This is a genomic window from Rhodococcus sp. OK302, assembly GCF_002245895.1.
Lineage (GTDB): Bacteria > Actinomycetota > Actinomycetes > Mycobacteriales > Mycobacteriaceae > Rhodococcus_F.
In genome coordinates this window covers 506,592-619,813 of sequence record NZ_NPJZ01000002.1, presented here as the reverse complement: position 1 = coordinate 619,813, position 113,222 = coordinate 506,592, and the positions used below count along the sequence as shown (strand labels likewise).

Annotated in this window: 120 protein-coding genes, 5 pseudogenes and 2 other annotated features (2 of these 127 cut by a window edge); of the genes and pseudogenes, 70 read left to right on the top strand and 55 right to left on the bottom strand. The window is 61.6% G+C overall.

What is annotated here, in order from left to right; genetic code table 11:
* Together BDB13_RS30855 and BDB13_RS30850 are read right to left on the bottom strand one after the other, a co-directional pair.
* Nucleotides 1-181, bottom strand: the 5' portion of a protein-coding gene (locus BDB13_RS30855) for a hypothetical protein (protein WP_094275769.1). 50 nt of this gene lie to the left of the window's left edge; only the first 181 of its 231 coding nucleotides appear in the window; its start codon is at nt 179-181; the stop codon falls past the left edge of the window.
* The gene (locus tag BDB13_RS30850) at nt 178-489 is read right to left on the bottom strand and encodes a DUF7463 family protein (protein WP_094275768.1); all 312 of its coding nucleotides are present in this window, start codon (nt 487-489) and stop codon (nt 178-180) included. Before BDB13_RS30850 ends, BDB13_RS30855 begins: the two co-directional genes overlap by 4 nt.
* A gap of 198 nt (nt 490-687) precedes the next feature.
* On the opposite strand from BDB13_RS30850, the gene BDB13_RS30845 reads away from it, so the two are divergent.
* Complete coding sequence (locus tag BDB13_RS30845) at nt 688-987, top strand: hypothetical protein (protein WP_094275767.1); 300 nt, start codon at nt 688-690, stop codon at nt 985-987.
* Nucleotides 988-1,455: 468 nt separating this feature from the next.
* On the opposite strand, the gene BDB13_RS30840 is transcribed toward BDB13_RS30845, so the two are convergent.
* Entirely contained in the window at nt 1,456-1,917 is a 462-nt protein-coding gene (locus tag BDB13_RS30840) for a hypothetical protein (protein ID WP_254923146.1), read from the bottom strand.
* Nucleotides 1,918-2,069: 152 nt separating this feature from the next.
* Nucleotides 2,070-2,810: a MerR family DNA-binding transcriptional regulator gene (locus BDB13_RS30835; RefSeq protein ID WP_094275766.1), complete on the bottom strand. Its 741-nt coding sequence runs from the start codon at nt 2,808-2,810 to the stop codon at nt 2,070-2,072.
* A gap of 54 nt (nt 2,811-2,864) precedes the next feature.
* Between BDB13_RS30835 and BDB13_RS30830 the strand changes: the two genes are divergently transcribed.
* Nucleotides 2,865-3,305, top strand: a complete 441-nt coding sequence (locus BDB13_RS30830) for a putative immunity protein (RefSeq protein WP_094275765.1) — start codon at nt 2,865-2,867, stop codon at nt 3,303-3,305.
* Between the two features lie 553 nt (nt 3,306-3,858).
* Here the strand turns inward: BDB13_RS30830 and BDB13_RS30825 are convergent.
* Nucleotides 3,859-4,890, bottom strand: coding sequence for a DUF3560 domain-containing protein (locus tag BDB13_RS30825; protein WP_254923145.1), 1,032 nt, complete (start codon nt 4,888-4,890; stop codon nt 3,859-3,861).
* A gap of 255 nt (nt 4,891-5,145) precedes the next feature.
* Here BDB13_RS30825 and BDB13_RS30820 point away from each other — a divergent pair, with 255 nt between their 5' ends.
* Together BDB13_RS30820 and BDB13_RS30815 are read left to right on the top strand one after the other, a co-directional pair.
* Nucleotides 5,146-5,382, top strand: a complete 237-nt coding sequence (locus BDB13_RS30820) for a helix-turn-helix transcriptional regulator (RefSeq protein WP_094275764.1) — start codon at nt 5,146-5,148, stop codon at nt 5,380-5,382.
* A 233-nt stretch (nt 5,383-5,615) separates the two neighbouring features.
* Nucleotides 5,616-5,885 (top strand): ribosomal protein L7/L12, encoded by a 270-nt coding sequence (locus BDB13_RS30815; protein WP_141210783.1) that lies wholly within the window; start codon nt 5,616-5,618, stop codon nt 5,883-5,885.
* Nucleotides 5,886-6,127: 242 nt separating this feature from the next.
* On the opposite strand, the gene BDB13_RS30810 is transcribed toward BDB13_RS30815, so the two are convergent.
* The 6 genes from BDB13_RS30810 to BDB13_RS30785 all read right to left on the bottom strand — a co-directional run bounded on the left by BDB13_RS30810 (nt 6,128) and on the right by BDB13_RS30785 (nt 12,861).
* Nucleotides 6,128-6,655 (bottom strand): hypothetical protein, encoded by a 528-nt coding sequence (locus BDB13_RS30810; RefSeq protein WP_094275762.1) that lies wholly within the window; start codon nt 6,653-6,655, stop codon nt 6,128-6,130.
* 41 nt (nt 6,656-6,696) lie between these two features.
* Nucleotides 6,697-7,422: a hypothetical protein gene (locus BDB13_RS30805; RefSeq protein ID WP_094275761.1), complete on the bottom strand. Its 726-nt coding sequence runs from the start codon at nt 7,420-7,422 to the stop codon at nt 6,697-6,699.
* A 102-nt stretch (nt 7,423-7,524) separates the two neighbouring features.
* Nucleotides 7,525-8,748 carry an insoluble domain protein gene (locus tag BDB13_RS30800; RefSeq protein WP_094275760.1) on the bottom strand — a complete coding sequence of 408 codons (1,224 nt, stop codon included), beginning with the start codon at nt 8,746-8,748 and terminating at the stop codon, nt 7,525-7,527.
* A gap of 77 nt (nt 8,749-8,825) precedes the next feature.
* A complete protein-coding gene (locus BDB13_RS30795; RefSeq protein WP_094275759.1) occupies nt 8,826-10,337 on the bottom strand; it encodes a chromosome partitioning protein ParA in 1,512 nt (503 codons plus the stop codon).
* The gene (locus BDB13_RS30790; RefSeq protein ID WP_094275758.1) at nt 10,337-10,693 is read right to left on the bottom strand and encodes a hypothetical protein; all 357 of its coding nucleotides are present in this window, start codon (nt 10,691-10,693) and stop codon (nt 10,337-10,339) included. The genes BDB13_RS30795 and BDB13_RS30790 overlap by 1 nt, the downstream gene beginning before the upstream one ends.
* A gap of 56 nt (nt 10,694-10,749) precedes the next feature.
* Nucleotides 10,750-12,861, bottom strand: a complete 2,112-nt coding sequence (locus BDB13_RS30785) for an FtsK/SpoIIIE domain-containing protein (protein ID WP_094275757.1) — start codon at nt 12,859-12,861, stop codon at nt 10,750-10,752.
* A 1,241-nt stretch (nt 12,862-14,102) separates the two neighbouring features.
* Here BDB13_RS30785 and BDB13_RS30780 point away from each other — a divergent pair.
* The 8 genes from BDB13_RS30780 to BDB13_RS30745 all read left to right on the top strand — a co-directional run bounded on the left by BDB13_RS30780 (nt 14,103) and on the right by BDB13_RS30745 (nt 23,808).
* Nucleotides 14,103-14,429: a hypothetical protein gene (locus BDB13_RS30780; RefSeq protein WP_094275948.1), complete on the top strand. Its 327-nt coding sequence runs from the start codon at nt 14,103-14,105 to the stop codon at nt 14,427-14,429.
* A gap of 42 nt (nt 14,430-14,471) precedes the next feature.
* On the top strand, nt 14,472-14,873 hold the full coding sequence (locus BDB13_RS30775) for a hypothetical protein (protein WP_094275756.1): 402 nt from the start codon (nt 14,472-14,474) through the stop codon (nt 14,871-14,873).
* Nucleotides 14,870-17,920, top strand: a complete 3,051-nt coding sequence (locus tag BDB13_RS30770) for an ATP-binding protein (protein WP_094275755.1) — start codon at nt 14,870-14,872, stop codon at nt 17,918-17,920. Before BDB13_RS30775 ends, BDB13_RS30770 begins: the two co-directional genes overlap by 4 nt.
* Complete coding sequence (locus BDB13_RS30765) at nt 17,917-20,016, top strand: hypothetical protein (protein WP_254923144.1); 2,100 nt, start codon at nt 17,917-17,919, stop codon at nt 20,014-20,016. Before BDB13_RS30770 ends, BDB13_RS30765 begins: the two co-directional genes overlap by 4 nt.
* A gap of 3 nt (nt 20,017-20,019) precedes the next feature.
* The gene (locus BDB13_RS30760; RefSeq protein ID WP_094275754.1) at nt 20,020-20,832 is read left to right on the top strand and encodes a hypothetical protein; all 813 of its coding nucleotides are present in this window, start codon (nt 20,020-20,022) and stop codon (nt 20,830-20,832) included.
* An 11-nt stretch (nt 20,833-20,843) separates the two neighbouring features.
* Entirely contained in the window at nt 20,844-22,421 is a 1,578-nt protein-coding gene (locus BDB13_RS30755; protein WP_254923143.1) for a peptidoglycan DD-metalloendopeptidase family protein, read from the top strand.
* Nucleotides 22,418-23,020: a hypothetical protein gene (locus BDB13_RS30750; protein ID WP_254923142.1), complete on the top strand. Its 603-nt coding sequence runs from the start codon at nt 22,418-22,420 to the stop codon at nt 23,018-23,020. The genes BDB13_RS30755 and BDB13_RS30750 overlap by 4 nt, the downstream gene beginning before the upstream one ends.
* Nucleotides 23,021-23,178: 158 nt before the next feature.
* A complete protein-coding gene (locus BDB13_RS30745; RefSeq protein WP_094275752.1) occupies nt 23,179-23,808 on the top strand; it encodes a hypothetical protein in 630 nt (209 codons plus the stop codon).
* A gap of 220 nt (nt 23,809-24,028) precedes the next feature.
* Here BDB13_RS30745 and fabG read toward each other — a convergent pair whose 3' ends face one another.
* From fabG to BDB13_RS30730, 3 genes are all read right to left on the bottom strand, one after another.
* Nucleotides 24,029-24,727, bottom strand: a complete 699-nt coding sequence (gene fabG / locus BDB13_RS30740; RefSeq protein WP_094275751.1) for a 3-oxoacyl-ACP reductase FabG — start codon at nt 24,725-24,727, stop codon at nt 24,029-24,031.
* A 58-nt stretch (nt 24,728-24,785) separates the two neighbouring features.
* Nucleotides 24,786-25,739, bottom strand: coding sequence for a hypothetical protein (locus BDB13_RS30735; protein WP_094275750.1), 954 nt, complete (start codon nt 25,737-25,739; stop codon nt 24,786-24,788).
* A gap of 360 nt (nt 25,740-26,099) precedes the next feature.
* Nucleotides 26,100-26,531, bottom strand: a complete 432-nt coding sequence (locus tag BDB13_RS30730) for a helix-turn-helix transcriptional regulator (protein ID WP_094275749.1) — start codon at nt 26,529-26,531, stop codon at nt 26,100-26,102.
* Between the two features lie 555 nt (nt 26,532-27,086).
* Here BDB13_RS30730 and BDB13_RS30725 point away from each other — a divergent pair.
* From BDB13_RS30725 to BDB13_RS30715, 4 genes are all read left to right on the top strand, one after another.
* Complete coding sequence (locus BDB13_RS30725; RefSeq protein ID WP_254923141.1) at nt 27,087-27,542, top strand: hypothetical protein; 456 nt, start codon at nt 27,087-27,089, stop codon at nt 27,540-27,542.
* Nucleotides 27,539-27,988: a hypothetical protein gene (locus tag BDB13_RS30720; RefSeq protein WP_094275748.1), complete on the top strand. Its 450-nt coding sequence runs from the start codon at nt 27,539-27,541 to the stop codon at nt 27,986-27,988. The genes BDB13_RS30725 and BDB13_RS30720 overlap by 4 nt, the downstream gene beginning before the upstream one ends.
* Nucleotides 27,989-28,086: 98 nt before the next feature.
* Nucleotides 28,087-28,239 carry a hypothetical protein gene (locus BDB13_RS32535; RefSeq protein WP_176459821.1) on the top strand — a complete coding sequence of 51 codons (153 nt, stop codon included), beginning with the start codon at nt 28,087-28,089 and terminating at the stop codon, nt 28,237-28,239.
* A gap of 409 nt (nt 28,240-28,648) precedes the next feature.
* A complete protein-coding gene (locus BDB13_RS30715) occupies nt 28,649-29,992 on the top strand; it encodes a hypothetical protein (protein ID WP_094275747.1) in 1,344 nt (447 codons plus the stop codon).
* A 517-nt stretch (nt 29,993-30,509) separates the two neighbouring features.
* Here the strand turns inward: BDB13_RS30715 and BDB13_RS30705 are convergent.
* Nucleotides 30,510-31,574 (bottom strand): PDDEXK nuclease domain-containing protein, encoded by a 1,065-nt coding sequence (locus tag BDB13_RS30705; protein ID WP_094275944.1) that lies wholly within the window; start codon nt 31,572-31,574, stop codon nt 30,510-30,512.
* 155 nt (nt 31,575-31,729) lie between these two features.
* Nucleotides 31,730-31,867: a hypothetical protein gene (locus BDB13_RS32530; RefSeq protein ID WP_176459820.1), complete on the bottom strand. Its 138-nt coding sequence runs from the start codon at nt 31,865-31,867 to the stop codon at nt 31,730-31,732.
* On the opposite strand from BDB13_RS32530, the gene BDB13_RS30700 reads away from it, so the two are divergent.
* Together BDB13_RS30700 and BDB13_RS30695 are read left to right on the top strand one after the other, a co-directional pair.
* The gene (locus tag BDB13_RS30700; protein ID WP_094275745.1) at nt 31,866-33,857 is read left to right on the top strand and encodes a cutinase family protein; all 1,992 of its coding nucleotides are present in this window, start codon (nt 31,866-31,868) and stop codon (nt 33,855-33,857) included. The two genes, BDB13_RS32530 and BDB13_RS30700, sit on opposite strands and share 2 nt — an antisense overlap.
* On the top strand, nt 33,854-34,186 hold the full coding sequence (locus BDB13_RS30695) for a hypothetical protein (RefSeq protein ID WP_176459819.1): 333 nt from the start codon (nt 33,854-33,856) through the stop codon (nt 34,184-34,186). The genes BDB13_RS30700 and BDB13_RS30695 overlap by 4 nt, the downstream gene beginning before the upstream one ends.
* A gap of 388 nt (nt 34,187-34,574) precedes the next feature.
* Here BDB13_RS30695 and BDB13_RS30685 read toward each other — a convergent pair whose 3' ends face one another.
* On the bottom strand, nt 34,575-34,799 hold the full coding sequence (locus BDB13_RS30685) for a hypothetical protein (protein ID WP_441347255.1): 225 nt from the start codon (nt 34,797-34,799) through the stop codon (nt 34,575-34,577).
* Nucleotides 34,800-34,846: 47 nt separating this feature from the next.
* On the opposite strand from BDB13_RS30685, the gene BDB13_RS30680 reads away from it, so the two are divergent.
* Nucleotides 34,847-35,209, top strand: a complete 363-nt coding sequence (locus BDB13_RS30680; RefSeq protein WP_094275743.1) for an ASCH domain-containing protein — start codon at nt 34,847-34,849, stop codon at nt 35,207-35,209.
* Between the two features lie 235 nt (nt 35,210-35,444).
* Here the strand turns inward: BDB13_RS30680 and BDB13_RS30670 are convergent, their stop codons facing one another.
* A complete protein-coding gene (locus BDB13_RS30670; protein ID WP_094275741.1) occupies nt 35,445-35,984 on the bottom strand; it encodes a LiaF domain-containing protein in 540 nt (179 codons plus the stop codon).
* Between the two features lie 153 nt (nt 35,985-36,137).
* Nucleotides 36,138-36,680: a putative immunity protein gene (locus BDB13_RS30665; RefSeq protein ID WP_094275740.1), complete on the bottom strand. Its 543-nt coding sequence runs from the start codon at nt 36,678-36,680 to the stop codon at nt 36,138-36,140.
* Nucleotides 36,681-36,808: 128 nt separating this feature from the next.
* Here BDB13_RS30665 and BDB13_RS30660 point away from each other — a divergent pair, with 128 nt between their 5' ends.
* A complete protein-coding gene (locus BDB13_RS30660) occupies nt 36,809-37,669 on the top strand; it encodes an IS5 family transposase (protein WP_254923140.1) in 861 nt (286 codons plus the stop codon).
* 24 nt (nt 37,670-37,693) lie between these two features.
* Here BDB13_RS30660 and BDB13_RS33510 read toward each other — a convergent pair whose 3' ends face one another.
* Nucleotides 37,694-37,906 (bottom strand): hypothetical protein, encoded by a 213-nt coding sequence (locus BDB13_RS33510; RefSeq protein WP_303396292.1) that lies wholly within the window; start codon nt 37,904-37,906, stop codon nt 37,694-37,696.
* Nucleotides 37,907-38,228: 322 nt separating this feature from the next.
* On the opposite strand from BDB13_RS33510, the gene BDB13_RS30650 reads away from it, so the two are divergent.
* Nucleotides 38,229-39,185, top strand: a complete 957-nt coding sequence (locus BDB13_RS30650) for an esterase/lipase family protein (RefSeq protein ID WP_094275738.1) — start codon at nt 38,229-38,231, stop codon at nt 39,183-39,185.
* A 157-nt stretch (nt 39,186-39,342) separates the two neighbouring features.
* Here BDB13_RS30650 and BDB13_RS33420 read toward each other — a convergent pair whose 3' ends face one another.
* The 4 genes from BDB13_RS33420 to BDB13_RS33415 form a co-directional block, all read right to left on the bottom strand.
* Nucleotides 39,343-39,462 (bottom strand): helix-turn-helix domain-containing protein, encoded by a 120-nt coding sequence (locus BDB13_RS33420; RefSeq protein WP_254923139.1) that lies wholly within the window; start codon nt 39,460-39,462, stop codon nt 39,343-39,345.
* A gap of 512 nt (nt 39,463-39,974) precedes the next feature.
* On the bottom strand, nt 39,975-40,367 hold the full coding sequence (locus BDB13_RS30640; protein ID WP_369597485.1) for a recombinase family protein: 393 nt from the start codon (nt 40,365-40,367) through the stop codon (nt 39,975-39,977).
* Nucleotides 40,364-41,158 (bottom strand): hypothetical protein, encoded by a 795-nt coding sequence (locus BDB13_RS30635; protein WP_094275736.1) that lies wholly within the window; start codon nt 41,156-41,158, stop codon nt 40,364-40,366. The genes BDB13_RS30640 and BDB13_RS30635 overlap by 4 nt, the downstream gene beginning before the upstream one ends.
* An 89-nt stretch (nt 41,159-41,247) precedes the next feature.
* Nucleotides 41,248-41,379: a hypothetical protein gene (locus tag BDB13_RS33415; RefSeq protein WP_254923138.1), complete on the bottom strand. Its 132-nt coding sequence runs from the start codon at nt 41,377-41,379 to the stop codon at nt 41,248-41,250.
* Nucleotides 41,380-41,741: 362 nt separating this feature from the next.
* On the opposite strand from BDB13_RS33415, the gene BDB13_RS30630 reads away from it, so the two are divergent.
* Nucleotides 41,742-42,743, top strand: coding sequence for a hypothetical protein (locus tag BDB13_RS30630; protein ID WP_141210782.1), 1,002 nt, complete (start codon nt 41,742-41,744; stop codon nt 42,741-42,743).
* Nucleotides 42,744-42,857: 114 nt separating this feature from the next.
* Here BDB13_RS30630 and BDB13_RS30625 read toward each other — a convergent pair whose 3' ends face one another.
* Nucleotides 42,858-43,412: a class I SAM-dependent methyltransferase gene (locus BDB13_RS30625; RefSeq protein WP_369597492.1), complete on the bottom strand. Its 555-nt coding sequence runs from the start codon at nt 43,410-43,412 to the stop codon at nt 42,858-42,860.
* A gap of 1,026 nt (nt 43,413-44,438) precedes the next feature.
* Nucleotides 44,439-44,951 carry a peptide-methionine (S)-S-oxide reductase MsrA gene (gene msrA / locus BDB13_RS30615; RefSeq protein WP_094275732.1) on the bottom strand — a complete coding sequence of 171 codons (513 nt, stop codon included), beginning with the start codon at nt 44,949-44,951 and terminating at the stop codon, nt 44,439-44,441.
* 545 nt (nt 44,952-45,496) lie between these two features.
* Between msrA and BDB13_RS30605 the strand changes: the two genes are divergently transcribed.
* Both BDB13_RS30605 and BDB13_RS30595 read left to right on the top strand, forming a co-directional pair.
* Nucleotides 45,497-46,048, top strand: a complete 552-nt coding sequence (locus BDB13_RS30605) for a TetR-like C-terminal domain-containing protein (protein WP_094275730.1) — start codon at nt 45,497-45,499, stop codon at nt 46,046-46,048.
* Nucleotides 46,049-46,593: 545 nt separating this feature from the next.
* Entirely contained in the window at nt 46,594-46,881 is a 288-nt protein-coding gene (locus BDB13_RS30595; RefSeq protein WP_176459818.1) for a hypothetical protein, read from the top strand.
* On the opposite strand, the gene BDB13_RS30590 is transcribed toward BDB13_RS30595, so the two are convergent.
* Nucleotides 46,850-48,102 (bottom strand): IS3 family transposase gene (locus BDB13_RS30590; protein ID WP_094275319.1). Its coding sequence is split into 2 segments (ribosomal slippage): nt 46,850-47,814 and nt 47,814-48,102, totalling 1,254 coding nucleotides; the frame shifts between segments, so codons are not numbered across the junction. The genes BDB13_RS30595 and BDB13_RS30590 overlap by 32 nt on opposite strands.
* Nucleotides 47,687-47,815, bottom strand: a sequence feature (AL1L pseudoknot). (Overlaps the previous gene by 129 nt.)
* Before the next feature lie 244 nt (nt 48,103-48,346).
* Here BDB13_RS30590 and BDB13_RS30585 point away from each other — a divergent pair.
* From BDB13_RS30585 to BDB13_RS30540, 11 genes and pseudogenes are all read left to right on the top strand, one after another.
* Nucleotides 48,347-48,844 (top strand): recombinase family protein, encoded by a 498-nt coding sequence (locus tag BDB13_RS30585; protein ID WP_254923137.1) that lies wholly within the window; start codon nt 48,347-48,349, stop codon nt 48,842-48,844.
* 288 nt (nt 48,845-49,132) lie between these two features.
* Entirely contained in the window at nt 49,133-49,288 is a 156-nt protein-coding gene (locus BDB13_RS32525) for a hypothetical protein (RefSeq protein ID WP_176459817.1), read from the top strand.
* A gap of 68 nt (nt 49,289-49,356) precedes the next feature.
* On the top strand, nt 49,357-49,995 hold the full coding sequence (locus BDB13_RS30580) for an MspA family porin (protein WP_094275727.1): 639 nt from the start codon (nt 49,357-49,359) through the stop codon (nt 49,993-49,995).
* A gap of 43 nt (nt 49,996-50,038) precedes the next feature.
* Nucleotides 50,039-50,374 carry a hypothetical protein gene (locus tag BDB13_RS30575; protein ID WP_094275726.1) on the top strand — a complete coding sequence of 112 codons (336 nt, stop codon included), beginning with the start codon at nt 50,039-50,041 and terminating at the stop codon, nt 50,372-50,374.
* Nucleotides 50,371-51,063 (top strand): hypothetical protein, encoded by a 693-nt coding sequence (locus BDB13_RS30570; RefSeq protein WP_094275725.1) that lies wholly within the window; start codon nt 50,371-50,373, stop codon nt 51,061-51,063. Before BDB13_RS30575 ends, BDB13_RS30570 begins: the two co-directional genes overlap by 4 nt.
* Before the next feature lie 196 nt (nt 51,064-51,259).
* On the top strand, nt 51,260-51,592 hold the full coding sequence (locus BDB13_RS30565) for a hypothetical protein (RefSeq protein ID WP_094275724.1): 333 nt from the start codon (nt 51,260-51,262) through the stop codon (nt 51,590-51,592).
* Nucleotides 51,589-54,525, top strand: a complete 2,937-nt coding sequence (locus tag BDB13_RS30560) for a hypothetical protein (RefSeq protein WP_094275723.1) — start codon at nt 51,589-51,591, stop codon at nt 54,523-54,525. The genes BDB13_RS30565 and BDB13_RS30560 overlap by 4 nt, the downstream gene beginning before the upstream one ends.
* A 22-nt stretch (nt 54,526-54,547) precedes the next feature.
* Nucleotides 54,548-55,324, top strand: a complete 777-nt coding sequence (locus BDB13_RS30555) for a hypothetical protein (RefSeq protein ID WP_141210781.1) — start codon at nt 54,548-54,550, stop codon at nt 55,322-55,324.
* 95 nt (nt 55,325-55,419) lie between these two features.
* Nucleotides 55,420-55,839, top strand: coding sequence for a hypothetical protein (locus tag BDB13_RS30550; RefSeq protein WP_094275721.1), 420 nt, complete (start codon nt 55,420-55,422; stop codon nt 55,837-55,839).
* A gap of 184 nt (nt 55,840-56,023) precedes the next feature.
* Nucleotides 56,024-56,354 (top strand): annotated as a pseudogene (locus BDB13_RS30545) (recombinase family protein); the annotation flags it as partial.
* 295 nt (nt 56,355-56,649) lie between these two features.
* The gene (locus BDB13_RS30540) at nt 56,650-57,270 is read left to right on the top strand and encodes a TetR/AcrR family transcriptional regulator (RefSeq protein WP_094275720.1); all 621 of its coding nucleotides are present in this window, start codon (nt 56,650-56,652) and stop codon (nt 57,268-57,270) included.
* A gap of 74 nt (nt 57,271-57,344) precedes the next feature.
* Here the strand turns inward: BDB13_RS30540 and BDB13_RS30535 are convergent, their stop codons facing one another.
* Nucleotides 57,345-57,797 carry an HIT family protein gene (locus BDB13_RS30535; RefSeq protein ID WP_094275719.1) on the bottom strand — a complete coding sequence of 151 codons (453 nt, stop codon included), beginning with the start codon at nt 57,795-57,797 and terminating at the stop codon, nt 57,345-57,347.
* A 371-nt stretch (nt 57,798-58,168) separates the two neighbouring features.
* Here BDB13_RS30535 and BDB13_RS30530 point away from each other — a divergent pair, with 371 nt between their 5' ends.
* Nucleotides 58,169-59,230 carry an IS110 family transposase gene (locus BDB13_RS30530; RefSeq protein WP_094275718.1) on the top strand — a complete coding sequence of 354 codons (1,062 nt, stop codon included), beginning with the start codon at nt 58,169-58,171 and terminating at the stop codon, nt 59,228-59,230.
* Nucleotides 59,231-59,525: 295 nt separating this feature from the next.
* On the opposite strand, the gene BDB13_RS30525 is transcribed toward BDB13_RS30530, so the two are convergent.
* Nucleotides 59,526-60,647, bottom strand: a complete 1,122-nt coding sequence (locus BDB13_RS30525; RefSeq protein WP_094275717.1) for an NAD(P)/FAD-dependent oxidoreductase — start codon at nt 60,645-60,647, stop codon at nt 59,526-59,528.
* 654 nt (nt 60,648-61,301) lie between these two features.
* On the opposite strand from BDB13_RS30525, the gene BDB13_RS30520 reads away from it, so the two are divergent.
* Both BDB13_RS30520 and BDB13_RS33410 read left to right on the top strand, forming a co-directional pair.
* Complete coding sequence (locus BDB13_RS30520; RefSeq protein ID WP_254923136.1) at nt 61,302-62,309, top strand: glycosyltransferase; 1,008 nt, start codon at nt 61,302-61,304, stop codon at nt 62,307-62,309.
* A gap of 202 nt (nt 62,310-62,511) precedes the next feature.
* Nucleotides 62,512-62,643 carry a hypothetical protein gene (locus BDB13_RS33410; protein ID WP_254923135.1) on the top strand — a complete coding sequence of 44 codons (132 nt, stop codon included), beginning with the start codon at nt 62,512-62,514 and terminating at the stop codon, nt 62,641-62,643.
* On the opposite strand, the gene BDB13_RS30515 is transcribed toward BDB13_RS33410, so the two are convergent.
* A protein-coding gene (locus BDB13_RS30515; RefSeq protein WP_094275319.1) for an IS3 family transposase occupies nt 62,632-63,884 on the bottom strand; the annotation gives its coding sequence in 2 pieces (ribosomal slippage) (nt 62,632-63,596 and nt 63,596-63,884; 1,254 coding nt in all). The genes BDB13_RS33410 and BDB13_RS30515 overlap by 12 nt on opposite strands.
* Nucleotides 63,469-63,597 (bottom strand) — a sequence feature (AL1L pseudoknot). It overlaps the preceding gene by 129 nt.
* Before the next feature lie 511 nt (nt 63,885-64,395).
* Between BDB13_RS30515 and BDB13_RS30510 the strand changes: the two genes are divergently transcribed.
* On the top strand, nt 64,396-64,992 hold the full coding sequence (locus BDB13_RS30510; RefSeq protein WP_094275715.1) for a recombinase family protein: 597 nt from the start codon (nt 64,396-64,398) through the stop codon (nt 64,990-64,992).
* Nucleotides 64,993-65,392: 400 nt separating this feature from the next.
* Here the strand turns inward: BDB13_RS30510 and BDB13_RS30505 are convergent, their stop codons facing one another.
* Nucleotides 65,393-66,400, bottom strand: coding sequence for a VOC family protein (locus BDB13_RS30505; protein ID WP_254923134.1), 1,008 nt, complete (start codon nt 66,398-66,400; stop codon nt 65,393-65,395).
* Between the two features lie 220 nt (nt 66,401-66,620).
* On the opposite strand from BDB13_RS30505, the gene BDB13_RS30500 reads away from it, so the two are divergent.
* From BDB13_RS30500 to BDB13_RS33405, 4 genes are all read left to right on the top strand, one after another.
* On the top strand, nt 66,621-67,886 hold the full coding sequence (locus BDB13_RS30500) for a styrene monooxygenase/indole monooxygenase family protein (RefSeq protein ID WP_254923133.1): 1,266 nt from the start codon (nt 66,621-66,623) through the stop codon (nt 67,884-67,886).
* Between the two features lie 56 nt (nt 67,887-67,942).
* Nucleotides 67,943-69,130 carry an acyl-CoA dehydrogenase family protein gene (locus tag BDB13_RS30495; RefSeq protein WP_176459815.1) on the top strand — a complete coding sequence of 396 codons (1,188 nt, stop codon included), beginning with the start codon at nt 67,943-67,945 and terminating at the stop codon, nt 69,128-69,130.
* A gap of 40 nt (nt 69,131-69,170) precedes the next feature.
* Nucleotides 69,171-69,977, top strand: coding sequence for a thioesterase family protein (locus tag BDB13_RS30490; protein ID WP_094275713.1), 807 nt, complete (start codon nt 69,171-69,173; stop codon nt 69,975-69,977).
* 112 nt (nt 69,978-70,089) lie between these two features.
* Complete coding sequence (locus tag BDB13_RS33405; protein WP_094275712.1) at nt 70,090-70,542, top strand: MarR family winged helix-turn-helix transcriptional regulator; 453 nt, start codon at nt 70,090-70,092, stop codon at nt 70,540-70,542.
* 18 nt (nt 70,543-70,560) lie between these two features.
* Here BDB13_RS33405 and BDB13_RS33400 read toward each other — a convergent pair.
* Nucleotides 70,561-70,764 (bottom strand): annotated as a pseudogene (locus tag BDB13_RS33400) (recombinase family protein); the annotation flags it as partial.
* 268 nt (nt 70,765-71,032) lie between these two features.
* A complete protein-coding gene (locus BDB13_RS30475) occupies nt 71,033-72,469 on the bottom strand; it encodes a pentapeptide repeat-containing protein (protein ID WP_094275710.1) in 1,437 nt (478 codons plus the stop codon).
* A gap of 278 nt (nt 72,470-72,747) precedes the next feature.
* Between BDB13_RS30475 and BDB13_RS30470 the strand changes: the two genes are divergently transcribed.
* Nucleotides 72,748-73,107 carry a PadR family transcriptional regulator gene (locus BDB13_RS30470; protein ID WP_094275709.1) on the top strand — a complete coding sequence of 120 codons (360 nt, stop codon included), beginning with the start codon at nt 72,748-72,750 and terminating at the stop codon, nt 73,105-73,107.
* 83 nt (nt 73,108-73,190) lie between these two features.
* Entirely contained in the window at nt 73,191-73,766 is a 576-nt protein-coding gene (locus BDB13_RS30465) for a hypothetical protein (protein WP_141210780.1), read from the top strand.
* A gap of 54 nt (nt 73,767-73,820) precedes the next feature.
* Here the strand turns inward: BDB13_RS30465 and BDB13_RS30460 are convergent, their stop codons facing one another.
* Nucleotides 73,821-74,243, bottom strand: coding sequence for a hypothetical protein (locus BDB13_RS30460; protein WP_094275707.1), 423 nt, complete (start codon nt 74,241-74,243; stop codon nt 73,821-73,823).
* A 303-nt stretch (nt 74,244-74,546) separates the two neighbouring features.
* On the bottom strand, nt 74,547-75,143 hold the full coding sequence (locus tag BDB13_RS30455; RefSeq protein ID WP_094275706.1) for a TetR/AcrR family transcriptional regulator: 597 nt from the start codon (nt 75,141-75,143) through the stop codon (nt 74,547-74,549).
* 51 nt (nt 75,144-75,194) lie between these two features.
* Between BDB13_RS30455 and BDB13_RS30450 the strand changes: the two genes are divergently transcribed.
* From BDB13_RS30450 to BDB13_RS30425, 6 genes are all read left to right on the top strand, one after another.
* Nucleotides 75,195-76,118 carry an alpha/beta hydrolase gene (locus BDB13_RS30450; RefSeq protein WP_094275705.1) on the top strand — a complete coding sequence of 308 codons (924 nt, stop codon included), beginning with the start codon at nt 75,195-75,197 and terminating at the stop codon, nt 76,116-76,118.
* A 284-nt stretch (nt 76,119-76,402) separates the two neighbouring features.
* The gene (locus BDB13_RS30445; protein ID WP_094275940.1) at nt 76,403-77,566 is read left to right on the top strand and encodes an IS30 family transposase; all 1,164 of its coding nucleotides are present in this window, start codon (nt 76,403-76,405) and stop codon (nt 77,564-77,566) included.
* Between the two features lie 38 nt (nt 77,567-77,604).
* Nucleotides 77,605-77,952: a DUF3024 domain-containing protein gene (locus BDB13_RS30440; RefSeq protein ID WP_094275704.1), complete on the top strand. Its 348-nt coding sequence runs from the start codon at nt 77,605-77,607 to the stop codon at nt 77,950-77,952.
* 579 nt (nt 77,953-78,531) lie between these two features.
* Nucleotides 78,532-79,803 carry a pentapeptide repeat-containing protein gene (locus BDB13_RS30435; RefSeq protein ID WP_141210779.1) on the top strand — a complete coding sequence of 424 codons (1,272 nt, stop codon included), beginning with the start codon at nt 78,532-78,534 and terminating at the stop codon, nt 79,801-79,803.
* Between the two features lie 205 nt (nt 79,804-80,008).
* Complete coding sequence (locus BDB13_RS30430; RefSeq protein ID WP_141210778.1) at nt 80,009-80,548, top strand: hypothetical protein; 540 nt, start codon at nt 80,009-80,011, stop codon at nt 80,546-80,548.
* Between the two features lie 686 nt (nt 80,549-81,234).
* Nucleotides 81,235-81,609, top strand: coding sequence for a hypothetical protein (locus BDB13_RS30425; protein ID WP_141210777.1), 375 nt, complete (start codon nt 81,235-81,237; stop codon nt 81,607-81,609).
* Between the two features lie 78 nt (nt 81,610-81,687).
* On the opposite strand, the gene BDB13_RS33395 is transcribed toward BDB13_RS30425, so the two are convergent.
* Nucleotides 81,688-81,828 carry a hypothetical protein gene (locus BDB13_RS33395; RefSeq protein WP_254923132.1) on the bottom strand — a complete coding sequence of 47 codons (141 nt, stop codon included), beginning with the start codon at nt 81,826-81,828 and terminating at the stop codon, nt 81,688-81,690.
* Nucleotides 81,829-81,865: 37 nt separating this feature from the next.
* Nucleotides 81,866-82,315 carry a hypothetical protein gene (locus BDB13_RS30415; RefSeq protein ID WP_254923131.1) on the bottom strand — a complete coding sequence of 150 codons (450 nt, stop codon included), beginning with the start codon at nt 82,313-82,315 and terminating at the stop codon, nt 81,866-81,868.
* Between the two features lie 168 nt (nt 82,316-82,483).
* On the opposite strand from BDB13_RS30415, the pseudogene BDB13_RS30410 reads away from it, so the two are divergent.
* The 3 genes and pseudogenes from BDB13_RS30410 to BDB13_RS30400 form a co-directional block, all read left to right on the top strand.
* Nucleotides 82,484-82,681, top strand: a pseudogene (locus BDB13_RS30410) (hypothetical protein); the annotation flags it as partial.
* A gap of 120 nt (nt 82,682-82,801) precedes the next feature.
* Nucleotides 82,802-83,233, top strand: coding sequence for a hypothetical protein (locus BDB13_RS30405; RefSeq protein WP_254923130.1), 432 nt, complete (start codon nt 82,802-82,804; stop codon nt 83,231-83,233).
* Nucleotides 83,234-83,600: 367 nt separating this feature from the next.
* Nucleotides 83,601-84,254, top strand: coding sequence for a hypothetical protein (locus BDB13_RS30400; protein WP_094275699.1), 654 nt, complete (start codon nt 83,601-83,603; stop codon nt 84,252-84,254).
* Nucleotides 84,255-84,668: 414 nt separating this feature from the next.
* On the opposite strand, the gene BDB13_RS30390 is transcribed toward BDB13_RS30400, so the two are convergent.
* The 8 genes and pseudogenes from BDB13_RS30390 to BDB13_RS30355 form a co-directional block, all read right to left on the bottom strand.
* The gene (locus tag BDB13_RS30390) at nt 84,669-85,199 is read right to left on the bottom strand and encodes a DUF1269 domain-containing protein (protein WP_094275698.1); all 531 of its coding nucleotides are present in this window, start codon (nt 85,197-85,199) and stop codon (nt 84,669-84,671) included.
* An 831-nt stretch (nt 85,200-86,030) separates the two neighbouring features.
* Nucleotides 86,031-86,273 (bottom strand): ParB/Srx family N-terminal domain-containing protein, encoded by a 243-nt coding sequence (locus tag BDB13_RS30375; RefSeq protein WP_141210776.1) that lies wholly within the window; start codon nt 86,271-86,273, stop codon nt 86,031-86,033.
* Between the two features lie 84 nt (nt 86,274-86,357).
* A complete protein-coding gene (locus BDB13_RS30370; RefSeq protein WP_094275696.1) occupies nt 86,358-86,606 on the bottom strand; it encodes a hypothetical protein in 249 nt (82 codons plus the stop codon).
* 33 nt (nt 86,607-86,639) lie between these two features.
* The gene (locus BDB13_RS30365) at nt 86,640-86,954 is read right to left on the bottom strand and encodes a hypothetical protein (RefSeq protein WP_094275695.1); all 315 of its coding nucleotides are present in this window, start codon (nt 86,952-86,954) and stop codon (nt 86,640-86,642) included.
* Between the two features lie 46 nt (nt 86,955-87,000).
* A complete protein-coding gene (locus BDB13_RS32520; RefSeq protein WP_176459814.1) occupies nt 87,001-87,144 on the bottom strand; it encodes a hypothetical protein in 144 nt (47 codons plus the stop codon).
* Nucleotides 87,145-87,675: 531 nt separating this feature from the next.
* Nucleotides 87,676-89,262 (bottom strand): murein biosynthesis integral membrane protein MurJ, encoded by a 1,587-nt coding sequence (murJ, locus tag BDB13_RS30360; RefSeq protein WP_094275694.1) that lies wholly within the window; start codon nt 89,260-89,262, stop codon nt 87,676-87,678.
* A gap of 68 nt (nt 89,263-89,330) precedes the next feature.
* Nucleotides 89,331-89,483, bottom strand: a pseudogene (locus BDB13_RS31965) (IS110 family transposase); the annotation flags it as partial.
* Complete coding sequence (locus tag BDB13_RS30355; RefSeq protein WP_369597484.1) at nt 89,461-89,601, bottom strand: TetR family transcriptional regulator; 141 nt, start codon at nt 89,599-89,601, stop codon at nt 89,461-89,463. The pseudogene BDB13_RS31965 and the gene BDB13_RS30355, both read right to left, overlap by 23 nt.
* 243 nt (nt 89,602-89,844) lie before the next feature.
* Between BDB13_RS30355 and BDB13_RS31960 the strand changes: the two genes are divergently transcribed.
* On the top strand, nt 89,845-90,177 hold the full coding sequence (locus BDB13_RS31960) for a hypothetical protein (RefSeq protein WP_141210775.1): 333 nt from the start codon (nt 89,845-89,847) through the stop codon (nt 90,175-90,177).
* 254 nt (nt 90,178-90,431) lie between these two features.
* Here the strand turns inward: BDB13_RS31960 and BDB13_RS30345 are convergent, their stop codons facing one another.
* The gene (locus BDB13_RS30345; RefSeq protein ID WP_094275937.1) at nt 90,432-90,767 is read right to left on the bottom strand and encodes a hypothetical protein; all 336 of its coding nucleotides are present in this window, start codon (nt 90,765-90,767) and stop codon (nt 90,432-90,434) included.
* Between the two features lie 529 nt (nt 90,768-91,296).
* On the opposite strand from BDB13_RS30345, the gene BDB13_RS30340 reads away from it, so the two are divergent.
* From BDB13_RS30340 to BDB13_RS30320, 5 genes and pseudogenes are all read left to right on the top strand, one after another.
* Nucleotides 91,297-91,977 carry an SMI1/KNR4 family protein gene (locus BDB13_RS30340; RefSeq protein WP_141210774.1) on the top strand — a complete coding sequence of 227 codons (681 nt, stop codon included), beginning with the start codon at nt 91,297-91,299 and terminating at the stop codon, nt 91,975-91,977.
* A gap of 120 nt (nt 91,978-92,097) precedes the next feature.
* Nucleotides 92,098-92,385, top strand: a pseudogene (locus BDB13_RS30335) (transposase); the annotation flags it as partial.
* A gap of 83 nt (nt 92,386-92,468) precedes the next feature.
* Entirely contained in the window at nt 92,469-92,702 is a 234-nt protein-coding gene (locus BDB13_RS30330; RefSeq protein WP_094275690.1) for a hypothetical protein, read from the top strand.
* Between the two features lie 28 nt (nt 92,703-92,730).
* The gene (locus BDB13_RS30325; protein WP_094275689.1) at nt 92,731-93,876 is read left to right on the top strand and encodes an SPFH domain-containing protein; all 1,146 of its coding nucleotides are present in this window, start codon (nt 92,731-92,733) and stop codon (nt 93,874-93,876) included.
* A gap of 811 nt (nt 93,877-94,687) precedes the next feature.
* The gene (locus BDB13_RS30320; RefSeq protein ID WP_094275688.1) at nt 94,688-95,158 is read left to right on the top strand and encodes a DUF3995 domain-containing protein; all 471 of its coding nucleotides are present in this window, start codon (nt 94,688-94,690) and stop codon (nt 95,156-95,158) included.
* Nucleotides 95,159-95,931: 773 nt separating this feature from the next.
* Here BDB13_RS30320 and BDB13_RS32515 read toward each other — a convergent pair.
* Entirely contained in the window at nt 95,932-96,177 is a 246-nt protein-coding gene (locus BDB13_RS32515; protein ID WP_094275687.1) for a hypothetical protein, read from the bottom strand.
* 1,242 nt (nt 96,178-97,419) lie between these two features.
* Between BDB13_RS32515 and BDB13_RS30305 the strand changes: the two genes are divergently transcribed.
* From BDB13_RS30305 to BDB13_RS30290, 4 genes are all read left to right on the top strand, one after another.
* Nucleotides 97,420-97,737: a nucleotidyltransferase family protein gene (locus tag BDB13_RS30305; protein WP_094275686.1), complete on the top strand. Its 318-nt coding sequence runs from the start codon at nt 97,420-97,422 to the stop codon at nt 97,735-97,737.
* Complete coding sequence (locus tag BDB13_RS30300; protein WP_094275685.1) at nt 97,734-98,066, top strand: HepT-like ribonuclease domain-containing protein; 333 nt, start codon at nt 97,734-97,736, stop codon at nt 98,064-98,066. Before BDB13_RS30305 ends, BDB13_RS30300 begins: the two co-directional genes overlap by 4 nt.
* A gap of 1,882 nt (nt 98,067-99,948) precedes the next feature.
* The gene (locus tag BDB13_RS30295) at nt 99,949-101,229 is read left to right on the top strand and encodes an IS256 family transposase (RefSeq protein WP_094275653.1); all 1,281 of its coding nucleotides are present in this window, start codon (nt 99,949-99,951) and stop codon (nt 101,227-101,229) included.
* A gap of 220 nt (nt 101,230-101,449) precedes the next feature.
* Nucleotides 101,450-102,493: an IS110 family transposase gene (locus tag BDB13_RS30290; protein WP_094275652.1), complete on the top strand. Its 1,044-nt coding sequence runs from the start codon at nt 101,450-101,452 to the stop codon at nt 102,491-102,493.
* A gap of 8 nt (nt 102,494-102,501) precedes the next feature.
* On the opposite strand, the gene BDB13_RS30285 is transcribed toward BDB13_RS30290, so the two are convergent.
* Nucleotides 102,502-103,353: a barstar family protein gene (locus BDB13_RS30285; protein WP_254923129.1), complete on the bottom strand. Its 852-nt coding sequence runs from the start codon at nt 103,351-103,353 to the stop codon at nt 102,502-102,504.
* Between the two features lie 342 nt (nt 103,354-103,695).
* Between BDB13_RS30285 and BDB13_RS30280 the strand changes: the two genes are divergently transcribed.
* On the top strand, nt 103,696-103,992 hold the full coding sequence (locus BDB13_RS30280; RefSeq protein WP_441347258.1) for a recombinase family protein: 297 nt from the start codon (nt 103,696-103,698) through the stop codon (nt 103,990-103,992).
* On the top strand, nt 103,989-104,105 hold the full coding sequence (locus BDB13_RS33885; RefSeq protein ID WP_441347254.1) for a hypothetical protein: 117 nt from the start codon (nt 103,989-103,991) through the stop codon (nt 104,103-104,105). Before BDB13_RS30280 ends, BDB13_RS33885 begins: the two co-directional genes overlap by 4 nt.
* A 259-nt stretch (nt 104,106-104,364) precedes the next feature.
* Here BDB13_RS33885 and BDB13_RS30275 read toward each other — a convergent pair whose 3' ends face one another.
* From BDB13_RS30275 to BDB13_RS30260, 4 genes are all read right to left on the bottom strand, one after another.
* Nucleotides 104,365-105,309 carry a YncE family protein gene (locus BDB13_RS30275; protein ID WP_094275684.1) on the bottom strand — a complete coding sequence of 315 codons (945 nt, stop codon included), beginning with the start codon at nt 105,307-105,309 and terminating at the stop codon, nt 104,365-104,367.
* A gap of 82 nt (nt 105,310-105,391) precedes the next feature.
* Entirely contained in the window at nt 105,392-106,036 is a 645-nt protein-coding gene (locus tag BDB13_RS30270; RefSeq protein ID WP_094275683.1) for a TetR/AcrR family transcriptional regulator, read from the bottom strand.
* A 160-nt stretch (nt 106,037-106,196) separates the two neighbouring features.
* The gene (locus BDB13_RS30265) at nt 106,197-106,400 is read right to left on the bottom strand and encodes a cold-shock protein (RefSeq protein ID WP_094275682.1); all 204 of its coding nucleotides are present in this window, start codon (nt 106,398-106,400) and stop codon (nt 106,197-106,199) included.
* Between the two features lie 131 nt (nt 106,401-106,531).
* Nucleotides 106,532-106,909, bottom strand: a complete 378-nt coding sequence (locus BDB13_RS30260) for a MerR family transcriptional regulator (RefSeq protein ID WP_441347253.1) — start codon at nt 106,907-106,909, stop codon at nt 106,532-106,534.
* A gap of 1,491 nt (nt 106,910-108,400) precedes the next feature.
* On the opposite strand from BDB13_RS30260, the gene BDB13_RS30255 reads away from it, so the two are divergent.
* Together BDB13_RS30255 and BDB13_RS30250 are read left to right on the top strand one after the other, a co-directional pair.
* Nucleotides 108,401-109,543: an alkane 1-monooxygenase gene (locus BDB13_RS30255; RefSeq protein WP_094275680.1), complete on the top strand. Its 1,143-nt coding sequence runs from the start codon at nt 108,401-108,403 to the stop codon at nt 109,541-109,543.
* Between the two features lie 95 nt (nt 109,544-109,638).
* On the top strand, nt 109,639-109,809 hold the full coding sequence (locus BDB13_RS30250; RefSeq protein ID WP_254923128.1) for a hypothetical protein: 171 nt from the start codon (nt 109,639-109,641) through the stop codon (nt 109,807-109,809).
* Nucleotides 109,810-109,955: 146 nt separating this feature from the next.
* On the opposite strand, the gene BDB13_RS30245 is transcribed toward BDB13_RS30250, so the two are convergent.
* The 3 genes from BDB13_RS30245 to BDB13_RS33385 are packed head-to-tail and all read right to left on the bottom strand — an operon-like array spanning nt 109,956 to nt 111,854.
* Complete coding sequence (locus tag BDB13_RS30245) at nt 109,956-110,864, bottom strand: IclR family transcriptional regulator (protein WP_094275679.1); 909 nt, start codon at nt 110,862-110,864, stop codon at nt 109,956-109,958.
* A gap of 52 nt (nt 110,865-110,916) precedes the next feature.
* The gene (locus BDB13_RS33720; protein WP_369597483.1) at nt 110,917-111,489 is read right to left on the bottom strand and encodes a hypothetical protein; all 573 of its coding nucleotides are present in this window, start codon (nt 111,487-111,489) and stop codon (nt 110,917-110,919) included.
* Nucleotides 111,486-111,854, bottom strand: coding sequence for a DUF2637 domain-containing protein (locus BDB13_RS33385; protein WP_369597482.1), 369 nt, complete (start codon nt 111,852-111,854; stop codon nt 111,486-111,488). The genes BDB13_RS33720 and BDB13_RS33385 overlap by 4 nt, the downstream gene beginning before the upstream one ends.
* 37 nt (nt 111,855-111,891) lie before the next feature.
* On the opposite strand from BDB13_RS33385, the gene BDB13_RS30235 reads away from it, so the two are divergent.
* Together BDB13_RS30235 and BDB13_RS30225 are read left to right on the top strand one after the other, a co-directional pair.
* The gene (locus BDB13_RS30235) at nt 111,892-112,557 is read left to right on the top strand and encodes an Rv1157c family protein (RefSeq protein WP_094275678.1); all 666 of its coding nucleotides are present in this window, start codon (nt 111,892-111,894) and stop codon (nt 112,555-112,557) included.
* A 592-nt stretch (nt 112,558-113,149) separates the two neighbouring features.
* On the top strand, nt 113,150-113,222 hold the 5' end (the start) of the coding sequence (locus tag BDB13_RS30225; RefSeq protein ID WP_094275676.1) for a TerD family protein. The gene runs 560 nt beyond the window's last position; the window shows 73 of its 633 coding nt (coding positions 1-73); the start codon lies at nt 113,150-113,152; its stop codon lies off the right edge, out of view.

The following is a 113,222-nucleotide window of genomic DNA, read 5'->3' as shown; positions in this document are numbered from 1 at the left end:
CCCAGGTGACCGAGACCAACGCGAACAGCGGCAGATCCGACTCCGGTGCAGCGGATCCGAATGCGGCGATCTGGACACCTCTGGCGGGGTGGTGGGGGAAGGCATCGACGTATCCGGCGACGAGGACGGGCTCGCCGTCGATGGTGGCGACGTGGCCGGTGACGGTGTCGGATGCAGTCATCGGGTTGCTTCTTTCAGTAGGTCGTCGATGCGGATGGTTTTGCGGCCTTGTCCGCGGGCTCGGTTGAGCGCGACGTAGATCTGTGCGCCGACTCGGACGTCGCGCAGGAGTCTGAACCGTTGCCAGTCCGCGAGATGCGTTTCGTCTCGAATGTCTTGCTGCGCTTTGGTCAGCTGGTGTTCCAAGGGCGCAAGGATCTTGATGACATCGTTGTCGAGTACCAGGTGGGCATCACCATTGGTGTTGCCGAGATTGTATGCGGCTTCGACGATCTCGGCGGTGATCGGGTTGTTGGCTGTGCGGGTCATGTCGAAGCCTCTCGGTTGGTGTTGAAAACAACCTTACAACGTCGAGTTGTAATGTGCAAGAGGCGTTGCGGCACGCACAAAAAAGTCGACCCACCACATCGAATATGCAGTGGGTCGACTGAGTTCAGGAACAGGCAACCACGGCCATGGGACGTGCCATCGCCGCAGCTCAGACTAGGTGGAGCACAGTCCGATCAGGTGCCAGATGGCACGCGCCGCCTGGCGGCGATCAGCGAGATCAACCGGCCATTCCCCCATCAGGGTTTCCTCTCTCCGGGCGCGGTCGGGCCATCGAAACGCGAGATAGTCGCCGTCACGACCCCGGTAGGCAAGGATCCGAACCTGGCAGACCAGATCCCATACGAGGGTTCCATCCTCGAGCGAGAGGGATTCGGTTTGCGCAACGACCGTGCCGGCATCGTCGGAAAAATGCTCGTTGCCACGTCGGGAACAGCGAAGAGCATGTCGTCGCCGAGTTCCACCGGGGTCGAACAGTGACTGGGGCCGATGGGCTGAAGCGTGACGGAACCGTAGAGGATTTTCGGTGATGACATGCGAACTCTCTTCTCTGACTACGCCTTTGAGTAACGAGCACAACTTGCCAAAGTTTACAACGTGACGTTGTAATGTTGCAAGGTGGGGCTTTGCCTCCAGTACCGGAGGCCGATTCGCGCGTCGCTAGAGCCTTAGCTGCCTTCCCTGCTAGCCCGGCTTATCTGCCGGATTGGTTAGTACACAATCCCTTTCAGTTCGGCTTCCAGGGGTGAAGCGCACGACGGGCTCATGATCGGACGCCAACACGGACCCTTCGATGCGGTGGAATCAGAGACTGGCTTCTCGCACGCTCATCGGCCGGCGTCATCGCAAGCGATGCAGCGCGGACGACCGAAGGGCCCCGCAGCCTGATCACTCCATGGAACAGGTCGCGGCTCTCACGCCGGCTTCCGCCTGAGTGGGTCTCGACCATCAACCGGTCGCGAGACGTTCCGCTAGCCGGTCGAGGCCCGCTTTGATCATCCGGCCGTAGCCATCGTCGGTCAGCGCTCTTACGGCGGCTTGCCCGCGCCCCAGGTGCTCGCGGGCACGGTCGAGATCACCGAGCTTTCGGTAGCACTCGCCGAGGTTGAGGTGCAGCGACGGATAGAACCCCGCCACGGGACTGGCCATCCCCACCTGCGCGACTCGCTCGTCGGTGATCAGGCCCGCCGCCTCAAACGCACGCAGGTCCCAGGCCAGTTCCTCATGCACGTCGTCTTGTACGTCAGCCATCGAGTGTGCCAGTCCGCAGCGATGAAAGGGATCCCCGTGCTCTCCGCCGATCTGATCCCAAACCTCAGCGAAGAGGCTGCGGGCGGCCTCGCGTTCGCCACGCTGGCTCAGCTCGATCCCGTAGCCGATTTGGATCATCGTTGCGTCGGGCTCAGTCACAGTTCCTCCTTCGTGGCGATCTTGCTCGACCGTAGCAGTGACCGCCGACAAGACGACCACGCTCAGCACCATCGCTGGCCGGACGATCTAGTTATCGGGGTCGACGAGAGTGTCTAGCTGTACTGACCGGAAACGTTGATCGAGCACTTGGCTCACAGCCGACGCTCGGCCGCCGACTCAGCGTCGCGCCCGCCAAGGTACTGGGCGAGGGCGTTGCTGGCAGCGAGGAGTGCGCCGCCGCGCCTCGACAAGTGAGTCTTCCAATCGGCGATGGTCTCCATCAGCTCGATGGTGCCTCCGTTGTCTCGGACAGCCCCGATGACGGATGCGATCTCTGTCAGTCCTTGGCCACCACGGCGAAGCAGGTGGGCGAGTTCTGCATCGCGAACATCCTGTGGTCCATAAATGCGATGGCGCGTGCCCGACACGCGGGCAGGGGTAAGGATGCCAGCTGCTTCCCAGTCGCGCAGCGTCGTGGTGGTCAGCCCGAGCCGACGTGCCAGCTCGACTGGCGCAAGCGACGCGCGCTGAGGAGGGCTCACCTCCGCGACGGCCTCGATCGATGTGTTGAGGGTGCGGACGGTGAGCCGATCCGCGAGGAGTTGGGCATGGACATGGTCGAGCTCTTCAAGCGCTACGTCGAGATCATTGGCGTTACAGGCACGCAGAATCCGCACAGCAGAGGGGCGTCCAGTCGCTGCTACCAGAGCCACAAAGGCATCCAGCGCTAGGCGATGCACCAGCGTGAAGCGACGATGCCCAGTCGGCGTGCGCGCGGCCGCGGGCAGGATTCCTTCAGCCTCGTAGTTCCGGATCGCTTGCGTGGACAGTCCGTGCGCGCGGGCAAGGTTGGCCGGCCGAGACCATGCTTTGAGGTTTTTCCGACTACTCACACACTCAAGAGTGCCAAATCCTCAAACGAACCTTCAGCGGTATGTTTCGAAGACATGCAGACAATCGCGCAGTCTCAACCTGACCCCAACGATCTGACATTGTCCGAAGAAGACCGACGGGAGCTGATCGGCTGGGCCGCCGGCTGCATCTACCGGCTCCTCCCGATCTTCACCCGCCACCGCCCCACTGACGACCGCCTGGAGATCGCCCTGAACTCGACCAGCCAGTTCCGTGCAGGAACGCTGTCCATCGGACCGATGCGCAAACAGGCCTTCGCATGCCACGCTGCCGCCCGAGAGTGTGATGATCCCGCCGCTGAAGCTGTGGCTCGCGCCTGTGGCCAAGCAGTCGCCATTGCCCACATGGGTGGGCACGCACGCAACGTCGAACGGTACACGCGCAAGGCGCTTTCCGGACCTGCCCTCACCGAGGAACTCGCGTGGCAACGCGCCCACGTTACCGCCCGCATGCGCGAATACATCTTCACCGCCTGACACAAGTACTTGCGCCAGGCACGACCTGACTACCAGACCAGACCGATCGCACGCCAGCCACCGCCGGGCCCCTCCTGGACCCCAGAAACTCGGGAACATCTGTGACTCACGCGAACGCCACCCTCACCCCACGCCACCGCCTCAAAGTTGCTCGCCGCGTCGTCGACGACGGATGGCCTTCCCCGCGCCGAACGCGCCGTTGATCCATACGAGCATGGCGCCGAGCGTAGCGGCGACTCGGCCGGGCGATTGTCTGCCAAGACTAGATCCGGCCGCAGAAACGTGGCTCCCATCGCCTGTGTGAGCGAAAGAAGAGGTCGCACATCGGAGGGATGTGCGGCCTCTTCTCGTTCACGTCATCTCAGATCACCCAGAACTCGATCAGCGCCCAGGCGATCCGTAGGAGTTCGATCAGATCGACGATCATCACGCCCTCCCGATGCCGGTGAGCACTACCCCGAGCCCGCAGACCAGTAACACGAAGGCTGCGAGTTCGGCGACGTACGCGAGCGATGCAATCGAGGAAGGCGGTTCCTTTGACGTGCTGCGCTTTTCAGGCATTCTCGGGCACCGCCACCTGGCGTGCGCCGTCGACAATGGCGACCGGTTGCGCCTTGTCGTCGCGCAGAGCGCGGATGTTGATGTAAAGCACCTTGTCGGTCCAGCTGCCGCCGACGATGGACGGGATGCTCACGCTTTTGGTGTTGACGCGGACGACCTGGTGCCAGCTTCTGCCGTCGTAGGTGATGTGGTCACCCTTGGTGATGACCTCGCGACTGTAGGCGACGGCAGCACCGTCGTCGACGAGCTGGTCGTAGACGCCGGACCAGAATTCGATCTGATCGAGCAGGTGGCCGCTTTCGCGTTCGAGGTTCTCGCGATAGGTGCCGGTGGCGGCGTCATGGGCTTCGACGTGCTTGACGCCGTCATGCACGAAGAGCGTGCGCGTGTGGCCGTCGATCGAGCGCTGAGTGCGGCGCTGGTCAGCCTTGAGCTTCTCGATGCGGCGTGCGACGACGTTCGGGTTGTAGCGGTATTCGGTGGTCTTCGCTGCGGCGTCGGCGCGCCCTGCCGCGCGCTGCGTCGCCCGGTACGCGTCGATCGCATCCCGAGATGCCATGTGCACCTTCTCGTAATGCTTGCGCATTGCCGGGGCGCTGTAGTGATCGACCAGAATCGGCTGCCCGAAGGGGACGCGATCCGCCAATTCGTGGGCGCGCTGATCAGCGGCGTCTTCGCGTACGGCGAGGGTGTGAGCCTTGTCGGTCAGTGCGCCGACGCGGTCTTCCTGGCGGGCGATCTTGTCGGCTTCGACCTCGGCGGTGGTCCGGTACGTGTCGTCGACGTCAACGTCGACGGTGAAGCCGGCGGCGCGCAGGGCTTCTGCAGTCGAGTTGATGATGTGCCACTTCGGGGCGGTATCTCGGGAACGCTGGATGTACCAGCTGCCCAAGTTGCGAGACCAGCGCCAGCCGTTCAGCTTGAGTATCGGAATGCTGTTGTCCCCCTTGCTCGTTCCTTCGATAAGGGTTCCTTCGGCGGCTGCGTGACTGATGACCAATGCCATGAGTGATTCTCCGTTCACGAGAAGATGAGAGTGAGCAGCAATCGGGAAGGCCGCGGTGGATGCACTTCGGCTGTGCCGGCTTGGCCGGATCGCGTTCCCTTGCTCGGGTTGGCTACCTCCAAACTATACAACGTGACGTTGCAAGGTTGCAAGCGCCGACGTGCTCGTTGGAAATTTCCCCGAATACAACTCCACGTTGTAAGGTCTTGGTAGTGGGAACCCACTACACCGACACTCCGATACCCTCGGACCCGACATCACCGGAGATCTGACATGACTACCCGCGACGACCTTCTCACCACGCAGGAGTGCATAGAACTGATCAAAGCGGAGACCGGGGTCGAATACAGTAACGCCACCTTCCGCGCCTACGTTCATCGCGGCCAAGCCCCGGCTCCAGTCGACAAGTTCGGACGGACCCCGGTCTACGACCGCGAAGAAATCCTCGAATGGATCCGCAACCGGCCTGGCCAAGGCTCACGCAGCGACATCAAACGACCACAGGACTAACCACAACGCTCATTCCCTACTTCTCTGCACCACGCCGCGATTTCGTGAATGGATATCGGTATCAGTGTTGTGCGGTTCGGATGTCGTGCAATCATCGGTTGATGTCCGCAAGATGGTACGAGAGCGAACGCCTTGAGCGGTGGTCCTACACGGTAGGAGCGATTCTGCTGATCCTGCTCGGCCCGGGGAACATCAGTGACGTCACGTCGGCATCCCGGTCGGGGAGGGATTGGGTGGACCTGGGGATCTGGGCCATCGCTACTGTTGGATTTGTTGTGTTTGCGGTGCGGCACTGGAGGAATCGGAACAAACCGGTGCGCAGCAGTCTTGTCGGCTGGATCGATCCGGCTGATGTACCAGTGGGGGATGTACAGGCAGCGATTGCGGTGACCTCAAACCGGATTGCCGCGATCAAATCGCTTCGTGAGCAGCACAGTGGGCTGGGACTCAACGATGCTGCGGACATGGTCGATACGGAGCTAGGGCGTTCTAGGAATGAGTGATGCGACGGGTAATTGTCGATCCCTGAGACTTGGTTCACGCTTCACGGCTCCCGTTTTAGTGCAGTTAACAGGACCGACCGTGAACACACTGCGTGGCGGCGCTTTTCGGTGCGCGCAGCAGTCGAGTCCGGACACGCCGATGCCCCGGCGACATCATTCGGGCCGGGGCATCGGTGAAGCAGTTTGAGTGACGGAAATTCTTATTGCAACCTGCGTCAAGGCGGCAGACGAGACGTCACCTGTCAGTTGCAGTCGACGTGCAGCGACAGGTAAACGCGACCCATTCCGTAGGGCGAGTTCCAGTCGGCCGGCGCGTCGGCGGTAGCCGCGATGTCGACCTGACCTGGCTGCGACCAGTCGACCGAGTGCAGGGCTTCGAGAAACTGGTTGGCGGTATCAATGTCACCCGACAGGTCCTGCTCGGCGTTCTCGACGGAAAGCACTTGAGAAGGGTTGGATGCCTTGATCTTCCAGCCGTTCGGTGACGAGATGTTCACGACGAGGTTCTCACCTGTTCCGGTGCACCGAGCGGTGACGTCCTCGGGTTTCGGGGTCGTGATCTCGGTGTCGGAGTGCTTTTCACCCCAGCCGATGATGATGCTGCCGAGATCGTCGGTGGAGTCGGTGACGACCGTGCCACTGGTGGACGCGGACACACCGGCAGCTGCGCGACTGTCATCGCTCCCACATGCGGTCAACACGGCAAGGACCCCGACGGCGGCGACCGCGACAGTTACGGCGCGGCGGGTTCGGTTGGCAGAGTGATTCATTGGGTTCGTCTCTCTTAAAAGAATGTCGTCGCGGTCGTGGGTCAGCTGATGCTGTCGACGAACCAGCGGCCGTCGATGTCCTTGGTGGTGATCGTCTGCGAGAACTGACCTGGCTCTTGGCCGGGGCGCATTTCGGCGATCACGACGGAGTAGACGCGGTCGGTGATCGTCGTGATCCGCACACAATGGGTGGTTCCTGCTGGGACGGAATCGATTCCGCCTTTGATCTTGTCCGCGAGCGGCAGAGGCGAATCGGGGGTGGCCAGTGCACGAACGGCGTCTCCGGAGCGGGTGACGTAGTAGGCGTGCTCGAAGGCTGCGATGACGCCGGCGCCGCTTTTCTGATCGCCTTGGTCGGTTCGGCATGCACTGGGGTCGGCGGCCGGTTCGGTGGTGGTGGCCGGCGGGGTGACGGCCAGGGCCGGCATCGAGGTGGGAGCTGCCCCGTCGTCGGCGGCGAGTGTCGGCGCGGGGGTGTCGGATCCGGAGAACACGCGCACCAGGAACCAGCCGAGCAGAGCTGTGACCAGCAGTAGCGCTGCTGCGTATTGCAGTCGGTAGGACCGTCGGGGCGGCTCATCCTTCGGCGGGCGTGGCGCTTTCGGGGCCTTTGGTGCCTTCGGCGCTGTAGTGGCCTTCGGGGCCTTGAATGTCTTGGGTGAGTTGGCTGTGGTTCGGGCGGCGTGCGGTGCCCCGGTGGGTGCGCCGCCGAGTGTGTCGATCACTGCCGGATGCCTCGTCGTCTTCGTGCTCAGAATTGGCTTCATGTCTGCGCACCCACCTTTCGTCGTTGTCATTGCCGTTGGCCGATCAGGGCGGGCAGCGAGTGTGTCGCCCGCCCTGATCGAGCTGTCCGACTTTTGCGGGGCTTATGCGTGTGCGCCCGCACCGATTGCCTGGCTGATCAGCGTCGATGCCAGACCCGGCGACGCGTTGTTCAGGTAGTCGGTCAGGGCGGCATCGACCTGCTCGATGACCGCCTGACCACCGGGCTGCACGGCAACGAAGCCGCGGACCTGCGCATCGATCGCGGGTGCGGCGGCGACGGTGTCGCGAACGGTAGTGGCTACGACCTGTCCGATGGGGCCGGAGTTCTCCCACTCGGTGAGGACGTTCTGCGTCTGTGTCGTCACTGCGGTCTGGTCGACGTCGGGGACCTCGACGTCGACGGGCACCCCGAGTTCGCCTGCGCCGTATGCGGTTGCAGCTGCAACGCCTGCGATGCCGCCGCCGACTGCGCCGATCGCCGCTGCGGGAACTCCCAGAACCGCTGCACCGATACCTGCTCCGGTGGCCGTACCCACTACCCCTGCGGGCACAGCTCCGATCGGCGTCAGCATGGGGCTGAACAATCCGAGGGCGGACGTTCCGCCGATCGTTCCTCCGATCAACCCGCCTACCGTTGCTGCGGGCACGCCCAGCGCTGTGGCACCGGCCAACGCTCCACCGGCTCCACCGGCCAACTGCGCGGCGGCGATCCGGCTCGCACGATCGACCGGGATACCGATCGAGGCGTAGAAGGTCGACACCTGACTCTCGATGACCGCGCTGGTGCCGTTGGTGCGGGCGAGATCCTGATCGGATACCCAGTTCGGCTGATCGAAGACCCAGTCACCGACGCGACCCTTTTCCTTCGGCGCGATGATCGGTGCGACGATCTCGACCTGGCCGGGAAGGTGGATCTGGCCGTAGTCGATCGGGGCGACGCTGTAGTCGGACGGTGCCTGGTAGGTGTTGGTGTTGTAGTTGTAGTTCGGCAGTGGCTGGTACGTGATGTTCTGGTACTGCGCGGGCGGTTCGACCCAGTAGGTCGGCGCGGGCTGCGCAGGAGCGACAGGAGCCGGCGCGGGAGCTTCGGCGGTGACACCGGACTGGCCGCCGCCCTGTGAGATGCCGGCCTGTCCACCTCCGTCGGTGATGCCGGCCTGCCCTGGTGCGGCCATCGCCGACGGTGCGAGGGCGACGCCGGCCGCGACCGCTGCGCAAGCGACGACAGCGACAGCGCCCTGACGTGCGACGCTGCGGCGACGGTGCCGGCCGCTCTGCTGTGCGCGGCGAGCTGCTCGGTTACCCGCGGTGATGTCGATACTCATGGTGGTGCCTTTCGATGAGGAAACTGCTGGTGGAAGCCGATACGCAGGTCGAACGGGCGGTGCCCGGCGACAGTGAGTCAGAGCGCGGCGTGTGCGATCAGGTCGATAACTGCCCCGGCAACGACGGTCAGGGATTGCGCCGTGGTCGAGCGGAGCTGGGAGGTCGCGATCCGCTCACCCGAAGCGAACAACGGCTCGAACGGCATGCGAAGAACTTTGTGTACGCCGAGTTCGAGAAAGGCGTCGACGGCCTCGGTTTCGACCATCGGCGCATCTCCCGGTCCGTCGGTAATGACGACGATCGTGCGGGCGAGAACGTCCGAACGACTGGTGGCCGCGAGGTCGAGCAACATGCGATGTGCGGCAGCGGCAGCATCGCGGCGCAACGGCACCGGAACGACGAGGACATGTGCGTTCGAGGTCGCCCACTGCCAGCTGCCGGCGAGCCGGTTGTTGCCGGTGTCGGCGATGAGGACCTCGCGGTGCTGGGACAAGACGGTAGCCAACGATTCGACGTCGTCGTATCCCAGACCGGCCCCGCCTGCGCCGTCGAAGGTGCCTGCCACGATGTCTTCGCCGCCGGGCTGACGAGCCAGATACCGCGACAACTCCGAAGGGCGAATACTCCCCGGTTGCACTGACTCGGCTGCAACCAATGCGAGCACATCCTGACCCTCGCGCGGCGGGACGGAGACGCGGTCGGCGAGGCTGCCCCCGACCTCGGCGACCTCGGCACAGACGGAGCTTCCGGCTCCCCGATGCTGGGCGATGACAGCGTTCAATCCGACTGCGATCGGGGTCTTGCCGACTCCCCCTTTCGGGTTTGCCACCGTCACGATCGAGAACCCCGGAATCGGACCGGCGATCGCGGAGACTGCGCCGCGTTGACGCATTTCGGCGGACTCGGGTTTCGGTGCCAGTCCCAGGTTCAGGACGGCGTTGAGTCGGCCCCGAATGCCCGTACGAGCGGGTTCACTCGAACCGGGCGTGATCTCTGGAGCTGCGAGCACCGACGTCGCGGAGCGGGTCGGCATCGACTGCGTACGTGGTCGGGTGGCAGGGTTCGCTGGGCGCTCATTTTGGGGACGGGATTTGACCACGGGTCGTGCTTGGTTGTCGCCGCGCACCGGTCGTTCACTGGAAACCGGCAGGTGGCCGATGGGGGCCACCGACATCGTGACCGGTTCCTCAGCGACCTCGACCGGAGCTACCCCCGGCTCGTCGTCTGGTTCTTCGGCCACTTCAGACTGCTGTGGCTGCGAGGTCTTGTCCACGGACATCGTGACCGGTTCCGGAGCTGCCTCGACCGGAACTGCTTGCAACTCGTCGGTCACTGCGGAGATCGGCCCAGTGGGAAGCGACTTTGTGACATTCCCGTCAGGCTCGACGGTGAGGTATTTCGTGTGACCTGCTTCGTTCACTACAACCTCGACCGGCGCACCCGACTCGGCCGAATGCTTGCGGCTGTACTGAGCGATCACAACGTGGATCGACTGCCCCTTGTCGGCGGTCAGTTCCACCTCTTCGGCCCCTGCCCCGCGCGCGACGGCGGTCCGCTCGCCGGTGATCTCGATGGCAAGGGCGGACATCAGGCGCTAGTCCCGCTGAACGCAGCGACAGCGGACAATTCGTTGTCCATTTCCGAGACGATCGTGTCGGCTTTGTCGAGCGCTGCCAGAGCGTCGTCGCGTGCCTTCCCGTCGGGCAGAACCTCGATGATCTGGCGTCGGGTGGCGACGGCGCTCTTGATCTCGTCGAGGCGCGGCTGGGTCAGTTCCTGCTCTTCGCTGAGCTTTGCTAGCCATGCAGGTACGGCGTCCTTGAGGACCTTGCGTAGTTCGGTGATGACCGGATCCCCACCTCCCTTGGTCGGCGCGAAGGGACCACGAAGCAACGTGATGTCCTGGGCGGTGGGGGTGATCGACTGGGAGATACGACGGCTCATGGTGATGGACCTTTCGTGGGGTGTTAGGAGGGTTTCGGGGGTAGATCGTCTGGAGGTCACACGGTCTCGAGGACCTTGTCCGGTTCGGGCAGGAACACCACTTCGTGCGGCCCGTAGGTGATGTGGTTTTTCACCCGTCCGGTGCCGTTGAACGTGATCGTGGTTTCGGTGACGTCGCCGGTGTCTTTGGCGCGGATGACGGTCACGGCGAAGACGGTTGCCTCGTGTTCATTTCCGTGGCCGTCGTCGATCAGCACGGTCATTCCTTCGGTCACTGCGTGGGCCGGGATCGCGTCGAAGTCGTCGTCCGGGGCGGCAGCGGGAGCAGCGGAATCGGTGAGGTACTCGCCGAGCTGCGTCGGCTCCGGGGCGTAGCCGCGCTCACGAGCAGCGGTGGCCATCGAACGCTCGGATTCGACGAACTGGCGCAACTCTTTCGAGTAGAACGCGATCTGCGGTTCCACCTCGGGGCGGAGCCCGTTGATGATCGCCTTCTCGGAGTTCGAGAGCTGGTTCCACTTGTTCGGATGCGGGTCCACGTTCGGGGTCCACCACATCTGCGCATCCACCGGGCTGCCGTCGTTGCCCAACGCCACGCCTCGACCGGGAACGGACGTGTCGATTTCGCGGCCGACCTGCGAGTCTCCCCACAGCATCATCGCGCCGTCCTGAGAGAGGTTGCCGAGCGAAATACGTGTGCCGAAGTTGTCTCGCGCGTTACCCGATGCACCGCCGAACAGGGAGGCGTCGGGACGCTGCACACCGAGCAGCAAGCGGATGCCGGCCGATCGTGCGAGCACCGCGAGATCGGCCCACGCTCCGAGCGGATCGAGTTCCTTGAGCGTCTCGCGGGTTTCGTCGTCGCCGGTCTTCGCAAGGCGCTGCCACTTACCCGAGAGGATGAAGAATTCGTCGAGCACGGTGATCAGGAGCGGTAGCTCCGAAGGCTCGATCTTCTTCACGTGCACGTAGTGATTGCGGGCCATCATCTCGCAGTGCAGCGCGCGCACGAGCATCGCGGAGCGAACCGCGTCGTAGACGATCGCGGCGCAGCCGGGATACCCCTCGAGTCCGTCGAGTTCGATCATTTTCGGATCGACGCCCAGGAACGGAATTCCGCGGCGTGCAGCTTCGGTGAGCAGGGTTCGGATGACCGACGTCTTACCGCCGCCGGTCGGCCCGACGATCAGGCAGTGCGGCTTGTTCGACTTCGTGGAAATGTCCCAGAACATGGTCAGATCCGATGCCGCTGTCGCATACGGCAAGTGACGCAGATTCTCGTCGACAAGTTCGAGTGGATGATCGACACGCGTGGGTAGCGGTGCGCGCAAACTCATCACAAGGTAACCCTCGGACGGGGACCAGTCCGTCGCCCAGGTACGACCCGATTCGTGGTCGCCGGCCAGGGCTGCGAGCGCCTCCTCGACCTTCTTCTGAAAACCGTGCGCGCCACTGTTGAGCGAGGGAGTGAAGGTGATCTTGAAACCGATCTCGACACCGGCCTCGTCGTAGCAGTCCACGGCGACGACGGGGTCCTTGAGCGGTCCGTCTTTGAGTGCCTGTTCGAGGGCCTTGTGCCGTGGCGATCGGGTGTCGGGTTCGGTTTCCTTGCGGGTGATGACGATCTGATCGCGGTGAGCTTCGTGAGTGATCGTGTGGGTCCATTTCGTTGTTCGGCGGCTCGCGGAACCACGTATGGCGCTGGTCAATTCGTCCATCTCTTTGGGACGGATGATCGCACCGCGAGGCAGCTTGATCTTGGCGTTGCGCAACGCCGTGATGCCGGGCGGAAATCCCACGACGATCTTGACCGGAAGATGACTGGTGGCCTGGCGAACCTGAGCATCGAGTCCGGCGCGGTGACGGTGCGAGATGAACCGCACGACGTCGAGTGCGATCCATACGACGGCGGCGAGGAGCAGTAGCCAGCGGTACCCGTGAATCGAAGCTGCGACTGTAGCGACCTGACTCTCGGGTGCCTGCCCCGTCAACTCGACCAGTCGGGGCGCATAGAACACGAAAGCCGTTGCGATGACAGCGAAGGGCGCGGTTGGGTTGTACTTGCCAACCGCAGCCTCCTTGGCTTTACCGCTCCGCCCTTTCGGATCGTCCGAGCGCAGCAGGTCGACGAGAAAGTCTTTGAGGGGGTCATGCTGACTTCTGCTCACCGGCCGCTCCTTTCGCTCGAATCACCCCGGCGATATTGTTCGCCGGGCGTGTTGTGGGAGCACTGTCGCAGAGTTGGCAGAAGAACCTCAACGTGACCTGTGGATAACTTTTTCGAAGAATTTTTCGACGGCTCAGAACCCGCGTCGGAACAGTCCATTCCTTGCCTTCGGGCGAGGTGCGCCGCGGCCTTCGACCGGGTCCGATTGCGGCACTGCAGAACACATCGATCGGGGTGTAGCGACAACCCCAGACGCCGGTGCGACGGACCTTCCTCACGACCCTTCCCGGAGATACGACGAGGCATCAGAACAGAGTCGAAATGAGGTGCTCCGGGGTCCCTCCACGAACCCTATTGCGAGTACTCGACAACTCTGCTTCTTCACCCCCCGACAACACCTGGTCCGACCACGTCACGAGTGGTTGCGAACCCCTATCGAAACTCTGGTAACTATGCGCCCCAACAGTTCTCAAAGACGCCTAACCGACAGCTTCTACAGGACCCTGACCAGCAGTTCCCGAAAAGAGTTGGCGCGGCGCAATTTTCATGAGTACACTGCCGTTTTCAGGCCCTCCGGGCCTGAAAACGGCAGTGACCCCCAGAGGGGGGACGGTGAATCCACCCGTTTCCCACACCATTTCGCAACACTTCAAACCTACCCCGTTTCACACCTGCCCTCAGTCGTGTCGGGACAACCTCGTACATGCTTGTGTGCGCGACTGCTTGCATGCGCACCCGCAAAGCTGCGCGCACACCTGCGCACCGACACCTCGTGGGGGCTGACCATAGCTGTAGATCCCACGGTCGAAATCACCACTAGCTCAGGCGTCTTCCCGATGCGCTGGCGCGTACCTCCGACGCGGATGATTTCTCCACCCTGATTGCAACCTGTCACGGAATGCTGTCGGACATATACGAAAGTCAGTGTCCGAACTCCTCGACTGACAGTCTTCGCCCCACGCCACCTGACACCGTGTTGCGGCACTGATACGGATCCGACTCTGCACCGGCCCCGCGAGCCCCTGCATCAGACACTCCACGACTGTCAAAAGTTCTTCGTATTGAACGTGGCATCAGCGGGATTGCTCGCCGCGTTTTCGGACTGTTTCTCCGATTCGCTGTCAATTCGTCGTAATCAGGAGAGTTATCCACAGGTCACGTTGAAATCTATGTCCCAAGTCTTCTATGTTCCCGCGCAACCACATTCGTGGGTTCTGGTTTTCAACCTGTTGGAGAGTGCTCATGTTTTCTATCGCTTCCACCGTGATCGACGTGTCGATCGCGACGACGCACCCACCTGCTGCCACCGATGTCGTCACCCTCGCGCAGTCGACGGACGTCAACACCGGTGGCCTGCGCGCGTGGATCAAGGACAACGTCGTCTTCACGATCCTGATCGCACTCGCGTGTGTGGTGCTGGTCGGTGGTCTCAAAGGCAATCTCTCGCGGGTCTTCACGGTCGGCGGGTTGGGTCTCTTCGGGCTCGCGTACCTCGGGATTGCGACGTCGGAATCTGCTGCGACCGGGATCGGCAATTGGCTCCTCAGTCTCTTCGGTATCAGCACCTAGACCGTTGATGCGAACCCTGAGACCACGTGAACGGAGTAATCGGTGATCGATAACGACGACCTGATGTACCGCGTGGACCGGCACTACCTCGGCCCCACCGGCTATCCCCTGCCTGTCCGGATCCGCTACACCGCCGGCATCGTCGGGGCTTCCGCGTTCGTCGTGGTGTTCGTGATCGCTCGGGGGATTTTGCACGTTCCGCTCGGATTCAAAACTCTGATGGTGATGGCGCTGGTGACGGTCTGGCTGACGACCCGCATCGCGAAGTTCGTCACTCCTGACCGGCCGCTGCGCTCGGTGTTCAAAGCTGCTCTCAACGACCTCGTCGCGCCGCGACCACCGAAGGTCGGCAAAACCCTGTTCGTGTCACTTCCGACACGGCTGACCAAGAGCGCACCCACTTCCGATGACTCTGCCCATTTCGACGGTGAGGATCACCGATGACCGTTCACGACAACGACATTGCCGCACTGTTCGATCCGAAGATCGAGGATCCGGTTCCGGTCATCCTTCCGGGCTCGCTCCCTCCCTCGTGGGCTGCTGCGCAGTCCAATGCTCGCCGTCCGGCGCGTGCGTGGTCCGAAGCGGACACGCCCGTACCGGAGTACGACGACTACGAAGAAGACGTCTACGAAGACGACACCGAAACGACTCCGTCCACGGATCCCGATCAGGTTGCAGAAAAGGTCCTGCGGGCCCGTGGTCGCCGCGGCCGGACCACGAAGAAGGCACGCAAGTCCGCAACCACTCGCGAGAAGGACGCGGCGAAGAAGCGTGTAGACCGCGAACGCAAAGCCATCTGCCTGAAACTGACCGGCACCTCCGCCAACATCACCCGCACCGCCACGACCCCGACGGCGTGGTTCTGGCAGCAGCAAGGTCCGTGGAATTTCCGCACCACCGGCAAGCAACGCCGCTATATCCAGGACGAAGCGATGATCTTGACGAACCTGCAGAAGGCCGGTGTGCGCAAGCTGCATCGCCGACTGGTGCGTACTCCGTTTCCGGTGACGCAGTGGGCGATCGATCACAATGCTTGGGCCTCACCGATTCCTGATGTGCCCGGCGCGTTGTCGTGGGCCGATTACCTACGTGGTCAGCAGCACGCGATGCTGTGGTCGAACGCGACGCTCAAGGGCCGTTACTGGGGTATCGAACTCCCCTCACGTTCTGGTCTCGGGCAGTCTTTGGACTGGACCGCGCGGATGCTCATGCACGTAGCGCGCTGGCCACTGTTGGGCCGGGTCTCCTCCCTGGCGACCCGCTGGGCCGACGACGCATTCGATCGCGAGCAGAAAGCACTCGCCGATCACCTCGCTTCGTTGGAGCGGATCATGTCAGGCCAAGGCGCGAAAGCTGTTCCCGCGTCCCCGACCGCGATTGACTACCTGCTGCGCCGCTCGGCAACGATCGGATTACCCCTCGCAGCCGGTGGAGCCATTTCCGGCGGCGGCGACTGGGAGGAAACCGACGTCGCTGCCCTCGAAGACCTCACCGACCTGTCCCTGACCCCCGGTGACGGCTACACGACCGTCTCCGGTGTCGTCGACGGCCGCAAATACACCGGCACGGTGATCGTGCTGACCGTCGGCCGCATGGCACCACTGCCGATCCCCGAACGGATGCTCCCCTGGCAGATCATCGGCGACCCGTCCGGCGAGCCGCTGGAATGGTCGGATCGAATCGAACTGCACGACAAGGCATCGACCATCCGCAAGATGCGCTCCCTGACCGGAAAGATCGAGAGCCAGTTCGACCACTACACCGTCGAGCACGATCAGGTGCCACCGAAAGAGTTGGCGGAGCAGCACGCTCGCGCGCAGAACGTGATCTCCGATGTCGAGGAAGACCACTCGGGACTCTCGACGCGCACGACTGGCTGGTACCGCGTCGCGGTCGTGGGCACAAGTCCGGACGATGTTCGGCAGAAGGTCGCAGATCTGCAGGAGATGTACTCCCCGCACATCGCGCTCGAACATGAGCACGGCCAGTACCAGTTGCTTCGTGAGTTCATTCCCGGCGAGCCGCAGGCGAACATCGCCCACGCTCGCCGCATGGACGTCGAGGCGGTCGCTGCCGGTATGGCCACGGTCAGTGACCGCATCGGTGACCGGCGCGGTGTCGTCCTCGGCGAGACCTCGTCGATCTCGCCGCGACCGGTGATCTGGGATCTGTTCGCAGCCCACGAATCGAAGCACAAGTCGGGGTTGACTCCGATCGTTGCGGTCCCCGGATCGGGTAAGACGTTCCTCGCCGGCATGATCGTTTATCAGGCGGTGCGCGCCGGTGCGTACGGTGTCGTTCTCGACCCGTCCGGGCCGCTGTCAAAGCTGGCGGACCTCCCCGAATTCCGCGATGTCGCCCGTGTCTACGCACTGACCGGCCGCGATTCCCGTGCGGGAGCGTTGAACCCGTACCGGGTGATCACCGATCCCCGTCGCGAGGCTCCCGAATACGACGCCGCCAACATCGAGTTCGCGCGCGACGCCGATCGGTATGCGGCGGCGCAGTCGAAGTTCGACGCCGACCTGCGCGCCGCCGAAGCCGAACGTGTCGAGGTCGCCGTCTCGGTTCTCAAGATGATGCTCACCGAGCGCCATCTGCACCTCGAGCACACCGAACCGGTACTTCATCTGGCCGCGAACATGGTGGGCGGGGACAGCAACCACAACCTCCGCGAGGTGCTGGCCGCAATCGAGACCATCAGTGAGAACAACCCGGATCAGGCGGTCAAGACCTGCGCGAGTGGTCTCTACCAGCAGCTCGAATTGATGTCCCACCTCACCGAAGCCCGCGTGCTGTTCCCCGAGACAGGCACGATCGGCAGCGGCGCCGATGCCTTCGACGCCGACATCCGGCTCACCATCCTGACGATGCCGGGCCTGCAGTTGCCGCCCGAGGGAACACCGTCCTCGCAGTGGACTCCGCAGCAGCGCATGACCGCACCGCTCATGCACATGGCCGCGTGGCTGGCGAACAGGCTCGTCTACGAAAAGCCGCGTCACGTCCGCAAGGTGCTCTTCCTCGACGAGAACAAGTACCTCGAATCCACCGGCGCTGGCCGAACCCTGAACCTGCGCATCGCGCGCGACTCTCGCAAGTTCAAGGTCCGCGCTCTGGTGTGCTCGCAGCTCCCGGACGACTTTCTCGGTCTGGACGGAAGCGACGACAAGACCGCGCTGACCTACGAAGTGTTCGTCGGAGATGTCGGCGGCGATCCGCATGCGATCGAAGGCGCCCTCAAACTCCTCAAACTCCCCGTGGGGCAGGGGTTCGAGCAGTTCCTCGCCGAATTGGGCAGCGGCGGTGAGGACACTCTCGACGAGGACACCAATACCTCGTATCAGGATCAGGCTCGCCGTTGGATGATCCGGATGGCCGACGACGTCGAGTTGGTGCGGTCGAGCTGGATTCACTACGTGCACCTGGCGCACGTCTTCGAGGCGTTGAACTCCTCCTCGTCGAAGAACGCACTCGGTGGGCCAGCATGATCACCCCCGAACGCCGCCCCACGCCCGGAACTGCGATCGTGGAGGCTCGCACCAGCCAGGAACGCGGAAACGGGCTGGCTGTGCATCTCGGGCGCATTCTGGCTGTTCTGGCATTGGTACTGCTGCCACTGATCGGCGGCGGCGGGATCGCATCGGCCGGCGGGTTCGACTGCAAGGACGTCCCCTCGCCCGAGTACCCGAACTCGGTGATGGCCTCGGAGTTCGATTCCTCGAGCAAGGACCGTGCACCGAAGGACAACGCCACCGGCTACGAAACGTACGGCTGGGCTGGCTTGTCCTGGTCCACTTACGATCTCGGATGCGGCAACGACCTGGTCAACGCACCGCGCGCCGTCGCCGACACGACCACGGGCAACCTCTTCCTCGGAATCGGCAAAGGATTCGCCGCCGCTGCATTCTGGCTCGACGACCAGACCAAGACCGGACAAGCAGCCGAAGATGCCGGCATCGCCCCGGCGATGGCGACGTTCGACCAGATCGTCTCCTCCATCTCGAGCGGCATGTTCGGTGTCTACGGAATGTGGCTGGGCATCGCATTGACAGCAGTCGCGGCGATGATCCTGTGGCACGCACTCAAATCCAACGCCGCCGCCGTGACCCGCACCGTCGCCATCGCCGGAGCAGCATTGGGCATCGGAGCGCTGTTCGTCGGCGCACCGCAGGAGGCGATTCAGATCGCCGACGACACCTTCGGCTCGATCATCACCGACGCCCAAGGGCAGATGCTCTCCGTGTCCGGCAGCGACACCGATCCGCGCAACGTGCTCATCGACCAGATCTTCCTCGACGATTGGCGTAAGGGTTGGTTCGGCGCGAACTTCAACGACGAGGAACTCAAGCTCGGTCCGCAACTTCGCGGCGCGTTGGCGTTTTCGTATGCGGAGCAGCGAGAGATCGTCGATGACAACGAGGCAGCAAGCGCGCTGGCCGACAAGAAGGCGAAGGCTTTCGAAGACGACATCATCAAGAAGCTCGAAGGGTTGAACCTCTCGTACAACCAATTCCAGGGAAAAGATTCCGGACGTACCGGGATCGGTTTCATGGCGATGATCAAACTGATGATGCCGTCCGTTCTGTGGATCGGCGCCTCGATCCTCAAACTCACTGCCCTACTAGCGATTCGGCTGGCTATCCTGTTCGCGCCGATCTGGGTTCCGCTTGCTGCAATACACGGCGGAACTCTCTCTCGGGTGTGTCGCGCGATCGCGACGGCATACATGTGGGGCGTGGCGGGCGCGGTGATCATCGCCCTGTATCTGATGGCGCTGGTCAAGCTCTACGACACCGACAACGGGATCGTCGACGGAACGTGGCGGTTGTGGTTCATGATCATCTTGACCGCGGTGTGCTGGATGATCATGAAACCGTTCAAGCGGATGTCGCAGACCTTCACTCAGAACCAGGCCAGTCCGCTCCAGCGTAAGGCTCGCGGCGTCCAGTCGATGGCGAAAAAAGCCTTCCTCAGTGCAGCAACGGGCGGTGCGGGAACAGCCGCAGTCGTGGGTGGCGCCGCGGCCGACCGAGTCTCACCGAAGACAAAAGACCGCTACAGCACCAACATTCAAGATGGCGGGGTACTGGCACGTCCGGAGGGCCGCGAGCTCAACCAGCGCCGTCGCCAGGAGGTCGATCAGTCCCGCGTCGAGGCGCGCAAGACGATGGATCGTCAACAGCGACTGTCGGATTCACGCAAAGAATCGGATCACGACTTCACCAAGCGTGATCTCCAGACGAGCACGGATGCCGATACCGGCAAGGAAACCGCGCCGATGATGCCTCGGATCCAGGCGCCGGCGGCCAACAGGGGCGGCGTGGTCGCTCGCCAGCTCGTAGGCTCCGACAGCGACTCGGCGCGCAGCTCCTCATCGGTGAGCGAGACCTGGGACGGCGGTCCGCGCTCGAACATCGCGCCGACCAAGGTGTTCACTCCGTCCTCGGCGGATTCCTCCACCGAGAATTCGACACCGGGGCGACGCGCAGCCCAATTCAGCTCCTCGACGCCACCACGGTCGACGGAAAACCTGTGGACGCCGTCGTTGACCTCGGCGGGCTCTTCCAATCACGGCCAGGGGTAACGGATGTCCACCAACACAGCAAATCCCGTACTCGCGCCGATCCGGCGATGGGTGCTCTACTCACGCACCAACCTGACGATCACGATTGTCTCCGCGTTCACCGTCTTGTTCGTCGCCGGATCACTGTTCGGCCAGTCCCCCACCGCGACAAATACCGCGTCCGCATCGAACATCACGACGACAGCGGCTCCCGCGGTCGCCGGGGATCTCACCCACGAGTTGACCGAGGTCACCGAATCCACGATCGCCGGGAAGTCAGTCGCTGCCGTCTCCGAGAGCGCCCCGGCAACGGCGATGGCATACGCGCACATCTACATCGACCGGTCGCTCTCGAACAGTGAATGGAAGACCAAGCTCGGCAAGCACACCGCTGAGGCTCCCGGCGTGACGGTCGTCAGCGCTCGCCCGCTGGTAGCCGTGGCGATCACCGGACCCACCCGCAGTGAAACTGTGGCCGGCACCGGCGGTGAAAGTGCGGTGCAGGTGATCGTGCCGACGCAGGCCGGTAACCTGCGCATCACTCTCAAAGCGACTGTGTACGAAAAGGTTTCGGCGTGGCAGGTGCAGTCGCCGTTGCCGACGCTCGACAGAAGTGAGGTCGACAAGCTCGGCGTTCCGCCACTGACCAGCGCACCGACGTCCGAGGCTCGGACGACCACCACGACACCGAAATCGACCACCAGCTCGGCTACCACCACGCAGGCACCGTCAACGTCAACGACTGCCCCGTCCACAAGCCGTGAGCCCGCACCGGTACCGGTGCCCGGACCTATCCCGATCCCCGACCTCGACACCCCGTTGCCGGGGACATTGTGAGGCGCCGCGCGGTGGCGCTGATCCTCATCTCCGGCACCGCTGCCGTCCTGGGGTTGTCCGGATGCGCGTTCGACCCGGTCATCCCCAAGAACCGCTGCGGCAGCACCTCATCGAGCGAGAGCGACAAGGGCGGCAGCGGCAAGGGCGAATCCCCGAGTGGCAACACCGATTTGAAGGCATCGGGACCGATCACCCAACCCACCAAGGAAGGAACCACGACTCAAACCTCACCGTTCGGTCCTCGTGGGGGATCCCAGCACAAGGGCATCGACTTCGCCGGACCCGTCGGCACCCCGATCTACGCCGCCCTCGACGGCGTCGCGGTCAAGGCCGGATCTTCCGGCGAAGGTCCCGGCGTCGGCTTCGAGAACTGGATCGTTCTCGACTCCCTGGTCGACGACAAGCCCGTGAGCACGGTCTACGGGCACATGTTCACCGACGGAATCCTGATCACACCCGGCCAGCAGGTCAAGGCCGGCGACCATATCGCCAACATCGGCAATGCCGGCGGATCCACCGGCCCTCACCTGCATTTCGAGTACTGGGAAGGTGGCCGGTTGCAGGGTGGATTCGCGGTCGATCCGCTGACCAAGCTCGGCGGCGCACCCGCACCTGCTGGTGAGGTCGACGTCAACAGTCCGAACATCCAGCTGGCCGCATCGTCGTCCTCGATCGACTGCGCGGGGTTCGGTGTCGCCGGCGGCGGCGATCTCAAACCGGGAAGTGTGCCAGCGGAATTCGAGCCGTGGTTCCGCAAAGCAGGGTCACTGTGCCCGCAGATCAGCCCGGCACTTCTCGCCGCGGACACCAAAGCCGAAGCCGGATTCCAGGCCCTCGTCAGCCCCAAAGGTGCGAAGGGCTACACCCAGTTCATGGATCCGACCTGGGCGGTCTATGGGAAAGATGACGACGGCAACGGCACCGCATCCCAGGGAGACGTCGGTGACGCGGTCATGGCGCAAGGGCGATACTTCTGCGAAATCGCCAGACAGGTCGACAGGTGGATCGCCGACGGATCCGTCAAAGGCGATCCGCTCTCGCTCTACATCGCTAGCTACAACGCCGGCGAATACGCAATCAAGGACGCCGGAGGTATGCCCTCCGGCGGCGACTACACCAGCGAAACCCAGCCCTACGTGCAGAAAGTGCTCTCTTTCATCCCCGAGTTCGAGCAACCCGGCGGACGAGGAGAATTCGTCCCCTCCCCCGACTCCGCATCCGGATCCCAAGCCGTCGAAGCCTCCCGCAAGTACCTCGGCACCCCGTACGTGTGGGGCGGCGGCGGAACCGGCGGGCCGACCGGTGGAGGTTTCGACTGCTCAGGACTGACCAGCTACGCCATCTACGCAGGTAGCGGAAACAAGATCACCATGCCGCGCACGTCGGAGCAGCAGTGGGCAGTCGGCGTCGAGATCCCGATCGATCAAGCACAACCCGGCGATCTAGTGTTCGGCGGATGGCAATCCACGGGCCCTGGTCACGTCGGAGTCGCTATCGGCGGCGGTCAGATGATCCACGCACCCACCACCGGGGATGTCGTCAAGCAGTCACCGTTTCAGAGCGATATGAAAGCCAGGAGAGTCATGTGAGTAACGTACGCAAGCTCGTTCTGCTCGCGCTCGCGGTCGCGGTCGCGGTCGGGGCCGGGGTAGTGCTCTACTTTTCCGACTTCGGCAACGATGGCGCCGGCACCGCGACACCCGTCCAAGCAACGGCGATGCCGGCCGCAACGACGACCTCGCCGACATCGCCGACATCGTCGACAGCTGTTGACGTCCCGTCGAACCCCGATAGCGATGCAGCGGAAAACACTGTGCGTCAGGCACTCTCCATCGCGTTCACCTGGTATCCGGCTACCGATCGCAGCCCCACCGATGCCTATGCACGCGCACGGAACTGGTTCAGCGAGCCACTTGCCGCATCGCTCCTCGTCGACGTCCACACCGAGCGTGGTCCCGGCGCGCAATGGGGGCAATGGGCGTCGGACAACGCGAAAGTCGTTGCCGACGTGAGCGTCGGATGCTCAGGCTGCCCAACCGACACAGACACACTCATTCACCGCGTGGCCAGCATTCACCAAACGGCAATCGCCGGCGACGAGACCACAGGGGTCACACCGGATACCACCGTGTGGGTCACGCTCACCAAAGGCGGCGGCCAGTGGCTCGTCGACAGCATCCGGTACTGATCGACACACCCGCGACCAGCGCACCAAGAGCGAGTTCCCGTCGATCGACTAAGTTCATATCCACGAAGACCGCAGCGCCGAACATCGCACAGGCGCAAACGGTTTCAGAACTACCGGATGCACAGATACCGGCAGTTCACCATCGGAGGGGAATACAGATGAAGCGCACCGCAAGGGCTACCGCAGGCGCCCGCATGATCGGCATCGTCGTCGCGTCGGCCGCGCTCGTAGCCGGCTTGACCGCGTGTGGAGCCGACAATGCGGGTGGCGATGCCAGTCCGCGGCCTGAAACTACCTCTATCGCGCCACAGATTCCTGCCATCGACGTCAACGACGCCGTCGACGTGCGCCGCTACTACACCGTCGAGTCGATCGTCAGAATCGTCACGGCGCGAGGCGGCGACGAGACGATGGTGCTTGGCACGCTCGCTGCCGCGGAAGCTGAGAGCGGCTGGTACGCCGGCAACAGCGGCGGCGCGGCAGGGAAGCGAAGTACGGTCGACGTGTTCGGTTGGCGATCGAGCTATCCCGGTGGCGCAGAAAGTGGCCAAGCGACGGAGGCTGCCGTAGAGCACTTCATGGATGTCGCGGCGACGGTGCCGCCCGAAACCCGCGATGATCCGGTCGAGTTCGCAGTCGCCGTCCAGTTCGCAGATCCACGCGGCTACGACCCCGGCAACAGAGTGTTCTCGCGCACAAGTACGAACAGGGACGACGTGGTCACCAAGTACGCCGCGAGCCTGCCGGAAGCCAAAGCCGCGCTGGAGCAGGTACAGCAGGCGCGGTAAAGGACCGCTTCGCCGCGCGGCTCACGGTCCCCTTCTGAAAGTCCCCGTGCGGGACGGCCGGCGGGAAGCAGGTCAGATGTGTTCTACCGCGCGGGGACGTGTCGTCTACGCAGGTCACGGGCAATCTTCTTTCGCCAGTGGCCGATCAACACGCTCAGATGCCAAATGCCCGCCCCCAGATCGATGGGGCGGGCATTTTGGTGGTAGGTCGGGGTTAGAGTTAGTGACCCATTCCGATTCCGCCATCGACGTTGATGACGGTGCCCGTGATGTAGCCGGCGCCTGGGCTGAGCAGGAAAGCAGCAGTGGCCGCAATCTCTTCCGGCTTACCGAAGCGTCCGAGAGGAATGTGGGAGAGAGCCGTTTCGACGACTTTGTCGCTGACTGCGGCCGCCATGTCCGTTTCTGTGAATCCGGGTGCGATGACATTGGAAGTGATGCCGCGCGAGCCAAGTTCACGGGCTACCGAGCGTGCGAGGCCGATGACCCCAGCCTTTGCTGCGGTGTAGTTGACCTGACCTGGCATTCCCGACATTCCGCTGGCCGATCCGATGATCACGATGCGGCCGGCGCGGTGCTTGAGCATGTTGCGGGTTGCGCGTTTGACGACACGGAATACCCCGGTGAGGTTGGTGTCGACGACACCAGTGAACTGCTCGGTGGTCATGCGCATGATCAGCGTGTCGTTGGTGATGCCGGCGTTGGCGATGACCGCTTCGATAGGGCCGTCTTCTGTCTCTACATGGGTGAACGCACGATCGACTGATTCGTCGTCTGTGACGTCGCATTCGACGCCGTGAACGCCATCAGGTACCGACGCCCCACGGTGTGTGCCCCAGACTGTGTGACCTTCGGCAACAAGGTGGCTGGCGATGGCTGCACCGATTCCTCGGTTGGCTCCAGTAACTAAGACGCGCACAGGTAGAACCTCCAAAAGTCTTGCATGAATAGGAATTTCAACGGCGGGTGGTGACAGGTCAGACTGCCACTTTTTCTTCTACGAGAAGGATGATCGCGACGGGATCGCCGTGCTTTTCCTTTTCTCTGGCGGAGTGAAGCTTGAAGGTCGATGCCATGAAGGGCTCGCCATCGATCAGCAGTCGCTGTCCGGAACTTTCTGGATCGTCGGGGCTCGCCAGCAGTTCGAGGTCGACTTGATCGAGCACCTGAGCGATCTTGGATTCGCCGAGGGGTGCGAGCTTGCCGACGGTGGTCAGCGGAATGCGGTTTCGAGCCTCCACGAGCATCAACGTCGCGTTACCGAAGCGGATCAGCGACGCAATGTTGGATTCAAGTTCGCGTTCGGCCAGCCGCAGGGTGAGCCCGTAGAGGGTGCGCTGGTTGCCGTCGTCGGTGAGGCGCAGTCGGCAGGAGGACCACATGTGGACCCACTCGGTACCAGCGGGACGCAAGCTCCAATAGCTCTGGATGAGCAGTCCGTCCTCTCCCGTCAGTGCGTCGTAGTAGCCGCCAACCATGCCCCAGGCGTCTTCCGGGTTGAGCCAGGTGAAGAGATGCTGGACGTGACGTTCCTCGTTTGCTTCTCGCCCGTCTCCGATCATGGACGGGTCGTCGCCACTTGTGCGCGTGGTCATTGCGGTCATGTCGAGAACCCACACGTTGTAGGTCGGGCGAGGATCCGGCTCGCGGTCGCCGATCCACACGATCAAGGCGACTGGCGTTCCGTCGGATGCGTCGATCTGGTGGCTTTCGACGACGAGCCCCTCGACCTTAGGGATCTTCTTGCCGTCCAGGAGTGACCTGACGACTGCGTCAACAACTGCCTCACCTGATCGGTCCAGACCGAGCTTCGTGGCGCAGCGCGACAATGGACGGGCAACACGCTCGCCAGCGGCCGAATGGATGAAGACCTCTCTTCCGAACTGAGTGCCGATGATGTCTACCGCGAGCCACGTACCCTGAATTGACATCCGAGCATCATAAGCGATTGTGCTGCAACACTATTCATCGGAAACAAAGGTCAACCGTCCCGTTTGTGACCGGCTTCACAGCGGTTTGCATCTGTGCGTTTCACAGGTATTTACTACTCGATGGCAACGACTTTGTTCGTTGCCAGCGCTGGTCGGTGAGCGATTCCCTTCCTGAAGCAGAAGGCCCACAAATCGTGGGTCTGCTTTCGGATGCTCAAAAGGGGACAGCTGATGACTACTTCGCACTACCGCGATCGCGCTTTTACGCCGACTGCGCCCAATTATCGGATCTATCGTCCCGATTTGCTCTCGACGTTACATATGGGTTCGATCTGCATCCCCAAGCATGGAGCGCATGGGTTATGCACTCTCTCCATGCGGACGAGATCGAGCGCGCTCGTAACTGGCTCGCAGCTCAGTTTCGGAGATGCCCAACGCTGCGGACAGCTTTTTCGCCATCGCATCGGAAAGCGAAATTTCTCCACGCTCGACGCTGCCAACCATTTGGGTAGAAGTACCAGCTGCGGCACCCAACTGCGGCTGAGTGAGCCCCCGCAAGACGCGCCAGTCTCCTGGAAACCTTTCGGCAACAGGCACTTGGACGAGGTCGGAAATCTCGATACCGAGTACCTTCACGACCCGCGCCAAAAGGTCGACCTGAGGGGATGCTTCATCCCTCTCCCATCGAGTGATCGTCGTCCCGCCGATATCAGCTTGGCGAGCGAGTTCAGCCCGAGAGATGCCCATCGATCGCCGCGCAGCAGCAAGGTTGCCGGGGCGAAATCCCCGCATGACTCGTCGGCTCACGGACCGAGCCCTACCCATCTTGTCCTCATCTCTAGACACTTTGCCGCCTCCTTACTAGGGTATGCACACAAGACATGTTTTATATGGCTTGCTTTAGAAGGTATGTTTTGGCGGAAGGAGGTGACAGTATCCGAACTTCCAAGACGCTGATCACCGAGGCGCAAGCCTCCACGACATAAAGAAGTCCCCCAGCCGCGACAACGACCGGGGGACGGCACCAAACGGGTTCCAGCCCGTCCAGCATTTTCCTTAGCGCAGAAAGCGAGTTCTGCAATGAACACCTTAGTTGACGCTTTGAGCGTCAGGAAGTTTTCGAGCGTGCCCTCAAGCCCGCTCGGTACACGTTCCACGCTGCAACTTTTCCGGGTCACTACACAACATGTACCCAATTCCGGTCGATGCATCGAATGTGACTTCGCCCTCTCCGGGACGACTCCACTGTGCCCCCAAGCCGCAGATGCCTTGCGCGAGTTGGCCACACGAAACATCGACCGACCGTCGTCGGCACGCAACCTATTTCGACTTACAGACATTGGACTGTTGCAACGTGCTGCCTCGCACCGTCCCACCAACTCGGGACGCTGCGCCCGATGCGGTTTCAGCTACACCGCGGATGTCCGGGATTGCCCGCAGTTGCGATTGATTCGGCGTGTCCTCGAATCCCGCGGAACGATCCCTCTCACGCAGTCCGAACCTGGCGCAGCAATATGCGCAGGCAGGCCGCAGGCGTGGGAGATCAAGGGCCAGAACCTCTCCGCGTGGAAGCGCGCGATGGCGTCATGCTCGGAATGTCCACTCTTGAAGCAGTGCCGAGAATCACTTCGCCAGGGGCAGGTTCTTCCTGCGGATCAGATCATGGCCGGCACGGTCTACGACTACTACGGCAAACCCGTAGCCGACCACAGGCTCCGTGCATATGCCGTCGATCGCGGACGTAAGCCACGCACATTCCACGCCTCAGGTACGAACCTTCGAGGCGAAGGAGACGTAGCGTGAGCCACGTTTCAGACCTTGTCTATCAGATGGCGACACCGCAGGTGGAATCTCCTGCTATCGGCGGTTGCGATGCCAACTGTTGGGCCTGGTTCGCCGATTTGTATGACCACCCGCAGTGGGGTCTCGCCGCCACGATCCCCAATTTCACCGAGGTTGGCGGCACCGTCGGCCGTCTATGCCGAGTCACCAATACGTGCGAACGAGAGACCCTCGAGGTCCGGTGGGACGCTCTCAGCCGCCTCGCGGCGATCAGGCGCACGGTATGTCCCACTGCAGAGCACCACGCCTGGACCGCTGTCATCAACTCTGGCCTCGACGCGCATGACTTGCTCGACGATATCGAATACGACGGGACCGAAACTGTGACCAGTGCATTTTCGGCAATCATCGCCGCGCATTCGGATGTGGATGCCGAGAAATTCATGGCACAGGCCGCCGAGGCATGAGAGTCGTACCGAACCGCACCCCAACCGGTCGCCGAACCACTGTTCCTCGCAGCCTCCCGCCACTATGCGATCGCACCGATCCATCTCGGAGTTGCATCATGACCGTCTTGATAGGCGACTTCGACAGCCCCGATCGCGACGATTGCCCGATGATCATGGATTCGGTAATCGTTGGTGTCATCCGCTCGACATTGCTCCGCGAAACCGGTGTTCTCGATCATTCGCTGCCGGCCGATTCGCGCCCGCGATGACACCAATGATTTTGGCAACTGTCATGGGACTGTGCGGGCTGGTCGGAGTGACGTTTTCCCTGCGTAGCGCACAGTGAACGAGTCTCGCCATCGCTGATGGCGGTCCCGAGCTTCCCCGAAAGCTAATTCGTGTCCGCGCCGCTCACCAGAGAGCCCGCTTGCTCATGCTGCAACCATGCCCCCATTTGGAAGGTAACCCTCCAAACCAACCAGTCCACACACGCGGGACCTCGGATTCCATAGCGCAGTAACCCTAGAAATGACGAAACCCCCTTGCGGGGGTACGTAAATCAAGTTCGCCGATCGGAATGCCTTGCCGGGCAACCGACACCGTTTCTAGCTGAAGAAGAAGTAAACCGCTTCGACTTCGGGTACCGCATTTCGCTTCATCTCACTGAAGGGACTACCCGTGAAGGGTACGTCTCAGGGTAACCCACACCCTGAACCAGGAACAACACCAATCGAAAGTGACATTGTCGGCAAGTCACATCCCGACCCCGAAAATGTCACCAAAACAAAGACCTTCACCGCCCCCGACATCCAATGGGCCGAAACTGTCCGCTCGGCAACCGCGAAAATCGAACACCTCGAAGCTTTCAATGCCGACAGCGCCCAGCGCGGGTCCTCATGGGCGCTACCCGTTACCCCGTCCGAGCAGTCTCGCGTTCCGATCTGGTCCGGCCGCACAGAGTGGCTACGTCAGCTCCGTCACCAGGTCACTGCAACCGAGGGCGGTCGCGCTGCGCTCGCCAAGGAACACCTCGCAGTTGACACCCTGATGGCCTGCGCCAACGCCCATGCAAGGTTCGCCGAAACCCAGACCGGCCGAGGAGTCACCGCCTCGAAGGCCCGAATCGCCGACCACGCAGGGGTTTCCGACACCACCCTCAAACGCGCCCGTCGCGTACTCAAAGCCCTCTCCATGGGAGTCGAGCATGCACGAGGCCGCACACTGTCGAGCTTCGAGTACCTGGCAGCAGAAGCCCACCACGGCGGAAGCCAGCACAAAGCAGCCTCGACATGGTCGCTGTCATCGCCCAAAGCAGTCGTGATCTCCACTCCCCCAATCGAACGTCCCCAGCGTGCACGGCGCAGCCGCGCTACCGCCCGCGTTGCAGCGTTTCGTACCTGCACCCAGCGCAAGACCCCGCCGACCGGATCCAATACCGGCGACAATCCCCAGCCAGGCGCCCGTGGCCCCCTATCTTCGAATGCTTTTGTTTGTTCTTCTTCTTCCGTAGGAAGTACTCACCAACGCGCACGCGCGCGGAAAAACTCCTCTAACCACACCACCCAACGGCCAATCGAACTGCAGCGAGCCGCTGCATCGCTCGCCACCCATGCACCAGCCTTCGACCCGAAAGACCGGATCGGCACTCCCCGACAGCACATCGGAACCATCGCGGACGGAATCCGCGGTGCAGGCATCGACACCACACGCTGGAGCGGCCGCGACATCGCCCAGACACTCTCACGTCACACCGCTGAAACCGGCCAGATTTGGCCTACAGCCAGCGCAATCAGCTCCCCATCAGCATTCCTGCGGTGGAAGCTCTCGCAGCTCGACTGGACCGGCCCGTCCCCTAGCGAAAAACGCACGCAATCCGACGAAACCCGACGCAAGGAAATCACTGAACGACAGGCAGAACGTACACGCAGAGACGCAGCGGCCGCCTCGGCCGCGAGTCGCGCAGCTGCCCGAGCAGCCTTCGCACAGCACCTGGCCGACGCCCGAATGGCGCGTACGAATTGAACTCGTACCCGCATCTGCGCAGGAAGTCCGGTCGACTGTCGGCAGCACTGCATAGTCTCGACGGCAACCCCACACCCCGAATCCGCCGGTCAGTCGACAGCGAAGGACGAAGGCTGACCACTCACGCACACGTCAGCCGCGATCCACGGCCAAGATCCATGGCCAAGATCCACAGCCGAAGATCCCCTGCCGACATCGGATTCCGCCTGGCAGCTGGCGCCCGAACGATAGTCGTTGTCGTCGACCACCTCCTCGAACTCGACGACACACTTCGCCGATGCGAAACACGCCTGGACCTTGCGAATCACCGGCACTTCCCAAGTCCGGATCAACCTCGCAAAGAAGCTCCCCGCACGGGTCATCATCGTGGCCACTGACGCATCGACAGTCCAGGTCACATCGACTGGACATAGACAGGTGCGTACGGGCATACAGCATTGCCAGGGATGTCGATACCTACGACTCCCCGATCCTGTTCCAGTCCAGGGAGATTCGTGTGGGATGAGGGTCTATCTCGCTAGCGATCGGGATGGTCAGGAATCTGGGAGTCGAGTTCCGAAACCGTAGCTTCGACGGCAGCAGCAATCTCATCGTCGGTAGGGACGAGATCGCGAATCGGCGAAGGCAAAGTCTCATAGGTGTAATCAGCGACCGCAAGGGGAGCCGTCGTTCCCGCCAGCGAATACCGAACTACGTTGTCGTTACGGCCGGCGCACAGCAGAATCCCGACCGTAGGGGCATGGATTTTTCTGTCCCGCAAGTTGTCATCGATCCAGGAGACATAGAACCCAAGCTTTCCCACATACTCCGGTTCGAATCGACCCACCTTCAACTCGACGACTACGAATCTCGCCTGCACCCAGTTGAAGAACAGCAGGTCGATATAGAAATCCTGGTCGCCGATCTCGAAGTGGTATTGGCGTCCGACGAACGCGAATCCATGGCCGAGTTCGAGAAGAAATTGCTCCAACCGCAGCATTAACGCTGACTCGAGCTCACGTTCCGCCACACGTTCAGTGATATCGAGGAAATCGAATACATACGGATCGCGAACCAACTGCTGTGCGAGATCCGAGTCCTCTACAGGGAGGTGATCACGGAAATTTGACGGCGCCGCACCAATGCGATGCCGCAGTCCACTGCGGATCTGGTTCTGCAGTACGTTCCTTGACCAGCCATGCTCGGCGGCTGACGCGGCGTACCAGTCGCGGTCGGATCGCCCGTCAAGTTTGTCGAGCAACACCGTCACATGGCCCCAGGGCAATTGGCCAACAGGTTGTTGACCAATTTCATCACGAGTCCATACGGCCGCTATCTGACGCATGTACTTGAGATTCGTTCGGGAAAACCCTCGCATTTCAGGGAACGCTGATCTGAGATCTATAGCAAGTCTGTCGATCACCTTTGTTCCCCAGCCTTCGACTTGCTGGCGTTCCACGATGGCATGCCCGATCTCCCAGTACAGGGTGAGCAGTTCAGTGTTGACGATTCGTGTGGCACGTATGCGGGCCTGCCGTACCTGCGATTTAAGGCGATCGAGAAGCTGGAGGTAGTCGTCAGGAAGTTCGGCTGGAGCATTCACTTGTCCATCTTCGCCCAACCAGACGATCCCTGCCCAAACGACAGGCAATCCTGCGTTGAGATCATTCGACAACCGATCGATAGCAGGCTCAGGTGGAATCGCGCCGAAACTTCGATAAGCTACCGCTCACCTCGAGCCACCTGCGCCCAACCCACTTATCCACAGGTCACGTTGATCAACCCCGGACGCATCGCCCACAGTGTGCCCCACACCTGAATGGTGGGCGCAACTGGCAGGACATCAGCGGCGCACACCGACACGTGCACTGTCCCCCTGGTAGATGAGGTGCCCATGCCAATCCCACGTCCGAACGCTCACTGCGCGGTCACCCTGCTGACGGTAGCCACTCTCGCCACCAGTTCGCTCGCCCTCACCGCACCGGCCATCGCCTCCACCCAATCCGGTTGTGCGACAACATTCAACCTGTTCATCCCCGGAACCTGGGAAATCACCGAAGACGCCGACCCTACAGTGCCGGTCGGCATGCTGAAATCGATCGCCGAGCGCCTCAAGGCTGAACACGGCACCGCCGCACAGATTTACACCCTGCCCTACATGGCCAGTGCCTTCGACAACGGAAAAACCTACGCGGACAGCAAAGCCGACGCACTCACCAAAGCCAACGCCGCACTCTCCGAGGTCGCCGACAGGTGCTCGAACACCAAGTTCACCATCACCGGATACTCCCAAGGCGCAGACGCTGCAGGCGATCTCGCCTCGTCGATCGGCAACGGCTCCGGACCGGTCACACCCGACCAGGTTCTCGCCGTCGGACTGCTCGCGGACCCCGGCGCAGGCACGAAAGGCGAATCGGTCGTCGGACCGAAACCGTCCGGACAAGGCATCGCAGATCCGCGGCCTCAAGGTATGGGCAAACTCTCCGGCCGTGTCGCCTCGATCTGCGACCCCCAAGATCTCTACTGCTCAATCAAGAAGGGCTCGAGCCCTCTCCTCGGATCGCTCGGCTCTATACTCACCACAGCGTCGAGTTCGCCAACCCCCGGCCGCGCAGTCGGTGGAAACTCGCGACTGGCAACAGCATTGGTGTCCGACTTCTCAAAGGCAGACCTGCCTGGGTTCGCGAGCACTGCGAATGGCCTGACCAGACAGCTTTCCGCAACAGAGGGCACAGTCGACCTCGCACAGGTCGCAGCCAGTGCCACCGAGCTCGTCAACACCATCAATCCACTCGCGGAACTGCTCGGATCCGGTGCCGCCAACACAGCCGCGAACGGTCAACTCGCCGCCGCACCCGCCCGAACACCGGAGAACAATGCCAGCAAAGTCCTCGACAGTGCCGGTCAATCCGATCTGACCAGCGCATTGACGGCAGCGACGACGATCGCCGACGCTGCCACCAAACTCACAGACCACGGCACGGCAACACTTCCGGCCAATTCACCCGACATCACCGCACTCGGGGCCACTGCCGGCAGACTCGACAGCCATGTCGCGCCGCTCGCGTCGACACCGACCGACGTACTGAGTTCAGCGTCCGGTGTACTTTCGGTGCTCAAACCAACCGTCGTCGTCAACCAGGTCCTGGGCGTCGCTACCGGTGTCACCTCACTCGACATGCCGGGGATCCTGGCGAACCTGACCCTGCTTCCGCAGAAGGTGGCAGCGCTCGACGCACAAGGCGCCCACAAGGTCGCCGGCGACCTCAACAACCAGTTCTCCCCACTGGTCCGCATGGCCGCAGAGGTTGATCTGACATGGGTCTCACAGGTGCTCTCCGTCATCCCCGACCCGTCCGGCTACTCCCAGGTCGCCTCACTTCTCACCTCGATCCTCGCAAACGTCGATATCATCAAGCTCTCCAACCTGGTCGGACAGATTCAGGAAATCGCTTGGGCCGCAATCGAGAAACTACTGCCACCGCCCGGCCAGCTCCCCGATCTTCTCGCCGCTGGCGCCGCGATGACCGGCCTCGTTCCGGTCGGACTCGAACTCGCCTCGGTTGCGGTGAATATGCTCTCCGGTAAAGCCACCAAGACATCCCCGATACTGCTCGGAAAGCAATCAACCACCGCCGCAGCAACTATCACCAACCAGACCCAGAGCCTCGACCTGCCGGCACTGGCCGGATCGTTGACCACGATGGCCAACTCGCAAGACGCATCCGACCTCGCATCACTCGTAGGCGAGGGACTCGACGCCGCATCGTTCTTCGCCTCCGGCGCACACCAAAACTACAACGCACTCGTCGTCGACAACGCCGGACGCAACGCCATCCTGTGGATGGCTGATTGGCTCAACCTCCAAATCAGCCGTGCCGCATGAGCAGATACCGTGCCCACAACCCCACCGCCCGTTGGTCGATGTGCGAACGCTGCAACCACCGCGGCTACTACACCCGCGACGACGCGAAGGCCGCCAAGAAACGCCACCACGGCGTCAAAGGGATGGCGGTATTCGCGTGCCCACACACAGACGGCATGTTCCATATCGGACACCGACCGGCCGCACTCTCCGCTGGAATCATCGACCGCACACTCCTACGCGAACAAGCACAACAACTCGACAACCATCCCAACCATCTCGGTACAGAACCGGATTCATCGACGACTCGAAAAATCAAGGCGCACAGCGACAGACCGCCACACCGATAGAGGGATCACGTGCTGGCCATCGCGACTTCTTCATGTCAGCCGCGAATGTCCCCTCCCACGCCCACCACTGCTACTGCTACTGACCCCTTGTCTACGAGCCTTCCGGCCGCGACCAACACCGTGCACGCAATGCATGCAACGCATGTGTTGCACGCACAGCCGACAGCCGAACAGTAAATACGCTGGGCGACCGCGGAATCAACACATACTGTGCGATCGACTTGAAGATTGAGCCATCCGAAATCCATTCGCCAGCGTTGCGGTCGGCACCACTCACGACCACCGCGCCGCAGTTCTACTGTGCACTCGAATCGAAGAACGACGCAGCGTCGACACCTCCCTTACCAGCCACACGAGGCCGGACACCCCCTACGAGCCAGCCAAGTCGTCAACGATCCCACCAAGCCGGAAAAGCGGGGCCCTGCACCCGCGTGGCGATAGTCGGTGCGGCCGTTTCGACGTCAGCCAACGCCGGGCTGTAGGTGCGGCGCCAATCGCATGCAACGTGCGCCGCATCCAGGACCGGAAAAATTTCGGCGAGTCTGTCACTGACTCCGGTATGCCAATCGGTGACGGTTCCGAAGGTGTCGAACGCCAAGACCTTGATCACCATATTTCCTCCCGCACATCTGTCGGCTCTGCTTAGTGGACAATGGGAACATGACGACCGGCGCGCCTGCTCAAACCGTGCACTTTCATCAGAAGCATTACACGGCAGTGGTTTCTGGCGCGAAAGTTTCCACCGTCCGCTGGCGCGAAGACATACACGAAGGGCCGGCAATTTTCATCTTCGATAATCACCCGACCGCCCGCCCCCTTGCCGGACAGGTCACTGCTGTAGAAACGTACGATCTCGCTCATCTGTCGCCGTTAGCAGCTCGCCAGCCACCCGGCACCGACATGACGAATTTCGCACAACAACTCCGGGCCAACTACTACCCAGATATGCCTGAAGACGCTGTTGTCCAGGTGGTCGTCATAGCCACTGGCCACCACGGGGATTCGTCACTGCCCGCGACGTAGTGCGACCGAACTCAGCCGTCGAAAACGGCGATCGCAGGTTCGTGGCGGACAGGGAAGTTGACCGAGCGAGCGCACAGCGACGGTGCGAACTCTTCGGTCACGAAATGCTCCGAATCTGCAGGTGGCCCGACCATTTTGGTGACCACGTGTCCAAGCAGGTCGGTATACACACGCGTCCGAAGACTACAGTCGGACGTAGCACCGCAGCTCAGCTGCATCGCACGCATGACCCCACCTAGCGTGCACGCACTTTCAAATCACCGAACAACGAATACGAAACAACGCGGATGACCGGCGCCCCGGGCCCGGCATCCTGCCTGCCTCCGTCGAACTCCCGATCCCCGAAGAGTTCGAAACCACCAAGCTCCACCGAAACCCCCTCCGGAACCACCACACTGGTATCTCCGAAAATTGACACGACGGTGATAGTCGAGGAGTGCGCAGTGATAGTCGCCGAACGCAGATCGAACTTGACATCCCCGAACAACATCAACGCCAATGTCTTTGTCGCCAAAGACCAACGACCGGACCGCTTCGTGTCACCGAAGACACCCACGATGGTCGACTGCGGCGGCGACACCGCGGCCGGCGGATCCGCACTGTAAGGCACGATCTGCGCAAGTAGCGCTCGATCTGCGGTCGGCGACCAGACCACCGCCGCCTTGTCCGAGTACTCCTCGAGCGTCAGACGCCCTTCTCCCACTGCCACTTCCAGACGGGCTTGTGCAACGACGCGGAGTTGATCAACCTCATGGCCTTCTTCAGCAGCTGTCATGCATGCACCGTAACTCGATTCCGATCATGTGCATGACCAGAACCAGAAGACTGGCCACAACAGAAACCCAACGGGTGGTCTCGCCGAGACCACCCACGACAGTCCACCTACCTGACCGGATCGAAACGCGTTTCCGGAGAGGATGATTCGGCTCTAGGTGTCGCGGCAGCGTAAGGAATCATCGAGAGCGCCCATGAGCTGGGCAAGCCTGCTCTTCCCCACAGGTGCAGCCGGGTACCGCCCGAGGACATCAAGCAGTACGGGGGTAGCGCGATCGCACGTCGACTTTACGGATTTTGCTGCGGCGGCTTCATCGCCGCCTGCATCCAGCTCGGCTACTCGGGCGGCACACGCGCCCGCTCGCAAGATGTGGCCGACTTGCGTCGCTTTCGCGATGGGGTGCAGGTAGGCAGCGGCCGCGGCGTCACCGCAGGCTCTCGCTGCGAGCTGTCCGGTCTCGCTCTCAATTTCCTTTGCGGCCCGGTGTGCATCGAGAGCGGTGACGCGCTGCAGGTTGGTTCTCGGGGCTCCGTCGGCAAAAGCCCATGCAGCGTCGAGTGCCGCTCGTGGGCGTCGGTCGTCAGGCGCTTCGGCCTCGAATGCGGATAGCAACTGTTGGGCGCTCTCCGCGGCGAACCGTGCGACGGTGCGCAACTCGTCCATCGTCAATTCGAAGTCGCTGTGTACCTGTGTCATCGGTCCGATTCTCTCAGAGGGTGTTTGAGAACTCGCGATTGCGGGCGTGTGCCTCGCTGAGCACTGCAGAAGTGGGCTCCTGGTTGGGTCGGTGATTACCAAGTCCCCGCCCGCGCCAGGAGCCCACAATGCGACAATCGCCGATCTCGCCATGCCCGTCGTGCCCGCCCCAGGCGGCGAGCGGACATGGTTGCGCGGTGTACTCGTCGTCGGTCACCGATGCAGAGTGGGCGACTCTCGAACCACTGTTGCCTGCGCCGGGCAGCACGGCAGGCCGCGGGGGACGACCCGAGAAGTATTGCCGCCGTGTGATAGTGGATGCCATCTTGTACATCGTGCGCGGTGGTATCGCGTGGCGGCAACTGCCGGTGGAGTTCCCGCCAACCGGGACGGCGTACGCGGTCTTCGCCCGCTGGGCCCACAGCGGCGCGTGGCAGCGCATCGTCGACGTTCTGCGCGACCGGCTGCGGGTGCGTGACGGGCGGGACCGGTGCCCGACCGCGGCGATCATCGACTCGCAGACGGTGCCGGCTGCCGATACCGTGCCCCGATCGAGCCGCGGCTGGGATGGCGGCAAGAGAACGAACGGCGTCAAGCGGCACATTGCGGTGGATGTGAACGGACTGTTGCTCGCCGTTGTCGTCACCGCTGCCTCGATCCAGGACCGCGACGCCGCGTACCGACTCCTGGCCGCACTGCGCGGCAGGTTCTCCACTATCCGGCTGGTCTGGGCCGATGGTGGTTATCCCGGGCGTTTGCCTGTCTGGGCGAAAGATGTTCTCGCCCTGCCTATGCAGATCATCAAACGTATCCCCGGCGCCACCGGTTTCCATGTCCGTCCCCGTGTTTGGGTGGTCGAGAGAAGTTTCGCGTGGATCAACAAGCACCGCCGCTGCGTGCGAGACTACGAAACCAGACCCGACCACCACGAGGCCATGGTTCACATCGCGATGATCGCGACCATGACTAGGCGGCTCGCCCGAAGCTGACGGTTTTCAAACACACTCTCAGTTTCAGAAGACGACTGCATGGTGACCTGCGTTTTCAGCATCGCGTGCAGCCGTCTTCTGACATTCAATGTTCAGAAGTGCTGTGCACAAACCGTCTAACTGACGTTGCGGGTACAGGGTTGATCGGGCGACTCCGAGGGTGTCGGCTATGGCGGTCATAGAGACGCCGGCACCTTTCATCTTGCGGAGGATCGCCTTCTGTTTCTCATCAAGCACAGGCGGTCGACCACCAGTACGTCCTTGCTTTCTCGCCGCTTCCAAACCTGCAAATATCCTTTCCCTCAGTAGATTTCGTTCAATTATGTGGCCAAGATCTGGAAGTCAAGATACGATCTGGAAGTCAAGATACATGACCGCCCCTTGTGCTGGAATTCGATAGTGGGCGTAGCGAACGGTGCGTTGACCCGTTGAGACCGAGGTCGTTCATCGCCGGGGAGGACACGCCGTCCAGACATATGTAAATATTGAGCATTCCTCCGCATCGTCCGCTAAAGGCAGTTAGCGTGACGTCAATTGTCCGCTATTTACGGAGGAAGCGATGTCGGGATTTCGATCCGTGCTGGTTGTGTTGGCTGGCCTGATACTACTGATCGGCTCAGCCAGCGCCACCGCGACGGCCGAGCCTCAGTATCCCGTTCCCTATGATCTCTTCGTTCAGGACTCTGTCCGCGATCCGTACGGATCCGCAGCGGGTTCCAATGACTGGAACTGTGTACCTTCGGTCGCACATCCAGAGCCTGTGGTTCTCCTACACGGATTGGGTGCCAACCGGTTCAATATGTTCACCACAATCTCACCGCTACTGGCCAACGAGGGGTACTGCGTTTTTGCGCTGACGTTCGGGGAAAACGCAAGCCTACCGGCGCCGTTCGATTCGGTGGGGGGCCTGGGACGACTCGATGACAGCGCCGCAGAGGTTGGGGAATTCGTCGAGCGTGTTCGCACTGCCACAGGTGCACAGAAGGTCAGCATTGTGGGCGTTTCTGAGGGCACCCTCGTTGGCAGTTATTACGTGAAATATCTTGGCGGAGCGCGCGTTGTGGATAAATTTGTGTCACTGGGTCCGGCCTGGAGGGGAACTCTCGGGACTGGTCCGAACGGTGATGGACAGTGGATCCTTGACCTTGCGCCCGATGACGCGCGGACGGTGATTCCCTTCTGTGCGGGTTGCCCCCAAGGGTTCCCGGCTTCGGATTTCCTGGCCAAGTTATGGGCGGGTGGCGAGAGCGGAGTTGTCGGGCCTTATACACCGACGGTGACGTACACGAACATCATGACCCGATACGATCAGTTGGTACTTCCATTCACCAGTGGATATGTCGAAGCGCTTAACGCCACGAATATCGTTGTGCAGGATGGATGTTCGCTGGACTACTCGGAACATCTAGCACTTGCAGCATCCAGGGTGGCAACAGGTCATATGCTCAATGCCCTCGATCCGGAGAACACCCGCCCAGTGCCTTGTGTGTTTGTGGCGCCGTTTCTCGGGGGCTGATCTGCTCGCGGATTACGCAGTCACGCAGGGAATTTCCACGCGGCTGCCATTGTGATGCGGGTACTTCTTGGTTGGGGCATCGGTTGAGCCATGCCGCGCTTCATCAGTACGGTCGCCTTCTGACATTCCGTGTTCAGAAGTACTGTGCACAAACCGTCTAACTGACGTTGCGGTACAGGGTTGATCGGGCGACTCCGAGGGTGTCGGCTATGGCGGTCATAGAGACGCCGGCACCTTTCATCTTGCGGGCGATTGCCTTCTGTTTCTCATCGAGCACAGGCGGTCGACCACCTGTGCGCCCTTGCTTTTTGCCGCTTCCCACAACAACATCCGCACCGAAGTAACCAGTGGAGGAGTTGCCATTTCTACGCATCATGATCGCGAACTGAGGATCATCAGATTCTTTTCAGTCGTTCTCGCGGTGGTTCTGCTTGTAGTGGGTGCACTCGCAATCTTTGCGGACATGTACACACCCACCGCTATAACGCTCCCAATCGCATTCGCCCTCGTAGGTCTAATGGCCCGCTCGCTCTATGTTGCTCGCAAGTACGGCAGCAACGCGAGGTGGTAGCGACGTACTCAAATAGATTCAACCAGGTGCGTTGTTAACCAATGGTGGTTGGACACGGTGACACGAAGTCCAACCACCATTGGTCTGCCCTGAATCGACCCCTGATTCCTGCCGAGGCTGTCAGTTTCAGAAGACGACTGCACGGTGACCTGCGTTTTCAGCATCGCGTGCAGCCGTCTTCTGACATTCCGTGATCAGAAGCGCTGTGCACCAACCGTCTAACTGACGTTGCGGTACAGGGTTGATCGGGCGACGCCGAGCGTGCCGGCAATCGCAGTCATCGAGACTCCCGCACCTTTCATCTTGCGGGCGATCGCCTTCTGCTTGTCGTCGAGCGCCGGGGGGCGACCACCGTTACGGCCCTGCCGTCGCGCCGCTTCCAACCCCGCGAACGTCCTCTCCCGCAGCAGATTTCGTTCAAACTCTGCAAGGGCGGCAAAGATGGTGAAGATCAGCCGGCCGCCGGGTGTTGTGGTGTTGATTTCTTCGGTAAGTGAAGTGAACCCGATTCCGTCCGCTTCCAGGCGGGCAACCGTTTCCAGTAGGTGCGGCAATGATCGTCCGAGTGGCGCGTTCCGGCGACCTTTCGTTACCGAATCGTTGAGAGTCACAGGCCGACCGCGCCGAGCAGGGCTTCTCCTGGATCTACGACCGCAACGACGGCCGCGACGAACAGCAGCGCCATCGCAATGGTCATCACAGCACCGAGCGATCCGAGGGCGACGAACACCCGACGGTGGGCACCGTCTGTCGTGTCCGACGATCTGTAGCGTCGGAAGGCGATGACGGTTCCGGTAGCGACTACAGCGATCACCACGGCGGTAGCGACAATCACCGCCCAGTTGTAGTGCTCGACCTGTGTGAGCAACTCAAGCAGTGGCGGCCTGGAGTCTCCGCTCTGCACACCGTTCTCGATCAGAGACTGCGCTGTCTGCCCGTCCGCGTTGTCAGCGGAGAGCATCGGAAGCAGCACTACTACGGGTGCGACCGTCGACTGGATGTTGAGCACAGCCACAAACACCGAAAACAATGACAGCACAGTCGTAGTGGCCGCCGCGACCACGCAACCTACGCCGGCCGTCAGAGATCGCCGCCACAGAGTCGCCGCGAGCAGACCCAGAACCGCGGTCAGCAGCACCGAGATGACGATCTTGATCGCGTGCCACTCGAACCAGTAGTCCACCATCTCCGCCAAGCCGGGAGGATAGGTGCGGACTCCGCTACCCCAGTAGTCGACCAAGCCGCGGCCGAGCAGCTCACTCATGACGGATTGATCCTGGAACTGCGGATAGCGTCCGCGTAACAACGCGGCCGGGCCCAGAACGAACGCGGCCACCAATGCCGCTCCGGCGCATGACAACGCAACGATCGACCAGCGGCTTCGGTTGACGGACCTACTCATTGACGACTCCCTTCCGGGAGAGAGTCAATCAGCAGGTACTCGACTGCACATCCATCTGCAGTACTACATCTGACGAACGAGGTACCAGCTCAGGATTCGATGCTCGATCGCCGGCCGCGCCGGACTCTGGCAATCGTCACCGCGGCCAGGATCAACCCTGCAACCGTGATGAAGTCGGATTCGGTCAACCCTCTGTCTGCATCGACCACGTTGTTGTGCATCGTTTTTGGTTCCTCTCGGTGGATGGGGAGTTTGCGTGGGCGCGCCGCTGAAACCGTGTGTTGGGGCGAGCGTCCGGGAATCGAGGCCGTAATGTTCTCGTCGTTTGCCGTGGCCACCTTGCGCGGCTGTGCCAGTGTCAGAGATTTGCGCAGCGGGCCTTGCGGTTCTTTGAACCGCTACCAGGCGAATGTCGAAACCGCGCAGAAGCGTCGGCGGACACCTGCACTCTAGCGTCCGGTCCCCAGATTCGGCCTACCCGCTGAGCGGCGTTCTCCGGGTTCGGGTGTGCATTTTGACAATCGACAAAACGGAAGATTCTCGGGGCGACGGGTTTAATACCCGTGTTGGGTAACATCATCCAGTGCACACTGATGGATTTTCTCGTGACGAGTTCGGTAGCTCAGATCTATTGCGCTTGGTTCGCAAGGCTCTCGACGAGATCGACGATCGACCGGTCGACGTCACTGCCCGACGAGTAGCACGCATGGCATCCCTTCTCGGCGAGACAGAACTCGCGGTCTATCTCGGCAACGAGCTTTCCCCATCAGGTGGCTTACCTGCGACGAACGCTGAGAACACACGAAACTTGATGGCCGACCCAGAGGTGTGGAAGTCGGAAGACGGACCGCACGAGGCCGCACTCACGCGGTATTTCGGTAATCGAGTGATTAAGGAGGGACCGAACACCGACAAGATACTTTCACACGGCTTGAGCGATTTGGACATCATGATCGTAGGACTAGAGCATGCAGACGACGGTGGTAATGCCTTCCAGCAGCTGACATTCGCTCGCGGAGTCCGGGAGCGAGTTCGTCACCTCCTGTTCTCGAATCTGTGCCGTATGGAGCGGCAACTTGAATTCACGAACGTGAATGAGAGAATTTTCGAGCGATTTCGATCCCGAGTCGACGCAATCCTTGCTGAGAAGGTCCCCGAAGTCCTCGATCAATTCTCCTCGGCACACAGACGCTTGAGAGAAGCGGCCCAGAGTGACCCGGACAGCAAGTCGTCGTCCGAAGACCTTGCTCAGGCTGCAGTGACATGCCGGCGGATACTGAAATCAGTTGCGGATCATCTACTTCCGGGCGAAGCAAAAGCAAAGAGCGAGTCTGGGAACTCGCTCGGCGACGAGGCTTACCGCAACCGAATTTTCGAATACATCAAACGGCAGAGCGCAAGCGACACCGTCGCCGAGACATTGATAACAACCGTCGAAACCGCCTACACGCGATTCACGGCACTCGACAAGCTCGCCAACAAGGGACTGCATTCAACTATCGGTCTCCACGAGGCTGAACTCTGTGCAATCAACACTTACCTGGTGGCTGGAGAGTTACTCGCTCTGGAATCCACCACCACATAGACGATCTAGTCGGAATCGAGCGTGCGTTCTCGCCGTACGAGATTCCAACCCGTACCGCCAACCTGGATCGACGAACATGGCCGGTAGCCGGCAACGCTGCAAGCAGCGCCCCGACTACTTAAACGACGTGGCTAGGGTCCCTGGTTTGTGCCAGGTCAACGCGTAGCGGAACATTGGTAGCTTCCTCCAATACATGCCCGGTAGCTGGGCAGCGGCGCACCGCCGAACCTCGGCGTACGAGTGGGGTGGCGGCCAGACTGTCGGCGCGCTGTGTTCCCAATAGTTCCGTCGCCACGATAGCCATCTGTGCTGGACAACCCCAACCAGATCCAATGCGAAATCAGCCGGACGCGTTGGACGCGCAAGGCCCACAATCACGAGAACACCACCAGGCGAAGTCAATTCGGCGAGGCGACGAAGCGTCGCGTGTAGATCCAACATGTGATGCAAAGTCGCCACCGAGGCGACCACGTCGAACGTGCCGGTGAATGGATACTCCATCACGTCTCCGAGAACCCAATCAATGTCATCGTGCTCTTGCCGGGCAGATTCCAGCACTGTCTCTTCACGGTCAATGCCCGTCACCGCAGGAACCTTTTGCCGTAAATCGACTGCAAGCAAACCGTTTCCCGTACCGACATCAAGCGCGGTACACGCATGACCGGGCACAGCATCAAGGATCAATCGGTGGTAGTGAATGTTGTGATTCCAGCGGGACTGTTTCTCAGCGATCACGCCATAACCGTAACAAGCGATTCGGGTCCAGTCGCTGGTCGAATTGGATCAATTCGGCGCCAAGCACGTCACTCGTCCTGAGAGGACTCCTGCGGGTTTTGGTGTGCGTTTTGACCATCGGCGGATTCTGGCAAACGCGCATCTGCGTCGCTCGTGCCGCCCTGGAATGAGAAGTCCCCGCCAAACGCTCGCAGTTTGGCGAGAACATCAGGTCACTGTGCGTTCCGCCCTCAGACACGGGGTGGAACACTGAAGTGATGCGGGCACCTTCTTTCGTCATCGTTTTCGGAATTGCCGCCTGCATTACTGCGGGTGCGTGCGGAAAACCAGCAGAGCAGACGAATCCCTCGGAACCGTCGGCGAGTTCACGGGAGGTCAGGGTCGAAATGTCGATCCCCACCGGGCCGGCGCCAGTAACCTTCGTGCCCGGTGCCGACTACGGCGGTAACGGGTGTTCGCTAGGGTTCGAACCCGCCAGCCTCGATCAGACGCTGACCGCGTTCCTGACCATCCCGCGAACAGATATCCAGGATGGCGAACGAATCTACTTCGAACGGGTTTGCTCGCTCCCTGTATTCGACCTCTTCCCGCAGCCCAGCTCCTCCCCGGCCGCAGACCAAACATCGAAATTGGTTGCGACAGGCTACGACTACTGCCTCCAGCACACGACAGATCCCGAATTCGGAAGCGAAATCGGGAGCCTGATGGAAGGGCCAGGAGGACTGGAGATCGTGGACGCAGCCGCTACTTCCACTCTCTGCCCATTCTTTGGGCGTTGACGCTCGGACCGGGTCTACGATGGATAGGTTCGCCCCGTACCGGCAGAGTCCGTGGAAACGCGAATGTAGGCCCGTTGCAGCTTTGACGGATCCTCGTATCAGACCGGCAGACCAAAAACCCGCTGAGCGTCTTCCTGCGGGTTTCGGTGTGCGTTTTGACCATCGACAAAACAGATGATTTTCAGGCGGTGGTTCGATTCCTCGGAAACTTCCAGTTAGACCGCGGGAAGTGGCAGGTATAGCCATCCGGGTAATGCTGCAGATAGTCCTGATGCTCGGCCTCCGCCTCCCCGAAGGTCCCGGCGGGGGTCAACTCGGTGACTACCTTGCCGGGCCACAGACGTGAGTCCTCGACATCGACGATGGTGCCCAGCGCGACCCGCTTCTGATCGTCGTCGAGATAGAAGATCGCCGACCTATAACTGGATCCGAAGTCGCGGCCCTGGTAGTTCAGTGTCGTCGGATCGTGAATCTGGAAGAAGAACTCCAACAGCGCCCGGTAGTCCGTTTGCGCAGCGTTGTAGACGATCTCGACGGCCTCCGCGTGCCCCGGATGGTTGCGATAGGTCGGCCGATCATTTTGCCCACCGGTATAGCCAACTCGCGTCGCGATCACTCCCGACTGCTGGCGGATCAGGTCCTCCATACCCCAGAAACATCCGCCTGCCAGTATCGCCTTACGGGTGTCAGTCATTCCGCCCCTTCACAATGAGCCATATGTTTACGCAGCATTCCCCCTCGACGCTACCTGTCGAGATTCAGACGATTCCCGGCATCCAACGGCTCATTCATGATTTGTGCACGGCCTTCTCTAGGCGCCGCCCTTCTCTGAAATCGCAGGGCTTGTCGATACGAACCAAAAGCTGGCTGAGCGTCCTCCTGCGGGTTTGGTTGTGCATTTTGACCATCGACCAAACGGACGACCGGACGCCTCACTCGCCTTCGCCGAGATGATCGGCCAACTGCGCTGCAGAGCGGCGTTCAGATTCAACCCCAGCGACACAATCTGCGAGATCACTGCGCAAGTCGGGCATCGACATCACCTGCGTTCGTCAGTAACCAACCGATAGACAACGTATGCCGCGAACCAAAGCATCGCGATAGATGCAAGAACGAAGAGCACCTCGAAGAAAACGACCACGTCAAACTCCTTCTCCATTCGAAAACTTCCTCTATCGAAAATATAGCAACAGCAAGTTGCGATATTTTCGCGGCCTATGACTTGGCAGAATGTGAGACATGAAGCAACGAGGTGTCGCCGTACGTGTGGCCGTTATCAACGCCACGGTCCGCCAGGTTGCGGCACTCGGACCCGAGTCGGTGACGATCGCAGCTATTGCTGCCGACGCCGATGTGCACCCGACCTCGATCTACCGTCGATGGAAAACCGTCGACGCCGTGATCATCGACGCTCTCAACGAGTTCACGGCGTCGGGATTGACCATTCCCGACACCGGCTCGATTCGTACCGATCTACTCGAATTCGCGACACACCTCCAAGATTGGCTGGCAACCCCCCTGGGGCTTGCATTGTCCCGAACAGGCGTCATGCCAACCAATGACGAACAAGTCCTGGCATCGAGAAAAGCGTTCTGGCGCAATAGGTTCGATGCCGCAGGCGAAATGATCCGTCGCGGAATTGAGCGAGGCGAGATCGCACAGGACATCGACGCCGACACCGTCCTCGCAGCCTTGGTCTCCCCGGTCCGCCTCGCCGCAATTTCACAGCACACCGAACCGCCCCTCAATATCGAAAAGATCGTTGACCTCGTGATCGGCGCTCGGTCCTGAGCGAGAATCGCAACCAACCATTTGATCCGAGCGTCATCGACACTTCCCATTGGCAAGCCAATAGGTCTGGGCACATGACTTTTGAAGGCTCATAGCTTCGTAGTGCAGCGACTTCTCTGTAGGTGTAGTCACCAGCGCCCCTCCAACCCGAAAGGCTGGTTGGCCACGATTCGATGCTGCAGTGAGACTCTGCAAACCGGAACATCTCGGCCAGGATCCGAATTCCAGCTGCGTGCCTTCCTGCGGGTTTGGGTGTGCGTTTTGACCATCGACAAAACGGACGTACATCCGAGGGCGGTGGCCGCCGGCCTCCAGTACAACCACCAATGGTCCATCGCGAACCCCTCGGATGCGTTGCTGCTCCGGATCAGCGACGGCCAGGGAAGTCGATTGGCGGATGTGCAGTATTCGAAACCTGCGATATTCCTCGTGAAACCATGCGGACACCGAACCGTGCAGGGATTGTCGCATTGACGTTGGACCCGTTTGCTGTCTGTAATGGTCGACATGCTGTTTGATAGCGGCCGGTCGGTACGCTCGTGGGCATGGTACTGGGACTTCTACTGCTGTTCGCCATGTTCGGCCCGTTGCCGTTGCTCTGGTGGGCGGCGGTTCGGGCGAAGCACCACGGGCTTGGGGGGTCGTTCGTCGGGCCGTTTCAGGAGATGTTTGATCCCAGTGCGGCACGAGCACAGATCGTCATCGAACAGATCGCGGAACTGCCTGATCCTGCGGACTCCGGCGACCCGGACAACGACGACGATGTGCCGTACACTGAATCGCACCGGCGAGTCCGGAGACTTACTGATTTGAGAACTCCGCGATTCGCGTAGTTCTGTGTTTACCGTAGTAGAACGCCTCGAGTTCGACCGGAGGCACATCGCCGCAGTGTTCGTAGAGACGTCGGCGGTTGAACCAGTCCACCCACTCCAGCGTGGCGATTTCCACCTGTTCGACCGTTCGCCACGGCCCGCGAGGCTTGATCAACTCGGTCTTGTAAAGCCCGTTGATCGTCTCCGCCAGAGCATTGTCGTAACTTGACCCGGTAGCACCGATCGAGGCATCGATACCAACCTCAATGAGCCTGTCGGTGAACGCAATTGACGTGTACTGCGACCCGCGATCGTTGTGATGAATGAGCCCCGACAAATCCGTAATCCCCTCTCTGCGGCGTGTCCAGATCGCATGCTCGATCGCATCGAGCACCAACGGGGTCGTCATCGTCGTCGAGGTTCGCCAGCCGAGGATTCTGCGTGAGTACGCATCGATGACGAACGCGACATATACCCAACCTGACCACGTCGAAACATATGTGAAGTCGGCTACCCACAACATATTTGGCGCCACCGGGTTGAATTTCCGCTGCACCAGATCGTCTGCGCGATGCCCTTGCGGATCAGCGATGGTGGTGCGTTTGGTCTTCCCTCGACGTGCGCCTTCGAGTCCGAGGATGCCCATCAGTCGCTCGACGGTGCACCTGGCCACGTCGATGCCCTCGCGTCTCATATGGAGCCAGACTTTGCGGGCGCCATAGACCGAGTAGTTCTCAGCGTGCACGCGGCTGATCTCGATCTTCAGCTCTTCGTCGCGCACAGACCGTCGAGATGCGGAACGGCCGCGGGCTTCGTAGTAGGTGGACGGCGCAATCGTGCAGCCGTGCTCGGTGAGCACCCTGCACATCGGCTCGACGCCGTACTCGTTTTTGTATCGGTTGATGTAGTCGATGATCACTTGTTGTTGCGGTCGAGCTCCGCTGCGAAGAAAACCGATGCCGACTTCAGGATTTCGTTGGCACGCTTGAGTTCCCGGTTCTCGGCTCGGAGTTTGCGCATTTCCGCTGCCATCTCGGTTGTCACACCGGGTCGTTCGCCGGCGTCGGTTTGCGCCTTCCGGATCCAGTTGAGCAACGTTTGCGCTGTTCCAATGCCGAGTTTGCCGGCGACGGATTCGACCGCCGCCCACTCCGACGGGTACTCGTGTTGGACTTCTGCGACCATCCGCACCGCACGCTCACGCAGCTCGGGCGGGTACCTCTTGTTCGTTCCTGACGACATGACTCCATCTTTCCCAAAGGATGAAGTCTCCGGAAACTCCGGTGCGATTCACACAGTCGTCTATAAGGGCGTTCGGCTCCACATCAACCCCGACAAGGCTCGACAGCGTGGAGACGATGGGACCACCAAGCGAGCTGAGTGAAAGTTGCACCAGATACAACATTGATGCATCTAGCTAGCATCTCGACCTCACTCCTCCGCACGCATCGGAGTGGAGGGCGTCAGAGCGATTCTGCGGGTTTGGGTGTGCGTTTACGACGCTCTGAGCGCTGCCGGTTGTTTCAAAGTCTGGACCGAAACCGCGTCCGGTGCAACCACCACCCGCCCGCAACTGAGCGACCTACTCTCCCATCTTCGCGACGGAGACACCCTCGTCGTCTGGCGACTCGACCGGCTCGGTCGCTCACTCCCCCATCTGCTGCAGACGGTGGAAGATCTCGCGGCCCGCGGTGTCGGCTTCAAATCGTTGACCGAAGCGATCGACACCACCACCTCCGGCGGAAAACTGATCTTCTCCATCTTCGGCGCTCTCGCCGAATTCGAACGCAACCTGATCCGGGAACGGACTCAGGTCGGTCTCGCCGCGGCTCGGGCGCGTGGCCGTACCGGGGGCCGGCCCCCGAAGATGACGTCGACGAAACTCGCACAGGCACAACGGATGCGGGAGAACGGGATGCATCTGACCGACATCGCCGAAATCATCGGCGTCGGAAGAACGACGCTGTACAGACACCTGAAATAGTCCCGGAGCCGCACGGTCGGGTGGTACCCGGGGAAAGAACCGGACACCGACAGCCTCTACAACGAGCACACGCGGAGTTTCATTCCGACACCACCGTCGAGTTACCGACTGCCCCGGCAGCGAACCGCTACCAATCGCACATAAAGGGGAAGTCACCCCGGAGCGTCACCAATGTTCTGGGGTGACTTCCTCACGCTCACTCGACAACGTTCCCACATATCAGGGCGCCTCGGGATCCGCTGCGCCACAGGCCTGGGCGACGCACACCGCGACGTTTACCATGAGTGGTTGCGTGCACGCGAGCACGGTGAGCAGCATGCACTCGCATTCCGTGAGCCGCTCGCTCACGAGGCGCCAGGTCGTGAACTATCCGTGCGTGAGAGCAAGATTCGCCATGAATTAGCCGGTGCCGGTCTGGGGCCGGTAGGTGATGTGTTAGTTTGAGAACTGGACGGTCGGTAATATACGGATCGTGTGTTCGCGGAACGTATTTCAGGGTGGGAGAATCCTTTATGTCTGCTATGTGGCAGAAGTCTGTCGTGTCCATGGTCGCTGCAGGCGCGGTAGTGCTGGGGACCTGCGGGGTCGCATCGGCGGAGCCGACGAAGCTGGAGTCGAAGTCGGATTCCAAGACCACCGACGACGGTTGGGTGTTGGCGGTCTCGGCGACGGAGTTGTCGGCGAACCCGGTACCGAACCTAGCCGCGTCACGGTTCACCCGTGAAGGCTTCCTGTCGTCGAAGACGACCGGCACGATCACCGGCGAGGGGACGGCTCCGGTGCGGACCGGCTACATCGAGCAGGGTCTGCAGGTCGGTTGCGCCGTCGACGTATCGTCCGGTGTGACAGCAGGTTTGGCGATGACGATCGGTCCGAGTGTCGGCATCTCGCTGACGGGCCCGAACGCGGGGTTGAACGCGAACATCGGTCCGTCGATCTCGGCGCAGGTCAAGCTCGGCACGATCACCACGATCCCGCTCGGCAAGAAGGATCTCGAGGGCGCGAGGGCGTCGGTGAGTACCTCGAACCTGCATGTGAAGGTCGATGGTTGCTTCGGTGCGGTGTCGATCCGTTCGTACTCGATGCTCGCGGCCTCGACCGCCACCTCCGATGACAGCGTGTACGTGTACTCCGAGCCGACCTGGCTCTGACCACGGACTTTTTCGGGGACGCCAACACAGGGGAGATCTGTCGATGACGCACGCCACGACACGCACGCACGAGAGCACCGGAGAACGCGACGATCCACGCGGCGGCGACGCCGTCCCGGCGCCAGCACCGAGCACGACAGCCCAGGGCGAAGGCGCCCGCCTCGCGCGTGCGGCGCTGTCGCTGGCGGCCGGTCTCGCGGTGCTGATGCTGGTGTTCGCGAACCTCGACCGGGTCGCCGGCTGGGCGGCCGAGCACGGCACCATGTGGGTGTATCTGGGGTTGTTCCTGGTGATGTCGATCGCGGGACGGCTGTTCTGGTGGGGCACCGACACCCTCACCGCGCGCACGGTCACCGCGGCGGCGGAGGCGGACCGGTGAGCCGGGGTGCTGCCGCGGTCGCGGTCGGTCTGGTCGTGCTGATGTCGGGATGCTCGAGCGACGATGGGACCGCGGATGCGGTACAGCCCGAGGATCTGCAGCCACTGATGTTGGTCGAATCCGATTTTCCGGCCGGCTCGCAGTACTACCGCGTTCCAGATCCGGCGGCGTACGGGCGGCAGCTCGCCGACGCGATCTCGAACACCACGTTCGAGCCTGCCGACTGCGCACAGCCCCGTGAGGAACAGGCACGGATCGAAACCGTGGCACCCCAGGCGGCCGCGAACGCACAGACCACGACCGGCGACATCTACGTCACCGCCGTGTCCACCGGGGAGAGTCAACCACCCGCGCTCGTCGAGCGGATGTTCTTCGGTCCGTGTTCCACGGCGGTGACCACGCGGACGGTCGACGGGACGCCCGTGGACTCGACGGTGATGGTCACCACCCGCCTGGATCCGCCGGCTGGCCTGGCTGCGGACGAGGTGATCGTGTATCGGCAGCGGGCCGAGGTCCGCTCACTGCTTCCCGGTGACGCGTCTTCTCCCGCTACGACATTGAGGATCGTGGGTCACGCCTGGGTCGGGTCCTACCGGGTGATGCTCGAGCAGACCCCATCGGATACGAACACCCCGCCGCGGGAAGAGTTCGACGCGCTCCTGCGGGCAGCGGTCGCGAAACTCGATTGATCCCGCCCCCGGGGCGGCACACCTACGCGGTCCGCAGCCCCGGGGGGTCGTTTCCGTTCGAGCGCGGTCTGTCGACGGCACCGACGGTGCCGATCGCTCGGTGCGAGCAGGAATCGAGCATGCGCGCCAGCACCTCCGGGGACCGTCTGGGAGCACAAACGAACAATCAAACGAACAATCCGGGGGAAGAAAGACGATGACGCAGACCACGACACACACCGACACCGACCCGAGCGGCGATGTCAGCCACCACAGGGCCGCAGCCACGCCGCCGGCGGGCGGCACTGTCACCGGCGGTGCGGCCGCCGGGAAGGCGCGTGCGGCACTGTCGCTGGCGGCCGGGCTCGCAGTGCTGATACTGGTGTTCGCGAACCTCGACCGGGTCGCCGGCTGGGCGGCCGAGCACGGCACCATGTGGGTGTATCTGGGGTTGTTCCTGGTGATGTCGATCGCGGGCCGGCTGTTCTGGTGGGGCACCGACACCCTCGTCGCGAACGTGGTCTCGACAAGCCGGAAGACGAACCGGTGAGCCGGCGGGTACGTGTCGCCGGAATCCTCGCCGCGGGTGCACTCACCACCGCCGCCGCCGGCGCGTTCAGCGGCGCGCTCGCACTCGCTGCCCCGCCGGCCCACGCCACCCCCGCGGAGGACTGCGAAGCAGTACGGGCACGTGATCATCAGATCTACCTGAACATGATCGCTGCCCTACCGCCGGGTTCTCCGATCCCACCCGAATACATCAACCCGTGTCTGACCGCGCCGTCCACCACGACCGCGCCGCCGGCGCTACCCGGGCAGGCAGGCCCGAGCGGACAGGCCGGGCCCGGTCTGCAGGTCGGGGCGAACGCACCGACACTGATGCCCCGCTACAACGGCACCGACATCGTGCCGGTCCCCGGCGCGGCCGTGCCCGCAGCACCGGGCGCACCGGCAGGTGCCGAGAACACACCGGGACGAGATGTCCCCGGCAGCAGTGCCGGGCCGGACACGGCGGCGCCACAGCCGTCACTACCTGGAACATCCACTCCAACAGCGACTTCCGATCGCGGTCCCGGACCTGTTCCCGCCGCCAATGACGTTCCGGTGCACCCGGAATCGGCACCGGTCGCCGTCTCCCCCACCGACCCGGGCGAGGGCCGAAACAGGTTGCTCGAACTCGCTCTCCTCGGCGCGGCAGCCTTCGCCGCCGCCGGTGCCGGTGTCCGGGGCCGCCGCACACCGTTCGGTGCGCGGACACCGGAATCCGTTCTCTCCCAAACCGTCGGCACCCTCGCGGCGCCGTTGATGCAGTACGCGCCCGGTGGCCAGTCCCAGCTCAGAGTCGCCGATCCGTTCAATGAGGGAAGTCGGTTCTTCTACCTCATCCACGACCGGACCTCCTCGCACGAGGCAGAGATCCCGGTACACGTTCCGCCCGGCGGGCACATGGCTGTGAATCCGGACAGCTCGGTTACCGTCTTCGATGCCGACGGCAGTCCCGTCTCTACGGTCGAGGCTCCGTGGGCGTACGACGCCAACGGCAAACCGATCCCGACCCACTACGAGGTTCGGGACGGGAAGCTCGTTCAGGTCGTCGACACCACCGGACTCAATCCTCTGTACCCGATTCTGGCTGATCCACTGACCCCGGAAGAACGCGCGACGCTGGAGGAACAAGCGGGTTTCATCGGTCCCATGACCCCGGCAGGTGAACAGGCCCGCAAGAATGCGCAGGCCACGTTGGCCGCGAATCCCGTCCAGGCAGCGGCCGATCCGGCGGACTCGGACTTAGCGCAGTTGATGCTCGCCGATCCCGACTCGCAGGTCTCCGAACCCCCGATCACCGACACCGGAACAGGAAACCCACTCGGCGACACCATCCTCGCCAATCAGACACAACAACCCGTCACCTCCACCATTGGCGGAACCGACTACACCACCGAACCTGCCGATCCGGCAGACTCGGACCTGGCGCAGTTGATGCTCGCCGATCCCGACTCGCAGGTCTCCGAACCCCCGATCACCGACACCGGAACCGGAAACCCACTCGGCGACACCATCCTCGCCAATCAGACACAACAACCCGTCACGTCCACCATTGGTGGCGAAGACCACACCACCAATCCAGGACCGCCCAGAACAGCGACCATCAAAGACGCCGACGGTGGAACATGGTCCGGCAAACAATCGAAGACACCGAACGTGTGGGGATGGAACTACACCGACCCTGAAGGTCAAGTACATGACCTGCAGGTCACATACGACGAGCAGGGCAATCCCTGGCAGGTGTACGACAACTCCACTTCCATCCTCAGCACCTACGTTTCCAGAAACGGCGAGCTGGTGCTGGCGGAACCGCCGCGACACCTCGATCCGGGAAGCGTCGTCGAACACCCCTACACCGGAGACATCCTCAGCTTCGTCGTACCGCCTCTGCGCGGCGCACGATTGATTGCGGGCGCAGCGCGCGCGGAGCAGTTGATCGTCTCCAACCGGTCGGCCCAACAAGCGCCACCGACTGCCAACCTGCCAGGTGCCATTCGGAATGGAGCGGTACCACCGCGACCCGTTCCTAATATCGACGGCACCGTTCCACCACATGAGCATTCGCAGCCGGATGTTCCCTCGATTCCCGAACCTGTACGTCCGGATCCGAGTGTTCCGGAACCTGCACGGCCGAACCTTTCTACCGACCCAGTAACCGAACCTGGCGTGCAACCTACGGACAGTGACCCGGTAAATCCAGGTGAAATTCCAGTTAACCCAGAGGCGCCTGGCGCTCCAGTCCAACCTGGTCCCCCGGACTTCGATCCGTTCGACCCCAACCCCTCAAACCTTCCCGATCCCAGCACACATCCAGACCCCACCGAGCGGCCCTCGTCGCCACCCCCAGACACTTCTGTACCGACCGCACCGGGACCTGGAACCTTGGCCCCGCCCTTCGCTACGATCGAACCAGGCCCAGCCCGAACGCCGAAAACACCTTCAGAGATCTCGCCCGACGTACCTCCCACGCCGGAAGACCAGGAAGTCCTCGATTTTGTTGAGGAGGGGATCCAAGCGATAGCGTCCCTCGCCTTGTGGACTGTTCTCGAGACAAATCGCGCTGGTCTTCCTGCATGGCTCACCGGGATCTTCGCTCACACACAGTTCGAAGGCCTGGTGAATGTGTTCAGCCAGCAAGTTGAAGAGTTCGCCCCCAATCACCGCTTGGCAGCCGAACGATCCTTCAAAGCATTCGCTGAATCTGTCACGGATGTTCGTCGGGGATACCCGGATTCGATCCGCCCAGATGCCGTGTTGAGCAAGTTCGTTGAGGACCTCGACGAGGGCACAGTCATAGAGGTTATCGTTCAGGTTTGGGATCTCAAGACCGGAAACGCAACCATCGATCGCGCCTGGGCGGAGAAAGTCGCTGAAACCTTGAAGGTTCCGCTGAACTGGATCAAGAACCTTTATCCAGAAATATTGAGCAACGAGTAACGACCTCGAAATGGAGATTCTGGTGATCGACAAGAAACCCCGGATACCGACAATCGACGAGATGCGTGCACAGTTCGATGCGGATTCGATCATGAAAGCCGCAACACCACGCCGGGGACGCGGCGCGGCATGGGAACGAGTCCTCGAGTCCGTCGTGGCACGGCTCGGATCCGAATGGACCGTGATCGGACAAGGCCTGCACGCACAGCTCCTTCACGTCCCGATCGGATGGTGGTTCGACACCGTCGCTATCGACCCGATTCCCAATCGCGAAAAGTTGTACTACAGCCACCAACCCCTGATAAAGCCCCTCTCGCCTGAAGTGATCACGATGCACCGAGACCTGTACGAGCGCCTTCACCGCGATACATCTCACGCCGACCAGCAACTCGACATCTTCGACACCGATTCCGCGGTGGAATTAGTGTCCTGGTGGGCCTTGGGACCATCCTTGACGGCCTTCACGGATCGCTCGATCGAGCAAGTCTCTGCCGGCAAAGAACGCGTCTACGCGGCACGGCAGGAACGGCCGCACTCCGATTGGACGGTCCTGGCAGGATTACGTGTCATCACCGATACCGGGTCTCCACTCGACGTTATCGACAGCGCGTTGGATTCCCTGGACGGGCGGCGTCTCAGTGACGATCGACTGATTCCGTTCTGGCACGAATTCCGATCGGTCGCCGAATCCGGCGACCGGGCGAAGACCCTGCGGTGGCTCGATCACCACCGGCGAGCAACGGTGCGAGAGCACTTCCCGTTGCCCGATTCCGCATTCGCCGGACTCGACGACCAGTAGCGGCACCACTCGATACCTCGCGCGAGGTGCTGACGGCCTTACGCCGCCCGCGAATTTTCGTTCATCAACGACATGTCAGGCAGAAAAGGAATTCAATGGACCACTGGATCGTCATCCCTGAACAGCCAGGCATCGTCGGCGAACGTACCGTCGTCGACACATCGACGCACCCTCCGACCGTCGACCGTGCGCACTTCGTGTTCACCCGGCCTCCCGTCGACGGATTGATCGGTGCCGGCCCGCTACTACTGGTGGACCGCGAAGCCGCAGAAGCTCTCGAAGACAACGTATTCGGTGAAGTATCCCTACATTCGGCAGACCTCGACACCGACCCGGCGTCCGGACTGGTGCACGTTCCGGACTACGTGTGGTGTCAGGTGCACGGTGAGGCCGGAATGCTCGACATCGGCCTCACCGACGACGGCCGACTCGTCGCCTCAGGGCAAGCGCTCCTGGTGCTCCACACTTTCGGTGGTGGCATCGAGAACGCCACCATCACCGAATGGAACGCATAGATTCGCCAGTCACGACCTGTAACAAATTGCCCTAGATTTTCGACACGAGCGCTCCACAAGACGTGACTGCGCAATTGCCATGACTCGCACGCCCGATCGACGATCTACCGGCACCTCGCCGGACAGCCCTCACGGTGCCAAATATTTCTGTGAAAAACGTGCCAAATAATTCCGAGGGTCACAGGGCTACGCGAGGGTATCGACTACCGATCAGACTCGACACTCTCAGTGCTGCCGGCTGTCTCAAAGTTTGGACCGAAACCGCGTCCGGTGCAACCACCACCCGCCCGCAACTGAGCGACCTTCTCTCCCATCTTCGCGACGGAGACATGTTGGTGATGTGGCGCCTCGACTGACTGGGCCGCTCACTCCCCCATCTACTGCAGACGGTGGAGGATCTCGCGGCCTGCGGTGTCGGCTTCAAGTCGTTGACCGAAGCTATCGATACCACCACCTCGGGTGGCAAACTGATCTTTTCCATCTTTGGTGCTCTCGCCGAATTCGAACGAAATCTGAGCTGTCGAGCGTTCCGTAGCCAATAATTCCGTGGAAACCCTGCCAAATAATTCCGAGAGTCACACCGCATCGCGGCCGCGTTCAGCGACGCATCTCCGCTCGCTATGACAATCGAGCAGGAACCTGGTGAACCCAGCCCTACCCGTCCGTCACCAGGCGATAGACCACGTATCCGACGAACCATGTGGTGAGCAGGAGACAGAGAACAAGCAGGACGTCGATCGCGATCACCAGCATGCAAACTCCTTGGTTAGTGTGTACTCACTAACCACGATCGTAAGCTACCGTCGGACCATGCCCGACATTGCTGCCCCCTCTGCACGTGACCGAATACTGGACGCAGCGGCCAGCACAATGAGGGATCGAGGGCTTGCCCGCGCCACAACGAAGGAGATCGCGGCGGTCGCCGGCTACTCGGAGGCGATGATCTACAAGCTCTTCGACGACAAAGTCGACCTGTTTCTCAGCGTCCTGCGTGAACGAGTTCCCACTGTCGACATCCTCACCCGCACCGATCACGCCCCCGGCGACGCCAACCTCGAGAGCAGGTTGGTAGCGACGATCGAGCAGATCACGGTGTTCTACCGGCAGACGTTCGCGATCGGGGCATCACTGTTCTCCGACGCCGAACTTCTCGCACGGCACCGAGACGCCGTCATGGCACAAGGTGCGGGCCCGGCGCTTCTCCCGGCCGCAGTAGCCCGATTCCTTCAGAACGAGCAGCGCAACGGCACCATCGTTGCCGGTGCCCCGATCAACGGGGCCGCATCGTCCATCGCCGGCGCATGCTACCTACGGGCCTTCCTCGAGCAATTCTATGGTCCCGAACACTTCCAGGAACCGATGGCTGATTTCGCTGCCTCGATCGTCTCCACCGTGTTGCCCGCCCTGATCACTGCGCAGCACGAGTGGTGACCTGATTTTCTGACGACAGAGAGGTCGTCCACCCAGGTGAAAGCCCGATCCATGAAACGAGGGTGAAGCGCAAGTCAATCCAGGGCGGTGGAAAGTTGCCCGTCCCGGGCGGTGAAGAGCCGACTGCCCAAAGTGGCGATCGCCTCCATGTCGCCTGGGGTTCCCGGTTGCCAGGGCAGCACCAATCGGTCCCTGGTCTTGTCGACGCATCGCGGAATCACGTGCAGATGGAAGTGGAACACTGTCTGCCAGGCGTCGGAGCCACAGCAGTTGAGCAGGTTCACCCCGTCCGCGCCGAACTCCGCGACCGCTGCCTTGGCGATCCGCTGCGCTGCCAGAGTGACATCGGTCAGGTCATCGGCCGGGATCTCGAACAGATCTTTACTGTGCCGCTTGGGAATGACCAGTATGTGACCGTCCGATCCCGGATTGACGTCCATGAAGGCGTACGTCGTATCGTCCTCGGCTACTTTCACGCTCGGGACTGTGCCGGCCACGATGCCGCAGAACACACACTGATCGCTCATGGCCACGCAGCTTAGCTCTAATCTGCCCGGCTCGACCCTCGGACCTGCGTAGCCTTCGGCTCCGCCCTGAGGGGAACGGCCTGCGGCCGTGCTTGACAAAACCTATTGAGATTCCGACTTCAATGATCGTCAGCGGTACGTCTGTTCGGGTTCGCTACCCGTAACGTTCCGTAGCAGGTCGCATGGACTGACTCCTGAGATTCTTGTCGCCCCGGCAACGAGGTTGACTCAGATTGGGCGTGTTACCCGTGCGGTCTGCGTTCGCGGCGTGACTGAAGAGAGGCATGAACCCCGATCATCTTGTGCGGTACTGGAAGTCGGAGTGTCCGCCGCGGATCCCCACATCTCGTCGATCGGAAGGGACCCGTTCAGTGATCATCATCGGCATCGACCCACACAAGTCCACCCACACGGCAACCTCCCTCGAACCCGCCACCAACACCGACCTCGGATCACTACGCATCGAAGCGACACTCGCGGAGTACACACGCCTGCTGACATGGTCGAAAACCTGGCCGCAGCGGACCTGGGCGATCGAAAACGCAGAAGGTCTCGGCCACCATCTCGCGCAATGGCTTCTGGCGGCGGGGGAATCGGTCCTCGACATTCCCACCACCGCAACAGCCCGCGTCCGGCAACTCTCGAAAGGTTCCCGACGCAAGAACGACCGCATCGACGCAGCCGCAGCGGCATCCGTCGCGGCCATGCAAGGCGATGCCCGGGCGGTGCACCCTGAATCGATTACCGACATGCTCGCCCTGCTGGACGAACGTCGAAACAACCTGACCGCTGCCCGGACACGGACGGCGAATCAACTTCATGCCCTGCTGCGGCAACTCTTCGCGGGCGGCGTTCCCACCCAGCTCACCGCGAGCCGAGCTGCAACCGCAATCCGCCGGATGAAGCCACGAACAACGATCGATAGCATGCGAATGCGGTTGTGCCGCGACCTGATCGCCGACCTCAAACGCTACGACACCCAACTCGCCGACAACCACCGCGAGCTCGCATCATTGCTCGACCAACTCGGCACGTCGCTCCGAGACGTACCCGGAGTCGGGACAATCCTGGCCGGCCGGCTGATCGGACGAACCGGTATCGCTCACCGATTCCCCACCACAGCCGCATTCGCAACCTACAACGGAACGGCGCCCGTCCAAATTGCCAGCGCTCAGAGCAATCGTCACCGGCTATCTCGCTATGGTGATCGTCAACTCAACTCCGCGATCCATACCGTTGCGATGGTCCAGATACGGATGCCGGATAGTGCCGGACGCGCCTACTACGACAAGAAAAGAGCTGCAGGGATGGCGCCGAAATCCGCTATGCGCTGCCTCAAACGTCATTTGTCGAATCACCTGTGGCGCATCATGATCGCCGACGGACAGCGCCAGCACACCCACCGCACGTCGCCCGTCACAATGGCCGCCTGACCTCCGGAAACTCCTCGTTTCCCCAAGGGGTTGACATATAGAGAGGCGCCCTTCTCCGGTCACATGGTGGTGTCTCAGCTTTCCATGCCTCAGTATCGAACGAAGGCGAGACACTCGATTTAGTGCATAACCATCCAAGGGAGATCAATCGTGGTCCCGTTCGTCGCCCCGATTCGGAATCTATTACAGGACGGAACTGTCGGGACGGCACCGAAAGCGCATTCGAGTCGTAAGCGGCGTTCCGGATCTGCAGTGAGACGACCGGGCCTGGTGTTGACCAGGTAGCTGTCGTTCATCAGACAGAAGTGTGCGATTCCACCGCCGATGACGGATTCCGTTCGCCGGGCAGCCATACGTAAATCGCCGTCCGCGGTCCGTACTTCGCGTATCTGCACACCAACTCCTTGGTGATGGCAGCAAGTCGGCCGGTGACATACAACCGCCGCACCCTGTCGTCGCGGCGACTCGCCTGCACCACCGCGTTCTTGCGCCCCAAGCTCAGCACTTGCCCGACGTAGCCCATCGAATACGGTTTAGGCTTGCATCCCTTGATCATTCGCGCGAGCGTGTCGGCCGCGTGCGCACCTTGCGGCGACGCAGTGGCACAGCCCAACCGGGCACCGGGGACGGCGGCGCAATCGCCGACGACGAAGATCCGAAGATCGCTGACGCTACGGAGGAACTCGTCGACCACCGCCCGCCCTTGCGGGTCCACCTGCAAACCACTGCGTGCCGCGAGGTCGGGAACACTGTCCACCACCGCCCACAGCGTGAGATCGGAATCCAAAGCCGCACCGGATCGGAAGTGGACGGCTCCGTTCGGACCGGCGTCGACTGCCCTGACGGAGTCGCGCGTGATCTCGACGTTCATTCGATCCAGGGCGGCATGCACCCGCTTCTGCGCGCCAGCGGACAGGCTCGCACCGACTGTTTCGGCGACCAGACGTACACACAGGTCGGGGTGCGATTCGGCTATCTCGGACGCTGTCTCGATGCCGGTCAGACCGCCGCCGATGACGGTGACGGTACTGCCCGCGGGGAGCGCGTCGAGTGCAGCACGGGACTGGGTCGCACCCTCCCACGTCCCGACGGCGATGGAGCCGTCGATCGGGGTGCCGGTGCTACCGACCGCCAAGAACAGGTAGTCGTAGTCGAGGCCACCGCCGCCCGCCAGCGTGACGTTGCCGTCAACGATCTTCTCCACGTCCCCGACCCGTACGGTGATTCCCTTCGCGAGCATCGACGCGAGGGGCGTCGCCGCTTCACCGGTCCCGGAGATCTGCTCGTGCAACCGCACTCGCTCGACGAAGGTCGGTCGCGGGTTGACCACCGTGATCTCCGCGTCCTTCACCTTCTTTGCCAGCCGGTTCGCCGCGATCGTTCCCGCGTAGCCGGCACCAACCACGACAACTTTCACGATCGACCTCCTAAAATCCGAGTCGGAGAGGGAATCTGTTGGTTCGTTCGCGCACTCGTCCAGTCTTCAAGTTCTGTAGCTGTGGACTTGACGGTTTTCGCTACTCACGAATGTTCTTGCTATCCGGCTTGCCGACGAGCCAGTCACAGTGTCTCAGCTTCGGGTGTCTTGGTCTCAGCTTCGAGTTTCTCGGCAACGAACGAATTGGGACTGTCTCACCAATTCAGTGCCTCAGAACGGAACGAATCTGGGGCACTGTGATCGCGTGCCGAGGAATGTCTTGCAGCAAAATTCAGGAGGGTGGGATGCGCGCACACAATTGGCAAGGCATGGAAATGAAAAGCTTGACCGGCAGAGCCGCGTTAATCAGGAGGTACCTACTCGACTATGTCCCAAAACACCTACTCGACTATGTCCCAAAACCACGACACCGACGAAGCGGAGCATCCAACGAAGGTTCTGCTTTCATTCGCGGGGGGAGTTGGTCATCTCAACCCGTGCCTCCCGATAGTTCGAGCCCTACAGACTGCCGGGTGGACGGCAGCAATAGGCGGCCAACGAGATGTCATCGACGGGTGCCCAGCATTCGAGGCCTATTTCCCTTACGAAAATTCATCGTCATCTACTCGAACTCTCAGCACGACAGGAACTTTGGTGCCTTCTGATCTCGATCATGAATTCGAGGTGATCGGAAACTATTTCGCCGGCACACTCGCGCACCGCCACGCCGAACGGGCTCGAGAGATCATCGACCTGTGGCAACCCGACCTTCTCGTGTGCGACGACATGGATTTCGGCGCCATGATCGCCGCCGAACAGGCGGGCATCCCTCGAATCGTCGTGAACGTCATCGCGTCCGGGGCGCTCACCCGCATCGAACACGTACACCGGCCCCTCGCACAATTGCGGCAGATGTACGGACTTCCCAGTGATCCGAACCTGGTACAACTGACCCGAGATCTCATAATTTCTCCTGGTCCATCGTCGTTTCGTCACCCGAACTTTCCATTGTCCTCAGGTGCGATATCGGTTCGGTCAGAGACAGAACCCGCGAGGGCCGACATCGATCATCCGGCAGTAGCCTGGCTGGCCGGAGGAAACGAGGCCCACCGCGTGTACGTCACACTGGGCACAATTTTCAACACCGAATCCGGTGACCTCTTCATCCGTGTCCTGCAAGGATTGCGTGACCTCCCTGTCCGAGTCCTGGCAACCGTGGGCCCTGCCATCGACCCGGCAAGTATTCCTGTGACCGCAGACAACATCCGAATCGAAAGGTTCGTTCAACAAGCAGCAGTACTCGAACACTGCGACCTCGTCATCAATCATGGCGGGTCCGGAAGCGTCCTCGGGGCTATCGCCAACGGTGTTCCGCTGATTACCCTGCCGATGGGCGCCGACCAGGAACTCAACGCCGAACGACTCACCCAACTCGGCGCCGGAATCACCCTCGATCCGATCACCGTGACCTCTGCGGATATTCGTGAAACCACGAGAACGGCACTGGCATCGAAGAATCTATGCGCCGGCGCACAACGACTACAACGCGAAAACCACGACCTCCCACCCGTATCTGCAGTCCTCGGCTCTATTCTCGCGACGCGTGAACTGACGACGCATACAGAATCGGGCGCCGAGCACCCTGCACCTCGAGTGGGCTGACTCGTACCTTCCTTGCGGAGCTAATCTAGCGTTGCGTTTCGGTATCCTCGCTGCAAGTCGACGCCTGTACTTGCCATCACGCGAGACTGTCTGTCTCACTTTTCAGTGCCTCACCAACCAACGGTTGATGGACACGTGCAACTCGATAGGAGAAAGTAATCAATTCCGAGTTGAGGTCGCACACGCACGTAGGCTGTGCCTGGTGAGTACAGATCACAGCTACAAGATCACCACGATCGAACTCGGTCCATACAACGACCTCTCGGAGTTGGTCTCGGATCTGGCGAACCACGCCTTGAATCGCACCGGCGAGTCCGGAGACTTACTGATTTGAGAACTCCGCGATTCGCGTAGTTCTGTGTTTACCGTAGTAGAACGCCTCGAGTTCGACCGGAGGCACATCGCCGCAGTGTTCGTAGAGACGTCGGCGGTTGAACCAGTCCACCCACTCCAGCGTGGCGATTTCCACCTGTTCGACCGTTCGCCACGGCCCGCGAGGCTTGATCAACTCGGTCTTGTAAAGCCCGTTGATCGTCTCCGCCAGAGCATTGTCGTAACTTGACCCGGTAGCACCGATCGAGGCATCGATACCAACCTCAATGAGCCTGTCGGTGAACGCAATTGACGTGTACTGCGACCCGCGATCGTTGTGATGAATGAGCCCCGACAAATCCGTAATCCCCTCTCTGCGGCGTGTCCAGATCGCATGCTCGATCGCATCGAGCACCAACGGGGTCGTCATCGTCGTCGAGGTTCGCCAGCCGAGGATTCTGCGTGAGTACGCATCGATGACGAACGCGACATATACCCAACCTGACCACGTCGAAACATATGTGAAGTCGGCTACCCACAACATATTTGGCGCCACCGGGTTGAATTTCCGCTGCACCAGATCGTCTGCGCGATGCCCTTGCGGATCAGCGATGGTGGTGCGTTTGGTCTTCCCTCGACGTGCGCCTTCGAGTCCGAGGATGCCCATCAGTCGCTCGACGGTGCACCTGGCCACGTCGATGCCCTCGCGTCTCATATGGAGCCAGACTTTGCGGGCGCCATAGACCGAGTAGTTCTCAGCGTGCACGCGGCTGATCTCGATCTTCAGCTCTTCGTCGCGCACAGACCGTCGAGATGCGGAACGGCCGCGGGCTTCGTAGTAGGTGGACGGCGCAATCGTGCAGCCGTGCTCGGTGAGCACCCTGCACATCGGCTCGACGCCGTACTCGTTTTTGTATCGGTTGATGTAGTCGATGATCACTTGTTGTTGCGGTCGAGCTCCGCTGCGAAGAAAACCGATGCCGACTTCAGGATTTCGTTGGCACGCTTGAGTTCCCGGTTCTCGGCTCGGAGTTTGCGCATTTCCGCTGCCATCTCGGTTGTCACACCGGGTCGTTCGCCGGCGTCGGTTTGCGCCTTCCGGATCCAGTTGAGCAACGTTTGCGCTGTTCCAATGCCGAGTTTGCCGGCGACGGATTCGACCGCCGCCCACTCCGACGGGTACTCGTGTTGGACTTCTGCGACCATCCGCACCGCACGCTCACGCAGCTCGGGCGGGTACCTCTTGTTCGTTCCTGACGACATGACTCCATCTTTCCCAAAGGATGAAGTCTCCGGAAACTCCGGTGCGATTCACCTCGACCGCCACCACCCTCGCGTGGCAGACAGAAAACCAAGTCGTCGTATCCGTGTCGCACTCGGTCACGTCCATTGGCGGAAAGCTCTTCGGAACGGTGCTCCTGACTACTGACGAGACCACCTAAGCGAAGGAAGTGCTGGTGGCGTGCACAAGTTTCAGCAGTCGAGGTCTCGGATCGATCGGTTAGTAGAGGAGTCAGCTTCAACAAGCGCACCGATCAATCCGCGAATTCGATGGCCTGCCGTCAGATCGGGGATGACTTAGTGATGATGCTTCCAGCTGACGTGCAGTGGTCTTTTGAAAAATGCAGTCGTCTTCTGAAACTGACAGGTTGACGTGGCGAAATTCTCGCGATTTGGTCCGGTTTAGGTGTCCGTTTAATTTGTCCGGTATGGCATAGTTTCTAGCGGACAGTTTGGCTGCGGGACGTTGTGAACGGCGAAAATCGGGAGTGGAATGAAGATCGGCTACGCACGGGTCAGTACGGTGGCTCAGGATTCGTCGATTCAGGTCGAGCTTCTCGCCAAGGAGGGAGTCGACCGAGACCGGGTCTACGTCGATCACGGAATCAGTGGCCGGCAGACCCGGCGGCCCGGACTCGACAACGCGATCAACGCTGCCCGCGAAGGCGACGTCTTCTGCGTGACCAAACTCGACAGACTCTCCCGATCGGCGAAGGACCTTCACGAAACTGTGGGGCGACTGGCGGACAAGGGTGTTGCGTTGTCGATCGACGGGAAGATCTACGAACCGACTGATCCGATGGGCAAGATGTTCATCGGCGTCCTCGGACTGATGGCCGAATTCGAGTCAGACCTGATCCGGTCGAGGACGAAGGATGCTGTTGCGGCGGCTGCGGCGGCCGGCAAGATGAAGGGCCGTCAGCACAAGCTCACGCCGGAAGAGCGTGCGTACCTGTTGCAAACGTACGAGACCGGGCAGTTCAAGATCGAAACACTCTGCCGGAACACAGGTTTGAAGCGTTCAGCACTGTATGCGAACATCGAGTTGGCCCGCACGGAACGGGAAGCCTGGGTGCTTCCGGCGCCCTGAACACAACTCTCAGTCGACTTACCACGTCTGTGATCTGCGAATTTCGTCGTGTTCTCCGTGCCAACAATTTCCGAGAAGTCATATGCCCAGAGATCCGACTTTAGCGCTAGAAGCGTGTGGCCGCGTGGCGTCTCTTCCACGGAAGAGCCAGCGTCTCAACCGTTTTGATTCTCGATGCGGTTGAGACGCTGGCGCGAAAGTGTCAAAATCGACAGGCAATAGGGACGGGGATTTCGCCGGCAACGGAGGTCTCCGGCGCAGCGCTTGGGTCTTTGGTATTGGCGACGCCGGATTGAATCTCATTCATGGACTCGACCTCATTGTTCGGACCGCACTATCGCCATCCCCCGACTGTGGTTCTCGAGAGCGAACTTTGACTGTGTGGTTTCGGTCGGATTTGTCAGACTTCGGCGGGAACGAGTGGTTTGACGATGCCCGGCAGCTGGGTCTTCGCGGCCTCGGAGTGCTTGTGCCCCCAGTAGCTGGGGCGGGTGTATGTGCGTGCGACCCAGCTGAGGTCGTCGACGGTCAGTCCTCCGTGGCCGTATTCGATCTGCAACCCGGAGGGGCTGCCGATGTAGACGGACGTCATCAGGTCGTTGGAGTGGCGGCCGAGGGATTGCATGATGTCGACGTCGTGTTCGTCGAGGAGATCGATCAGCCGACCGAGGTCGTCCATGTGCTCGACCTCGAGCATGAGGTGGTTGAAGCCCACGTGGCCAGGGAATTCGGAGAGCGCGAGCGAGTGGTGGCGCCCGTTGACGTGGTAAAAGCGCACATTGGCGTACTTGGTGATAATGCGATCGGAGAGACGGAATCCGAGGATGTCGACGTAAAACTCGTTCGCCTTCTCGATGTTCGGGACCTGGAAGACGATGTGGCCGAGCCCCTGGTCGCCCGTGACGAATCCGCCCCGCATGGTTCGTCCGGTCGAGAAGGACAGTGGCGTCGCAGCCTTCCCCCAGCTCAGTTCGTGGCGTGTTCCCCACGGATCCTCGAACCACGCCAGCTCTGCGACCTCACGTTCGCGTAACAACTGCTGGTCGCCCCAGTGCACTGTCACGCCCCGGGACTCGAGGTGCGCGGCGAACGCGTGCAGATCGGTCTCGTTGGCGAGACCCCAACCGGCGTAGAGGAATTCGTCCTCGGCTGCCGGGTGGACGGCGATGCGATAGTTGACGTCGTCGACGGCCAGACGGACGGCTCCGTCGGGGCCGTCCGGGGCGAGCATCGCCCCGAGGAGTTTGGTGCCGTAGCTGCGCCATTCTTCGGCGCGCGGCGAGCCGATACCGATGTACGACAGTTCTTGAATCATCACGCTCTCCCCTTCGATCGGGACGATCTGGCGGTGTCGATCGACAAGTTCTTCCGCCAACGTCCGTGTTCCGACCTGACTGAAGTTACACACATTGCCCAATCATTGGCAATGCCATGAATTATTAATTAGGCTTGCCAATGATTGGGGTAGCCAGTTAATGTCGGCGGTGCACGGAAGTCCGTCCCGGTCTCGGGCGAACACAACCGCCAATTCTCAATTCTTCACTCCACCTGCAGGAATCTGCCTGCAGTTCACATTCGCCGAGCCCCTGTATCGCGGGGACTTGCAGACAACAGAAGGAGTACGCAACGTGCGACACAATTCGATTCGAGGCGCTGTCACCATCGTCGGCGCCGGTCAGGCCGGCCTGACACTGGGTATCGGACTGCTCCAGTACGGCTATGCCGTCACGATCGTCTCGGACCGATCACCGGATCAGATCCGAAACGGCCGGGTGACCTCGAGCCAGTGCATGTTCGACATGGCCAACGGGATCGAACGTTCCCTCGGACTGAACCTCTGGGACGAGGAATGCCCCGAGATCGCCGGGATGAGCGTCTCGGCCTTCGCACCCACCAATCCCCCAACACTGTTCAACCAGTGGTCCGCACGGTTCGAGCGGCCGGCACGATCGGTCGACCAACGCGTGAAGATGTCGACGTGGATGGAGGAGTTCGAGCGCCGCGGCGGTCACCTTGTCATCGACACCGCCACGGTCGCCAGCATCGAACAGTATTGCCAGGAAAGCGATCTCGTGATCGTGGCAGCCGGAAAAGGAGAGATTGCCCGACTGTTCGAGCGGAACGCACCTCTCTCTCCGTTCACCAGCCCCCAGCGATCGTTGGCGATGCTCTACGTCTCGGGCCTCGAGCGGCCGGACGATGAGGCACTGGTGGAGTTCAATGTCGTACCGGGAGTTGGCGAGTACCTCACCTACCCGGCCCTCGCCGAGTCCGGACCCTGCGACATCATGCTCTTCGAAGCGATTCCCGGTGGCCCCATGGACATCTGGGACGGCGCTGCCGACGGAACGGAGCTCCTGACCCGAGCGCAGGCATCCCTGGCGAAATACTTTCCCTCAGAGGCCGCCCGTGCCCGCGCAGTCTCGTTGATCGACGAGAACGCGACCCTCGTCGGACGGTTGACGCCCACCGTCCGCCGGCCTGTCGCCGCCCTGCCCTCGGGAGCCGTGGTTCTCGGAATGGCCGATGTGACGGTGATCAACGATCCGATCACCGCTCAAGGCGCCAACAACGCCACCAAATGCGCCGATATCTACCTGCGGGCGATCACCCGGCACATCGGCACGTTCGACGAAGAGTTCATGCAGACCACCTTCGATGAATTCTGGTCCTACGCAGGGCCGGCCACCGACTTCACCACCCAGTTCCTCAGCCCGACCCCCGACCATGCTCGACAACTGCACGTCGCAGCTGCGGAGTTCCCCGAGATCGGCCGCCGATTCGCGGAATGCATGAACGATCCCCGCGATGCCACCGACTGGATCCTCGATCCGGTCGGCGCCTACCGGTACATCGACGCCGTTTCCCGCGCCCGTCAGCCCAAGAGCGCCTGAACCGCTTGCCATCCCACAATATCCAGCCAACCACCACTAGACGATCGGGACCAACGATGACCACTGCAACCACCATCACCTCCGCCGACGCCGTCGCACGAGCACGCGACCTCGCTCCTCGGTTTGCCGAGCGCGCCGAGAAGACCGAGGACCTGCGCCATCTTCCCGACGAGACGATGGCCGAACTGCTCGACAGCGGGCTCCTGCGAATCTCCCAGCCGATGCACTGGGGAGGATCCGAGCTCCCGCTGACCACCCACGTCGAGGTCGTCGAGGAGTTGGGTCGGGCGTGCGGTGCTACCGCGTGGACCGCCGGGGTCTACATCAGCCACAACTGGAACCTCTCGCTGTTCAGCTTGCAAGCCCAACACGACGTCTGGGGCGAGAACCCCGATGCAGTCGCCTGCACGTCGGCGGTCGGTGGCCCGTCCCCCCGCTGGGTCGACGGCGGCGTCCACATCACCGAAGGCAAGTGGACCTTCCTCTCCGGCGTACATCACGCGGACTGGATCGTCGTCAACGCAGTCCTTCCTCCTCGCTCGGACGCGGACGGTGCGCCGTCGATGATCTCGCTGCTGGTTCCCAAGGGAGACTACGAAATCCTCGACGACTGGCACACCGCCGCGTTGCGTGGAACCGGCACCAGCGGCGTGCGACTGGAGAACGTGTTCGTACCGGAACACCGCCTGCTGAACTTCTCGGATCAGCAAACCGGGACGACACCGGGCGGCAAGTTCCACACCAACCCGATGTACCGGGCGCCGCTCGACGCGACCTGGCCGGCGTACCTCGCGGCCCCTGCTCTCGGCGTCGCCCGCGGAGCACTCGATGCCTGGGTCGAGCGAACCATCAAGCGCCGCAACGCCTACACAGGTGCACCGATCGTCGATCAGCCGTTCGCCCACTTCAAGCTCGGCGAGGCTACCGCACGCCTCGACGCAGCACGCCTGCTGATCTACCGCGCGATGGAAACCGTCACCGACCAGGTCGATGCCGGCGCCGACCTCGGATTCGTCCGCGTACGCAACCGCCGCGACTTCTCGTTCGCCGTCCGTCAAGCGGTCGAGTCGGTCGAAGACGTGTTCCTGGCATCGGGAGCAAGTTCCCTCTCGACCGGCAGCGCGATCCAACGCCACTGGCGCGACATCCACGGAGTCGCACAGCACGCGATGTTCGACTACGAGCGCAGCATCTCCGCATGGGGAAGGCGCTCTCTCGGCGTCACCGACGGCCTCGACTTCTGACACGACCAACCCCGACACCATCGAACACCGGAGAGACGATATGAGCGAAGATCACGCCTTCTTCACCGATACCCCGGATGGACTTGTCCCGACCGAGCTGGCGCGGAGCCATTGGTCTCCGAAGTTCATCAACGGCCCGGCAACGTGCGGGGTCATTGCCCGTGCCCTCGAGAATGACCACGGGGCAGACCACCTAGTCCCCTCACGGTTGACCGTCGATCTGTGTCAGCCGATCCCTGCGGAACCGCTGACTATCGAGACCACCCGTATCCGCGACGGCAACCGCATCCGTGTCGCCGACGCTGTCGTACTCCACGAAGGCAAGGTGATCGCCCGGGCGACCGCGGTATTCCTTCGCCCCTCGTCGCAGCCAGCCGGGCAGCTGTGGGGTCGTTCCTCGATCCCCCAACCACCCCCGGCCGATCTGCCAGCCCTCGAACAGGCCATCACGGTCCCTCTGTTCGGCAGTGACGACCACCCCGACGGGTGGTCGGTAGCCATCCATGAACACCAGGGAGCCAGCCGAAAACGTATGTGGTCCCAGCGGATCGCCGCTGTCAGGGGCGAAACACCATCACCCTTCGTGGCCGCGGCCATCGTTGGCGAAGCAACCAGCCTGGTAACGAACTGGGGAACCCGTGGGCTGAGCTTCATCAACGCAGACCTCACCCTGGTGTTGGCTCGGCTGCCAGTCGGTCGGGAGATGGGCGTCGAGGCCGACAACCACGTCAGCGCATCCGGTATCGCTGTCGGATCGGCGGTCTTGTTCGATCGAGAAGGGCCCATCGGCACCTGCACGGTCAGCGCGATCGCCAACGAACAGCGCACGATCAACCTCGGCGCATAGAGGCCCGCTATCGATCTGCATCGGTGGCGTGTCCTTTCGGACGCGCCACCGATGCCAGCCAAGGCGCATATCGTTGGATACTATAAACATTAGGGTGCCCTATAATTGGGTCATGAGTTCGCCAGAGTACGCCCCCCGCCTGTCACGCCGGCCAGGATTCGTGCTCATTCGCACTGCTCTGCGGATCAGGCAGATCTATGCCGAAGCCCTCGCCGGAGTGGGGCTCCTGCCGAACCAGCACGCAATCTTGAGCACCCTCGAGGAGTTCGGGCCGTGCCACCAGAAAGAACTCGCGAAGCGGGTTGTCGTCGACCAGGGAGACATCGTCGCCTACCTCGACGGGCTACAAACCAACGGTCATGTCGTCCGCGAACGGGATCCGAATGACAGACGACGTCAGATCGTCACGATCACCGATACCGGGCGAGAGATTCTCGCCGAGAGTGACCGAGTGCTCGATCACGTTGAAGCCGACACGTTCTCGGTGCTGAGCGCGAAGGATCGGGGCAACCTCGATCGAATCGCGACAAGCCTTTACGACGCAGCAGCTTTCGCTGCCGAATAGTGGGATGAGCGGTCGACCGAGCCCGTCCGGTCGGCAGACGACCAGGGCGTCACCTTCTCGGAGATGGCCGAGCAGATCGAGTAGCACTGGCACGTCGTTTGGTGCGCCGCTCGCCACTTCTTCCCAGACCCGAACGCACTGAATGCCCGTCAGAGCGTCCCTCTGCAAATCGAGTACCTGATCGGTCCCGCTTACCCGTCTGTATGCAAAAGTAGCGCTCACGGGACGGCTGTCTCAGAATCCCCCGACAGGCTCAAGCGGGCACCCTGAAGGGTGAGACAGGTTTCTGGGACACATCACAATCTGGCAACGAGACGCTGCGATTTCACTGTGGCATTGGTTTGACTGCCCTTTGAACCTATCCGGCCGTCTTGCGGCCGGCGGGCGGCAAGACGACGAATGTGTTTCACCTTCACTCGCCCCAGTAACGGCCGATACTGAGGCACTGCCAAACGAACCACTCCCCACAACGGGCAGACCCTCATACCGCCTAAGGGCGCTCGCGTGACGTGGGCGGGGAAAATCCTTCCGGCCAGATTGTAAGCGCGGTCCAGTAAATGTGGCTGAGGTTTGCACGTTCGATTTTTGCGCCCGCGAGGTTTGCACCGTGCAGGTTCGCGTTGGTCAGGTTTGCTTCGGTGAGATCGGCGTTCATTAATTCCGCGTCAACCAATGTTGCTTCGGTCAGGTTTGCTTCGGTTAAGTCCGCACCGGACAACTTCCCTCCGGTCAGATTCGCACCAGACAGATTCGCGCCGGTTAAGTCCGCACCGGACAACTTCCCTCCGGACAGGTTCGCACCGGACAGGTTCGCCGTGAACATGACTGCATCTAGCAGGTTCACGCGGGTCAGGTTCGCAGAGGTCAGGTTCGCGCCAGACAGATTCGCGCTAGATAGCTTCGCGTGAGCCAGATTCGTACTGGTCAAGTCCGCGTCAACGAGGATCGCACCCGTCAAGTCCGCTCCGAACAGGTCAGAACCAGATAGGTTTACCCAGGTCAAGTCCGCGCCGGCCAAATCCGCGCTGCCCAAGTTCGCTGAGGTCAGGTGCGCAGCGGTCAGGTTCGCGCCGGATAGGTTCACGCGCCACAGGACTGCTCCGGGCAGGTCTGACGAGGTCAGATTCAAGTTTGATATGTCCGCACCGCTAATGGTGCAATCGAATCCTTTCCAGCTTTTCGGATCCGAAGCCTCCGCAGTTGAGCGTTTATGCAATGTGAGGAGGATGGTCTTGCGTACTTCCAGCTCGCCGGTGTCTGGCAGCTCGGCGGTGACCAATGCTGGGGTGTGGGTGTTGGGGGTGCGGAGGTAGGCACGGAGTAGGTCGAGGGCTACTTGTTTCTCATCGCGTTCGTTCTGTTGTTGCCAGTCGTCGGCGAGGGATGCGAGTGCGTAGACGCCCGCGAGTCGGATCGCGGCGGAGTCATGGGCGAGTTGTTCGGCGCAGGTGGTGTAGCGGGATCGTAAGTCTCGGATCACTTCTCGTTTGTAGGTGCGCTCGAACGTTTGCGCCTGCTCCGCCCGGCTGAGCTCGGCTTGTTGTCGCTGTTCCTCGAATTGCTTCTCGTGTCTCGCCTTCTCGTCGGCCGCGACACTTTGCGCGTGTTCGAGTTCTATTGCTGCGTGTGTGAGTTGTTCAGCGGCGGTTTTCTCCGCACTGATTCGAGTGTTGTGTGCGGATCGGAAGGTGAGGACACCAGCCCCGAGAACGCCTGCGCCGCCGAGGACTGTCGCGACGGGTTGCGCGACCCCTGAATCGCCGGAGAGGATCGCGAATCCCGACACGATGAACAATGCGACGCTCACCGTTGCGAGCGCGGTGCCTGCAAAGAAACCGATCCTCGTGCCGCGTGATCCAGGTGGTGGCGCGAGAACTGGAAGCTTATCTACTGGCGAATCTCCGTCCGGCGAATCTGCTGTTGTCATTCGAGTATTGTGCGGTGCCGATCGCGGGTAGGCAGTGCCGCGGCCCCATTCAGCGTCAGCATTAACCAATCTCGTGCATCGTCTCAACAGTCGGAGAGTGTCTCACCGTTCTGATGCCTTACAAACGGCCGAAGGTGAGACGTCAACGGGCATGAATAAATATGCGAGCAATTCCGGTAGGCGCTTAGCCCGTCGACCGTTCGCACCAACCGTCGACGGTGCTGCACTTCGGCCACGCTCCCTTGTAAAGCAATCTACCGGCTGCTAACTTGCTTAACATGAGTGCAGTGGAACGACGAAGCTTGATTCTTCGCGGTGTGCTGGATCTGTGCCTTCTCGCGCTCCTGCGAGATCGACCGGTCTACGGGTACGAACTCACCGAACGGCTGGCTGAACGTGACCTCCTCGTCGCAGGCGGCTCGTCGTATCCACTCCTGGCTCGATTGGAACGAAACGGACTCGTCGCCTCCCAATCTCAGCCCTCTGCATCGGGTCCGCCCAGAAAGTACTACTCCCTCACGACCGCGGGAATCGATGCACTCGAATCCGGGCGGAACGAATGGCATGCCGTCGCCGGCAACGTCACTTCCCTTCTGGACTCCGCCGTCACCGTCGAAAAACGAAAGGGCGCACAGTGAACACCACCGCCGATTCGCCGGCAGACCAAACAGAACGCCAAGCACTCACCCGGACCGCAAATAGGATCTGGAGGAATGCCGCAGTGCGGTCCGCGGACCGCAAGACACTCCTGACCGAACTCGACAGCGAGCTCGGCGGCGCTCTCGATGACGGCAGGAGCGTGACAGCCGTCGTAGGTGAGGACGCGCCGGCCACACTCCGGGCGTGGGCTGACGAACGCGAAATGAGCGGCCGCGCACTACGATTGGGCCTGATAATTCCGGTCGCACTGATCGCCGTGGCCATCGGGTTGAGCGGCACCTTGTACGGACTCACAATCGCGTTCACGAACGTGTATTCCGGGAGTCCGGGAATGCTGGTCCTACCCCTCTATTTGACCAGTGGTGTCCTGGCCTATCTGTGTGCGGTGATGAGCGTGTGGGCGACCCTGCGACTGAGCGGAGACCCGCGTATCTCGGCGACTGTCAAGAGATTGGCGGCTCTACTGCCGATCGGCGCCTTGCTGGCGGTGGGAGCTGGAAGCGGTATCGCATGGCTGCAGGGTTTCACCACCACGCCTCTCACCTTCGCAGTGGTTATTGCCGTCGTAGTCCTCGTTCTGGCGCTAACCGTATCGGCGGCACGGCATCTCGCACTTGAGCATCACTACAGCAGTTGACACCACTGACGAGAATGTTCGACTCCCCGCCTGTGCCTGTCGGTGGGTGTGGAGCTACCGCAGTCGGTAGGTCGCACCGCTTTTGAGTTCGTCAGAGGTGAAGGACTGCTGTGCAAAGGTGTTGTTCACGTAGATGTCGTAGCTTTTCTGGTTCGCGGGGACGGCATCGAAGTGCGCGGTAAAGGTGCATGTGCCTGTGCCGTCGGGATTCTGATCGATGGACTCGGCTTCCAATGTCGACCTGGTGGATGCGGCGCCGCTGCCTCCGAAAATGTTTATTTGGTCGTTGGGAGCGACACGAATCTCTCCGATGGTGCATTCGCCGGAGTCGACTGATACTTGGTCTGCTTCGCCGATGACGGTCACAGTGGCCGCGAAGGTTGTCGGCACCTCAATATTGTGCGCGCAGCTCGTCAGGATCAGCACCCCTGCGGATACCACTGCTATGGCCGCAATCTGTTCCAGTCTTTTCCTCATGGACAGTCACGGTAGAGAGGCAGACTCGTAGCCGTGGTTGATCGACTGACAGCGGTGCGGTCGAGTTCCTACTTGGCTTGCGTCACAGCTTCGTGCATATCGGCGATCATGCGCATCTTGGATGCGAACGAATCTGGAATGTCTCACGAATCAGTGCCCCAGAACCGGCCGATTCTGGGGCATCTGAAGGTGAGACAATGGCGAACTACCACTAGCGCAGGCCGCTACCGGATCGTCATGGGAGTACTTCGCATGGAGTGAAGCAAGATTGACGACTCTTGGCTGTCCGCGTGAAACCGTGCACTAGTGCAAGCCGTTCCCTGTCGAGTGATCGACGATTGCGCGGGCGAGTGCCGCTGGATCAGTCGACTTCCCGCCGATAAGTTGGTGGATCTGCCCATCAGCCGCCGCGACGAACAATCGCGCTCGCATCAGCGCTACATCTTCGGGAACACCGGCGCGCGCAAGGTGGGGAACAAGACGAACGGACACTCCCTCCACTAGGTCCCGAAACTCTCGAACGATCTCATCGGATCGTGGCGCAAACTCGCGCATCACCGAATGCGCCTTGGGATAGCGGGAATTGAGGTCAACAGAGGCCGACACCAATCGCTCGGCAACCACCGACCATTCGGGTTGCGCCTCGTCCAGCTGGTCCAAAACCGAAGCCAGCCTCGAACTGCTCTCCCGTAGGTGCCGGAGAGCCATCGCGTGGATGATGGCGTGCTTGTCCGGGAAATACTGATACAGGGAACCGACAGACACTCCAGCCTCGTCAGCAATGCGATTCGTCGTCGTAGCTATTCCCTCCCGATCGAGAACGCGAGTAGCCGCCTCCACGATGCGGTCGACAGTGGCCCGAGAACGCTCCTGAGCAGGCGTCTTTCTTGGCCTACTCATGACGCCTAATGCGAGTTGTCACAGCACTAACCTTCCATAAGGATCTTCAGGATGGATGTTGCACGATATGCCCAATTCTTGCCGGAAGAGTTCCAGTCGACACAGCATCAACCGGTCTCGACGTGGTGGAACTGGAGCAACCGGCAAATTCATGTCGCGCGCGCCTCTCGCCCGGATGCGTCCGTGCGAGTCATGGGGATCCATGGCGCCGGTGGACACGCAGAGGCGCTTTGGCCATTCGCTGCCCTCGCGGCTGACGAGGGTGTGGAAGTCATCTTCCCTGACCTGCCTCTCTATGGCTACACCGTAGAGCCTCAGCCGTCGCTCGTTCGGTACGGCGATTGGATCGACATGCTCTGCGACTTCGTCAACGCCGAACGGGCTGCAGATCCTCGTCCGCTGATCCTGTTCGGGGCCAGCATGGGCGGGATGATGGCTTACGAAATTGCCGCTCGCACAGGACAAGTAGCGGCAGTCCTAGCGACCTGTCTGCTGGATCCCGCTGACCCGGACGCCCGCGCCGCTGCCGCACGCTGGGGTCCTCTGGGACGGGCAGCGCCGACATTGCTGCCGCCTCTTGTGCGTTTCGGTGGCGGCGTGCGCCTGCCGATCAAGTGGCTCGTGCGGATGAACCGGATAAGCAACGATCCCGCACTGTCCATGCTCTGTAGCTCCGACCCGCGCGGTGGTGGTGTTCGAGTCCCCCTTGGGTTTCTTGCCGACTGGTTCGCGTACAAGCACACTCCGCCCGAAGAGTTCACAGCGGCGCCGGTCACTCTCATCCACCCGGCCGCTGATCGTTGGACCCCGCCTCAGCTCAGCCAGCGCTTCCTTGCCCGCGTCGCCGCACCTACCGAGAGCGTTCTGCTCGACAACTGTGGGCATTTCCCTATCGAGGAACCAGGCCTGACGCAACTGGCGGCGGCCGCCCGTTCGGTAGTTTCCGCTGTTGCCGAACAACACAGGCGGTCGTAGGGCCAAGTGAATTGCCGCGGCCACCGAACGTTGGGACGGCGGATTTCATCAAGTTGCCGTAACACAACGAACATCGGAGAGGCATGGCTCGTCTTGGCCGCCGGCATTCAACGTGACGCGGGAGGTGAAACAACGGACGGTCCTCGGTTCAGCTGACATTCCGGATGCCTCGGTAACGTCCGGTTCTGGTGCATTGATCGGTGAGACAGTCCCAGATTCGGCCTTGGTCTCAACAGGTCAACGCATCACTACTGATGAGATGATTCGTGATCGTGGAGGCATGGATGGGCAGCAAGGCACTCGGATTCACTGTGGAGCAGGAGAACCTGATCTGGGATCTCCACCGCCGTGGAGAATCGATACGAGAAATCGAGCGGACCCTCGGGGAAACGATGCCCCGAATTCGTCGTTTCCTACGTGAGTCCGGCGGTATCCGACCAGTCCCACGAGCACGGCGAATCGGCCACATCACCGCCGGTGAACGCGAAGAAGTTTCGCGAGGAATTGCCGCAGGTGACAGCGCTCGGACGATCGCCGAGAAACTCGGACGATCACCGTCCACGATTGCACGCGAGATCGCCCGCAACGGCGGACGTATCGCTTACCGTGCGGTCGAGGCGGATGCAGCGGCGTATGTCCGTGCTCGCCGCCCCAAAATGTCGATCCTGTGTGCCCGGCCCATTCTGCGGACACTCATCACGGAAAAGCTCCATGAGCAGTGGTCACCGCAACAGATCTCCGTCTGGCTCCGACGCGAGTACCCGGCCGATCCGCAGATGTGGGTCTCGCACGAGACGATCTACCGTTGCCTCTACATACCGTCGCGGAAAGTATTCGACAGCAATGTATTTCACGAACTGCGCACCGATCGACCGATACGTCGACCTCGCGGGAAGAAACGCTCCCACGGTCGTGGGCGGATACGAAATATGGTCTCGATCGATCTTCGAGGAGCTGCGGCAAACGATCGTAGTGAGCCCGGGCACCTGGAGGGTGACCTCGTGTTCGGCACCCGCCCGTCAGCGGTCGCGACGCTGGTAGATCGACAATCACGCGTCACTCATGTGGTGGCATTGCCGGACGGGTACCGGGCCGAGACGGTCGCGGATGCGCTGATTGCCTATCTAGGCCGGCTACCTGCGTATCTGCGTCGTTCGTTGACCTGGGATCGGGGACGGGAAATGGCCGAACACGAGCGCATCACCGCAGCCCTCGACATGCCCGTCTACTTTTGCGCCCCGCATCATCCATGGCAACGAGGGACGAACGAAAACGCGAACGGGTTGCTGCGTCAGTACCTGCGCAAGAACGCTGACCTGCGCAGTTTCGCCCAAGATGACCTGAATAGGGTCGCGGTGAGACTCAACGATCGGCCTCGTCGGGTGCTCGATTGGGACAGTCCACGCCAGCGAGAAGAACAGGTGCTCGGTTCCTGCGCAACCGGATAGGAAAGTCGGCCGCCGATGGCGGTTGGCATGATGGGGGCATGGCTGCCACCGGACTTCCCGAGCTCGATGTCGCTCGGGTTGTGAAGTATTGCGCGAGTAGGGTTCCCGATCGTCTGCGTCATGAGATCCGGGTCGAATGCGACATCGCGCCGCGTCATGTGACGATCTGCGAATGCCGGCCGCCGTGGCGGGAGGACCTCGGCCCGGAGTGGACGCGATTTCCGATCGCCCGCCTGTATTACACGAAGAAAACCGGGTTGTGGACGTTGTATTGGCGGGACCGCCACCTCAAATTTCACCGCTACCAGTTTTTGGATCCGAGCCCTCATATTCAGGATTTACTCGATCACATCGAAAGTAGTGGTGATCCGATCTTCTGGGGTTGATCGGTTATCGTCGGCGATGCATTGGCCTGTGTGGGGTGACGACATTCATCGGTTGAGGAAGCAAACAGTCGATTAGCATCGGCAACATGCCTCTTCCGAAGAATCTGGACCGGTACAGCGTGCCGCTACTAATTGCCTGTGCCATCGCATTCTTCGCCCTCGCCGCTACAGGAGAGGGCAGGGCAGTGACATCGGGGATCGTGGCCGGAATTGCAGCAACAATCGCAGCGTTGATCCTATGGAGCAAAAATCGATCTAGACGTCATTAGTTTCCGCTCAACGTTGCGAACGTGACCGGCGCCAAAGCGGGCAGTGTCATCTGGGGCGACAGCGGCTCGGCGCACGGACTCTCGACAGGATTAGTCGACCTGGCGTCCTCCGCATTCTATAGCTGAGCCAGTATTGTCGGTGATGCGTTGACCTGTTGAGACCAAGGCCGATTCCGAGACAGTCTCTCCCGCGACCAACCGCCACCGGATTTCATACATCAAGGCGAGTGTCCGTTATGTTTCATTCTCGTGGTTGCTTTCCGTGACCGAACCGCACCCGTGCGGAATCCGCCGGAAAGGCAACTACACCATGACCACACCTGATCTTCGTCGCCGACCGGACCGAACTCACCGCACCCGCGCCGCCGGCGCGTTCGGGGCTGCGGTTCTCGCTGCCGCCACGATCGCGACCGTCGGCACCGGCACCGCCGCCGCCGCCACTGCCGCCGAGATCCTCACCGCCGCCTGCACCCACTACGAACCGGACCCGGTCTGGAACCCTGGCAATCCTGCACTGAACAGAGTGTCCGACTGCCACGGCGCGTACCTGTTCGGCGCGGACCTGGCCGGCGCGAACCTGGCCGGCGCGAACCTGAACAGCGCGAACCTGTTCGTCGCGAGCCTGAACGGCGCAAACCTGACCGGCGCAAACCTGACCGGCGCGATCCTGACCTACGCGAACCTGACCTTCGCGAACCTGAACGACGCAAACCTGAACAGCGCAAACCTGAACGACACGGACCTGACCAGCGCGAACCTGACCGGAAGCAGCGTAATCCCAGGCAACGTCTCCGCCCCCGCCACATCCGTGGACGGAGCCACCGCCACCTGGACTGCCCCCACACTCCCTATCGGAGTGACCGTCAACTCCTGCGACCACACATCCGGAACACAGTTTCCGATCGCCCCCACCCTCGTGACGTGCACCGTCGGCAACGACAGAGCCGGCACCGGCACCGGCACCTTCACCGTCACCACCCAAGCTCCCCTTTTCGCCGACACCACACCCGTCGCATTGACCGGCACCGTCGGCACCGTCCTGACCCGCACCTTCACCGCCACCGGAACCCCGAACCCCACCGTCACCGTGGTGGACCCGACACAGCTTCCGCCCGGAATGACCTTCAGAAACGCCACCGGTGTTCCGACCCTGTCCGGAACACCCACCGCCGCAGGCAGTTACACGTTCACTCTCACCGCCGACAACGGCGTCGGAACCCCCAAAACTCTCGATGTGACGATGACTGTTGCTCCGACTCCGGTCGCTCCTGTGTTCGCGGACACCACACCCGTCGCATTGACCGGCACCGTCGGCACCGTCCTGACCCGCACCTTCACCGCCACCGGAACCCCGAACCCCACCGTCACCGTGGTGGACCCGACACAGCTTCCGCCCGGAATGACATTCGCGAACGATCCCGTCACCGGTGTTCCGACCCTGTCCGGAACACCCACCGCCGCAGGCAGTTACACGTTCACTCTCACCGCCGACAACGGTGTCGGTGCCCCCGTCAGCCTCACAACGACGGTCACCGTCGAAGCACCCGCGACCGGTTCCCTCGGATCGCTCTTCGGCAGCTGATTTTCCGACCCGTGCGCACATTCTGACGACGTTGTCCTCCGCCCCATTTCGTGGGGCGGAGGACAACGTCGTTTCGGGGACTGTCTCACTAATTCAGTGCACCAGAACCGGCCGAATCTGAGGCACTGCGAACGGGTGCCGAGGAATGTCTTGCATCAAAATTCAGGAGAGTGCGATGCGCGTACACCATTGGCAAGGCGTGGAAATGAAAAGCTTGACCCGGCAGTACGGTCGAATCGTGCACATACCTCTCTCCGACGCCGTAGATCACTTCAAGCGTGAGCCTGGCGCTCCAAGCAACGCCTACGGCTGGCACCGGAAACAGGCGACCCGCGACGGAAAAGTCTTGCTCGGCGAAGACCACATCGACGCAGTCAAGCAGGGACGGCGGTGGATGGTCGATGAGGCCGATCTGGAGGATGCGTTGATCAAGCACCGTGAGCAACGAGCACACGTAAACCGGATGACAGCTGACTACGACTCGCGGATCCTCCATCCAGGCACCGTGAAAACGGTCGGTGGCGGGTACCAGGTGAAAGGCGACTTCCACTTCCTCTGGAACGATATGGACGTTGCTCTCAAGCGAAGTAGTGGTTTCTGGCGCTGCAACAAGTGTTGGGACCCCGCTGCGGCCGAGCGCAACGGCGAGGAGTGTCACCGCTGCAGTGACTGGAGCCCGTGTGCCAATGACTGCACGCTCAGCCGGATCTACTGCCCCACCTGCGGCACGTCCGAGACGATGTAGCGTCTGCTACTCGGACAGCAGGACGGACCATGAGTCCGAATGCCACTGCTCGAATTCCCATGGCGACTTCGATAGGAGCACTGAATATTTCGATCTCATTCAGGTCCGGCAGGGTGGGGCAAGTTCTAACGGTGGTCTCGACTCAAGCTGCCATAAACAAGAACCCAATCAATCCCCCGGACTCGATGAGTTCAGCAGGCCGAAGAGTTCGAAGTGCTTGAGCTTCCACTGAGCGTGCAGTCGTCTTCTGAAAAGTGCAGTCGTCTTCTAAAACTGACACTCGCCCCGTCGATCGAGCCGTCACGTCCACGGCCGACCGAATTTGTCGAGCACTCCGTGCCGAATAGTTCGGTGAAAAACCTGCCAAAATTCCAAGAGTCGGCGGCAATTCACCGACAAGGACCGGCACCTGCGAAGATGATCCGACCGGCCGGGTTGAATGCCCGGCATTCACTGAATGGGTGCCACATCGAGACAACACAAGGCGCCGATAGGGGAAACTTCGCTCCGGCTCCACCGCATGCCTAGTCACACAGTGCTAGCGCCGCCAATTCTGCAACCTTCTGCGCAGCGAACGTGACTGGGGTCACCTTGTCGCAAATGTTCGGTTATCGAGATATGCGATACCGTCAATCACATCCAAGTGAGGCTGCGGTGGCGCAGCCTTCTCGTCACAGGAGGTCTCCATGTCCCGTTCACGTATGGCCGTAGCCGCGTTGATGATTCCGATTGCCGCCGGTGCTGTCGCAGTTTTCGGGGCCGGTGCGGCATCTGCTGCCACTCCGTATAACGGCGACGGCTTCGTCGGCGTCACGTTCGATCAGAACGAAACGCGCTTCCTCGCCGACACCAACACCGCCGATTTCCTCGAGGGCATCCCCCACGAATACTGGGGTGTGTACCTCGGCAAGGGGTCGATCTACAACACTCCCGACAACGTCGTCCACGCCACCATCGGTCAACTGGTGGACGAGTCCGCGGGCCATCGCGGCGAGGTCGCCTTCACGGTCAACAACCCCGCGATCTGGGACAGCACTATCGATATCGTCCAGAGCTGGTGATATAGGTCGATCTTGCACTCGTAGGGCCGGTGAGCGCATTGCTTACCGGCCCTTTTGTACGTTCGGTAGTTGCCTGGCCTAGGGCGTATCTGACAAAGCGTGGATCCATGCGATTTCGGCGTGGATGAGAACGGCAGCGCGGTAGACGATCGCGTGTTTGTCGTAGCGGGTGTCGAGGCCTCGCCATTGCTTGGTGTGGCAGAACCGGTGCTCGATCACGTTGCGGCTCTTGTAATCGGCGGCGTCGAGCCTCGGGTCAGGTCCGCTTGCGGCTCGCGATCTCGTCAGAGAGCTGCTGCACATCGGCGGGGTCCACGTCCCGGGCAAGCGCGACGTAGTGGTCCATGACGGCCGGCCGGTAGCGCACGGGCAACGTCTGTCCTGGGGCGAGCCGGGTGAGCTCGGTGATCGTGAGGCTTTCGTCTGCGATACCGCGGAACGAGATGCCGTCGGCGGTCTCCACGTCGAACATCAGGACCACGCGTGGATTGCCGTTGACCTCCCGCCAGTCGACGAGAACGCCGAGCGCAAGCGCCCCCGTACGCAGTTCCGCAATGCGCTTCAATGCACTACTGCTCATGAACGGGTTCGGGGCGACGCCCGGGAAGTCGGGCCCGACGCCGAGCGATTCCCGACTCAGGTCGGGCCTGAGCTGCGCCATCAGATCGTCGAGCTTCTTCTCCGAACCGAACATCCTGCCGAACATCCTGACCCCTCCCTCACCCCGGTGCCGGAATCTCGGCCTGGCGCTTCGCCCTCACCGCGATTGTAAGTCGCGGCCACTCCCTTCCGGCCCGGGCGTCCCGTCGGTTTCGGGAGCATCCCCTCGATCAACGACCACTGGGCGTCCGAGAGCAACTGAAAACGCGACACGCTGCACGTCACCGTCTGCGTCGACGGCGAACAGGTCGCCGACGGTGTCGTCCCGATCAGCGTGCCGCTGATCTTCACCGCCAACGAATGCCTCGACATCGGCAGCTGCCTCGGCTCCCCGGTGTCCCTCGACTACGCCGACCGGGCCCCGTTCCCGTTCACCGGCCAGATCGACACCATGCGCGTCGAATACACCTGACCGCGGGTGGCTCTGGTGTTCCCGGTGTGGGTGGTGGCGACGAGACCGTGTGACGGGGGTGGCATTGTGACCGATCCTCCTCCGCAGTTTCGACCTCATTTCGAGGAGTTGTACCGAGCCGTGGCGAACCGGCGGATGCACTACGAGAGGCTGCTCTGGCAGGCGCCGGCGCTCAGCCTGACCGCGCAAGCGTTCCTGTTCAATATCGCGCTGAACCAGAACAACACCCCTGCTGGCCGGATCGCCGCCGCGTCACTCGCGCTGACCTTGTCGCTGCTCTCGCACGGGCTCATGGTGAGTCACTGCCGCGCCCTGCTCATGGATACGCAGTGGTTGGAGCGCTTCGAGCAGCAGGAACTGGGCGCCGGCGAGTGGGTCGCGCACGGTGCAGCGTTCTCGAGGGCGCAGCCGGCCATCCCGGACCTGGACGCCGGTTTGGTCGGCAAACTCCCGCTGAAACACGTTTTCCGAGCCTGGATCGCCGGTATCGGTGTGTTCGCCATCTTTGCCGTCCTGGTGATTATCAGGACGCTCGTCACCGTCGTCTTCTGACCGCTGTTCCACCAGGCAACCGGCTGCCACGGGGTAACCGGGTGTTGTTGCCGGGGTCGGGGTGCTCGCGTCGGTAGGTCGCGGAGGTGCCCGCGACCGCCGGGAAGCGGTTGTCGGTGCGACCATTCGCCGACACTTCCGCCGTCGCCCGGCTACCAGATAGCTTCGTCGGCAACAGCGAATCACCGTCCGGGAACATATGGTTCATCGCCCTTGACGACGGCCGATTACGGCGACAGAGCGCCAACACGCGGCGGCGCCGGGGGCTACCGGGCATCGGCCGTGCGCCGGTTGCCGCTGCATCGCGGTGCACGGCAGGGGAACTGCCTGCTGGTTCCCGCACCCTCATTCGGTCATGATTGAACCCATGGCCGATCCGCGCAGCAGGGTCCAGTTCCAGCCGCTGCGGACGCCGCGGTCCGCGGCGATCGCGGGCATCATCTTCGGGGTGCTCTTCGCCACCAGCATCATCCTGCTGGCCACGGCGGTCCCCGCCACCACCGCGGCGCCCTGGGTACGCGGCGGCTCGAAGATCACCACCGCCCTGTTCCTCGCCCCCATCGCGGGCATCGCGTTCCTGTGGTTCATCGGGGTCCTCCGCGACCGGTTCGGCGACCTCGAGGACCGCTTCTTCTCGACCGTCTTCCTGGGCAGCGGGCTGCTGTTTCTCGCCATGACGTTCGTGTCGATGGCCATCGCGGGCGGGCTCCTGGCCGTCTCCCGGAACGCGAACGTTCCCCAGGACGACATCGTCTACTTCGGGCGGGAGGTGACGCTGCACATCAACAACGTCTACGCGATACGGATGGCCGCGGTGTTCATGATCTCGCTGGCCACGATGTGGCTGCGCACCGGGCTGATGCCGCGATGGTTGGTGATCATCACGTACCTGCTCGCACTGAGCCTGTTGCTGGTTGTCAGCTTCAGTATCTGGGCTGTGCTGGTCTTCCCGGCGTGGGTGATCGCGGTCAGCGTGTACATCCTCGCCACCGATCACCGGCAACCAACCAATCCGGGCTGAGACCTGTGGTGACGTCTGGCCGAACCCGATCACCGCCGACGACGGCGGGCCGTGCGCGCCACGCTGGCGGTCGCCTCGACCTGGACGCTGCTCGGCGGTATCTACCACCTGGTGCCGGCCAGGAACTACCTCGAAAAAGACACCCCCATCCGGGTGGTGACCGGCGGTGTCCTCCTCGCCGTGCTGGTGTGGGCAGATCCGCCGGATCCTGCGCCCCCCACGGCCCCAGCTGCGCGCGATCGAAGGCCTCGGGGCCGGTCATCGCCTGTTCCTCATCCTCTCCGCCACATATCTGGCGTTGTCACACACGAGTCCGGTCTCACACCCGGGCAGCGCACCGGTTGTCACCCGTTTCGGGTGAGCACACCCAACGAGGACGGACCGACCGCCGGACCGTGCACGTCGGTGCACTTCTCAGGACTTGGATGCCTCGTCGATCTCCTTGCTGACCTGCTCGGTGTCCGCCGCGAGCTGCTTCTTGGTCACCTTGGAGGCGCGTTCGAGCGCCTTCTCGACATGCGCCTCGAGGTCCGTCGCCGCGACGACGATCAGCCCGCTGTCGCCCTCGTCGAGCAGCTCACCGACCTCCTTGAGGTCGGAGCGGCTCATTCCGGCCGCGACGTGCCCGCCGAGGGCCCCGAGACCGGCGCCGCCGGCACCACCCAACAACAGTCCGGCCCCGATCCCGACGGCCGGGAACAGGGCAACCAGTGCGCCCCCGACCAGGCCGATGCCGAGCCCACCCCAGGCACCCTGCCGGGTCGGCTGCTCATGCTTCTTGACGATCTTGACCTTGCCCTTGTCCGTTCTGGTGATGACGGCCGCGTCGTAGGTGTCGATCAGGTCTCTCGCGGCGTAGAGGTCGTGCACGGCGTCGTAGTCGGCGATGGCGGCGTCCTGCGAGTCGTAGGTCGCCGCAAGCAGGGCGAATGTATCGAGGGCCATGGTTTTCTCCAATGAGTTCGGGATGGCGGACGAGTTTGCCCCCCGGCGAGGCGCTATCCGTATAGCGGGAGGGCGACGCCCGATCTCTGCAATACCTGCGAGAACGGTGCCTCCCTCGGGAGCTCGACCGCCGGAACGCTTTCGATGCCGAAGCCGAAGCCGTGAGGTCGAAACTCGATGTGCAGGAACATTCGACGAGCCGGGTGGCGCCGCCGTCTCACATTTGTTGTCCGGCTTCCAGCCTCGGCATCCGCGGCTTCGGGCGCATCCCCCAAAACGGGTGACCACCAGTACGACGTGGCAGGAACTTCGTGACCGGAATCGGTCCCGCATGCCCGCCCGGTGACGATTGTCAATTTCCCCGGATGCACTCGCAACCGTTCGCAGTAAGCACGCCATCAACGGTTGGCCGAACACCCACAACAGCTGACACCGGCCAAAGCCCCGTGGCATCGGCCGCCGGGGCAGGACGCCTGGACATCGCTGTCGTCAGTGCCGATCCGCACCCTTTCCGCAGGATGAGTACCTGAACGAGATCGACCCGAACCGCATCACGGCCGTGTCAGCAGACGGGTCCACCGTCACCCGCGGGACCTACACCGCTCACGGCAGCGCCTACTTCTCGATCACCCTCCCCTCCAGCCAACAGGTCATCATCAGCACCCCCCATCGGGGGTTCCGCCGTGCCGGTGACGTTGGAGCAGATCGAATACCTGGCCACCGCATCCGAACTCGACCTGGGCTGAAACCGGCCCGGCCGGGATTCGCACGCCCGCTGGTCGCGGCCGGGGAATTGCGACTCGTCCGCCAACTCACGCCGACACAACACCACTACTTTCTGGGGAAGGTGCGGCGCTGCCCGTCCCGGACGACGATCGTTCCGTCTGCGGTCCGGACGGCGCTGATCGCTTCCAGTGCTCCGTTTTCGCGGATGGATTCGACGAAGTCGCGGGTTTGCGACAGATCGACGGTGTCGCGGACGTTCTCGCCGATCTCGAGAGCGTCGGGGTGCAGTTGAGCGACTTCGATTTCGGCGGTGGTGTTCTCGGCCGTGGGGGTGTGTGTTGCGGTCATCGTGTTACCTCTCGTAGACTTCAGAACACGACACCGGGCAGATATCAGCTGCCCGGTGTTGTGTTGTTTCCGTACGGTTTTCGGTCAGAGGGTGGCTAGTGCGCCGGTCACCTGGTCGGCGTTCGGGTGACGATCTCGGCAGCTATCGGCCACGATGTGCTGATCCATCAACGCGGCTGCGTGGCCGTGGTAGTCGAGTACGATGAGCAGATCGACGATTCGATCGACTTCTCCGCAAGTGCTGTGCGTGGCAACGCTTTCGGTGTATTCCGGTGTCTCGAACAACTTCGCCCATGCATCCGCTTTCTCACAAATGTGGTGTAGGTCGTACATGGTCGTTCCTTTCGGCAGGGTCGGTGTTGTTGCTCATGCTGCGAGCAGCGCGGACGCGTCTTCGAGTGCTTTAGCTGCGTTATAGAGGTGGCCGTCGTGGTTCACTCCGGGGGCGAGTGCGTTGGCCCTGTCGAGTTGACCGGCTGCCCAGATGGCGAGAGTCCGGGCGCGTTCGCGGCGCTGCTGCTCGGTAAGGACGGGCGTTGTGGTTTCCTCGAGGTTGATGATTGCGATGTTCATTGGGGTTCCCTTTCGTTCGATTGTGGTTTCGTGTGCCAGCAGTGCGCGGGCATCGTCGGGGCTGCGGGTGATGACTCCGTCGATCACGAAATCCTGTGTGCCGCTCATGGTTCCTCCGTTGGGTTGGGGTTTAGTTCGTGTGCCGTTTCGCGGATCAGTAATCGTCTCGGTTGACGCTCTTCGCGGCACTGTCGTCCATTCGAGGGCAGGAGTAATCCCCGCAGGAGCAGAACGGCCCTGCGTAGCGAATCGTGTCTGCGCGGTAATCGGCTGCGGTGTATTCGGCGCTGGTGCTCATGGTGACCTTTCCGTCGCGTCCGGTCCCCCGTGGTGACCCTGACATTTTTTTCCGTTCTGACATGGAGCTCCGGATCGGCGGTATGAGAGCTCGGCGCAATGCTTGGGCAGAAAAGTTTTCAGCGAAGCGTCTTTGAAAAGTTTTCTGAGCCGTAGGCCGGCGAAGCCGCCAGGGGTTGCGCCGGGACCGCCGTCGATCAGGATCGGAAGGACAGAAAGGAATCTCAATAGGATTTGTCAAGCACGGCCGCAGGCCGTTCCGATTTGACCGAAGCCGAAGGCTACGCAGGTCTGTAGGACTCGATCGAACCCCGGGGAGGACCCAGATACGTCAACCACTGCAGTCCATTTGTTGGAGTCGTCCTGCTCCGCGATTTCGGTAGCCGGACGTCGCACCGATCGACTACTCACAGTTGCAACTAGCTACCGCATCCGGGTGACGTACGAACTGCGGCAGACGATGTCATGAACTCGCACGAGTTCATGACATCGTTTTCTCACGGAAGAACCGTTTCCTTTATCCGCTGCGTGTTTATCGATTGAGCAAGGCTTTGGCGTTGCGGACTTCAGGGATGCCGATCTTCTGGGCGGCTACAAGGAAGGTCGGTGCTCCGAGAACGAGCATCGCCGCCAGTGTTGCTGCCGCGGCCGCGCGAGGATTGTTGATCAGCTGATGCAGAACCCCGACTGCGACGACACAGACCACGCCGGCGGCTATCGACGCCCACAACACCCGCGAGAACGTCTCGAGTACAGCGTGGAAGCCGAGTAGGCCGTAGCGGTGACGCAACACCAGATGCCCGGTGACGGCGCCGACGATGTAGGACAGTGAACTCGCGACCGGCAACATCACCACAACCGCCCGATCTGGAAGACAGGCGACACCAAGCGCAATAACGGCGATCTTCGTGGCCACCATGCCGGCGTTGATCAATGCCGGCGTACGCATGTCGTTACCCGCGTAGAAGACACGCAGTTGCAGCATGACCAGCGCGAACGGGGGAAGCCCGAACGCCGAAAGCGCCAGCGCGAGACCGATGAGGTGCGCGGCATCGACATCGACGCGCCCGACGAACATCACCGCGGTCAGCATCGGCCCGAGGAGAATCATCGCGACAGCAGCAGGGACCAGAGCGATCACCGAGTACCGGGCGGCGCGGCCCATGTCGGCGACCAGAGCATCACGGTCCCCGAGCGCCACAGCACGGGAGATACGCGGCATGAGCACGGTCAGCAAGGACACCCCGAGGATGCCGTACGGCACCTGGAACAGAAGGTCGGCGTACGTATAGGTCGAGACTCCGCCGTAGCTGAATGCGACTCTGAGTACGACTGCGACACCTACCTGGCTGATCGCGACGTACAGCAGCACCCAGCCGAGCAACCTCGCACCGACGCGGACTGGTCGCCACGTGTACGGCACCGGTCGCACCCGCCAACTCCACCGGAATCCGGTACGCCGCAACGCTGCCACCGTCCACACGGCCTGCCCCACGATCCCGAGCGTTGTCCCGAAACCCAAGACGAGCACCTGTGCGGTGGTCATCGTCGACGGCAGCAACGTCACTGGACCCGGTATCGCCGCGAAAACTCCGACCGTCGTGAGCACGATCAGGTTGTTGACCACCGACGCCCATGCTGCCGGCGCATAGCTCTCACGCACGTTCAGTACGGCCGTCACGGTCGCAGCGATCGCGTAGAAGAAGATCTCCGGCAACAGCAGGTACGCCAGCACGGTCGCCAACTGTGACTGCTCCGCATCCGAGACCAACGCAGCGACGAGCAACGGGGCGCACGCCACCGCTATCGCGGTGACGACCGCGGCACCGAGAACTGCCGCCACCAGCAGGCGTTGGGTGAATATCCGCGAATAGGTTCGCCCGCGGAGTCGTGCCCTTGCCAGCACAGGAATGAGGACACTGCTCATCACCCCGCCGAGGAGCAGTTCGTACACCATGTTCGGCATGCTGTTCGCGCCGTTGTACGCGTCGCCGACCGCCGCTGCGCCCAGTATCGCCGCCAACGCGAGAGTGCGGATGAAGCCGGTCGCGCGACTCGCTGCGGTCGCCACGGCGACAGCACCTGTTGCCCGCGCGAAGGTGTTCTGAGAAACGGCCATTCGACCATCGTGCCTCAACGCCGTGCTCTGTCGAGGGTGCGCAGCCAGAACTCCGGCGTGCTGCCATCTCACGCGGCCAATGCGGCAGTCGGCTCCGGCCGAAAGACCGCGTTGTCGCGGAGCATCGCCCACAACACATTTAACCGCCGCCGTGCGAGAGCAAGAACAGCTTGGGTGTGCCGTTTCCCTTCCGCACGTTTACGCGCGTAATAGGTCTGCGACGGCACGGAGAGCCATCGCGTGGATGATGGCGTGCTTGTCCGGGAAATATTGATACAGAGAACCGACAGACACTCCAGCCTCGTGTCGCTCAGCGAGGAGGCGCCGTAATGACGACACTGGACGCAATGGGGTGGGTTGAACGACGATCAGAACGTCCCGAAAACTGGGACGATAGACAACTAATCAGATAATCCCATCCGCTCTTGCGTCGGGAAACTCAACTGCAAGCGCTTCGATGACAATCACCCATCTCCGAAAGCGCCGACCGGTCGATAGACATCGACCGCATCGTGGAGACGGCTACTCGCGTTCTCGATCGGGAGGGAATAGCTACCGGCGCTGTCGCGGTGTTCGGGGCCGGTGCGGCCTCTGCTGCCACCAGCTCCACGCACGAGAGACGGCAAGATCGCGGTTGTCGGGATAGCCGCTCGACCAGTCGATACCGGCTTTGTCGATCCGATCGAGAACGTCGGCAGGGTCAATGATGTTGTCGCGGATCAACGCTCCGACAAACTCGCGGTCTTTCTCCCGGCCTGCAATCAGTTTCGAGACACACAGGTCGATCGGGCGCAGGCACAGTCCTGTGCGCCCGTAGTTTTGATCGGTGCCGGTTCCGGTGGCAGTGAAGGTGACGAGCCTATTTTCCCAGCCGCGGGAAGTACCACGATTTCCCGGCGGATCCCCTCGACGTAAACCCCGTGGAGAAGGTGAAACGGCGAGTCCTCCCCTACCCAGACGTTGAGCGTGCTCACCTTCTCCGTGACATCGGCGCCGGTCGCGAAAGCACTGGCAGGAGTCATGTCGACTTCCATCGAACGTGTAGCTTCTTCCGGCAACGAGGCTTCGCCATAGCTTCCGAGTACCGATTTCAGACCCGAAGATCACCACCTGCGACTCCTCCACCCACCCGCACGCAGCGATAACCGCTTTCTCGAGGTCGCTGCGGTTCACTCGCGAGTTCTCTGGACGAGAAGGTCGAGTACGCGCAGTCGTTCGCTCTCGCTCAACAACACCGACAGGGGCGACATATTTCGCATCTCGCGGTCGGTCTCGGTATCGGAGACGCTGATCTTGCGAACGGTGTCGATGTCGTTGTCCGCGATGATGCGTTCCCACTGGTCCAGGCACTTGCGGAGCATGTTCCCGTGAACGTGCTCACGGTTGGTCTGCAATCTGGCGCGTACCTTGTCGGTGTTGATCGAGAGGTGTTCGCGGTCGATCTTGTCCAGGACCGCTTCGTGTACGAGTTTCTTCCGGACGACTTTCGACAGGACTGCGGACATTTGCGCTCCCTTCATCCCGGATATATCAGTGTTGACCAGGCAGTTGTTCGATCAGTGTATCTGTTTCGCGGCTTGCATCATCGGCCTCGGAATATCGTCAGGATTGTTTGGCCCCAATACCTCGGAAGTACCTCTCTGGTGCCACACGCACGAAAAGCCCGAGGAGCGCGAGAGATCCATCGATCCCGAGAACGATGACAGCGTTACCTTCGCCGGCCAGGCAGCTCAACGTTGCTGTCGCTTGGAACCACAGCAGATTCGCGACAGTCGACCGCCGCCACATGTATGTGAGAGCTCTCGTTCGTCGCGGCGGCGCGTGAGTGCATCCAACCAGGTCATGTCGTCGGCTCCTCGGGATGAAGGTGGCGCCGTTGCGTTCATTGTCGACTGACGGTCTGTCGAGTTGCAGCGAAGATTGACAGGACGCGCCTGCGCACTTTGACCGGGGTCGGGCGTTTCGGACGCGCCCGACAATGTAGGTGTGTCACCGAACCTGGAGACAAGTCGTCGCATCCATCAGGATGTGAGCATGAAACACGCGAAAACGCACCTGCACCGGATCGCCGAGATCCTGACCGGCCTCGACCGACTGCGAGCAGCCGATCTGAAGACCACTATCGTCTCGCTCGGCGACCGGGAGGTCATCGGCTACAAATGCCGCATTCACGGGGCAGCCGTGCATCGCTACGAGCATGCTGCTCCCGCAGACCCGGACGTGCTCGCGGCATTCGAGAACCGGCTCGGTGTCGGCCTTCCGGCCGACTACTTCGAGTGGATCACCCGGGTGGGCGACGGCGGAGCCGGACCGATGCTCGGACTTCTCCCGCTGGTGCAGGAGGCCGAGGACGCCGCGATCGACTACGCCGCGGACTTCCCCTTCACCGCCGAGCGACCCTGCCCGTCCGCCGCCGAGGACTCCGAGTTCCAGTGGTCGGAGAACATCGGCCGGATCCACCGAGGCGCGACATTTCTCGCGGACGAGGGATGCGGCATGTACGACCTCCTGATCCTGCGCGGCCCGGCCGCGGGGCAGGTGTGGTGGCACAGCTACGAGCACGCCGCCGCGCTGCCGGTGCTTCACCCGGACACCCGCGAGCCGCTGACGTTCCTCGACTGGTACGAACTCTGGCTCGCCCGCGCCCTCGATCCGGACGTTGACCAGGTGGGGAGCTTTGCCGAGTTCGCAGATCACGGCGCGAACCACCCCTGAGGTGTCACGTTCCCCCTGCAGCGTGGTTGCGACGACGATCGCCGAGCGTCCTTCGTGCTGGTCCATGGGCGACGCATCATCCCAGATCAGGCGATCTCAACAACTTGACAGTGCCGGACCAACGCCTGGCAGGAATTCATCCCGTTCCTCGATTACGACATCAAGACAAGGCGAGTCCTGTGCTCCACCAACGCGATTGAGTCCCTCAATGCCCGCTATCGGAGGTCGGTGACAGCGCGTGACCATTTCCCCACCGGGGTGACTGCGCTGAAATGCTTGTATTTGGTGACGCGCTCACTCAACCCGACAGGCAAGGGTCAGGCACGATGGACAGTGACGTGGAAGCCTGCTCTGAACGCGTTTGCGATCACGTTCGCCGATCGTTGGCCCAGGTCGGAAACTTACTGATGGAAACCGGCCGAAATACCTTTAACGCGATAGACCCGTACAGCCGAATGCGCGACGGGCTCAATCGGAGGACCATTCAAGGGGTGGGTGACTTTTCGGTAATCGGCTGTATCGGTTCGTTGGTTGTGGCGACCCGCGGATCAGCCGGAGCCGGTGAGGTGCTGGTGGCGGTGCGCGGGTCGAAAGAGTCGTACCTCGCGTGGTCGGACGATCCGTTACCGAAGGGCACCGAGGTATTGGTGATCGACATCCGCGGCGCACGGACACTGCAGGTCGAACCCTGGCCCGGGCTAGGACTGACGATCAATTCGCCGTAGCACAATGTGAAATGTGAGGAGCCAAAACATGTTCGGCTACAGAGTGCCTGCGCCGGATGAGGCGATGCTGATCTCCGGAGGCAGAAGCAAAGGGGACGCACCGTTCCGTGTAGTGACCGGTCACGGCGCCTACATCATGCCGCTGCTGCGCAAGGTCCGGTTTCTCACACTTGCGATGTGCGAAGCCGAGGTGGAGGAAACCTGCGTCACCCAACAAGGGATCAGCCTCAACGTGCGCGCGGTCATTGCCTTCAAAGTAGGCAATGACACCGAGAGCATCATCAGCGCAGGTCAACGCTTCCTCTCCGACCAGGACCAGATGTCTGTGCTCACCGGTCGGATCTTCGCCGGACATCTGCGCTCGATCATCGGATCGATGACCGTGGAGCAGATCATCAAGGAACGCCAGAAACTGGCGACAGAAGTACTCGACGGATCAAAGGAAGAGATGGTCAAAATCGGGTTGACCGTCGACGCCCTACAGATCCAGTCCATCGACGACGGCTCCCTCGGCTACATCCGCGCGATGTCCGCTCCACACAACGCCGCGATCCAACAGCAAGCCCAGATCGCCCAGGCAAGGGCAAACCAGGCAGCCGCGGAGGCCGAGCAGGAATCACAACGCAACCAAGCTCAGTACGCCCGGCAGACGGCAATCGTGCAGGCCCAGTACAAGGCTGAGGTCGACAAGGCTCAGGCCGAAGCGGCGCAGGCAGGACCGTTGGCGCAGGCGCAGGCACAACGGGAAGTGCTCGCAATGCAAACGGAGCTGGCACAGCGAGCCGCTGAGCTTCGACAACAGGAGCTGGTTTCGGAGGTGGTCAAGCCTGCCGAGGCAGAAGCCGAGCGAGTGCGGATCCTGGCGTTAGCCGACGCGGAGAAGATGAAAATCCAAGCCGAAGCGGCAGCTTCGCACAACCGGGTCGCGCTCGATCGGCTGTTGATCGACCAGCTCCCCGAGATCGTCAAGCAGGCCGCCCAAGGATTGTCGGGGGCGAACCTGACCGTCCTCAACGGTGCCGACGGGCTCGGCGAATTGGCCACCGGCCTGGTTGGTCAGGGCGTGGCGATCTACGACTCCCTCCGCGGCAGCCTCGGGCAACATGAGCCGCCCGAGAAGACCACCGACCGTGGCGAACTCAACGCACGACCCACATCCGGCGGGGACCAATAAACTGCCGCGAATGGGAGACCACGACTCCCGTGACAGTTGAATCACCGACCTAGGCAATCAGTAGTCGGGGGTGTCCAACGTCATCCGTATTGAGCACACAACACAGTGACCCTCTATCCGCGGGGGCTAACACTCGACAGGTCCGGCACAGAACCTGTCGCTCGCGGCGGCAAACTAGTGTTCACTTCTCCGGGAAAAATCGGAGACGGCGCACTGGAGGTTATCTTCTACAGCTACTCGCCCCCGAGCTAGAAGGAGCACGAACGCCCACGCGTCGGTAGGGGCAATTCCACCCCGTCGTTGACGACGGCATTTTCACATTAACTTGAATGTCCAGTGACACAGTGCGTTCGGGTCCTCGTTGACGCAAAAGCAGTGTCGGCGTTGCTGTTTCAAGTCGAGAACGTGGTCCCGGATACCTCGCACCAGACCACGAACCGCTCAGTAATCACCCTGTCGGTACTCCTCGGCGGGTAGCCGATGCCGCCGCGGCCGCAAGTGCGAAGAAGTGACGCCGAACCTGGACAGGAACGGTTGGGCGCGCCCCGGTGATGTAAACCTTCACATCACCCACTCTCGCTGCCTGGTCGGCTGATGGGAAGCCTCGGCCCCTGACGGCCTGGTGCGCTGGGCTCTTGCGTTGTGGACGGTGTCGATTACGCGGGCATCCGGCCGTGCTGGGCGACTGCATCGCGTGGCCTTCGATGTTAAGTTGATGCGGTCACGCTGGATGTGTGCGCGCAGGCCGTTGCAAACCCGCTCATCAGATCAGCAGTAGGCCCTCACTACGGCGCCGGGGTACGTTGGCGGCATGACTCCCCTCCCGGTCTTCACCAGTCGATCTCTGGGCACGAAGGCGCGCATCGCAGGCCTCACCGGCTCGACGGCGTTCGCAGCGGCGGCATTGGTCCACACCGCTTGGGGCCTCGGTTCGACATGGCCGATGCGCACCCGGGCCGATTTGGCCGATGCCGTGGTGGGGAGCAACACCATGCCTGATGCCCGAGCTTGCTTCGCCGTGGTTGGACTCACTGCCGCTGCAGCCGCTTTAGTGGCAGGAGGGGGTGGGACGGGCAGAACCGCAACGGTGGCGAGGGTCGCCCTGGCCACCGGTGTTGCAGCTCGCGGTGTCGCCGGCGGACGGGCGGCCACCAAGGTCCTCGGCCTGGATAAACCCTCACCACGCTTCATTCGGTTGGACAACATGGTGTACCGGCCGCTTTGCCTCGGTACGGCCACAGCCATCCTCACCGCCGCAGCCATGTACCCAGGAATCGACTAAAGACCTCGAAAAGCGTGCTCGCTCAGGGATTTCGAACCCACGCACAGAGTCACTGTGGATGCGCGCATGGCTCGGCCAGTTCTGTCGTGCGGCCCGATGTCGGTTTCAGGAATCGAACGGCACGGCTTGCTCGGCGCTTTTAGGTGGGCGTGGCCGTCGTCTGAATTTGTACGTGCAGATGTCCTGTGCATCAAACGTCTAGTCGAGGTTGCGATCCGGGGTTGATCTGGCGACTCCGAGCGTGTTGGCGATAGCCGTCATCGAGACGCCGGCACTTTTTCATCTTGCAGGCGGTCGCCTTTGTTTGTCGTCGAGCGCCGGCGAGCGACCACCATTACGCCCATCGCCAACAATTCGGGATCACCCCTGCACTGCGGGACGTTGCTCGGGCCAGCGCCCGGAGGAGTGCTGCCGCCGGTCGAGGACACACCGCAAGCAGGTCAAACGATTGGCACAACCGGCGAGGTCCTCTTCCCCTGGTTGTGGCCGCACCCGCACTGGCATCAGCCTCGCCGGTGAACCTGCACTGGCAACCAGGCGGCATCGACTTCGCCGACTCTGCGCGCCAGTTCCCAGTCCACGAGCACGAAAACTTCGATCACCCACCATCCGATAATCACCACATCCCAGGACTTACCCTCGACACCACACCCGGATGACGCGACCGGTCAAGTCCTGTCGTCGGCGACGGCGCCCGGGCGGGTGCGAAACCCTGATCCGCTCGACGACGGCGAAGCGCAGATTGTCGGCGGCCTGGCCTCCTAGATTCCATGTCACGCTCGGCGATGACGAAGGCGCGCCACAAGCACAGCCGCGACCGAACCACCGATCGCAACGAGCAGGGCGGCCATCGCCACGCCGAGGTAACGCCACTCCGATGCCTCGCTATAGGGAAAAGTATCTGCCCAGTCCAAACCGAGGCGCACGACGACCGCACCGAGCACCCAACTCAGCACACAACCGACGATGACGAACAGCACGCGACGCACCACTACATCGTAGGAGAGGCGAACCTGCATCAATGTCGTAGGTCACGGCCATCGGGCGCACGCCTCGAACGATCGCGTACCCGAGTTCATGCGCCGCGGTGTAAATTCGATCCGCCAACGCTGGATGACTCAACGGCGCCGAGAACTCCGGAAGAGCGGGGAATGCGTCGGCGACACGCTCGAACAACGCCCACATACGGTCCCGGCGTACCGGCCCCGGTAGATGATTCCGTCCAGACCGTCATGGGCGCGATGAATCGTCCTGGCCCAGTGCTGAGTTCGGCGGTGCGCTGCCGAATCGAGCGCGATCGCTGCGTGGCGTGCGCGACCTCGCGCAGGCTCAGCGGGAACCTGAAGTGCAGCCAAACACTCTGCGCGATGATCTCGACCGGATACCGATAGCCCCGGCACGACGGTTCCGCGTGCACCGAGCACTCCGCCTCTTGACGTATCCGCAATCATCCCAGCTAGCCAGCTCCGCAACTCGACAAGGCCGAACACCCAACCCCTGCAATGACGATCTCGACAACGAGTCCGAAAATCACACCCCGAACGACGAACACTCGACACCCACATCAGCGGCAACACGACCTTGTCGCAGCGACCAAACAATGCGAGAAGTACTTAATCGCAACATATTTCGAATAAAAAATTGAACAGCGTCCTGGCGAAAGCGGCAACCACGCCCTTGTTTCTGCGACTCCGCACCACTGGCCGCGCCCACCTACTTTCCTCACCGCCCACGGCGCGAAATCACCGACCCCCGAGACAAGACACCCGATCCGCATCCCAGAAGCCGCGCGGAATGGGTACCTTCCGGGTGCGAAACTCGGACGGAGCTCTCGAAGTACCATTATGGACGCGCGTCCACCTTTGCCGGCTCGGACGCGCCGGCCCACCGGACAGATACTCGCATGCGAGACCGGTGGGCCACCTGAAACGACAACAAATCCCGACCATCCAGGTGGACAACTACCGGACAGTCGGGGCTTCAGTCATCTTTACGCAGCAGGATCCCGCCATCGAGATGCACTTCGGTACTGGACCAGATGCGGCTTCCGCGGACTACGACTCAGCCTTCTTCTTCGCCCGCATCTTCCCGTGTCGTCACCACTGCACTCCTTCGCCGAGCATTCACTCAGCTTGTCGGGCCGCCTCTAGGGTCCGTCCCTCATAACCGCGATGCCTGTACACAGAGCTAGGGACAATCCCTCTACTTCTCCAAGTGAGCGGTATCATTGTCGACGAACCGTCACTTCCAAGGAGCCCCGCATGACCGCATCGCTCTACAGTCGGCAACTGCGGTCCCTGTTGAGCGCGAAGCGCACCGAACTGGAGTCGGTCTGCCGCCGCTACGGAGCATCCGAGGTCAAGGTCTTCGGGTCAGTGGCCCGCGGAGATGCAGGACCGGACAGCGACATCGACCTCATGGTCAGTATCGACGGCCCGGACTACGAGCAGGTGATGTCGATGCTCGGCCTGGGCGAAGAGCTTTCGGAGCTACTCGGCAGGCATGTCGACGTCGTGGCACGAGGCGTAGCCAAGGAAGCGGTCTCGGAAACTGCCCACGCCGATATGGTCGATGTGTGAGCAGAGGCAACCCAGACCGATGCCACGACATAATCGAGGCGATCGGCAAAATCGAGCGCTACCAGACGAAGCTTTCCGGTCCCGATGTCGAGATGGCCTACGACGCGATCGTCAGGCAACTCGGGATCATCGGTGAAGCAGCGAAAAGCCTCGATTCGGATTCGAAGGCAACAGCCCCCGAGATCGAATGGCACAAAATCGTCGGACTCCGGAACGTCGCAATTCACGAGTACTTCCGTCTGAACAGTTCGATCATCCACGGTGTTGTCGCCAATTTTCTACCAGATCTCAAGAAGGCTGTTGAACGCATCGCGCAACAAATCTCCTGACACGGAAGATATCTGACGGAAAGTTCGTCGCGCTGTCTGATCGCTCCGAACGAAACACCAAATGCATCATTCCGTCTCTGCTCGAAACGATCTCGGCGAAACACCGCTGCACCACCGGTTCACCCTCCCGGACCGCAAGATCGAGGACAATCGCCGCCCGGGTATCGAAGTGACGTACGAGAAAATCCGTGCCCGGTTCACCCGGTGCGGGGCTTGGCTGAGTGGAGAACCGAACGAGATACACGCCTGTCCCGTATCAGGCCAGTCCGATGCCGCTGCGGTCCTGCGGTGGAGATCGGATTGCGATAGAGCGTCTTCCAAGCCATGCAGTTTCATACTGAACTCGATCGCCTCCTATACGGGCATATTGCGGTCTGAGAAACCATCGGTTGATGGACACAAAACCAGCACCTACCAGGTCAATCGCCCACGCTCGCGTTTCCACGGACTCTGCCGGTATGGGGCGAACCTTCCCATCGTCAACCCGCGCGGGCTAGCGTCGAGAGACGGTCGGGGCAACCGTACGGAAGGTGATCGAAATGGGCTTCCCCCAGGTTTGGTGGACGCTCGGGTTCCTCCCGGAGTCATGGCGCGTCCTATTCTTCGGACTCCCATGTGAGTTGGGCGGATGGTGCAACCGGTAGTCGCACAACCGAACGGAAAGGTGATCGTGATGGACTACTTCTATTGGCTGCCATATGAAGTCGCGCTCTGGTTGTCGGGGCTACTCAAGCTGCTCCCATGTGAAGTCTTTGGAAACTGCCCTTAGATCGCACACAACCAAAATAAGCGCCCGGGAGGTGCTCGCGATGTTTGATTTTCCGTTGTGGTGGTGGACGCTGGGCCTTCCGAAGGAATGGCGAGATGCCTTGAGGTCGGTCACCCCGTGTCAATGGTGGGGCGGCGGCGTGTACTGCCACTAGTTGTTGGTGACCGAGAAGTGCACAACCCAACTGGGAGTGAGGTCGAGATGGATTTCCCGCTGATCTGGTGGCTTATGCGCTATGGGCTGATTCCGGACAACATCCGTGTCTGGGTCCGTGACAACGCTCCATGCTGGCTGGGTGGGTACTTACTAACTGGAGGTGATCGGAGATGGACTCATATTCGACTTGGTTCGGGCAACTCGCCCCGGCGGTTGCGGCAGCGGTCACCTGGCTGGCGTCGCTCGGCTTCTTCGGGGGTAACTGAAACTACGTCGCACTACCAACTGGAAGATGATCGAGATGGACACATTCTGGTTCGAATGGATCCCTATCCCATAAAGAATCTGACTGCTGACCGCTCTACCCTATGAGTCGCGAGGGTATAAATGCTAGCAAATCCTGTGTATCACAAGCATTTCCGGCGTTTCAATGCGTTCCCAGAGACCTCGGCGCCTCAGTAAGTCGGGAGTACCCACTCGATCAATCCCAGATCTCGATTGGTTCAGCCGTCAGAACGGGAATAGCTCGGTGGTGATGCTTTCGCCGAGCGTGCAGTCGTCTTCTGAAAAGTGCAGTGTCTTCTGAAACTGACGCCTCCAGCGGTTCTCCGCGCTTATCTCTCGGTCGAGCACTGACCATGTCTCAGCATTCAGTGCCCCAGTAACGCCCGAATGAGAGACAACCCGAAGTAGCGCATAACTATCCACGTACCCATTCCTCTACGGACGACGGACACTCGGCAGAACACCCGACGCCCCGTTCGTCGCCCCGATTCGAGATTGCTTCACCGGACAGGACTACCGGGACTGCGCAACTCAAAGGGTCCTGATCACTGGCTGTCTTTCGAACACGCCGGTGAGGGTTCCTGTATCGCTCGTCCGGATTCCGGGGGACTGTCCAATAATCGGTGTTTCGGCCCGACAAGCTGAGTGAATGCTCAGCGAGGAGGTGCCAAGATGACGACACTGGAAGATGTGACGAAGAAGAGGACCGAGCCCTCCGCAGAAGCTGCGGCGGCCACGGAACTGGTGCGACTCGCTAAAGAACAGGGCCTGTCGCTGACCGGACCGGACGGGCTGCTCAAACAGTTCACCAAAACCGTCCTCGAAACCGCACTGAACGAAGAGATGACCGAGCACCTCGGCCACGACAAGAACCAAGCCCCACCGGACCGGGAATCGACGAACATCCGCAACGGAACCCGGCCGAAAACGGTGTTGACCGAGGCCACCGGCCACGTCCCGATCGAAGTCCCGAGAGACCGGGAAGGGACGTTCGAGCCGCAGATCGTCAAGAAACGCCAACGACGACTCAACGGGGTCGACGAGATCGTGTTGTCGTTGTACGCCAAAGGATTAACGACCGGTGAGATCTCCGCTCACTTCGCTGAAATCTACGGCGCATCCGTCTCGAAAGAAACCATCTCGCGGATCACCGACAAGGTGCTCGAGGAGATGCAGGAGTGGTCTGCCCGGCCACTCGACGAGGTGTACGCGGCGATTTTCATCGACGCGATCGTCGTCAAAGTTCGAGACGGGCAGGTCGCGAACCGGCCTATCTACGCCGCGATCGGTGTCAGTCTCGACGGCAGCCGGGACGTGCTCGGATTGTGGGCCGGAACGGGCGGCGAGGGCGCAAAATTCTGGATGTCCGTGCTGACCGATATCCGCAATCGGGGCACCCGGGACGTGTTCTTCCTGGTCTGCGACGGATTGAAAGGCCTACCGGAGGTGGTCGAGCACGTGTGGCCGGCCACCACAGTCCAAACCTGCATCGTGCATTTGATCCGCAACACGTTCCGGCTGTCATCTCGCAAGGACTGGGATGCGCTCAAACACGATCTCAAGCCGATCTACACCGCCCCGACCGAGGCGGCAGCGCGGGCCGCATTCGACGATCTCGCCGAACATTGGGGCAACACGTATCCGGCGATCATCCGACTATGGACCAATGCCTGGCAGGAGTTCATCCCGTTCCTCGACTACGACATCGAGATACGCCGAGTCCTGTGCTCCACCAACGCGATTGAATCCCTCAATGCCCGTTATCGGAGGGCGGTGAAAGCTCGTGGCCATTTCCCTACCGAGGCTGCCGCGCTGAAATGCCTCTACCTGGTGACGCGTTCACTCGACCCGACAGGCAAGGGCCAGGCACGATGGACAATGAGGTGGAAGCCTGCTCTGAATGCGTTTGCGATCACGTTCGCTGATCGTTGGCCGGGATCGGAAACTTACTGATGGAAACCGGCCGAAACACCGTTAGCGCCAGTGTTTGATTGGAGGGGTCCGGCGGGTTCGCTCCACCTGTTACTTGCCGTTGGTGGCCATTATCTGTAGTGCGGCCTACCGGATGCCAAGGACCGGTCGGCGTGGCTTGAGAGGAGCGTGGAATCGCCCCTGACTGGGATGTGCCCACCGACCGATCCCTGATCCCCTCAAGGACAAGGAGACCGGTTCAATGATCACTCTGGGAGTCGATGCGCACAAGCGCACCCACACCATCGTCGCGGTCGATCCCAACGGTCGCCAGCTGGCATCGAAGACGATCACTACGACCACAAAAGAGCATCTGGGACTGCTGACCTGGGCAGAGCAGTTAGCCAAGGGCAACGGTCTGCTCTGGGCAATCGAAGACTGCCGGCATCTGTCGCGCAGGCTGGAACGCGACCTGCTCGCCGCGGGCCAGTCGATCGTGCGGGTGCCACCAAAGTTGATGGCCCACGTCCGTGACTCGGCTCGCACCTACGGCAAGTCCGATCCCATCGATGCGCTGGCCGTCGCACGGGCCGCTCAGCGGGAACCCGACCTTCCCACGGCCCGATTGGATGGCCCTGACCGCGACGTGCGGTTACTCGGCGATCACCGTGAATCCCTTGTTGCAGAACGTACTCGGGCGATCAATAGATTGCGCTGGTATCTACATGAACTAGACCCGTCCTGGGAGCCGAAGGCCCGATCGCTGGATCGACTTGCCATCCTGGACAAGGTTTCGGCACACCTGGACCCGTTTACGGGAACTGTTGTGCGACTTGCCCGCGATCTGCTCGATCGGTGCCGCGCACTGACCAAGCAGATCAACGAGCTCACCGCAGAAATCGCTACGTTGGTAGCCGATATGGCGCCGTCTTTGATCGCGATCCCTGGTTGCGGAGCTATAACTGCGGCCAAGATTCTTGGTGAGACCGCCGGGGTCGATCGGTTTCGATCCAAGGACGCCTACGCCCGTCATAACGGCACCGCGCCGATGCCGGTCTGGTCCTCCAACAGGGCGCGCCACCGGCTCAGCCGTACCGGGAATCGCCAACTCAACGCGGCCCTGCACCGGATCGCGCTGACCCAGGCGCACTGGCACGAACCAGCAAAACAGATGATGGAACGCCGCAAGGCCGGCGGTGACAGCGGCATGGAGGCATTGCGTGTGCTCAAACGGCGGCTCTCGGACGTCGTCTACGCGGCCCTACGAACCGACCTCACTGCGGGCGTCGAAACTGCTGCCGCTTGACAGAGGAGCTAGAGATAGACCCGATTCCGGAGGTTGGGGTAGCGATTCAGAGCTTGCCCTCGTTCCTCGGTTCCGGCCGCATAGAACCTGGTGATCAGCTGATCGAAGTGCATTCCGGCGTCAGAGAGGACGTGCACGAGTTGGTTGCCGAGGACAGTGCAGTCCCCGACACCGCGGAGGCCAATGAAGATCTCCCACAACCAATTTCCCGGTGGAGGCGATTCCTGTCGATACTCAGTGCGGAAAGCTGCGGTGCGCTCGGAGGCAAGCACTGGATCGAGGATCTGCCAGCGGCCTAGATCGGTAAGGGTATCGGCAAGGACTGAGTGCAGTGCGGCGACGTACTGGGAAGCGCTGTCTTCGTCCGCATAGACCTGTAAGACGTGCTCGATAAGATCCTCGTCGTGGAACGGTGCCGGCGGATCCGGCTCGACATCCCAGAAGCTGCCGACGGAGACAGGGCGGCCACCGACTGCGGGAAAGTCAGTGACGGTGGATTCGACCAGGCACAGCATCGGATGTGCGTAGAGCGCCGCTAGGCGTGCTTGAACTGCGAAGATGTCGAGAACTGCGTCGGCGGTGCCCCGATCGATTTCGGCGAGAGTGTCGTATCCGGCGATGGCGAGGACGGTGCCGAAGCTGGCGGGATCGCTGCCGTAGTCGAATCCGGCGACGTCAGAGAGCACGTCATTGAGCGCGTCGAGGTTGCAGCCGTAGTAAGCGGGGAAGGACATCGCATTCGCGAATGCGGTGTGCATGCCCGCGACGGTGGGTCCATGGATGGGCATCGATGTGGTGTACGAGGTAGCCGAGATCGGTGAGGCGGGTGCATGCGCTGTCGAGTTGGAACGCGGTCTCATAGCGGTGCTCGTTGCCGTTTTGCAGAAGGCTCCAGTCGAAGCGTTGTCGCTGCTCGTTGAACACGTCGTGATCGGCCGGATCGAATACCCCTCTGTGCGCCATACGCTGAGCCTAGGCGGGTGCGCACGCGGCACACGTCCGATCACCGATCCTCCTGCGGTGTTTACCGATGTAATGCCTCAGTAAGGGCCGAATCTGGGACTGTCTCACCGATCAATGCACCAGAACCGAACGAATCTTAATGTGTTCCCAGCGACCTTGGCGTCTCAGTAAGTCGGGAGTGACCCACCTGCAATGCCTGGACCGAAACTGCATCCGGTGCAACGACCAACCGCCCGCAACTGAGCGACCTGCTTTTCCGTCTTCGAGACGGCGGCACGTTGGTGGTGTGGCGCCTCGACCGACTCGGTCGCTCCCTCCCCCACCGCTTGCAAACCGTGGAAGATCTCGCCTCCCGCGGTGTCGGATTCAAGTCGTTGACCGAAGCGATCGACACCACTACCTCCGGCGGCAAACTAATCTTTTCCATCTTCGGCGCTCTCGCCGAATTCGAACGTAATCTGAGCGGGAACGGACTCAGGTCGGTCTCGCCGCGGCCCGAGCACGTGGCCGCACTGGGGGCCGGCCACCGAAGATGACGGCGACGAAACTCGCTCAGGCACAACGGATGCGGGAGAACAGAATACATCTGACCGACTTCGCCGAAATCATCGGAGTCGGCCGCACGACCCTCTACAGGCACCTGAAGTAAACCGCTACCACGGCCATTTCCCGATCACAGCGAGGACGATATCCAAGTACAGCAAAGTTTCCTGACCGAGTACCTCCTGAAGATTAAGACCGTTTGCTGCTGCGTAACGTTCAAGGGAACCCGCAAGTGCGTGGTTTACATCGCTTCCGGCCAGGTGAATTGTTCCGGTTCCAGCAATGTTTGAGTGAGATTGAATTCCTTAAGCTGAAAGCTCTGCGGTCGCACTTCCGGCCATTGTGTTCGCGCTGGCAGGCGAGCATCACGGCGCAGATGTTGTGCTCCTGTGTCCGGTGAGGACAGTGCTCTGGTCGATCGCGATCACCGACACCGAGTTGCTACCCCAGTTGGTGACGTAGGCGAGGGCGCCGTCGGGCGTGATCGCCACCCCGACCGGATACTCACCGATTCCGAGCGGTGTTGTGGTGACGTCACCGGTGACGGTGTAGATCACCGACACCGAGTTGCCGTAGTAGTTGGTGACGTAGGCGAGGGCGCCGTCGGGCGTGATCGCCACCCCAACGGGAGACCTGCCGGCCCCGATGGGCGTAGTGGTCAGGGTGCCGGTGGTCGTGTTGATCACGGAATTACCGAACGGGCTGATGATGTAGGCGTGGGTGCCGTCGGGGGCGATCGCCACCCCCCACGGCTCTGCGCCGATCGCGATGATGTCCGCGACGGTGTTGGTAGCGGTCGCGATCACCGACACCGAGTTATCGAATTGGTTGGTGACGTAAGCGTGGCTGCCGTCGGGGGTGATCGCCACCCCGACGGGAGACGAACCGACTCCGATGGTGTCCACGACAATGTTGGTAGCGATCTCGATCACCGACACCGAGTGGCCGTTTTGGTTGGTGACGTAGGCGTGGGTGCCGTCGGGGGTGATCGCCACCCCGACCGGCGAGATTCCTACCCTGATGGTGACCAGGACGATGTTGGTAGCGATCTCGATCACCGACACCGAGTGGCCGTAGTAGTTGGTGACGTAAACGCAGGTGCCGTCGGGGGTGATCGCCACCCCGATAGGGAAAGCGCCGACTCCGATCGAATCGATGACGGTGTTGGCGACAGTCCGGGTAACCCGCGTGTGCGGGTGGGGTCTTTCGACGGCGATGGGGGTGCGTCCTTCGGAGGTGCAGTTCACACCTTCGGGGGTGCGCAGCGGCCACAACGGGTAACCACCCCCATGAACATAACGGACGACCACTCAGGTACTGCCGATTTTCCTCTGTTGGGCGAGCTCCGGGCGACGAACGGTGGGCTCCTGGCGGTGAACGAGCAGCAGTAAGTCAACTCATCTTCGCGCTCGCGCATGCCGAAAGATGCACGTCGGCCAGGTTCTGCATCCGAGTGGTGAAATCGCCCGGGTCGCCGACGACTCGGATGATGGTGACGGTTCCGAAGAATCCCGCACACAGATTCCACGCGAGTTGACGCGTTACGGAGTTGTCAGGGAGCTCTCCTGATTCGATCGCAGCAGCGACGAGCAGGCTAGTGATATCGACCCAATAGGCAAATGCTTCTCGGGCGCCGTCGATTCCGGTTTCCGCAGCGAGTCGGAGACCGGCACGTGCCAGTGAACTGACTGCGACACTGGCCGCAAGATCCCGGAAAAACGAGATGATGTCGGCGACGGAGTGTTGCGGTGACTCCTGTGTCGCTGAGTATGCATGATGAAGCGCGCTCGACCAGTGCGTGACGAGTTCTCTAGCTATCGCCTCTTTCGAGTCGAAGTGGAAATAGATTCCACCTTTCGTCGATGACGAGGCAGCGACGAGATCGGTCATTGAGGTGGCGGCATAGCCGTCGTCGGCGAATGCTCGCGCAGCGGCTTCGAGAATTTTTGTTTTGGTAATCGTTGCCCGCGGTTGGCGGGGGCGGTGTGAATGCACTTGCATGGTGACCGGGTGTAGTTGATGGATGGGCTCGGTCATGTCGCGATTCCTGTCTTGGGCGGGCCGACTGTCGTGCTCTCGGGCCGCGATCGGGTGTGGTGGTTCTGTCGAAGTGTTCGTTTGACAGCCCGAAAGACCGCCGCGACATAGGAAAAGGGCCGCACCCTTGCGGGGGCGACCCTCTCCTTATGGTCTTTGACTAGACAGTGCGCACATCGGTGGCCTGCGGGCCCTTCTGGCCCTGGCCGACCTGGTATTCGACACGCTGGTTCTCATCCAGCGACTTGTAGCCGCTGCCCGAGATCTCAGAGAAGTGAACGAACACGTCCGGTGTTCCGTCGTCGGGGGCGATGAAACCGAAGCCCTTTTCGCCGTTGAACCACTTCACGATGCCCTGCGCCATACAAACTCCCAACAAAATCGATCCGGGTTTCACATCGAAGTCCCGATCTCGATGGCTCTATCCTCCCACGCCGTACAAGTCGGCGGTCACTGCGGAGTGAATATGCAGGGGCCGGCGCCTCGGGATCGGAATCATTCGGGCGGAGTACCGGGCCCGTTCTCCCACTGCTGGGCGTCCTGGAGTTCGGCGTTGATACGGCGAGCTTCCGCGAGTTGGTCTTCGAGGATGATGATCCGGCACGCCGACTCCAGAGCGGTGCCTTCCGCGACGAGCTCGTGGGCGCGGGCAGCGAGACGGAGTTGGTAACGGGAGTAGCGGCGATGCCCGCCGCCGGACCGCTGCGGGGTGAGCAATTTCGCGGCATCGAGACTGCGCAGGAACGCTTGCCGGACACCGAGAAGCTCAGCAGCCTGGCCCATGCTGTACGCCGGGTAGTCCTCGTCGTCGAATTTTCCGGACAGTGCACTGCCGGGTACTTCAGCCTGAATTGGATGTCTTCTTTCGGTCAACGGACGGGACCCCCGGCGCCGTGGAGGACGCCGGGGGTCTGGGTTGAACTTCCTTACACAACTGCACTCTTTCGAGCTGCCGGACTCTGCTGTCCGGTAGCCGCTCTCAAGGGGCTGCCGAGGCCACACACTCGAACACAACTTTTCGACCTCGACGCTGCCCTGCCCTGCGGTACTGCTTGCGGGTAGTTCATTTCTCCCGCACCTCTTGATTCGTTCTCTCGGTACGAGAGAAAAACTACAACAGGTAAATGCGAATGTCTACCCTCATCGCTACAGAAATTTTCCATCCGCCGCGAGAGCTACGCCGGCAGGCAGATACCGCGAGGTAGGGGCCGGAACCCGGCGGTGGCGGCGGACAGGTTGCCGGCGGCGGGCCTGATTCTGGAATAATGCTCTGATGCGAAATACCCCGAAATCAGAATCCTTGCTTCGTGCGCAGGCGGATCGGGAGGAGTCCGGTAATGCCCGAGGACACCGCGACGACGGCGTGCCGAACTCAGATGGGGACTCGGAGGAGTCGGGGTCACGCAGTCGCAGTGCCGTGGTGCGGTCCGCGCGGGCGGACCTGTCGGCGCATGCGCGCGGGGTGGAGAGCATGAACGAGGCGTTGCACCCTCGACACGATTGATCTCCCGGTCCAGCTCGGCACCGGGGGGTGGAAGACCCTGGCGGGTCGCATCTTGCTGCGATACCGCCGCGTTCGGTTCGCGGAACCTCCGATGATGATCGGATCGAGCCCGCGACGACATCAGGAGGTTTACATGTATGGTCGAAGTGTAAGCGTTGATGTTGCCGCTGGCGTCTTACCGGCCTCGTCGGTCCCCTACCTTGTGTGGCCGTCGAGACCGTCCGGCACAGGCCAGACTGCTTCCTGTAGCCGGCCCGCCATTGGGCACTCCTCGTCGGCGCCCTGCCATCGCCGCATTGCGTAGCCCGTTCTGCGTGCTGTTTCATCCTCGACGCACCGGGTTCGACGGGTAGGCGTCGATAGCAGGCCTTCACCACGATCGAAGCCAGACCACATCACGTTGACAGGTGGCGCAGTGCAACCCGGCCAGGACCTGCCAGAGACGGTCCTTCGAGCCTCCTTCCGCAGCAGCGATTCCACAGGACTCCCCGACAAAATACGTTATGACGTCTGTCACCCGCGCAAATGTACCTACGCCCCGCGGAAAGCAGACGTACAACTACCGCGATAGGGCCGGATCGCCGCTCGGCCCAAAAGCACATATCTCCGATCGAAGCTCTGCTGCAACATCATTGACAGCTTTCACATCTCCCCGACGACCTCGACAGAACCGAGGCGCCCTGTCGCCAGATGGCCGACAGGGCGCCGAGAACGCACACTCACGGCCATTTCGGTGTTCGATCATCACCCTGCGGCTCGGTGCACATGTAACTTATTGCGGCGGAATGGGATACATCGGTTACATGTTCGTCTAAAGACCGGAGCCCCACCGTAGTGCTGCACCTGCTCGGACTATCTTGATGACCTCTAAACCCGCTGTACCCGAGACAGTCACCCCTCCCCGCTGGCGAGACCGGAAACGCTACTGGTGGCCGTTGGGACTGCTGATCCCCCTGAGCCCGTTCCTGTCCTGGTTCCTCGTCGAACACCTGCACCTGGGTTTGTTCTGGGCCACGGGCGCTTGGATCCTGGTTTTGGTCATTCCAATAGCCGATCTCATTGCCGGCGAAGACGGCCAGAGCCCACCCGACGATGCGATCCCGCTGCTCCAGAAAGACCGCTACTATCGTTGGTGTACTTACTTTTTCGTGCCGTTCCAGTATGCGGGGCTGGTCTTCGCCTGCTGGTGCTGGGTACACGCCCCGATGGCCACGGGAGAGAAGATCGCCCTCGCGATGACCGTGGGTGTCGTCGCCGGCGTCGGAATCAACGCCGCCCACGAACTCGGACACAAGAATGACACCGTCGAGCGTTGGTTGGCGAAAATCGTTCTCGCTCAATCGCTCTACGGGCATTTCTTCGTCGAACACAACCACGGCCATCATGTCCGGGTGGCGACCCCGCAGGACCCGGCCAGCGCCCGGTTCGGCGAATCGTTCTGGGCGTTCCTGCCACGCAGTGTCATCGGCGGGTTGACGTCGGGCTGGCAGATCGAAACGGCGCGCCTACGCCGGCGGGGAAAACGGGCCTGGAGTCCGGCGAACGCCATTGTGCAGACCTCGGCGATGAGCATCGCCGTGTTCGGCGCGTTGATCGCAGCATTCGGCTGGCAGATCACCCCATGGCTGCTGCTGCAGGCCTTCGCCGGGATCTCGTTCCTCGAGGCCGCGAACTATCTCGAGCATTACGGACTGCTGCGCAACCGCAGACCTGACGGCAGCTTCGTGAAAGTGCGCCCCGAGGACAGTTGGAACAGTGACCGCCTCGTGAGCAATCTGTTCCTCTACCAACTCCAACGCCACAGTGACCATCACGCGAACCCGCGCCTTCGGTACCAGTCGCTACGTGGCAACGCGACTGCGCCGCAACTGCCGGCGGGGTACGCGGTGATGATCGTGTGCGCGTGGATACCGCCGTTGTGGAGGCGGCTCATGGACCACCGTGTCCTGGACTACTACGACCACGACCTCACGCGCGTCAATACCCGAACCACGCAGCCGTGAACGGCGACAGCAGTAGGACGGGTCCAGGTGGCCCGGTCCCCGCCGAAACGCGGCATCGCAGGGGAACGCCACCCAGCCCGGAAAGCATCGCGGCAGTGGAATTTCTCCGTGGACAACCCGACGCCGCAGCAATCCGCCGTCGGTACCTCGCACTGATCACCCGAAGTACCGATCGGGACGGCACGACCACCGACTACACCGCCGCCGAGCGCTACCTTTGTGCAACCGCTGCCGCCCGTAGACGAAAAGCGAAACTTGGTCGCTAAGGGTCAACGCACCGTTCGGGACCAATCACGTAGTAAGGGGGCAATTCGAGCGCCACGGGTTCTCCGGACGATGGGTGCATGACGCCGACAATGCTCCGACGCTACGAGAGCTGAAACTGCGTTGAGCAGTGTCGATCGAAAATGGTTCAGGTCCAGTGCTCGGACGACACTGCCATGAGGCGATCCATCGTCTCCGCGGAAAACGTGTTCACGGGAACCGGAGGAGCCTTAGGGCTACGGCGGGTAGCACCCAATTCCGGGTACAACGCTCGCGAGACCTCACGAGCCGCATGGATCACCAATGGAGCTACTCGCTCGAGCTGAGCGGTGCGAAGGTCTGCGCACAATGCGATGCTGGCGACCGGACCCGCGTGACCGCGAATCGCCGACGCTGCGCAGGCAACCCCGGATGCCGATTCGCCGCGCTCGAAGGCCAGGCCCCGACGCTGACGGATCCGGTTCAGTTCCTGATGCAGTACTGCGATACCGGTGATGGTGTTCGCTGTACAGCGAGGGAGAGTCGTACCGAACAGAGCATCGACCCGTTCGGGATCGATCCATGCCAGCATCGCCTTGCCGCCTGCCGTCGAATGCGCGGGGATGCGGCCGCCGACGCGAGAGGGTAACGCCGCAGCGAACTGCCCGCCTACTTTGTCGAGGTAGACGCTCTCGCACTCGTCGAGAACCGAGAGATGTACGACCATTCCGGTTTTCAGGTGCAGTTCGTGCAGCAGTGGTGCTGCGGCAGCGCGAATTCGGCTGTGGCTGCCGTCGCCGCCGTCCGGTCCGAGGGCGCGTCGGCCGAGGTAGTAGCCGAAGGACTCGTGGACGACCCAGTCGAGTTTGACGAGCTGGTCGAGGATGCGGTGGACGGTCGAGCGGGGTAGCCGGGCGCGGCACGCAACTTCTTCGAGGGTGAGTCGTGCGGCGCGGTCGTCGAACGCATCGAGGATCAGCGTCATTCGTTCGACCATTGACGGCGGCAGGTCCTTGTTGGACTGTGCACTTGTCGGTTGGATGGAGGACATTGTGTCGTTCACGTCGACTAGGGCCATGGACGCCTTCCCGAAAAAACTTGAATGGATCGTATCGACTATATCCAGGTCACTATTTTCGGAAAGCGAACCGCATCGTCGCATCGACAGGATGTCGAACGTGACGGCGTTGATCGCGGGGGTGATCCAACCGCCTTGGCGGCCCGCACAATCGGCGTAGGAGAGAAGCCTGTGGTGTTCTGCGTATCCGCGGCCGGTAGTGCAGGTTGTTAACAGCGCAACCTGATGTCAGCGCGTCAACTACTGTTTCTGAATATTCTTCTGGCAATACGATTTTCGTGTTCTTGTCAGGGAGATCGGATGTTGCGATGAACGCTTCGAGTTCGGCAAAGAGGTCCGGCTCGAGTGCACTGGCGGGCAAAGTGTTCGCCTGAACGTCCGCGTCGGCAATATCGATGTCGGCGATTCGGTTGTCGGGTTGCATTTCATGTGTAGAGCTGTCGGCCGCGTTGTCGGTGCTCTTTAGGCTTTGCGCGGTATCCGCTGCGACTGCAAAGCCTGCCGCGGGTGCGTGGCTTCCCGGGGTTTGCGTGGCGTCCTCGCCGGCGGCGATGGCGGGGACGGCGTTGTGGTTGTCGATCTGCGTTCGGTAGTCGCTGTACGCGATGCCGGTGGCTTTGATCAAGATTCCGATGCCGTGCGTGAATACCAGGACGAATACGGGAGGGATGACTGCGATGAGGGCCGCGATCGCGGGTTCGAGGGGTACGTATCCGACTTCTCCCCCGCTGCTATCTGTGTGTGTGCGGCGACTGCGGCGTGGAATGCGTGGTAGGCGTTGCCGAGGATGCTGATCGCGACGACGCTGCCGGCGAGGGCGATGTAGAAGCCTTTGTCCCAGATGCTGGTTTTGAGCTTGCTGAGGAAAACGATCGCGATGGTGGAGCCGAGGATTGCGCTGTCGACGATGACGGGAAAGATCCACGCAAGGCGTTCGGGGATCTTTGCTTGTCGTGCAAGGCGCGCCAGCACCGGACTACTGCGCGCCACCCAAACCAAAACAGACTGTTCGCATTACTGTTCAGGCATGCACAAACGGATTGCAGGACTGACGGCGTGTGTCGGTGTTGTCATGGCTGTAACCGGCCCGGCTCAGGCCAACGCCCAACCTCAGGGCGACGCGGCGGCAGTATCGGCCGCGTTGCAATCCGCAGCGATGCCGATCAGTACCCGAACTGCAGCGTCAGTCGCGACGACGCTCTCACGGATCGCCGGCGGGGCTCCTCGATACAACTATTTTCCGAGGTCCGTGCACCTGGCAGAAGGACAGGCCCAGCCTTTCCTATACGACACGGCGGCGGCCGATTGCCTACCGAGCGGATTTGGCAGCGACAACTACTCGGTCGGCATTGCCCAAGCGATTGCGGGTCCCGCGGTCGACGAGAGTCTGCCGGTGCCGATCATCGCTCCGCGCCAGGTGAATGTGTTTTTCAGCGCCATGAACACGGCGATGTCCTCGCCCCGCCAAGCTGACCTGCTCGAGGTTGCGTGGGTCAATCTGAGCACCATGGCATCCGGACGTGCGCCGCTCCATCAGCAGCGCCCGGCTGACTACATCGTGACTCTGTCCAACACACTCGACACGGGCCGAGGCACCGTCGTGTTCGTGGTTTTCGGTAGCGTGCTCGACAATACGAGCAATGGGTTGCCGCCGTGTGACTTTGCGCCGGTGGTCGGCGTCGTCCAGACGTGACTGCGTCCAGGTTTCTGTGGGGCGCAGCGATTTTCAGTCTCGATTGAGTCGGGAACGTACTTCCGACATCCTGGCATGTAGTTCGTCCTCACTGAGGGCACTGTCACGTTAGCCGAAAAGCGTTGCAGCGAAACCTGTTTTGGGCATTCTGTTCCGGTATACCGCCGGTCCGTTCGCACATCTCTACGGCGCACCTCTCCTCGACGGACACGCCCTGGTCACTGCGTTGATTGTGCAAGGCACTGCCGTGAACCTCGAACCGGTCGCTTGCGAAGAAGCGGTACGGATGCCAGTTCCACCATGCGAATCGGATGCCACTGCAGCACAGTCAGTGCGTCGCGGACGGTTCGTGTTCTTCACCCGAGATCGACCGGCCAGCCGTCCTCAGCAGGCGATGAAGCTGGTCAACATTCTCCGACGAATCCGGGGACTGTGCTGCATGCCCCGAAAATCGTCCGATTCGCACTGTGCTGCTGCGGGTTTCACGGTCTTGGACAGCTCTGGGTGCGTTGTTGTTGGCCGCCGAGCGTGTATCCCGGGAGCAACCCTGATTTGATGTAGCGGTAGCCGGTACGACAAGGGAGCGCATCACGTGCAGTTGAGCAAAGGTCAGAACGCCCCACTCGATCAGGGCGAGATCACGGTGGTCTGCGTGTGGGAGCAAC

Excerpts from the sequence above, each read along its gene's own strand:
- BDB13_RS30665 (WP_094275740.1), bottom strand. The coding sequence starts at position 36,680 with ATGACACAGGTACACAGCGACTTCGAATTGACGATGGACGAGTTGCGC.
- BDB13_RS30365 (WP_094275695.1), bottom strand. The coding sequence starts at position 86,954 with ATGAGCGGCACACAGGATTTCGTGATCGACGGAGTCATCACCCGCAGC.
- BDB13_RS30470 (WP_094275709.1), top strand. The coding sequence starts at position 72,748 with ATGAGTGCAGTGGAACGACGAAGCTTGATTCTTCGCGGTGTGCTGGAT.
- BDB13_RS30440 (WP_094275704.1), top strand. The coding sequence starts at position 77,605 with ATGGCTGCCACCGGACTTCCCGAGCTCGATGTCGCTCGGGTTGTGAAG.
- BDB13_RS30605 (WP_094275730.1), top strand. The coding sequence starts at position 45,497 with ATGAAGCAACGAGGTGTCGCCGTACGTGTGGCCGTTATCAACGCCACG.
- BDB13_RS30370 (WP_094275696.1), bottom strand. The coding sequence starts at position 86,606 with ATGTACGACCTACACCACATTTGTGAGAAAGCGGATGCATGGGCGAAG.
- BDB13_RS33415 (WP_254923138.1), bottom strand. The coding sequence starts at position 41,379 with ATGCACAACAACGTGGTCGATGCAGACAGAGGGTTGACCGAATCCGAC.
- BDB13_RS30850 (WP_094275768.1), bottom strand. The coding sequence starts at position 489 with ATGACCCGCACAGCCAACAACCCGATCACCGCCGAGATCGTCGAAGCC.
- BDB13_RS30400 (WP_094275699.1), top strand. The coding sequence starts at position 83,601 with ATGGCCGATCCGCGCAGCAGGGTCCAGTTCCAGCCGCTGCGGACGCCG.
- BDB13_RS30375 (WP_141210776.1), bottom strand. The coding sequence starts at position 86,273 with ATGACCGCAACACACACCCCCACGGCCGAGAACACCACCGCCGAAATC.
- BDB13_RS30795 (WP_094275759.1), bottom strand. The coding sequence starts at position 10,337 with ATGTCCGCCCTTGCCATCGAGATCACCGGCGAGCGGACCGCCGTCGCG.
- BDB13_RS30650 (WP_094275738.1), top strand. The coding sequence starts at position 38,229 with ATGTCGGGATTTCGATCCGTGCTGGTTGTGTTGGCTGGCCTGATACTA.
- BDB13_RS30635 (WP_094275736.1), bottom strand. The coding sequence starts at position 41,158 with ATGAGTAGGTCCGTCAACCGAAGCCGCTGGTCGATCGTTGCGTTGTCA.
- BDB13_RS30745 (WP_094275752.1), top strand. The coding sequence starts at position 23,179 with ATGAAGCGCACCGCAAGGGCTACCGCAGGCGCCCGCATGATCGGCATC.
- BDB13_RS30265 (WP_094275682.1), bottom strand. The coding sequence starts at position 106,400 with ATGGCGCAGGGCATCGTGAAGTGGTTCAACGGCGAAAAGGGCTTCGGT.
- BDB13_RS32530 (WP_176459820.1), bottom strand. The coding sequence starts at position 31,867 with ATGGGCACCTCATCTACCAGGGGGACAGTGCACGTGTCGGTGTGCGCC.
- BDB13_RS30695 (WP_176459819.1), top strand. The coding sequence starts at position 33,854 with ATGAGCAGATACCGTGCCCACAACCCCACCGCCCGTTGGTCGATGTGC.
- BDB13_RS33885 (WP_441347254.1), top strand. The coding sequence starts at position 103,989 with ATGACGGCGACGAAACTCGCTCAGGCACAACGGATGCGGGAGAACAGA.
- BDB13_RS30550 (WP_094275721.1), top strand. The coding sequence starts at position 55,420 with ATGGACCACTGGATCGTCATCCCTGAACAGCCAGGCATCGTCGGCGAA.
- BDB13_RS30780 (WP_094275948.1), top strand. The coding sequence starts at position 14,103 with ATGTTTTCTATCGCTTCCACCGTGATCGACGTGTCGATCGCGACGACG.
- BDB13_RS30490 (WP_094275713.1), top strand. The coding sequence starts at position 69,171 with ATGAGCGAAGATCACGCCTTCTTCACCGATACCCCGGATGGACTTGTC.
- BDB13_RS30565 (WP_094275724.1), top strand. The coding sequence starts at position 51,260 with ATGACGCAGACCACGACACACACCGACACCGACCCGAGCGGCGATGTC.
- BDB13_RS30770 (WP_094275755.1), top strand. The coding sequence starts at position 14,870 with ATGACCGTTCACGACAACGACATTGCCGCACTGTTCGATCCGAAGATC.
- BDB13_RS33405 (WP_094275712.1), top strand. The coding sequence starts at position 70,090 with ATGAGTTCGCCAGAGTACGCCCCCCGCCTGTCACGCCGGCCAGGATTC.
- BDB13_RS30700 (WP_094275745.1), top strand. The coding sequence starts at position 31,866 with ATGCCAATCCCACGTCCGAACGCTCACTGCGCGGTCACCCTGCTGACG.
- BDB13_RS30475 (WP_094275710.1), bottom strand. The coding sequence starts at position 72,469 with ATGACAACAGCAGATTCGCCGGACGGAGATTCGCCAGTAGATAAGCTT.
- BDB13_RS30730 (WP_094275749.1), bottom strand. The coding sequence starts at position 26,531 with ATGCGGGGATTTCGCCCCGGCAACCTTGCTGCTGCGCGGCGATCGATG.
- BDB13_RS32515 (WP_094275687.1), bottom strand. The coding sequence starts at position 96,177 with ATGCAGGTTCGCCTCTCCTACGATGTAGTGGTGCGTCGCGTGCTGTTC.
- BDB13_RS30295 (WP_094275653.1), top strand. The coding sequence starts at position 99,949 with ATGACGACACTGGAAGATGTGACGAAGAAGAGGACCGAGCCCTCCGCA.
- BDB13_RS30320 (WP_094275688.1), top strand. The coding sequence starts at position 94,688 with ATGACTCCCCTCCCGGTCTTCACCAGTCGATCTCTGGGCACGAAGGCG.
- BDB13_RS30575 (WP_094275726.1), top strand. The coding sequence starts at position 50,039 with ATGACGCACGCCACGACACGCACGCACGAGAGCACCGGAGAACGCGAC.
- BDB13_RS30735 (WP_094275750.1), bottom strand. The coding sequence starts at position 25,739 with ATGTCAATTCAGGGTACGTGGCTCGCGGTAGACATCATCGGCACTCAG.
- BDB13_RS32520 (WP_176459814.1), bottom strand. The coding sequence starts at position 87,144 with ATGAGCACCAGCGCCGAATACACCGCAGCCGATTACCGCGCAGACACG.
- BDB13_RS30820 (WP_094275764.1), top strand. The coding sequence starts at position 5,146 with ATGACTACCCGCGACGACCTTCTCACCACGCAGGAGTGCATAGAACTG.
- BDB13_RS30445 (WP_094275940.1), top strand. The coding sequence starts at position 76,403 with ATGGGCAGCAAGGCACTCGGATTCACTGTGGAGCAGGAGAACCTGATC.
- BDB13_RS30345 (WP_094275937.1), bottom strand. The coding sequence starts at position 90,767 with ATGTCCGCAGTCCTGTCGAAAGTCGTCCGGAAGAAACTCGTACACGAA.
- BDB13_RS30510 (WP_094275715.1), top strand. The coding sequence starts at position 64,396 with ATGAAGATCGGCTACGCACGGGTCAGTACGGTGGCTCAGGATTCGTCG.
- BDB13_RS30455 (WP_094275706.1), bottom strand. The coding sequence starts at position 75,143 with ATGAGTAGGCCAAGAAAGACGCCTGCTCAGGAGCGTTCTCGGGCCACT.
- BDB13_RS30255 (WP_094275680.1), top strand. The coding sequence starts at position 108,401 with ATGACCTCTAAACCCGCTGTACCCGAGACAGTCACCCCTCCCCGCTGG.
- BDB13_RS30390 (WP_094275698.1), bottom strand. The coding sequence starts at position 85,199 with ATGGCCCTCGATACATTCGCCCTGCTTGCGGCGACCTACGACTCGCAG.
- BDB13_RS30685 (WP_441347255.1), bottom strand. The coding sequence starts at position 34,799 with ATGGTGATCAAGGTCTTGGCGTTCGACACCTTCGGAACCGTCACCGAT.
- BDB13_RS30830 (WP_094275765.1), top strand. The coding sequence starts at position 2,865 with ATGCAGACAATCGCGCAGTCTCAACCTGACCCCAACGATCTGACATTG.
- BDB13_RS30805 (WP_094275761.1), bottom strand. The coding sequence starts at position 7,422 with ATGAAGCCAATTCTGAGCACGAAGACGACGAGGCATCCGGCAGTGATC.
- murJ (WP_094275694.1), bottom strand. The coding sequence starts at position 89,262 with ATGGCCGTTTCTCAGAACACCTTCGCGCGGGCAACAGGTGCTGTCGCC.
- BDB13_RS30415 (WP_254923131.1), bottom strand. The coding sequence starts at position 82,315 with ATGTTCGGCAGGATGTTCGGTTCGGAGAAGAAGCTCGACGATCTGATG.
- BDB13_RS30270 (WP_094275683.1), bottom strand. The coding sequence starts at position 106,036 with ATGACCGAGCCCATCCATCAACTACACCCGGTCACCATGCAAGTGCAT.
- BDB13_RS30305 (WP_094275686.1), top strand. The coding sequence starts at position 97,420 with ATGACCGCATCGCTCTACAGTCGGCAACTGCGGTCCCTGTTGAGCGCG.
- BDB13_RS30495 (WP_176459815.1), top strand. The coding sequence starts at position 67,943 with ATGACCACTGCAACCACCATCACCTCCGCCGACGCCGTCGCACGAGCA.
- BDB13_RS30680 (WP_094275743.1), top strand. The coding sequence starts at position 34,847 with ATGACGACCGGCGCGCCTGCTCAAACCGTGCACTTTCATCAGAAGCAT.
- BDB13_RS30425 (WP_141210777.1), top strand. The coding sequence starts at position 81,235 with ATGTCCCGTTCACGTATGGCCGTAGCCGCGTTGATGATTCCGATTGCC.
- BDB13_RS30460 (WP_094275707.1), bottom strand. The coding sequence starts at position 74,243 with ATGAGGAAAAGACTGGAACAGATTGCGGCCATAGCAGTGGTATCCGCA.
- BDB13_RS30325 (WP_094275689.1), top strand. The coding sequence starts at position 92,731 with ATGTTCGGCTACAGAGTGCCTGCGCCGGATGAGGCGATGCTGATCTCC.
- msrA (WP_094275732.1), bottom strand. The coding sequence starts at position 44,951 with ATGACTGACACCCGTAAGGCGATACTGGCAGGCGGATGTTTCTGGGGT.
- BDB13_RS30670 (WP_094275741.1), bottom strand. The coding sequence starts at position 35,984 with ATGACAGCTGCTGAAGAAGGCCATGAGGTTGATCAACTCCGCGTCGTT.
- BDB13_RS30810 (WP_094275762.1), bottom strand. The coding sequence starts at position 6,655 with ATGAATCACTCTGCCAACCGAACCCGCCGCGCCGTAACTGTCGCGGTC.
- BDB13_RS30540 (WP_094275720.1), top strand. The coding sequence starts at position 56,650 with ATGCCCGACATTGCTGCCCCCTCTGCACGTGACCGAATACTGGACGCA.
- BDB13_RS30340 (WP_141210774.1), top strand. The coding sequence starts at position 91,297 with ATGAAACACGCGAAAACGCACCTGCACCGGATCGCCGAGATCCTGACC.
- BDB13_RS30760 (WP_094275754.1), top strand. The coding sequence starts at position 20,020 with ATGTCCACCAACACAGCAAATCCCGTACTCGCGCCGATCCGGCGATGG.
- BDB13_RS30290 (WP_094275652.1), top strand. The coding sequence starts at position 101,450 with ATGATCACTCTGGGAGTCGATGCGCACAAGCGCACCCACACCATCGTC.
- BDB13_RS30800 (WP_094275760.1), bottom strand. The coding sequence starts at position 8,748 with ATGAGTATCGACATCACCGCGGGTAACCGAGCAGCTCGCCGCGCACAG.
- BDB13_RS30790 (WP_094275758.1), bottom strand. The coding sequence starts at position 10,693 with ATGAGCCGTCGTATCTCCCAGTCGATCACCCCCACCGCCCAGGACATC.
- BDB13_RS30245 (WP_094275679.1), bottom strand. The coding sequence starts at position 110,864 with ATGGCCCTAGTCGACGTGAACGACACAATGTCCTCCATCCAACCGACA.
- BDB13_RS30285 (WP_254923129.1), bottom strand. The coding sequence starts at position 103,353 with ATGAGACCGCGTTCCAACTCGACAGCGCATGCACCCGCCTCACCGATC.
- BDB13_RS30580 (WP_094275727.1), top strand. The coding sequence starts at position 49,357 with ATGTCTGCTATGTGGCAGAAGTCTGTCGTGTCCATGGTCGCTGCAGGC.
- BDB13_RS30235 (WP_094275678.1), top strand. The coding sequence starts at position 111,892 with ATGCACAAACGGATTGCAGGACTGACGGCGTGTGTCGGTGTTGTCATG.
- BDB13_RS30660 (WP_254923140.1), top strand. The coding sequence starts at position 36,809 with ATGCGACAATCGCCGATCTCGCCATGCCCGTCGTGCCCGCCCCAGGCG.
- BDB13_RS30595 (WP_176459818.1), top strand. The coding sequence starts at position 46,594 with ATGGTACTGGGACTTCTACTGCTGTTCGCCATGTTCGGCCCGTTGCCG.
- BDB13_RS30450 (WP_094275705.1), top strand. The coding sequence starts at position 75,195 with ATGGATGTTGCACGATATGCCCAATTCTTGCCGGAAGAGTTCCAGTCG.
- BDB13_RS30430 (WP_141210778.1), top strand. The coding sequence starts at position 80,009 with ATGAAAAGCTTGACCCGGCAGTACGGTCGAATCGTGCACATACCTCTC.
- BDB13_RS30535 (WP_094275719.1), bottom strand. The coding sequence starts at position 57,797 with ATGAGCGATCAGTGTGTGTTCTGCGGCATCGTGGCCGGCACAGTCCCG.
- BDB13_RS30435 (WP_141210779.1), top strand. The coding sequence starts at position 78,532 with ATGACCACACCTGATCTTCGTCGCCGACCGGACCGAACTCACCGCACC.
- BDB13_RS30765 (WP_254923144.1), top strand. The coding sequence starts at position 17,917 with ATGATCACCCCCGAACGCCGCCCCACGCCCGGAACTGCGATCGTGGAG.
- BDB13_RS32535 (WP_176459821.1), top strand. The coding sequence starts at position 28,087 with ATGACCGTCTTGATAGGCGACTTCGACAGCCCCGATCGCGACGATTGC.